The 81,121-nt window shown below is 42.0% G+C and carries 81 protein-coding genes, 1 pseudogene and 2 other annotated features; of the genes and pseudogenes, 69 read left to right on the top strand and 13 right to left on the bottom strand.

The features are described from left to right. Window positions 1-258 (bottom strand): annotated as a pseudogene (locus PVE40_RS02035) (IS30 family transposase); the annotation flags it as partial. Between the two features lie 248 nt (window positions 259-506). On the opposite strand from PVE40_RS02035, the gene PVE40_RS02030 reads away from it, so the two are divergent. Both PVE40_RS02030 and PVE40_RS02025 read left to right on the top strand, forming a co-directional pair. Next, window positions 507-1,247 (top strand): MBL fold metallo-hydrolase, encoded by a 741-nt coding sequence (locus PVE40_RS02030; RefSeq protein ID WP_274730199.1) that lies wholly within the window; start codon window positions 507-509, stop codon window positions 1,245-1,247. A 41-nt stretch (window positions 1,248-1,288) separates the two neighbouring features. Next, the gene (locus PVE40_RS02025; protein WP_274730198.1) at window positions 1,289-2,305 is read left to right on the top strand and encodes a lipoate--protein ligase; all 1,017 of its coding nucleotides are present in this window, start codon (window positions 1,289-1,291) and stop codon (window positions 2,303-2,305) included. Window positions 2,306-2,529: 224 nt separating this feature from the next. Here the strand turns inward: PVE40_RS02025 and trpS are convergent, their stop codons facing one another. After that, complete coding sequence (gene trpS / locus PVE40_RS02020) at window positions 2,530-3,522, bottom strand: tryptophan--tRNA ligase (protein ID WP_274730197.1); 993 nt, start codon at window positions 3,520-3,522, stop codon at window positions 2,530-2,532. Window positions 3,523-3,856: 334 nt separating this feature from the next. Here trpS and spxA point away from each other — a divergent pair, with 334 nt between their 5' ends. Then, on the top strand, window positions 3,857-4,258 hold the full coding sequence (spxA, locus tag PVE40_RS02015; protein WP_274730196.1) for a transcriptional regulator SpxA: 402 nt from the start codon (window positions 3,857-3,859) through the stop codon (window positions 4,256-4,258). A 63-nt stretch (window positions 4,259-4,321) separates the two neighbouring features. Here spxA and PVE40_RS02010 read toward each other — a convergent pair whose 3' ends face one another. Next, a complete protein-coding gene (locus PVE40_RS02010; protein ID WP_274730195.1) occupies window positions 4,322-5,209 on the bottom strand; it encodes a LysR family transcriptional regulator in 888 nt (295 codons plus the stop codon). 217 nt (window positions 5,210-5,426) lie between these two features. On the opposite strand from PVE40_RS02010, the gene PVE40_RS02005 reads away from it, so the two are divergent. From PVE40_RS02005 to pepF, 7 genes are all read left to right on the top strand, one after another. After that, complete coding sequence (locus PVE40_RS02005; protein ID WP_274730194.1) at window positions 5,427-5,825, top strand: CidA/LrgA family protein; 399 nt, start codon at window positions 5,427-5,429, stop codon at window positions 5,823-5,825. Then, window positions 5,818-6,525, top strand: coding sequence for an LrgB family protein (locus tag PVE40_RS02000; protein WP_274730193.1), 708 nt, complete (start codon window positions 5,818-5,820; stop codon window positions 6,523-6,525). Before PVE40_RS02005 ends, PVE40_RS02000 begins: the two co-directional genes overlap by 8 nt. Before the next feature lie 36 nt (window positions 6,526-6,561). Next, window positions 6,562-7,677 (top strand): lactate oxidase, encoded by a 1,116-nt coding sequence (locus PVE40_RS01995; RefSeq protein WP_274730192.1) that lies wholly within the window; start codon window positions 6,562-6,564, stop codon window positions 7,675-7,677. A gap of 253 nt (window positions 7,678-7,930) precedes the next feature. Further along, a complete protein-coding gene (locus PVE40_RS01990; RefSeq protein ID WP_274730191.1) occupies window positions 7,931-8,581 on the top strand; it encodes an adaptor protein MecA in 651 nt (216 codons plus the stop codon). Window positions 8,582-8,664: 83 nt separating this feature from the next. Continuing rightward, the gene (locus PVE40_RS01985) at window positions 8,665-9,087 is read left to right on the top strand and encodes an HIT family protein (protein WP_274730190.1); all 423 of its coding nucleotides are present in this window, start codon (window positions 8,665-8,667) and stop codon (window positions 9,085-9,087) included. Window positions 9,088-9,140: 53 nt separating this feature from the next. Next, a complete protein-coding gene (locus tag PVE40_RS01980; RefSeq protein WP_274730189.1) occupies window positions 9,141-10,184 on the top strand; it encodes a competence protein CoiA in 1,044 nt (347 codons plus the stop codon). 88 nt (window positions 10,185-10,272) lie between these two features. Next, window positions 10,273-12,090 carry an oligoendopeptidase F gene (gene pepF, locus PVE40_RS01975; protein ID WP_274730188.1) on the top strand — a complete coding sequence of 606 codons (1,818 nt, stop codon included), beginning with the start codon at window positions 10,273-10,275 and terminating at the stop codon, window positions 12,088-12,090. A 343-nt stretch (window positions 12,091-12,433) separates the two neighbouring features. Here the strand turns inward: pepF and PVE40_RS01970 are convergent, their stop codons facing one another. The 4 genes from PVE40_RS01970 to PVE40_RS01955 form a co-directional block, all read right to left on the bottom strand. Beyond that, entirely contained in the window at window positions 12,434-13,294 is an 861-nt protein-coding gene (locus PVE40_RS01970; RefSeq protein WP_274730201.1) for an IS3 family transposase, read from the bottom strand. After that, window positions 13,225-13,980, bottom strand: a complete 756-nt coding sequence (locus PVE40_RS01965; RefSeq protein WP_274730187.1) for a helix-turn-helix domain-containing protein — start codon at window positions 13,978-13,980, stop codon at window positions 13,225-13,227. The genes PVE40_RS01970 and PVE40_RS01965 overlap by 70 nt, the downstream gene beginning before the upstream one ends. Before the next feature lie 81 nt (window positions 13,981-14,061). Next, window positions 14,062-14,763, bottom strand: a complete 702-nt coding sequence (locus tag PVE40_RS01960) for a DsbA family protein (RefSeq protein WP_274730186.1) — start codon at window positions 14,761-14,763, stop codon at window positions 14,062-14,064. A gap of 243 nt (window positions 14,764-15,006) precedes the next feature. Next, window positions 15,007-15,588, bottom strand: a complete 582-nt coding sequence (locus tag PVE40_RS01955) for a CYTH domain-containing protein (protein WP_274730185.1) — start codon at window positions 15,586-15,588, stop codon at window positions 15,007-15,009. 165 nt (window positions 15,589-15,753) lie between these two features. On the opposite strand from PVE40_RS01955, the gene yjbM reads away from it, so the two are divergent. The 8 genes from yjbM (at window position 15,754) to PVE40_RS01915 (ending at window position 25,499) form a co-directional block, all read left to right on the top strand. After that, a complete protein-coding gene (gene yjbM, locus PVE40_RS01950) occupies window positions 15,754-16,395 on the top strand; it encodes a GTP diphosphokinase (RefSeq protein ID WP_274730184.1) in 642 nt (213 codons plus the stop codon). Window positions 16,396-16,405: 10 nt separating this feature from the next. Further along, window positions 16,406-17,254 carry an NAD kinase gene (locus tag PVE40_RS01945; protein ID WP_274730183.1) on the top strand — a complete coding sequence of 283 codons (849 nt, stop codon included), beginning with the start codon at window positions 16,406-16,408 and terminating at the stop codon, window positions 17,252-17,254. A gap of 3 nt (window positions 17,255-17,257) precedes the next feature. Then, on the top strand, window positions 17,258-18,220 hold the full coding sequence (locus PVE40_RS01940; RefSeq protein WP_274730182.1) for an NAD(P)-dependent oxidoreductase: 963 nt from the start codon (window positions 17,258-17,260) through the stop codon (window positions 18,218-18,220). A gap of 112 nt (window positions 18,221-18,332) precedes the next feature. Beyond that, window positions 18,333-19,241, top strand: coding sequence for an RluA family pseudouridine synthase (locus tag PVE40_RS01935; protein ID WP_274730181.1), 909 nt, complete (start codon window positions 18,333-18,335; stop codon window positions 19,239-19,241). A gap of 1 nt (window position 19,242) precedes the next feature. Then, entirely contained in the window at window positions 19,243-20,616 is a 1,374-nt protein-coding gene (gene mgtE, locus PVE40_RS01930) for a magnesium transporter (RefSeq protein WP_274730180.1), read from the top strand. 209 nt (window positions 20,617-20,825) lie between these two features. Then, a complete protein-coding gene (locus PVE40_RS01925) occupies window positions 20,826-22,211 on the top strand; it encodes an FAD-dependent oxidoreductase (protein ID WP_274730179.1) in 1,386 nt (461 codons plus the stop codon). 170 nt (window positions 22,212-22,381) lie between these two features. After that, window positions 22,382-23,782, top strand: coding sequence for a hemolysin family protein (locus tag PVE40_RS01920; protein ID WP_274730178.1), 1,401 nt, complete (start codon window positions 22,382-22,384; stop codon window positions 23,780-23,782). Window positions 23,783-23,921: 139 nt separating this feature from the next. After that, window positions 23,922-25,499 carry a peptide chain release factor 3 gene (locus tag PVE40_RS01915; protein WP_274730177.1) on the top strand — a complete coding sequence of 526 codons (1,578 nt, stop codon included), beginning with the start codon at window positions 23,922-23,924 and terminating at the stop codon, window positions 25,497-25,499. A gap of 194 nt (window positions 25,500-25,693) precedes the next feature. On the opposite strand, the gene PVE40_RS01910 is transcribed toward PVE40_RS01915, so the two are convergent. Next, window positions 25,694-25,981 (bottom strand): DUF1827 family protein, encoded by a 288-nt coding sequence (locus PVE40_RS01910; RefSeq protein WP_274730176.1) that lies wholly within the window; start codon window positions 25,979-25,981, stop codon window positions 25,694-25,696. Between the two features lie 149 nt (window positions 25,982-26,130). Next, window positions 26,131-28,341, bottom strand: coding sequence for an ATP-dependent Clp protease ATP-binding subunit (locus tag PVE40_RS01905; RefSeq protein ID WP_274730175.1), 2,211 nt, complete (start codon window positions 28,339-28,341; stop codon window positions 26,131-26,133). A 360-nt stretch (window positions 28,342-28,701) separates the two neighbouring features. Here PVE40_RS01905 and PVE40_RS01900 point away from each other — a divergent pair, with 360 nt between their 5' ends. The 36 genes from PVE40_RS01900 to cspD all read left to right on the top strand — a co-directional run bounded on the left by PVE40_RS01900 (window position 28,702) and on the right by cspD (window position 61,492). After that, window positions 28,702-28,968: a phosphocarrier protein HPr gene (locus PVE40_RS01900; protein ID WP_274730174.1), complete on the top strand. Its 267-nt coding sequence runs from the start codon at window positions 28,702-28,704 to the stop codon at window positions 28,966-28,968. Further along, entirely contained in the window at window positions 28,965-30,701 is a 1,737-nt protein-coding gene (ptsP, locus tag PVE40_RS01895) for a phosphoenolpyruvate--protein phosphotransferase (protein WP_274730173.1), read from the top strand. The genes PVE40_RS01900 and ptsP overlap by 4 nt, the downstream gene beginning before the upstream one ends. Window positions 30,702-30,885: 184 nt before the next feature. Beyond that, window positions 30,886-32,103 (top strand): glycosyltransferase family 4 protein, encoded by a 1,218-nt coding sequence (locus tag PVE40_RS01890; RefSeq protein WP_274730172.1) that lies wholly within the window; start codon window positions 30,886-30,888, stop codon window positions 32,101-32,103. 95 nt (window positions 32,104-32,198) lie between these two features. Further along, on the top strand, window positions 32,199-33,068 hold the full coding sequence (locus tag PVE40_RS01885; protein WP_274730171.1) for an NAD(P)-dependent oxidoreductase: 870 nt from the start codon (window positions 32,199-32,201) through the stop codon (window positions 33,066-33,068). Between the two features lie 108 nt (window positions 33,069-33,176). Beyond that, the gene (locus PVE40_RS01880; RefSeq protein WP_274730170.1) at window positions 33,177-33,407 is read left to right on the top strand and encodes a YkuJ family protein; all 231 of its coding nucleotides are present in this window, start codon (window positions 33,177-33,179) and stop codon (window positions 33,405-33,407) included. Between the two features lie 109 nt (window positions 33,408-33,516). Continuing rightward, window positions 33,517-34,752, top strand: coding sequence for a homoserine dehydrogenase (locus PVE40_RS01875; RefSeq protein ID WP_274730169.1), 1,236 nt, complete (start codon window positions 33,517-33,519; stop codon window positions 34,750-34,752). Window positions 34,753-34,764: 12 nt separating this feature from the next. Beyond that, window positions 34,765-35,631, top strand: coding sequence for a homoserine kinase (gene thrB / locus PVE40_RS01870; protein WP_274730168.1), 867 nt, complete (start codon window positions 34,765-34,767; stop codon window positions 35,629-35,631). A 107-nt stretch (window positions 35,632-35,738) separates the two neighbouring features. After that, window positions 35,739-36,266, top strand: coding sequence for a YqeG family HAD IIIA-type phosphatase (locus PVE40_RS01865; protein WP_274730167.1), 528 nt, complete (start codon window positions 35,739-35,741; stop codon window positions 36,264-36,266). Beyond that, the gene (gene yqeH, locus PVE40_RS01860; RefSeq protein ID WP_420828504.1) at window positions 36,259-37,392 is read left to right on the top strand and encodes a ribosome biogenesis GTPase YqeH; all 1,134 of its coding nucleotides are present in this window, start codon (window positions 36,259-36,261) and stop codon (window positions 37,390-37,392) included. Before PVE40_RS01865 ends, yqeH begins: the two co-directional genes overlap by 8 nt. Before the next feature lie 16 nt (window positions 37,393-37,408). Further along, on the top strand, window positions 37,409-37,720 hold the full coding sequence (gene yhbY, locus PVE40_RS01855) for a ribosome assembly RNA-binding protein YhbY (protein WP_274730166.1): 312 nt from the start codon (window positions 37,409-37,411) through the stop codon (window positions 37,718-37,720). Between the two features lie 26 nt (window positions 37,721-37,746). Further along, window positions 37,747-38,397, top strand: coding sequence for a nicotinate-nucleotide adenylyltransferase (locus PVE40_RS01850; RefSeq protein WP_274730165.1), 651 nt, complete (start codon window positions 37,747-37,749; stop codon window positions 38,395-38,397). Continuing rightward, entirely contained in the window at window positions 38,390-38,986 is a 597-nt protein-coding gene (yqeK, locus tag PVE40_RS01845; RefSeq protein WP_274730164.1) for a bis(5'-nucleosyl)-tetraphosphatase (symmetrical) YqeK, read from the top strand. Before PVE40_RS01850 ends, yqeK begins: the two co-directional genes overlap by 8 nt. A gap of 20 nt (window positions 38,987-39,006) precedes the next feature. Further along, window positions 39,007-39,366, top strand: a complete 360-nt coding sequence (gene rsfS, locus PVE40_RS01840; protein ID WP_274730163.1) for a ribosome silencing factor — start codon at window positions 39,007-39,009, stop codon at window positions 39,364-39,366. After that, entirely contained in the window at window positions 39,363-40,100 is a 738-nt protein-coding gene (locus PVE40_RS01835; RefSeq protein ID WP_274730162.1) for a class I SAM-dependent DNA methyltransferase, read from the top strand. Before rsfS ends, PVE40_RS01835 begins: the two co-directional genes overlap by 4 nt. A gap of 10 nt (window positions 40,101-40,110) precedes the next feature. Further along, on the top strand, window positions 40,111-41,274 hold the full coding sequence (locus tag PVE40_RS01830; RefSeq protein WP_274730161.1) for a nucleotidyltransferase: 1,164 nt from the start codon (window positions 40,111-40,113) through the stop codon (window positions 41,272-41,274). 96 nt (window positions 41,275-41,370) lie between these two features. Then, window positions 41,371-41,928 (top strand): YceD family protein, encoded by a 558-nt coding sequence (locus PVE40_RS01825; RefSeq protein ID WP_274730160.1) that lies wholly within the window; start codon window positions 41,371-41,373, stop codon window positions 41,926-41,928. A gap of 51 nt (window positions 41,929-41,979) precedes the next feature. Beyond that, window positions 41,980-42,159, top strand: a complete 180-nt coding sequence (gene rpmF, locus PVE40_RS01820) for a 50S ribosomal protein L32 (protein WP_274730159.1) — start codon at window positions 41,980-41,982, stop codon at window positions 42,157-42,159. Between the two features lie 180 nt (window positions 42,160-42,339). After that, window positions 42,340-42,717 carry a DUF3397 family protein gene (locus PVE40_RS01815; RefSeq protein WP_274730158.1) on the top strand — a complete coding sequence of 126 codons (378 nt, stop codon included), beginning with the start codon at window positions 42,340-42,342 and terminating at the stop codon, window positions 42,715-42,717. A gap of 9 nt (window positions 42,718-42,726) precedes the next feature. Further along, window positions 42,727-43,767 carry an LTA glycolipid anchor biosynthesis glycosyltransferase, IagA/BgsA family gene (locus PVE40_RS01810; protein ID WP_274730157.1) on the top strand — a complete coding sequence of 347 codons (1,041 nt, stop codon included), beginning with the start codon at window positions 42,727-42,729 and terminating at the stop codon, window positions 43,765-43,767. A gap of 142 nt (window positions 43,768-43,909) precedes the next feature. Next, a complete protein-coding gene (gene mraZ, locus PVE40_RS01805; RefSeq protein WP_274730156.1) occupies window positions 43,910-44,341 on the top strand; it encodes a division/cell wall cluster transcriptional repressor MraZ in 432 nt (143 codons plus the stop codon). An 8-nt stretch (window positions 44,342-44,349) separates the two neighbouring features. Then, window positions 44,350-45,300: a 16S rRNA (cytosine(1402)-N(4))-methyltransferase RsmH gene (gene rsmH / locus PVE40_RS01800; protein WP_274730155.1), complete on the top strand. Its 951-nt coding sequence runs from the start codon at window positions 44,350-44,352 to the stop codon at window positions 45,298-45,300. A 31-nt stretch (window positions 45,301-45,331) separates the two neighbouring features. Further along, window positions 45,332-45,718 carry a cell division protein FtsL gene (ftsL, locus tag PVE40_RS01795; RefSeq protein ID WP_274730154.1) on the top strand — a complete coding sequence of 129 codons (387 nt, stop codon included), beginning with the start codon at window positions 45,332-45,334 and terminating at the stop codon, window positions 45,716-45,718. Further along, window positions 45,715-47,859 (top strand): penicillin-binding protein, encoded by a 2,145-nt coding sequence (locus PVE40_RS01790; protein ID WP_274730153.1) that lies wholly within the window; start codon window positions 45,715-45,717, stop codon window positions 47,857-47,859. Before ftsL ends, PVE40_RS01790 begins: the two co-directional genes overlap by 4 nt. Before the next feature lie 53 nt (window positions 47,860-47,912). Then, complete coding sequence (mraY, locus tag PVE40_RS01785) at window positions 47,913-48,878, top strand: phospho-N-acetylmuramoyl-pentapeptide-transferase (protein WP_274730152.1); 966 nt, start codon at window positions 47,913-47,915, stop codon at window positions 48,876-48,878. 13 nt (window positions 48,879-48,891) lie between these two features. After that, window positions 48,892-50,268 (top strand): UDP-N-acetylmuramoyl-L-alanine--D-glutamate ligase, encoded by a 1,377-nt coding sequence (gene murD, locus PVE40_RS01780; RefSeq protein WP_274730151.1) that lies wholly within the window; start codon window positions 48,892-48,894, stop codon window positions 50,266-50,268. An 11-nt stretch (window positions 50,269-50,279) separates the two neighbouring features. Further along, window positions 50,280-51,377, top strand: coding sequence for an undecaprenyldiphospho-muramoylpentapeptide beta-N-acetylglucosaminyltransferase (gene murG / locus PVE40_RS01775; RefSeq protein ID WP_274730150.1), 1,098 nt, complete (start codon window positions 50,280-50,282; stop codon window positions 51,375-51,377). 31 nt (window positions 51,378-51,408) lie between these two features. Beyond that, window positions 51,409-52,248: a cell division protein FtsQ/DivIB gene (locus tag PVE40_RS01770; RefSeq protein WP_274730149.1), complete on the top strand. Its 840-nt coding sequence runs from the start codon at window positions 51,409-51,411 to the stop codon at window positions 52,246-52,248. A gap of 173 nt (window positions 52,249-52,421) precedes the next feature. Continuing rightward, the gene (gene ftsA / locus PVE40_RS01765; protein WP_274730148.1) at window positions 52,422-53,765 is read left to right on the top strand and encodes a cell division protein FtsA; all 1,344 of its coding nucleotides are present in this window, start codon (window positions 52,422-52,424) and stop codon (window positions 53,763-53,765) included. 30 nt (window positions 53,766-53,795) lie between these two features. After that, window positions 53,796-55,064, top strand: coding sequence for a cell division protein FtsZ (ftsZ, locus tag PVE40_RS01760; protein ID WP_274730147.1), 1,269 nt, complete (start codon window positions 53,796-53,798; stop codon window positions 55,062-55,064). Window positions 55,065-55,072: 8 nt separating this feature from the next. After that, window positions 55,073-55,741 (top strand): YggS family pyridoxal phosphate-dependent enzyme, encoded by a 669-nt coding sequence (locus PVE40_RS01755; RefSeq protein WP_420828505.1) that lies wholly within the window; start codon window positions 55,073-55,075, stop codon window positions 55,739-55,741. A 25-nt stretch (window positions 55,742-55,766) separates the two neighbouring features. Beyond that, window positions 55,767-56,201: a cell division protein SepF gene (locus PVE40_RS01750; protein ID WP_274730145.1), complete on the top strand. Its 435-nt coding sequence runs from the start codon at window positions 55,767-55,769 to the stop codon at window positions 56,199-56,201. 34 nt (window positions 56,202-56,235) lie between these two features. Beyond that, on the top strand, window positions 56,236-56,523 hold the full coding sequence (locus PVE40_RS01745; protein WP_274730144.1) for a YggT family protein: 288 nt from the start codon (window positions 56,236-56,238) through the stop codon (window positions 56,521-56,523). A 22-nt stretch (window positions 56,524-56,545) separates the two neighbouring features. Continuing rightward, complete coding sequence (locus tag PVE40_RS01740) at window positions 56,546-57,325, top strand: YlmH family RNA-binding protein (RefSeq protein WP_274730143.1); 780 nt, start codon at window positions 56,546-56,548, stop codon at window positions 57,323-57,325. 28 nt (window positions 57,326-57,353) lie between these two features. Beyond that, window positions 57,354-57,983, top strand: a complete 630-nt coding sequence (locus tag PVE40_RS01735) for a DivIVA domain-containing protein (protein ID WP_274730142.1) — start codon at window positions 57,354-57,356, stop codon at window positions 57,981-57,983. 22 nt (window positions 57,984-58,005) lie between these two features. Continuing rightward, window positions 58,006-58,226, top strand: a binding site (T-box leader). Between the two features lie 69 nt (window positions 58,227-58,295). Further along, complete coding sequence (gene ileS, locus PVE40_RS01730) at window positions 58,296-61,082, top strand: isoleucine--tRNA ligase (protein WP_274730141.1); 2,787 nt, start codon at window positions 58,296-58,298, stop codon at window positions 61,080-61,082. A 209-nt stretch (window positions 61,083-61,291) separates the two neighbouring features. Then, window positions 61,292-61,492 carry a cold-shock protein CspD gene (gene cspD / locus PVE40_RS01725; RefSeq protein ID WP_274730140.1) on the top strand — a complete coding sequence of 67 codons (201 nt, stop codon included), beginning with the start codon at window positions 61,292-61,294 and terminating at the stop codon, window positions 61,490-61,492. Between the two features lie 131 nt (window positions 61,493-61,623). Here the strand turns inward: cspD and PVE40_RS01720 are convergent, their stop codons facing one another. From PVE40_RS01720 to PVE40_RS01710, 3 genes are all read right to left on the bottom strand, one after another. Next, a complete protein-coding gene (locus tag PVE40_RS01720; protein WP_274730139.1) occupies window positions 61,624-61,878 on the bottom strand; it encodes a GlsB/YeaQ/YmgE family stress response membrane protein in 255 nt (84 codons plus the stop codon). A 195-nt stretch (window positions 61,879-62,073) separates the two neighbouring features. Beyond that, the gene (locus PVE40_RS01715; protein ID WP_274730138.1) at window positions 62,074-63,285 is read right to left on the bottom strand and encodes a toxic anion resistance protein; all 1,212 of its coding nucleotides are present in this window, start codon (window positions 63,283-63,285) and stop codon (window positions 62,074-62,076) included. 11 nt (window positions 63,286-63,296) lie between these two features. Beyond that, entirely contained in the window at window positions 63,297-64,025 is a 729-nt protein-coding gene (locus PVE40_RS01710) for a 5-bromo-4-chloroindolyl phosphate hydrolysis family protein (protein WP_274730137.1), read from the bottom strand. Window positions 64,026-64,172: 147 nt separating this feature from the next. On the opposite strand from PVE40_RS01710, the gene PVE40_RS01705 reads away from it, so the two are divergent. The 7 genes from PVE40_RS01705 (at window position 64,173) to PVE40_RS01675 (ending at window position 69,683) form a co-directional block, all read left to right on the top strand. After that, on the top strand, window positions 64,173-64,772 hold the full coding sequence (locus PVE40_RS01705) for an NUDIX domain-containing protein (RefSeq protein ID WP_274730136.1): 600 nt from the start codon (window positions 64,173-64,175) through the stop codon (window positions 64,770-64,772). A gap of 2 nt (window positions 64,773-64,774) precedes the next feature. Continuing rightward, window positions 64,775-64,969 carry a hypothetical protein gene (locus PVE40_RS01700; RefSeq protein ID WP_274730135.1) on the top strand — a complete coding sequence of 65 codons (195 nt, stop codon included), beginning with the start codon at window positions 64,775-64,777 and terminating at the stop codon, window positions 64,967-64,969. 22 nt (window positions 64,970-64,991) lie between these two features. Further along, window positions 64,992-65,681 (top strand): 5'-methylthioadenosine/adenosylhomocysteine nucleosidase, encoded by a 690-nt coding sequence (locus tag PVE40_RS01695; protein WP_274730134.1) that lies wholly within the window; start codon window positions 64,992-64,994, stop codon window positions 65,679-65,681. A gap of 395 nt (window positions 65,682-66,076) precedes the next feature. Beyond that, window positions 66,077-67,030, top strand: coding sequence for an ABC transporter permease (locus tag PVE40_RS01690; RefSeq protein WP_274730133.1), 954 nt, complete (start codon window positions 66,077-66,079; stop codon window positions 67,028-67,030). Next, window positions 67,023-67,976 (top strand): iron chelate uptake ABC transporter family permease subunit, encoded by a 954-nt coding sequence (locus tag PVE40_RS01685; RefSeq protein WP_274730132.1) that lies wholly within the window; start codon window positions 67,023-67,025, stop codon window positions 67,974-67,976. Before PVE40_RS01690 ends, PVE40_RS01685 begins: the two co-directional genes overlap by 8 nt. Continuing rightward, window positions 67,973-68,731, top strand: a complete 759-nt coding sequence (locus PVE40_RS01680; protein ID WP_274730131.1) for an iron ABC transporter ATP-binding protein — start codon at window positions 67,973-67,975, stop codon at window positions 68,729-68,731. Before PVE40_RS01685 ends, PVE40_RS01680 begins: the two co-directional genes overlap by 4 nt. 22 nt (window positions 68,732-68,753) lie before the next feature. After that, entirely contained in the window at window positions 68,754-69,683 is a 930-nt protein-coding gene (locus tag PVE40_RS01675) for a siderophore ABC transporter substrate-binding protein (RefSeq protein ID WP_274730130.1), read from the top strand. 123 nt (window positions 69,684-69,806) lie between these two features. On the opposite strand, the gene rpsD is transcribed toward PVE40_RS01675, so the two are convergent. Continuing rightward, entirely contained in the window at window positions 69,807-70,418 is a 612-nt protein-coding gene (gene rpsD / locus PVE40_RS01670; protein ID WP_274730129.1) for a 30S ribosomal protein S4, read from the bottom strand. Between the two features lie 375 nt (window positions 70,419-70,793). Here rpsD and PVE40_RS01665 point away from each other — a divergent pair, with 375 nt between their 5' ends. The 8 genes from PVE40_RS01665 (at window position 70,794) to PVE40_RS01630 (ending at window position 80,996) form a co-directional block, all read left to right on the top strand. Further along, the gene (locus PVE40_RS01665; RefSeq protein ID WP_274730128.1) at window positions 70,794-72,512 is read left to right on the top strand and encodes a septation ring formation regulator EzrA; all 1,719 of its coding nucleotides are present in this window, start codon (window positions 70,794-70,796) and stop codon (window positions 72,510-72,512) included. Between the two features lie 82 nt (window positions 72,513-72,594). Then, window positions 72,595-73,734, top strand: a complete 1,140-nt coding sequence (locus tag PVE40_RS01660; RefSeq protein ID WP_274730127.1) for a cysteine desulfurase family protein — start codon at window positions 72,595-72,597, stop codon at window positions 73,732-73,734. Between the two features lie 13 nt (window positions 73,735-73,747). Next, a complete protein-coding gene (thiI, locus tag PVE40_RS01655; protein ID WP_274730126.1) occupies window positions 73,748-74,962 on the top strand; it encodes a tRNA uracil 4-sulfurtransferase ThiI in 1,215 nt (404 codons plus the stop codon). A gap of 72 nt (window positions 74,963-75,034) precedes the next feature. Beyond that, window positions 75,035-75,526 carry a thiol peroxidase gene (tpx, locus tag PVE40_RS01650; RefSeq protein WP_274730125.1) on the top strand — a complete coding sequence of 164 codons (492 nt, stop codon included), beginning with the start codon at window positions 75,035-75,037 and terminating at the stop codon, window positions 75,524-75,526. A 41-nt stretch (window positions 75,527-75,567) separates the two neighbouring features. Beyond that, window positions 75,568-75,793 (top strand) — a binding site (T-box leader). An 80-nt stretch (window positions 75,794-75,873) separates the two neighbouring features. Then, entirely contained in the window at window positions 75,874-78,516 is a 2,643-nt protein-coding gene (locus tag PVE40_RS01645) for a valine--tRNA ligase (protein ID WP_274730124.1), read from the top strand. 67 nt (window positions 78,517-78,583) lie between these two features. Next, on the top strand, window positions 78,584-79,885 hold the full coding sequence (locus PVE40_RS01640) for a bifunctional folylpolyglutamate synthase/dihydrofolate synthase (protein WP_274730123.1): 1,302 nt from the start codon (window positions 78,584-78,586) through the stop codon (window positions 79,883-79,885). Window positions 79,886-79,952: 67 nt separating this feature from the next. Continuing rightward, on the top strand, window positions 79,953-80,639 hold the full coding sequence (gene radC / locus PVE40_RS01635; protein WP_274730122.1) for a RadC family protein: 687 nt from the start codon (window positions 79,953-79,955) through the stop codon (window positions 80,637-80,639). 156 nt (window positions 80,640-80,795) lie between these two features. Then, window positions 80,796-80,996, top strand: coding sequence for a cold-shock protein (locus PVE40_RS01630; protein ID WP_274730121.1), 201 nt, complete (start codon window positions 80,796-80,798; stop codon window positions 80,994-80,996). The last annotated feature ends 125 nt before the right edge of the window (window positions 80,997-81,121 follow it).

Raw genomic sequence — 81,121 nt, 5'->3', positions numbered from 1 at the left:
CTGTGCGACTTTTTCAGTGATGTAGACCTGTTGTTCCTCGGGCAGGACAACCTTGCGCCTTCCGCAACGCTGCTTGTTTTGCTTGTATTGTTGGTAATATTCCAAGGCCGTATGGCCTTCTTTCAAAAAGTTTATGACATTGTAGATCGTCATTCTGGAACGTTTTAACCGGCCGGATATTGTCGTAACTGCGATGTTTTGATGGTAATAAGCTTCTATCATCACCAGTTCATCCGTGTTAAGATGGGTGTAGGTCATTCGTGATCACTCCTATGTATTCTTTGGCGGAATTACATTTTGAGTGTACCACGAATGGCTTATTTATTTGTCTAGCTTAATTTTACAATCGACGTTTTTAAAGCAAAAGGTAGAAAGAATGATATACTAAAAAAGAATTGAACGAAGTCGTAACAGTTTTTGAAATCTGTATTACTTTTTCTTCTAAGTCCTCGCTTTCGGTAGCACATGGTATAATAAGCTAGAACCATGATAAAGGAGGTAAAGGAATGGAATTAACGATTTTAGGCTTTATGGGTGGTTATCCATCGAACGGGATTGGCACGACTTCTTACTTGTTGACAGCAGGAGATTTTCGTTTGCTAATTGATGTAGGGAGCCAAGCTGTCTTAACGCTAGAGAAGCACATGGATCCGTTAGATGTGGACGCTGTCATTTTGACGCATTATCATCCAGATCATATCGCTGATTTAGGCGTTTTGCAGCATGTTTTCTTGCTGAAGCAAAGAACAGATGGGAAAGAAAAGAGAATCTTGCCTATTTATGGTCATGCTGAGTCGTCCTTGCATCCGTTGCGCGATAACGAAGGGGCGAGTCAGGGAATCGATTATACGGGTGATCAACCGATTGAAATAGGACCGTTCCAAATTGATTTCTTAAAGACCATTCATCCTGTTCCATGCTACGCATTAGCGATTACCGAGAAGGAAACGAAAAAGAAGTTCGTCTTTACAGGAGATTCTGGGTATCTGGAGGACTTCATTTCCTTTACAAAAGACGCGGATCTATTCTTGGCAGATGCGAACTTATACTGCGGACAAGAAGGACACCATGCACATATGACTTCTCAAGAAGTAGGAGAAATCGCCGAAAAAGCACAAGTGAATGAGTTGATCCTGACCCATTTGCCACCGAACGGAGACTGGCAGAAGCTTCTTTTAGAAGCGAAGGCAGCTGCGCCAAATGTTCGAGTCGCTTTAGCAGAAAAAGACCAGATCATTCAAATCTAGTACGACCAACCATTACCGTATAGAAGGGAAGAACGTAAACGATGTATTTTGTTGATAATGAAAACCATTTTGATCCGAGTGTAAACATCGCTTTAGAAATCTTTTTGTTGAAAGAAAAAGTACTTGATGAACCGACTTTACTTTTCTACATTAATGAACCGTCTATTATTATTGGGGTAAATCAAAATACGATTGAAGAAATCAATCAAACGTACGTGGAAGAAAATAATATTCATGTGGTGCGGCGGATGTCCGGTGGCGGAGCCGTGTATCATGACCTTGGGAACTTTTCCTTCTGTTTCATCACGGAAGATGATGGCAACTCGTTCCGTGACTTTTCAAAATTTACAGAACCGGTTATTGAATTCCTGCACAAAATGGGCGTGAAAGATGCAGCGTTGAAAGGAAGAAATGACCTTACAATCGGTGAGAAGAAATTCTCCGGAAATGCAATGTATGCGACAAATGGACGTATGACTGCCCATGGAACAATTTTATTTGATTCAGATTTGCATGCTGTAACAGGTGCCTTGAAACCGCGTAAGGACAAGATTGAATCAAAAGGAATCAAGTCGATTCGCAGCCGCGTTACCAATATCAAACCGTTCCTCGACGAAAAATACCAAAACTTAACTACAGAAGAATTCCGTGATCTCATGCTGTTGCATATTTTTGATGTGGAAAAACGTGAAGACGTAAAAGAATATCACCTAACAGAAGAAGACTGGAAACGCGTCTATGAAATTCGTGATGAATATTTCGGAAATTGGGATTGGAATTATGGTCACTCACCAAAATTTGAAATTCAAATTCGCCGTCGTTATCCAATCGGTTCCATTGATTTCCATTTTAATATTGCTAGTGGGAAAATTGCCCAAGCGAAAATTTACGGTGACTTCTTCGGTCTTGGCGAAATTTCTGATGTAGAAGAAGCATTAGTAGGCACCAAGTATAACAAAGAAGAACTAACTGCTGCATTCGCTGAATTAGATTTGAAGAAATACTTTGGGAATGTTACAGCAGAAGAACTCGTTGAAGGAATCTTCCGCGAGGAATAAACCAAAAATGGTTCACGCCATCCGGCATAGGATGATGTGAACCATTTTTTATTTCATTGACTCAGTGCCCAATACATCCTGGGCTGCTACGAACGCTCCAGAGCCAATGAGGAGCAACGCGAACATTCCAATCTACTTTTCTTAACAGGTCCTAAACTCCACTTCACTATCGAAAAAGCCACCAATTTCTCAAAAGAGAAATGAGTGGCTTTTCCATACAATCTTTATCTACCTAAACCCATTGCTGCTTCCATTTTCGCTAATGTTTCATTTGCGATGACAGCTGCTCGTTTAGCACCATCTGTTAGTACTTCATCCAATTCATCCGATTCCAGTAGCTCGTAATAACGGTTTTGAATCGGTTCTAGCTCCGCAATGACTGCATCTGCTAGTTGTTCTTTGAAGGCTCCATAGCCGCTGTCTGCAAACTCGATTTCCAATTCTTTGATGGAACGACCGGTACATGCGGAGAAAATTGTTAACAAGTTTGAAATACCAGGTTTGTTTTCCTTGTCATATTCAATCTTGCCGCTGGAGTCCGTTTGGGCACTCTTAATTTTCTTACGAATAGCTGCAGGTGTATCCAACATGGAAATAAATCCTTTTTGGTTTGTGTCGGATTTACTCATCTTGCTAGTTGGGTCTTGCAGGCTCATAATGCGCGCGCCTTCTTTTGGAATATAAGGCTCCGGCATAACCAATAATGGTTTCTTTTTGGAATAACGGTTATTGAAGCGTTGAACAAAATCGCGTGTTAATTCCAGATGTTGTTTTTGGTCCTCCCCAACCGGAACAAGGGCACTATGGTAGAGAATAATATCTGCGACCATGAGAGGTGGGTACGTTAACAATCCAGCTGTCACGGCTTCTTGCTTCGCAGATTTATCTTTGTATTGGGTCATTCGCTCCAATTCACCGATGTAGGTGTTGCATTGAACGATCCAAGCCGCCTGAGCATGTGCCGGCACTTCAGATTGCACGAAAATAATTGATTTTTTTGGGTCGAGGCCACAGGCTAAGTACAAAGCAGCCAGTCCTCTTGTTCTTTCTTTTAATTCTTGGGGATCTTGGGGAACGGTGATTGCGTGCTGATTTACGATGCAGTAGGTGCATTCATATTCATCTTGCAAGGTTACGAAATTTTTCATCGCTCCGATATAATTTCCGATAGTAGGAATCCCGCTTGGTTGTACGCCAGAAAATACTTTCTTCTTCAATCCAAATCACTCTCCTATTTTTACTTTTCTATTATAGCGTATTTAGGCGGAATTAACACTGATTTTTGGGAGAGGGGGTGAAGAGAGGCAAAAAAGTTAGATTGTAATCATTATAAATTGAAAATAATAAAGGTATCTAAAAACATTATTAAATCAACATTTAGACCATTAAATGTGGCGAAATAACTTTTAATTATGAACGACTTTTGACAAAAAGTGTAATTTTTTTTTTGAATACGCTAGCAATTCTTTTAAACCTGGGTTATAATAAGTCTTGTAAAGCAAATTGGTTTTCATAATAGACGATTGCTTATAGGAAAGGGGAGATTCATCTATGGTAACTCTATACACTTCACCAAGTTGTACATCCTGTCGTAAAGCGCGAGCGTGGTTGGAAGAACATGATATTGCTTATACGGAGCGTAATATTTTTTCAGAACCTCTATCAGAAGTAGAGATCAAAGGGATCTTGAAAATGACAGAAGAAGGCACAGAAGAAATTATATCTACTCGTTCAAAAGCTTTTCAAGAAATGAATGTGGATCTCGACGATTTACCTTTGAATACATTATTCAAACTAATCCAAGATAACCCAGGCTTATTGCGCCGTCCAATCATTCTTGATGATAAACGATTACAAGTTGGATATAACGAAGATGAAATTCGTCGTTTCTTGCCAAGAGAAGTGCGCGCTATTGAATTGAGAAAAGCGCAAGAACTTGCGAACTTTTATTAAGAATACATACAAAATAAAAAAACATGTCCGATTTCCGGGCATGTTTTTTGCGTTCAAGAAGCTTTACAGGAAATCTTTGGTAATCACATCGATGATGGCATCGTGAAACTCCTGTTGGATATAATTGTTCTCTATTTCGGTGTTGATAATTAAGCTAACATAAAATTTTGGCGGCTTTTGAATGGGTACCCGGACTAAATCGGTACGTTCTCCAAGCAATATATCTGACATAAACGCCACCATTTGTGTGGATGCAGCAATGGATTGTACGGTCTTAATTTCCTTTGCATAAACAATATTCGGTTCTTTAATACCTAAGCTTTGTCCCCATTTTTCAAAAATACGTTGGTGGGTATAGCCTTCAGACAAGGAAATCAGTACTTCTTCCTGAATTTCCTTAGCAGTAACAAATTCCTTGCCGGCGAGAGGGTGGCTCTTTGAGACCCAGAGAGCAATTTCTTGTTCCAATAAGCGAATTTGTTTCATCTTATTATCCATAATATAAGGGGTATCGTGTCCAAGGATAGCAATCGGAACTTTTCCTTGCTGGACGAGTTTCAACATCACATCGGAACTTTCTTCTTCAATCAGCTTCAAGGACTTCGTAAAACGGTTCAGTTTGGGCAAAATCTTCGGTAAAAAGTAACCGCCAATCGTCGGCAAGAAACCGTAGTAGACATTTTCCTGCTGCAGGTCTTGGATTCGTTGTTGGGTCTGATCTAAAATTGTTAAAATTTCTTTCGAACTTTTATATAGCATCGATCCAGCAGGGGTGAGGCGCATTTTCTTCAGCGTCTTCCTTCGATCAAAGAGAGGCGTATCCAGTTCTGTTTCTAGCCGCTTAAGAGCCATTGAAATAGAAGGCTGAGAAACATAAAAGTGCTCAGCAGTCGCAGTAAAGTTTAAGCTCTCGGCTAAGTGAGTGAAGTAAGCCAAGTCCTGTAAGTTCAATGAGATTCTCCTCCTGATTGAAATGTGTCTGATATGTGAATAACTACACATAAGCGATATGTATAACAATGCGGCATTTCATAAATAATACTTATGATACCATAAAAAAGCGATATGAGACACAGGCAAGATTCTATGTTAGGATAGTGTTGTTGATAAATCGCTTTCAATCAGTGCATTCAATAAATGAAATTACTCTTTTAAGAGGAGGGTATCTGTGAGAATTATAAAACAATTATTTTGGATCTTCCTATTTGCCTTGTTAGGAGAAATCGTTTCAACAGCAATAGCTGAAATCGTAGCCATTCCAGGTAGTGTAATAGGGATGGTGCTTCTCTTCTTTGCTCTCCATTTCAAATGGATCAAGATGGAGCAAGTGGATGAGGTTGGAACATGGCTGACGGACAATATGGCAATCTTTTTTGTTCCAGCAGGAGTTGGCTTAATGACAAACTTTGATGTGTTAGGTCAAGTGTGGGTGCAATTACTGGTGATCATGTTGGTAACGACCACAATCATGATGGCATTTGTTGGAAAGCTCGTTCAATTCGTTAAACAACGTGCAGAACGAAAGAATGATGGTGCTGTTTCAGAAGGGATGGATACGCATGTTTGATACATTAATCGAAAGTCCATTCTTATGGATTGTCCTGACAGGTACTTTCTTTTTGGGAGCAGCGCAGTTACAGAAGAAGTGGGCGACCCCTCTATTTAACCCGTTATTATTTTCAATTGTCGGAATCATTGTATTATTGCTTCTGACGAACATTCCTTACGAAACGTATCAGTCTGGCGGACAACTCATCGGGATGTTCGTGACACCAGCAACAGTCGCGCTAGCGATTAAATTAGAGAAAAACTTTATCTACTTGAAGAAATATTACGGTGCCATTTTAACTGGAATTATTTCTGGGGTAGTCCTGCATACGGTAATGATTATTGGACTTGGCATTTTGTTCTCCTTTGATGAGCAAATGGCAGCCACCTTATTCCCTAAATCGATTACTACCGCAATTGCTGTCGGCGTTTCTGAATCCTTAGGCGGTATCGTATCACTTACGGTTGCCGTAGTGGTTTTCACCGGTATCATCGGTTCCGTAATTGCACCAACCTTGTTCCGTATCATGAAAATACATGATCCGGTTGCTCAAGGTGTTGCGCTTGGTTCAAGTGCCCATGCAATGGGAACAGCGAAAGCAATTGAACTAGGAGATGTACAAGGAGCAATGTCAGGTCTGTCGATTGTAGTGACCGGGATTGTTGTTGTTACTTTGGCTCCACTTGCAGAGCCACTGATTCATCTTATTTTTGGTTAATAATATAAAATCATAAAACATGCGGAGGTTATCAATATGACAATGGAACAAACAATTACTTATGATGCACCAACAGTGGTACAAGATATTGACGTGGTAAATACATATGAATTAGAGGACCGTGCGCGTGAAGTAATGCCAGCAGGCGGATTTGGTTACATTTCCGGTGGCTCAGGTGATGAATACACCTTGCGCCAAAATACAAAAGCTTGGAACCACAAAGGCATTTTGCCTCGTGTTCTAGCTGACGTGGAAAATCCAGATCTTTCTACTTCTATTTTAGGCCACGACATCAAAGTACCTTTCATCATGGCTCCTATTGCGGCACATGGTTTGGCACATGCAACAAAAGAAGCAGGAACAGCAAAAGGGGTTTCTGAATTCGGAACCATCATGTCAATCAGTGCTTATTCTGGAGCGAAGTTTGAAGAAATCGAAGAAGGACTAAACGGCAGCCCACGTTGGTTCCAAATTTACATGAGTAAAGATGACGACTTCAACCGAAACATTATCGATGAAGCAAAGGCAGACGGCGCAACAGCCATCATTTTAACAGCAGATGCAACGTTAAGCGGAAACCGCGAAACCGACATCCGCAATAAGTTCGTGTATCCATTCGGCATGCCGATTGTATCTCGTTACTTGACTGGTTCTGGTAAAAACATGTCCTTGAACAACATTTACGCACAATCGAAGCAAAAAATTAGTCCACGTGACGTGAAGTTCTTGAAAGACTACTCTGGACTACCTGTTTTTGTTAAAGGAATCCAATCACCAGAAGATGCTGTATTAGCAATCGGTGCTGGTGCTGACGGTGTGTGGGTTTCCAACCACGGTGGTCGTCAATTAGACGGAGCACCTGCATCGTTTGATATGTTAGAGAGCATCTCAAAAGCAGTAGCTGGCCGTGTGCCAATCGTATTTGACAGTGGTGTGCGCCGTGGAGAACATATCTTTAAGGCAATCGCTAGCGGTGCAGACATTATTGTAGTTGGTCGTCCGGTATTGTACGGTTTAGCATTAGGTGGCTGGAAGGGCGTGCGTTCTGTCTTGGAATACTTTGAGAATGACTTGAAGCGCGTTATGCAACTAGCTGGTACACAAACGATTGAAGACATTAAGAAAACAACATTGATTGATTTGAAAGATTAAGAAGAATCAATGAAATCAGAGAATTGATAGAGAAGGAGAAAGGGGAGAGAATGGTTCCCTTTCTCCTTCTTTTATCTGGATTGAATTTTATCGTCCATTCTAGTATAATAGTAAGACATGCGAAAGAAGAAAGAGGACTATTTTCTTCGTCGCTCGTTGTCGTCCACAGCCTGAGTTTTTTTACTTTTATATTTAGATCGCATCCGATACAATATAGATAGGGAGCAAGGAAAGAGAAAAGAGGTGTAGCATCATGGAAATGGAAAACATTAACGAAAACACAATTCGCGTCTTGATTGAAAATGCGGATCTAGAAGAACGTGGCATCACATTCTTGGATTTATTGGGCAATCAGAAGCAAATTGAAAGCTTTTTCTATAGTATTTTAGAGGAAGTAGACGTTGATAATCAGTTTCATGAATCAGATGCAATAACTTTCCAAGTACTACCCAATGGGAACGGCCTAGAATTGTTCATTAGTAAAGGGGACGATGATGTCTTCGATTCCTATGATTTAGATCTAAATCCTGCAGAGCACGTCATGGACTACATCAAAAGTCATATTGATGAGGCAGACGAACCTAAAGAGACTCGTCACTTCGACGAAGAATTAGGGATGTTGGAAGTGTTGATTCAATTCAAAGACTTCGAGGATTTTGTTGAAGCGGCTCACCGTTTTCACCTTGAGAGCGGCCTATCCACTCTTTATCACTATGAAGACCATTATTATTTATCGATTGTATTCTTTATCGATGATATGGTAGAAACCAACCTAGATACCGAAATAACCATTGCGCTAGAATTTGGTGAAGAATCTGATATTTCAACAGAAGTATTAGGTGAGTACGGAAAAATCATCATGACAGACGATGCGCTAGCAACAGCCAAACGCTATTTCAAATAAATTTCAAGAGACTTCTACTGGAAACGGTAGGAGTCTATTTTTTATGCTATCATACAGTATTCGAAGGAAAGAGAGTGGTCAAAATGAAGAATGAGAATTGTGCATACTTTGTAGAGGGAGACCTGCTTGCAGCGTTTGGGTATCCTGCTGCAGAACGAGCGTATAGCAAGGTTTACGTGTTCAAGGAACAGAGCCATCGTGGTCGTGTTATTGTAGCTTCCAAGCACCATGTAAGTGAACTGACCGAATTAACGGAAGAAGAGCGAAATGGGTTCTTCAGTGATATAGCGAAAGTAGCCAACGCCCAACATCAAGCTTTCCATCCTGATAAAGTAAACTACGGTGCATACGGCGATACAGGACATCACTTACATTTCCACCTGGTACCGAAGTATCAAGATGAATTTGAATGGAATGCACCTTTTGCGATGAATCCTGGTCAAACAACCTTGTCAGATGGTGAGTATGAGGAAATCGCTGCTGCTCTACGAAAATATTTAGCATAATTAAAACGGAAATCCCTTTTCCTTGCATATTTATATGTAGGAGGGGATTTTTTATGTTTTATGCAGAAACAAAAGAACGCCAGCGCATTAGTGCGGAGGAATGGGAAACAGGTCCTGTGCAGTGTCCTGGATGCAAGGAACCAGTGTTTTTGAAGAAAGGGGGAAGGAAGCTGGCTCACTTCTGTCATTATGCACATGCCGAATGCCATCAATTTTCAGAAGGAGAAACGCAGGCTCATTTGTTAGGGAAGCAACAATTATTCCAGTGGCTAGTCGACCAAGGAATAGAAGTAGAAATGGAAGCTTGGCTGCCGGAGCTGAAACAACGGCCCGACTTATTGGTAGGAGGGAATATTGCTCTTGAGTATCAATGCAGTCCCATTCAAACGGAACGATTGGTAGAGCGAACAAACGGGTATTTGAAGGCGGGGTATGAAGTGATTTGGTTGTGCGGAAAGGAGTATGAGCTGAAAGATACCTTAATGGAGAAGCAGAGTCGGTTCTTTCATTATGGCAAGGAGGCAGGATATGGGTTCCTGACCTTCGATAGTATGCGGGATGAGTTATGTTCTTATCAGCACATCCATTTTAATAGAAGAAACCGGTTAATCAGCCTCAAAAGTACCCGAAGGTTAAGTTCTCTTACTTTTGAGCAGATGAAAAATTCATATGAAGGACGAGGGCGTTATCCGGTCCCAACGCGAGCGTACGACTTCATGGCAATGAGTAAACGAATGACTCTTCTTCAACGGCGGGACGAGCGGCACCGGCTCTTCTTGGAAGAACTGTACCTCGCAAAGCAGCCTCTTCAAACTTTACCGGATTGGTTATTTACCGTTCCTACGAAGTCAATACCCGATGCCGGCCCGACTTATATTTGGAAGTATCATTTTTTGAGATGGTTGGAGGGAAGAGAAGGAGTGATAGAGGGAAAGGAAGTTGCCCAATATGCTGGATCAATGTTTTCTTCGCCCATGTTGTTTGTAGCGGAAGATGTGAAGTCTAAACCGCTCTTTGATTTCGTACAGGAATTGGAAAAAAGAGGGCGGTTGCAGCAAATCGCTCCCGAAGTATGGCAAGTACTAAAAATTTTCTAAACAATTGGTTCTCTTTTCTTCTAAAATGATGAGATTATGATAAGATATTCAATAGGTATTATTAAAATTGATTGAGGAGGCAACACGAATGGCCGAAGTAAAGCAATTACCGAAGCGTGACGAAGTTCCGGTTGAAATGACGTGGGATCTAAGCGTTATTTATACATCAGACGAAGCGTTTGAAACAGAATTAAAAGAAATCAGTGCCTTAGCTGAAGAAGTAAAAGGACTGCAAGGAACTCTAGGAACAAGCAGCGATGCCCTATTAAAGGGAATCGAAACCATTCTAGAAGTAAATCAAAAGGCAGAGCGCGCATACGTGTACTCTCATTTGAAAAATGACCAAGATACAGCAAATAGCACGTATCAGACTTTGCATGACAAAGCGATAGCGGTACTAACCCAGTTAGGGGAAGCAAGTTCTTGGTTTAACCCAGAAGTATTAGAAATGGAAGAAGAAACATTAGAAGCATACTTGAATGAAAACGAAGGGTTAGCTCCTTACCGTCACATGCTGGATGATTTGACTTCACAACGTGAGCACGTGTTAAGTGCACGAGAAGAAGAATTATTAGCCGGAGCGTCCGAAATTTTCTCTAGTGCGAGCCGTACCTTCTCCGTTTTAAATAACGCGGATATCGAGTTCCCAACTGTAAAAGACGAAGAGGGCAATGAAGTGAAGTTGTCTCATGGACTATTTGGGAAACTAATGGAAAGTACCAACCGCGAAGTACGCGAAGAAGCTTTCAAAACGTTATACAAAACATATGAAGGTTTGAAAAATACATTTGCGACTACCTTGGGAACGCACGTAAAGGCGCATAACTACCAAGCGAAAGTCCGGAATTTCCCTTCTGCACGTGCTGCTTCTCTGGCGAATAACCATATTCCAGAGAGCGTATACGATACGTTGCTAGATGTAGTGAACAAAAACTTGCCGCTCCTTCACCGCTATGTAGAGCTTCGCAAAAAGTTATTGAATGTGGATACCTTGCATATGTACGATATGTATACACCATTAACCGGGAAAGCTCCTATTGAATATACCATCGAAGAAGCAACAGCAGAAACACTAAAAGCTCTTCAACCATTAGGCGAAGAGTACCAAACAATTTTGAAAGAAGCATTTGAGAACCGCTGGGTGGATTGGCACGAGAATGAAGGCAAGAGAAGTGGTGCTTACTCATCAGGTGCTTATGACACAAACCCGTATATCTTGATGAACTGGCAAGATTCCTTGAATCATTTCTATACCTTGGTTCATGAATTAGGACACAGTGTCCACAGTTACTTTACCCGTAACAATCAACCGTATGCATACGGCGATTATTCTATTTTCTTGGCAGAAATTGCTTCTACTACGAACGAAAATATTTTAACGGACTACTTGTTGAAAACACAAACAGATCCAAACGTACGAATCTTCATCCTGAACCACTATTTAGATGGGTTCAAAGGAACCATTTTCCGTCAAACGCAGTTTGCTGAATTTGAACACTTCATTCACCAAAAAGCACAAGAAGGAATTCCGTTAACGCAAGAATTATTGACAGACTACTATGGCGACTTGAATGCGAAGTATTATGGACCGGCTGTAGAAAGAGATCCAGAAATTGCCTTAGAATGGACCAGAATTCCGCATTTCTACTACAACTACTACGTATATCAATACGCAACTGGTTTCTCTGCAGCAACAGCGTTAGCACAACGCATTTTAGATGGTGAAGAAAATGCTTTAGAAAAATATCTAACATACCTGAAATCAGGCAGCAGTGCTTATCCGATTGAAGTAATGAAAAAAGCCGGCGTAGATATGACAGAAGCTACCTACATTGAAGATGCGATGAAAGTTTTCGAAAGCCGTCTCGATGAATTAGAAAAATTGATTGAAGATAGCCAATCCTAAAGAAGAAAAGAAAGGCTAGCGATAAAAATGAACTGCCCCCTGTCAAGTAGACAGGTAAAAAAACAAAATAGTTTATGCCATGTATAACGTTTGTTGTGCATGGCATTTTTAATTGCCCCCGTATTGGGTGTTGGCGAAGGAAATGCCCTCCGGCCTGCGTGTTTGCTTGTGTATTGCCGTGGGACCGCCCGGAGCCAAGGTCTCCGGGCTTGCGAGCCTCATACGCCCCGTACGCGCTGAAGCGCCAACGGGGCGTATTTCGCATCGCATCCTTGACACGGCCACAAGCAACCACACCGGCCTGCGGGATTTCCTAAAATTATATCTACTAGCATCATATTTTTTAAGCTGGAATCCCCAAGCCCATCTTCAAGGTCACCCGTCGGGTGTTATAAAAAGCAATGTATTGTTTAATATCCTGCTCCAGTTCCTCAAAACTCTGATAGGTCTTGAGGCGGTACATCTCCTCTTTGATGATTCCCCAGAAGTTCTCCATCGGCCCGTTGTCGATGCATTTGCCCACTCGGGACATGCTCTGGATGAGGCGGTTTTCTGCCACGAATTTTTTGAAGCCATGCGAGGTATACTGGAACCCGCGGTCACTGTGCAGCAGCGTTTTGCTTGGGATAAGCTGGTCCTTGATTTGGCTGACGGTATCTCGGACCAAGGCGTTGTTGTTCGCCTTCGACAGTTGATAGGCCACAATTTTATTTTCCCCATAATCCAAAATCGCGCTGAGATAAGCTTTGGATTGCTGCCCGTACTTGAATTCCGTGACATCGGTCAACAGCACTGTCATCGGCTGGTAGGCCTTTCGGAATTCCCGGTTCAGGATGTTCTCTGCCACATGTGCTGGCTTGTGCAGTTTATAGGCATAGCGTTTCCGGCGGATAACGGCCTTCAAGCCCGCCAGTTTCATCAAGCGGTACACAAGCTTATGGTTCACTTTCGCGCCCAGGAAATGGTTGAGATAGATGGTGATGCGGCGGTAGCCGTAAATCCCCCTGTGCTCTTCATAGACCTGAAGAATCAGTCCCATCAGCTTACGCAGACGTTTTTCCGACGCGGTGGGTTTCCGGTTCAGCCACTTGTAGTAGCCGGAGCGGCCCACTTCTAAAGCAGCACAAAGGTGGCTTATTTTGAACCCTTTTTTTTCGAGCTTCTTGATTGTTTGGTACTCCGCTTCATACCGTGTTTGCGTAATATCAACTCTCTTTCCATTTCTTCTAACTTTTTTAGTGCAGCGTTCTCTGCTTCCAGGTACTGATTGCGCGCTTTCAAGGCCACATTTTCCGTCCGCAGCTTTTCTTCCGCGGTCTGGATCGCATTCGGCTTTCCCCGGCCCCGTCCGTCTGCCAGGCCCGCAGGACCGTGGTCCTTGTACTTCTGTACCCATGCATAGACATTGTTGTAGGACACACCGTGCTTTTCAGCGGTATCTTTATAGGATAGGCCGGTGACCAGATAGTCTTTGACGATTTCAATTCTTTCTTCTTGAGTTGTTTTTTTGCCTGTCATCGTATACACCTCGGGTTTGGGAATGTAGTTCCTGATTTCTTCCCCTCCAGTATACCTGATTACCCAACGCCTTACCGTAGAGACTTGGGGAATTTGATACTTGCGCGCCAGCTGACTGAGCGTCACTCCTTCTTGCAAGTGCTCCTGGACAACCGTTTCCTTGAAGGCTCGGCTGTAAGTATTATTTTTTGCCTGGCTCTGAATGCCGGACATGCCATGTTCCAGGTAGCGGAGGACGTTTTGACCGAAGGTCGTTTCGGCTAACAACAATCCATAATCCTTCTTTAATTCCCGATAACTTTTTCCTTCTTCCAGATAGAACTGGATATACCTTCCCAGTTCTTCGGTTGTATGTTTCCTATTTGAACGCAAAAAAACTCCCCCTTAAGTAGTTTTACTTTTTCAAGTGTCTACTTTAGGGGGGAGCATATCAAAAATCGCTAGCCTTTCTTTTTATTTAATAATACTTAAGTAGTCTTTGCCAATAATGCGAACGTTATCTTTCTTCAAAACCTGGGTGTCATGACTCGTGTTCAAGGTAGTAAGCGGCTGTCCAATTGCTTCTTCAATTAAATCATAGGTTATGTTATCTTCTAGCAAGACTCCAAAATGATTATTCAAACTATCGAAAATAACCAAAGAAGGAGTTTGAAGGATGTTCATTTCCTGTCCAATCTGTTGATCGGCTTCATAACTACTTTTCACAAAACCCGAGGCCTTGTCTTCAAAAAACATATCAACATCTAAGCGTGCACCTTCCGCTACCCTAGTCAACAATTCATCACTATACTCGATTGGGTGACTGGTTAATTCCTTTTGCAAGAGCAATAAGAATTTTCTTCCGCGTTTTTTCCCTTGCATCAAAGCTGCTTTGTAAGCAAGGCATGCGTCATATATGGTTTGATACATTTGATTACGTAGTTGCAAATTATTTGTTGGCAAGTTTAACCTTTTCATATATTGGGTTACGGTATTAAAGTTGTGGAAAGTAATGAATCGAAAATGAATCTTTACACCCTCAACATCCTCAATGAAACGTAGAACTTCTTGCTCACTGTTATAACATTTTAAGCCTATCGGATTCACAAATAAATATAACTCATAAATTTGTTGTGAAGAAGAGAGAGGACGCAGTGTGTTCTGTTGTCTATTCATATAATCCCTTCCTAGACGTCCTGTATTTTTCGCCACAAGTCCATTTTAATTGCACTGTGCCTAACATAAAATAACTCCTTGGTTATCCGAGAAGCTTTTTACTATGAACACATTATACATAGTAAAAGGAACAATTGTAAAACAAGATGCTTTCAATAACTTTCAATTTCTAACAAATGTTCACATTTCAGTCAAAAATAAACAAAAATTACATAAAATGTCGTCAAAAAGTTAAACCATTGTTTAGCTGTTCGGATAATTTAGGGCACGTTCAATTTTTTGTGCGGTATGTCTGTGATTAATTTGATGGCTTTCTAGGAATTGTTCAAATAGAAGAGCACCTGTTTCTAATTCCTCTGCTTCGAATTCTAGTTCGTAATCTTTTTGGTCTTGATAATAACTTTCATCTAAGAAAAAGACACCGCCTTCTACTGGAACTTCATAGCGAATCGTAGATAACTGACCAATTTGTTCCAGGTCAGCCACCTCAATTTCTGAATTACGCAGCAGAGCAGCTACATAACCATCTGTCTTCAGCTTCCCATTATCTGCTAATGTGGTTGCTTCTTCTAAGCTTAATTCATCGGTCGTTTCAAGTTTTTCATTTTTGCTGATTGGAGATTTTAAGGTTTGTTCCCCTTTGTCGTCATAGAGGCGGATCCGCAACCCCATATGGAGCGCACGCAACGCACCATCCTTTGAATCATAGTAAAAATTGGTTTGATGGAGTGGTTCGACTTCCAATAAGTTGAAGTCAACCAGTAATCGTTCAAACTCTTCTTTCGTTAATAAGTTTTTGAATTCCTTTTCTACTTGTTGGCTCATGCAATCGCATCCTTCCTTCATATAATGTATCATATCAGCTTTTGTCAAAATTCACCAAAAATATTGTTTCTGATTCAAAATAGTAGCAAGTAGGATGTTTCGATAACCTCCTTCTTTGTGCTAAAATAATGATGTACTGAAAATCATAAAGAACGGGTGTTGAGTATGGAAAATCAATTCGTTACCGATTGGCATGCTTTTTTAGCACCATATGAACAAGCGGTAGAAGAGTTAAAAGTAAAACTAAAAGGCATTAGACGAGAATACCGCGATAGTCATTCTCATGCCCCCATCGAATTTATTACGGGACGAGTAAAAACCAAAGAAAGTATTTTAGAAAAAGCGGAAATCCGTAACATCGCCCTAGACCGGCTAGAAGAAGACGTTCAAGATATTGCTGGTATCCGCATCATGTGCCAATTTGTAGAAGATATTTATGAAGTAGTAGAACTGCTGCGTGCGCGTAATGACTTCACGATTATTATTGAACGGGATTATATCACGCATAAAAAAGAGAGCGGCTATCGCTCGTACCATTTAGTGATTGAATACCCGGTCCAACGGGCAAGAGAAGAAAAAGTAATTCTTTGTGAGATCCAAATCCGGACCTTAGCAATGAATTTTTGGTCAACGATTGACCATACCCTCAATTATAAATATAGCGGTGAATATCCAGAAGAGTTGCACAACCGTTTGATTCGGGCAGCAGAAGCCGCGTTTCAATTGGATCAAGAGATGTCCGCAATTCGGGAAGAAATAAAAGAAGCGCAATTGTACTTTGCGGAAAAAAAGAAAAACACAAATTAGGAGTGCTCATATGAGGATTGCATTGGTCAATAACAACAGGCAGGAGTCCGTGAAGTTAGCCGAGCGGTTTTTAAGAAAAATCGCAGATAGCGACTTGGTACTGGATAATGAGCATCCAAACTTGATTGTAACGATTGGCGGTGACGGTACGTTACTTTCTGCCTTTCACAAGTACAGTCATCTGTTGGACCACGTTCGCTTCGTAGGAATCCATACCGGTCATTTAGGCTTCTATACAGACTGGCGTGATTATGAACTGGATGACTTGGTCGAGAGCTTGAAGCATGACAAAGGAGAAAGTGTTAGCTATCCTTTACTAGACTTAGAAGTGAAGTACCGAGACGAAGATGAGAGCATCAGCTACCGTGCTCTGAACGAAGCGGTTCTCAAAAAGGTAGACGGAACGATGGTCTGCGATATTTATGTGAAAGAGGAGCTGTTTGAAACATTCCGTGGTGATGGGATTTGTGTAGCCACGCCAACCGGTTCGACCGGTATCAGCAAATCGCTCGGAGGAGCGGTCATTCACCCCCGAACGGAAGCCATCCAATTGACGGAACTCGCTTCCGTTAACAACCGCGTTTATCGGACCTTAAGCTCGCCGATGGTGATTGCAAAAGACGAGTGGATTGTAGTGAAGCCGATCAACGAAAAAGGCCTGATTCTCTCGATTGATAACTTAACTTTTGCAGAACGAGAAGTAGAACAACTAACGTACCAAATTGCCAAGGAGCGAGTGCATTTTGCCCGCTACCGACACACACACTTTTGGAGCCGAGTAGAGAATTCTTTTATCGGTGTCTTAAACAAAGAAAATCAAATTGTAGATGAACGAGCACGTTGGGAGAGAGGGGAATAATCGATGACGAAACCAAAATTATTAACCAATCAAAATTGGAAAGAGCACCAATTCAAACAAATCGAAGCCTTGTTGCCAAATTATGAGGTTTACACCGATGCAGATCAAGCATCCAACTGGGAAGAAACCGAAGTGGTAATCCATTGGACCCCGAAAATGACCGAACTATTTGAAGCTGGGAAATTGCCTAACTTAAAATGGGTACAAGTCATCTCGGCCGGTGTAAATTCTGTTCCTTTAGAAGCGTTCGCCGAAAAGGGAATCCATTTGACGAATGCTTCCGGTATTCATCAATATACGATTAGCGAATTCGTAATTGGAGCATTGCTGTTTTATACACGCAGATTCCAAACCTTGCAAAGAAATCAGCAGAAGCAAGTATGGGATGAAAAAACACCTATTCAAGAGATTCAAGAACTCAGAGGCAAGACAATGATGATTTATGGGATTGGGAATATTGGGCGCAGAATCGCAACCATCGCCTCTGCGTTTGAGATGAAAACGATTGGCGTCAATCGCAGTGGAAGAGACGTTCCTGAGGTGGACCAAGTCGTTACCCAAGACCATGCAGATGATTTAATTGGAGAAGCAGATGTTATTGTAACGATTCTGCCGGGAACAGAAGAAACAGATTCTTACTTCGACCAAGAACGGATGCGGAGAATGAAAAAAGGCGTCCTGTTTGTTAATGTAGGACGCGGGAATTCCGTTGATAGCCGTGCATTAATTGAAGCGTTAGACGATGACACGATTGCTTATGCGGCCTTGGATGTATTCGAAAATGAACCGCTTGAAGCAGACAGTCCGCTTTGGCAACATGAGAAAGTTTTTATTTCCCCACATATATCAGGAACGTTGGAACATTTCCGAGATTCGTTGTTCCCGGTGGTAGAAGAAAATCTTCTCGCCTATGCTGAGAATGGAAAACCTTCTGAAAACGTGATAGACTACGATAAAAATTATTAATCATGAATAAGACCCGAATACTAGGACAAAATGATGCATAAAAGCATCATAAGAAGCCTCGCATATCGGGTTTGTGTTTTGGCAATAGGTATGATTTGAAGGAGTTTTTTGATTGATTTACGAATGGCAGTACGATGGGGAACAAGAAATTCTGTTGCGTACCTTTTTACGTAACCAAGGTTTTTCCAAACGATTATTAGCAGAAGTTAAGTTTCATGGAGGCCAAATGTGGCTCAACGGAGAAGAGCAGACCGTACGTGCTTGGGTCAAGAAGGGCGATTTTATTAAGGTACTGGTACCAGATGAAGGAGAGCACGAGACGACGGTACCTTCTGACGTGCCGATTACGATTCTCTATGAAGATGACCATTTCCTCATTGTGAACAAGCCGGCAGGAGTAGCGTCTATCCCGTCCAGGCAGCAGCCGAACTTATCCATGGCCAACCGTGTGAAAGGCTACTACCAGCGTCAAGGCTACAAAGATCAAGTAATCCATATTGTCACACGATTGGACCGAGACACGACCGGCAATATGTTGTTTGCCAAAAACGCGTACACTCATGCTTTGATGGATCAGCAATTACGAGCTAAAACCGTCGAGAAGATTTACTATGCCATTTTGGCAGAAACCAATGCCTTGCCGGAGACGCATGGATTGATTGATGCGCCGATTGGCAGAACGGATGACTCGATTATCAACCGTATGGTGCGAGAAGACGGCAAGCCTGCTTTAACCGAGTATTGGATTGAAGAGCAGTATCCGGAAGGGGATTTAATACGCTTGAAGTTGCATACAGGCCGAACCCATCAAATCCGCGTTCACTTAACTCACGCCGGATCGCCACTTTTAGGGGATGACTTATATGGCGGCAGACTGGATCCATTGATCGATCGACAGGCCTTACACTGTAAGGAGCTGTCCTTTTTACATCCATTTACGAAAGAAGTCCTGAAAATTGAGTCGGAGCTACCACCCGATTTTCAAGATTGGATTAGTGAGCAAAAGAAAGGGGGAAGATAAAATGTTGGACACACAATATGAATTCGAAATTGTGCGGGAAACGGAACGAATCGAACGCATTCTTCAAGAAGAGGATATGGCTCGTTTCCGAGAACATTTTCTTTCCTATCCGCTCTATGACCAAGCGCAGATTTACCGCAGCTTGAGTCCAGAAGCGCGACAAGTGATGTATCAATACCTTTCTCCAAAAGAAATGTCAGACATGTTTGAAATTTTGGAAGAAGATGTTGAATCCATCGAAGAATTTATTCTAGAAATGAACAAGCAGTATGCAGCAGACATGTTAGCGAGCATGTATACGGATAATGCGGTTGACATGCTGCAACAATTGGAACCAGAGAGCATTCCGCGTTATTTACGTCTCATGAATCCAGAGCAGGCTGCCAGCATTCGAGAAATCATTAATTATGAGGACGAGACTGCTGGAGCCATCATGACTACCGAGTTTATTGCGATTCGGGCGAATCAAACCGTACGATCCGCGATGGCATTGTTGAAGAGCAAGGCTCCAGAAGCAGAAACCATCTACTATATTTATGTAGTCGGGCTTCAAGGGGAATTGTTGGGGGTTGTGTCCTTACGTGACTTAATTGTTTCGCCGGAAAATCATATGATTTTCGATATTATGAATGACCGGATAGTCACAGTAAATGTGGACGAAGATCAAGAAGACGTTGCCAGAACGGCGCGGGATTACGACTTCCTTGCGCTGCCAGTTGTGGATGACCAAAATGTGTTGTTGGGAATCATCACCGTAGACGATATTTTAGACGTTATGCATGAAGAAGCAACAAGCGACTACTCCGGTTTGGCGGCGGTTGACGTTGAAGAATCAACCGTTAATCCGTTTCGATCAGCGGCCAAACGGCTTCCTTGGCTCATCACGCTGTTAATTCTTGGAATTGGAACGTCTACTTTAATCAGCAACTATGAAGGTTTGATTGCTGATGCTGCAATTCTGTCGGTTTTTGTTACCTTGATTACCGGAACAGCGGGTAATGCCGGCACGCAGTCCTTGGCGGTTGCAGTCCGTAAAATCGGCTCGCCTGACTCAGAGCAAAGAGGCTGGGGAGCGATGATTCTCCAAGAACTGTTAACGGGACTGATTTCTGGTGTGGTAACAGGAGCAACCATTACAGTGGTAGTGGGGATTTGGCAGAGCAATTGGATTTTGAGCAGCATCATTGGCTTCTCCATGTTAATGGCGATTACGGTAGCGAATTTAGCAGGTAGTTTGATTCCGATGCTAATGGATCGATTAGGATTTGACCCAGCAGTTGCGAGCGGTCCATTCATCTCGACGTTCAGTGATTTGACTAGTGTGCTGATTTATTTTAATATAGCTAAGAACTTTCTAGATGTAATAGTGAAGTAGAACGGGATGTCTCAATGTTCTGACAGTTTATAAATTTTTAAGACATTGAGGCATTTTAGTTGCTTTATTTTCTAGAAAGAGTATATTTAATTCGGCAGATATTTAAGCAGATGTTTGTGCAAAAATTAATATGTCCAAAGTTGCTGAGAAATTTAATGTAGGTAATTTTGTTAAAATAATAACAACGGTAAGGCAGGAGGATTTTAATAATGAAAATCGTAGTAGTAGGATGTACGCATGCAGGAACCTCTGCAGTGAAGACGATTTTATCAGAAAACCCAGGTGCGGAAGTTACAGTATACGAACGTAATGACAATGTTTCTTTCCTATCATGTGGGATTGCATTATATGTAGGAGGGGTTGTGAAAGATCCAGCAGGACTATTTTACTCCAACCCAGAAGAACTAAAATCATTTGGCGCAAATGTGCACATGGAACACAACGTAACGAACATTGATTTAGATGGCAAAAAACTAACCGTTGAAAACATGAAGTCTGGAGAAACTTTTGAAGATTCTTATGACAAATTAGTATTGACGACTGGTTCATGGCCAATTATTCCTCCAATCGAAGGAATTAACAGCAAAAACGTTGTTCTATGTAAAAACTACAACCAAGCGCAAGAAATTATTGCTCGTAAAACAGACAAGAAAAAAATTACAGTTGTCGGCGGTGGCTACATCGGAATCGAATTAGTAGAAGCTTTTGCTAATGACGATAAAGAAGTAACCTTGGTTGATGGATTAGACCGTATCTTGAACAAATACTTGGATCCAGAATTTACTGACGTATTGGAAGGCGAATTGAAAAACCAAGGCGTTAACATTCGTTTGAACGAAATGGTAAAAGGCTTTGTTGATAACGAAGCTGGAGACCGTACAACCGTTGTAACAAGCGGCGGTGAATATGAGTCTGAAATGGTTATCCTATGTGTAGGATTCCGTCCAAGCACAGAATTAGTAAAAGGCAAACTAGACATGATGCCAAATGGCGCATTGATTGTTGATGAATACATGCGCACAAGCAATCCTGATGTATTTGCTGCAGGAGACAGCTGTGCAGTTCACTACAATCCAAATGGTGGACAAGCATACATTCCATTAGCAACAAATGCAGTTCGTATGGGATTGTTGGTTGGTAAGAACATCTTTGAACCAAAAGTTAAATACCGTGGTACGCAATCTACATCTGGTTTGCACCTATTCGGTTACAACATCGGTTCAACAGGGGTAACGGATTCAAGTGCGGGTGCATTTGGCTTGGAAACTCGCTCTGTATTGTTCGAAGACTACTACCGTCCAGAATTCATGCCAACAAACGAAAAAATCTTGATGAAACTTGTATACGAAAAAGACACATTGCGTATCGTAGGTGGACAAGTAATGTCTAAGTATGACGTTACACAATCTGCTAATACACTTTCATTGGCAATTCAAGGTAAGATGACAATCGAGGACTTGGCATTGGTAGACTTCTTCTTCCAACCACACTTCGACCGTCCATGGAACTACTTGAACTTGCTTGCTCAAAAAGCAATGGAACAAGAGCACATGATTAGTAAAGTTGACGTAGAAAGCTTCCAAGACGCAAACTAATTTTTGAAAAGAGAGATCGGGAGACTGGGAGAAATCCCCGTCTCTTTTCTCTATTATTCGGTTAAATAGACCCTCTATTTGAAAAACACTTGTCTTTTTAGGCGGTACAAGCGATAATATTTTTAACAAAGCCTAAAAAAATGATGTAATAAAAAGGAGAACACAGATTTATGAACGCAGACCCCGATAGTCAGACGCTGATTTGGCAACTGTTATTGATAGTGGTTTTAACCATGTTGAATGCTTTTTTTGCTGCCTCAGAGATAGCTTTCGTGTCATTGAATAAAAACAAGGTCGCGAATCAAGCGATAAAAGGTAGCGTAAAAGCACGAAAAATATTAGCTTTATTGGACAACTCAGATGATTTCCTCGCAACGATTCAAGTAACCATTACCTTTGCTGGATTTCTTTCTAGTGCATCAGCAGCCAATACCTTTGCTAGCAAGTTGGAGCCTTTATTAAGTGAGATTCCAGGAGCGGAACAAGTTTCTATTTTAGTTGTGACGTTACTGTTGTCTTATGTATCATTAGTGTTTGGTGAATTATTCCCTAAACAAGTTGCCTTACAGCGCCCTGAACAAATCGCCTATGCTGGCGCAGGGTTCATTACCAACGTGCAAAAGGTTTTCAAACCATTTGTTCGTTTGCTTTCTTTCTCTACACGCATATTGGAAAAACTCACACCGATTAAATTCAGTGACGATCAAGACCGTTATAGTCGTGAAGAAGTACGAGAACTTCTGGAGCGCAGTTCTTTAGAAGGAACGATTGAGGCGACAGAGTTTCGCATGCTAAAAGGTGTCCTGGCAATGGATAACAAGATGGCGCGTGAGATTATGGTGCCCCGTACAGAAACATTCATGCTCGATATTCAAGACGATAGTTTAGAAAACATTCAAGCAGCCTTGAATTCTCCGTACACTCGAATTCCGGTTTATGATGATGACAAAGACGATGTCATCGGTGTCTTACATTTGAAGAACCTCCTAAAGGAATCTCGGAAGAAGCCAATTGACCAAATTGACTTACGAGAAACTCTAAACGAGCCTCTCTATGTGCCGGAGACGATTTTGACGGACGAGTTGATGGCGGTTCTAAAAAGAAGTCACAACCAGCTGGCCTTGCTACATGATGAGTATGGTGGGATGGTAGGAATTGTAACATTGGAAGATATTTTAGAAGAAATTGTTGGCGATATCGAAGATGAGTATGATGAATCGTATGTGTTAATCGAGAAGAAACGCGACAATTATTATGAAGTAGATGGCGGCACACCGCTGTACCGTTTCAATGACTTCTTTGGTACCAACTTTGAGTCTTCTCTAGTAGACACCATTGCTGGTTACTTGTTAACAGAGCTGGGTGATTTTCCAGAAGAAGATGAAGCGCAAGGAATCGAAGAAGAAGGAATGCGCATTTCCATTTTAGAAATCGAGAGCAATCGAATTGCAAAAGTAAGCGTAGAATACGTAAACGGACAACGAAAACCACAGCAAGAACGTTTGATTGTGGAAGAAATACCGAAACAAGTTCATAAAGACGAAATCAAAACTCCGATCCATCCTTCGTGATGATCGGAGTTTTTCTAGTCCGATACTTGTTCAGGAAGGGACTTTCCGCTATAATAACAAAGGCAACTTTAGCGAAATAGTTTTCATAAATGAAACGACATAATCACAAACAATTGAAAAGCAATAGAGAGGAATAGACATGAAAGAGACACTAGCAACGAAAGTAAGCAAACGTAAAACATTTGCCATCATCTCTCACCCGGATGCTGGGAAAACGACGATTACCGAACAGCTCTTGCTATTAGGCGGTGCGATTCGCCAAGCAGGAACGGTAAAAGGGAAAAAATCAGGAAAATTTGCAAAATCTGACTGGATGGAAATTGAAAAGCAACGGGGAATATCGGTAACGAGTTCCGTTATGCAAGTCGATTATGCTGGACACCAAATTAACATCGTAGATACACCAGGGCATGAGGATTTCTCTGAGGATACCTATCGGACGTTAATGGCGGTAGACAGTGCCGTCATGGTTATTGATAGCGCCAAAGGGATTGAGCCGCAAACCAAGAAACTATTTAAGGTATGTCGGATGAGAGGGATTCCTATTTTTACCTTCATCAACAAGATGGACCGGGACGGACAAGAGCCGATGGACTTGATTGCTGAATTGGAAGAAGTATTGGAAATCGATGCGTACCCAATGAACTGGCCAATGGGAATGGGTAAAACATTCCAAGGAATTTATGATATTTACAACAACCGAGTAGAATTGATGCACCCGGAACAAAATGGCGACAATGACTTCTTGCCGCTTAATGAAGAGGGAGAAATCGTTGGGGACTTCCCGATTACTACTTCCAGCATCTACACCCAAGCGATGGAAGATGTCCTGTTACTGAAAGAAGCAGGAAACCCATTCTCCGAAGAAGCGATTGCGGAAGGTGAATTAACGCCTGTATTCTTTGGCTCAGCGTTAACCGGCTTTGGTGTACATACCTTTTTGGATGCGTATGTTGACTTTGCTCCAAGCCCAGGTCCAAATAAAACAGAAGAGGGCGAAACGATTCTGCCTTCAAAAGAAGAGCTAACTGGATTTATTTTTAAAATTCAAGCAAACATGAATCCTGCTCACCGAGATCGGATTGCTTTCTTGCGCATCTGTTCAGGTGAATTCAAACCAGGCATGGATGTAACCATCAGCCGAACCAAGAAAAAGATGAAACTAGGTCATACTACGCAGTTCATGGCAGATTCTCGAGAATCTGTTGAATCCGCTGTGGCGGGTGATATTATTGGGCTGTATGATACTGGAAACTTGCAAATTGGCGATACGCTATTTGAAGGAAAAGATGCGGTGCAATTCGAAGCATTGCCGCAGTTTACGCCTGAATTATTCATGAAGGTAACTCCTAAAAACGTAATGAAACAAAAATCCTTTTACAAAGGTATCCAACAATTGGTGCAAGAAGGAGCGATTCAATTCTATAAAACCTACCACACCGAAGAATTCATCTTGGGTGCAGTGGGCCAATTGCAATTTGAAGTGTTCCAATATCGTCTGCTGAATGAATACAATTCAGAAGTAGAGATGACACCAATGGGAACGAAAATCGCCCGTTGGATTGAGCCAGATGACTTAAATCCAAACATGTCTTCCAGCCGGAATCTGCTCTGTAGAGACCGCTTCGACCAACCGGTATTCCTATTCGAAAACCAATTCGCTATGCGCTGGTTTGAGGATAAATATCCAGATGTGAAGTTGACTGCACTGCTATAATCAAAAGAGTAGGACAAAAGGCGTTGGGACCCGAAACTTCTAACGCATACTATATCTGTAAGCAGCTAAAGCTGCAACAATCATGACAAAGTGACGTCGGGTCTGCCTTTTGGAGCACGTTTAAGAGGCAGATATTCGTATACAAGAAAGAGGCTGAGACTTTTGTCTCAACCTCTTTTTCGTTTTAACCAAAACTAAATTGGCTGTTTTTTAATATACGACAACTCGACAAAGTTGTGTCCAGGCATCACTTCAACATCATCCATGGTTAATTCCATTAATTTATTGAGTACGAAAGTAATTTCATTTTGCTTTACGCGACGATTTCGATTCAACATGATGATGTCTTCGTGAGTCGGGGCAACAGTATAGATAACAGTTGTTTGTCCTAACGAAAATACTTTTACCATATAGGCATCTGTATTGGATAATTGCTCGCGGACAAGGTCTGAATGGCTGTTCGTTACATCGATCAATTTCATAATATGCCCCCTGACTTTGTTCACATTCTAAATTTATTATAAACCTTTTATGAGAATTAGCCAAGAAAAGAAGTTGGAAAAAAAGAATCAGTAAAAAACGTGCAAGTGAGGGTTTTTTTAGAGCCTCACTTGCACGCGCACAGATTTTATTAATTTTCTTGATCCAAAACGACGTCTTCCTGGTTGTGTTCTTTAATCACGATTTCGTTGTCTTCATCGGTATCGAAGGCAATTTCATTAACGTGTGGATTGTCCAAATAGAAGTCGGCAACGCGGTCTTCAATGTGCTCTTGAATGATGCGACGAAGAGGTCTTGCTCCCATTGCTGGATTGTAACCAACGTCGATCAATTTTTGTTTAGCCGAATCGCTGACGGTGATGCTGATTTCTTTTTTCTTCAGAACTTCATTCACATCATCCAACATCAAGGAAAGGATATTGGACAAGTTTTCTTTAGAAAGGGAATTGAATTCAACAATCGCGTCAAAACGGTTCAAGAATTCTGGTTTGAAGTAATCACTTAGCTTATCTAAGATAGACTTGGTTGTGCCAGAAAGGGCAGCGCCAAAACCAACGTTTGCTTCTTGCACGCCTGTACCTGCGTTACTGGTCATGATAATCAGTGTGTCCTTGAAGCTGATGACACGGCCTTGTGAATCGGTGAGACGTCCATCTTCCAGAATTTGCAAGAAGAGGTGCATCACGTCTGGATGAGCTTTTTCAACTTCATCCAGCAATACGATGCTATATGGGTTTCTTCTGACGCGCTCTGTTAATTGACCTGCTTCTTCGTACCCAACATAGCCTGGAGGGGAACCGATGAGTTTGGAAACGGAGTGTTTTTCCATATATTCACTCATGTCTAAGCGAATGATGGCATCTTCCGTGCCAAACATTTCAATTGCAAGCTGTTTCGCCAATTCCGTTTTCCCGACACCTGTTGGACCGATGAAGAGGAAGGAACCAATTGGACGGTTTTTCCGGCTAAAACCAACTCGGTTACGACGAATAGCTTTGGCAACTTTATCGACGGCCTCATCTTGACCAATCACATGTGCTTTTAGATCACTATCTAAGTTCCGCAGCTGTTCTTGTTCTTTTTCAACCAAATCACCGACCGGGATATTCGTTTTGATTTCAATAATTGTTTGAATATCTTGTTCGGTAACCATAATGTCTTGATCAGCTGCTTGTGGGTTGTTTTTTAAGTTTTCCAAATTCTTAATCTGATCGCGGTAATAAGCGGCTTTCTCGTAATCTTCTGCGTTCAAGGCAGCTTGTTTTTCTTGTTCAGCAGTAGCCAAACGGTCGTCGATTTCTTTTGGATCAATCATTTTTAATACTAAGTTTTTCTTCGAGCCTGACTCGTCCAATAAGTCAATCGCCTTGTCTGGCAAGAAACGATCCTGGATATAGCGGTGCGACAATTTCACGGCCGCTTCAAGCGCCTTGTCGGAATATTTCACTTTATGATAGTCTTCGTACTTCGGCCGCAGCCCTTGAAGGATGATCAATGTTTGTTCCGGCGTAGGTTCACTTACACGAACCGGTTGGAAACGACGTTCTAAGGCTGGATCTTTTTCAATCTTGCGGTACTCGTTCAAAGTAGTTGCACCGATTAATTGCAATTCTCCACGAGCAAGGGCAGGCTTCAGAATGTTTCCTGCATCCATGCTTCCTTCCGCGCTACCGGCGCCCACAATTTCATGAATCTCATCAATAAAGAGAATGATATTTTTGTCTGCACGAACTTCATTAATCAATTGTTGCATGCGTTCTTCAAATTGTCCGCGAATTCCGGTTCCTTGTACTAAAGAAACCACGTCCAAACGAATCACTTCTTTGTCCAAGAGTTTTTGTGGAACTTCTCCATCTACAATTTTCTGAGCCAAACCTTCTACGACTGCTGTTTTACCAACACCCGCTTCCCCAGTTAGAACAGGGTTGTTTTTCGTCCGGCGGTTTAGAATTTCAATTAAGCGGGTGATTTCGCTATCGCGTCCAATGACTGGGTCAACCGTACCTTGACGCGCAAGTTCCGTTAAATTAACACCATATTCACCTAGCAATCCATCTCTATTTCCGCCATTACCGGCAGCAGCTCGCTGAGGATTTTTATCGGGCATTTCTTGTCTTTGTTGTTGAGGGATTTGTCTGAAGAACTGTTCCAGATCACTAAAACCAAACGGATCAGTTCCGCCCGGCATTCCACCAAAAATTCCTCGATTGCGGGATTGTCCTTGGGATGCCTTCCATTGTTGGTAACAGTTTTGACAGAGATCAATTTTCTGCGTTTGACCATTCAAGCTGGCATACATATGAATGGACGCTTCATTTTTGCCACAGTTTATACATTTCATAAGTTGTCCATCCTTTCTTTTTTATCGTTGAGTACTGATTCAAAACAAAACAAAGCCATTCGTTTTTTGATGAATCCTGACTTTGTACTCCTATTATACATTGACCAATTTTGACTTTCAAGTAATTTGTTTGAACTTTTTTATTCCGATTTTGTTCTAGAAAAGAGTAACTTATTGATTCAGGTTGAAAAGAGTTGTTCTTATCAAGAAAAAATGGTAATCTTAGGATATGTAAGGGTTATATTTTTGTTGTTTTGCTATCTTTTTTTGCTTCGAATTACTATAATAGGTAATGGAGTAGAAATATTCTGAAGCAAACGAAAATAGTTGAATAAATTCATAATAAAGGGGACCGGCGTAATGGAGAAAAAAGATTTTCATATCATTGCTGAAACAGGTATTCACGCAAGACCTGCAACTTTGCTTGTTCAAACTGCAAGCAAATTCAATTCTGACATCAACCTCGAATACAAAGGGAAGTCTGTAAACTTGAAATCCATCATGGGTGTTATGTCACTTGGTGTTGGACAAGGCGCAGATGTTACCATCACAATTGATGGACCAGATGAACAAGAAGCGATGGAAGGCATCGTGGAGACTTTGAAAAAAGAAGGGTTAGCAGAATGACTAAAAACCGTTTAATGGGAATTGCTGCTAGCGATGGAATCGCGATTGGCAGAGCCTATCTATTAACGGAACCGGATTTAACCTTCGAAAAAAGAATAGTTGAAGATCCAGAGGGCGAGATTACTCGCTTTCTGGATTCTTTTGAGAAAGCCAAAAAAGAAGTGCAAGCAATCCGGGACCATGTTGCCAAGGCAGTTGGAGAAGAAGAAGCGCAAGTATTTGACGCACATGTCATGGTTCTTTCAGATCCCGAATTAATGAATAGCATTAAAGATAACATTCAGACAAATCGTGTGAATGCAGAACAAGCTGTACACGATGTAACGACGATGTTTATTCAAATGTTCGAAGCAATGGAAGACAATCCATACATGCAAGAACGTGCAGCAGATATCCGCGACGTTAGCGAACGTGTAATGAGCCACTTGTTGGGAGTAAAAATTCCAACTCCTTCTACGATTAAGGAAGAAGTGGTCATCGTAGCTCGTGACTTAACACCAAGTGATACCGCTCAATTGAATCGTCAGTATGTAAAAGGGTTCGTTACCGATATCGGTGGACGTACTTCCCACTCCGCGATTATGGCTCGTTCACTAGAAATTCCTGCAGTAGTAGGAACGCAAAGTGTAACGACTCAAGTTACGGATGGAGACATGGTCATCATTGATGGGTTAGATGGAAACATCATCATCAATCCTGACGGCGAAACATTGGCAAAATACCAAGAAAAAGCCACCGTTTATGAAGCACAAAAAACGGAATGGGCAAAACTTAAGAATGCCGCTACTGTAACAAAAGACGGAAAACACGTTGAATTAGGTGCCAACATTGGTACACCAAAAGATTTAACGGGTGTTCTGGCAAACGGAGCGGAAGCAATCGGTCTTTACCGTACGGAATTCCTATACATGGATTCGGACACGTTCCCAAGTGAAGAAGAACAATTCGAAGCTTATAAAACGGTCCTTCAAGAAATGGACGGAAAACCAGTTGTTGTTCGTACCATGGACATCGGCGGAGACAAAGAACTTCCTTACCTAGAATTGCCAGAAGAAATGAATCCGTTCTTAGGTTACCGGGCGATTCGTATTTGTTTGGCGGAACCTGAAATGTTCCGTACGCAATTACGGGCTCTATTGCGCGCTTCCGTTTACGGAACGTTGCGTATTATGTTCCCGATGATTGCTACGTTGAACGAATTCAGAGCAGCGAAGCAACTATTAGAAGAAGAAAAAGCGAAGTTGATTGAAGAAGGCGTTGAAGTTTCGAATGATATCCAAGTAGGAATCATGATTGAAATTCCAGCAGCAGCAGTCTTGGCTCACCAATTCGCTAAAGAAGTCGACTTCTTTAGTGTAGGTACGAACGACTTGATTCAATATACGATGGCTGCAGACCGGATGAGTCAACAAGTGTCTTACTTGTACCAACCATATAACCCATCCATTCTAACTCTACTGAAGCATGTTATTGATTCAGCACATGCACAAGGTAAATGGGTTGGTATGTGTGGCGAAATGGCTGGAGATCAAATGGCTGTTCCACTTCTATTAGGTTTAGGCCTAGATGAATTCTCCATGAGTGCTTCCAGCATTCTTCAAACCAGAAGCTTGCTTGCTAAGTTGGACACGAATGAAATGAAAGAATTAGCAGACAAAGCAATCAACGAATGTACGACGGTTGAAGAAGTAATGGAACTCGTTACCACATTCAAAGAAACTTTAGAAAATTAATTATTCAGGCGAAGCAGGAATTCATTCTTGCTTCGTCCTTTTTGATACAAATTTCCATCTCATTGCTATATAATTATGAAAACAACCTTTCAAATAGGACTAAAGCCTAATGACAAATGAAAATTTCTTAATTATACTAAAGTCAATAAATGAAGTTTAAAAGGATTGTAAGTGAGGTGAGACGATGAGAGTAGGAATGTTTACAGATTCATATTTCCCCCAAATCAGCGGGGTGGCAACTTCCATTAAAGTATTAAAAGAAGAACTAGAGGCTCAAGGACATGATGTAATCATCTTTACAACAACGGACCCAAATGCCAAAGAGGACGAAGAAAATGTAGTCCGCTTAAAAAGTATTCCATTCTTCTCTTTCAAAGATCGTAGAATTGCGATAAAAGGATTCGCCAATGCATTAAAAGAAGCCAAGAAATACCATGTCGATATTATCCATACCCACACAGAATTCAGTTTAGGCTTGACGGGAAGATTTATTGGCTACAAGCTTGATATTCCAACGATTCATACTTATCACACCATGTATGAAAAATACTTGCACTACATCGCAAAAGGAAGAGTGTTGCGACCACGTAACGTGGCTACTGTGTCACGAGTGTTTTGTAATCGGATGAGCGGGATTGTCGTTCCGAGCCAACTGATGAAAGAAATGTTGGCTTCTTATCAAGTCTATAAGGAGATTCGTGTGATTCCGACGGGTGTTCCTATTCCAGAACCAGTAGCAGGGATTCGGGAAAAGATTCGCTCCGAAATGGGACTGGACGATGAAGACCAGGTTCTTCTTTCTCTATCTCGCCTTGCTTTTGAGAAAAATTTACATAAGATTATCGAAGCTTTCCCAACCGTTTTAGCAAAGCATCCCCGAGCAAAATTAGTATTTGTAGGAGACGGACCAGCTCGTTCATTCTTAGAAGAAATGGTGGAAGACTTGAAGGTATCTCATGCAGTGTCCTTTGTTGGAGAGGTTGACCATCAAGAGGTTCATCATTACTACCAAATGGCAGATGTGTACGTCAATGCTTCAGAGAGCGAAACGCAAGGGCTAACGTATCTGGAAAGTGTGGCAAACGGCTGCCCCGTTGTAGCAAAACGCAATGATTATTTAGAAGAAATTATCAAAAACCCAATGCTTGGCTTGTTGTTCCAAGATGATGCATCCATGGGAGAAGCAATTGTTCATATGTTGGAGCACTTGAATGCTCCACCTCAAGAAAAATGGCTAGAAGAAAAAGAAACGTTGCTAAAGGAAATTTCCGCCAAACAATTCGGCCAAAAAATGATCCGCTATTATAAAAGTGTAATTGAAAACTACTATCTTGAAAACAAACAAGAGAATATTCGACCATTTCGAAGTGTTATCAAAATCAAAATGAAATCAAATCGTTAACTTCTAATAGGACAACCTTCCAGCAAGCAGTGGAACGTTTGTCCTATTTTTTTGCTGCATGTTATACTGAATTCGTAAAATGAGGAGGATGAAACATGACGAAAAAAATAGGATTTATCGGAACGGGTGTCATGGGTGCTTCCATGGTGCGCCATCTGTTGGCAGCTGAATATGAAGTCCACGTATATAATCGAACCAAAAGGAAAGCAGATGCGCTGCTAGAAGAAGGAGCCACGTGGCAATCCAGTCCCGCGCTAGTGACGAAAAACAGCGACGTAATCATTACCATTGTAGGTTATCCAGAAGATGTAGAGCAAATTTATCTAGGGGAAGAAGGAATTATTGCTTCAGCAAAATCTGGGGACGTAGTGATTGATATGACGACCAGCACCCCTAGTTTGGCTAAGGAAATTTATCATGCAGCCAAAGAAAAAGGTGTGGCGGCGCTCGATGCACCAGTTTCTGGTGGGGATAAAGGAGCGAAAGCCGGTACCTTGAGTACAATGGTAGGTGGAGATGAGGAGGCGTTCCAGAAGGTCTTGCCGATTTTCGAAACGCTCTCCAATAAAGTGCTCCTGCAAGGGCCAGCCGGAAGCGGTCAGCATACGAAGATGGCGAACCAAATCATGATTGCCGGAACGATGACCGGGATGACCGAATTGTTGGTGTATGCCAAAGAGGCTGGGCTGGACATGAACCGGGTCATTGATCAAGTAGGTTCTGGTGCTGCCGGAAACTGGTCGCTGTCGAATTATTCTCCTCGCATTCTGCAAGGCGATTTTTCGCCAGGTTTTTTCGTGAAGCATTTCGTGAAAGATTTGAAAATAGCCTTAGATGAAGCTGAAAAAATGGGGATCAACTTGCCTGGAACCCAGTTAGCGAAAGAGCTGTATGATAAGTTAATGGAAAAGAACGGCGAAAATGATGGGACACAAGCGCTTATTAAGCTGTGGTGGAATAAATAAACATCCCCCTCTGTTCGCGTATTATTTCAAAAAATATGAGGAAATGGATGCGATAGGGGAGAAATAATGCTAGAATAGATAAGAAGTCAGTCTGAAAGGGGAAAAATTATGAAACCTTCACAACTATCTGCCATTATTCGCCGACTCGAAGTGATGATGGAAGACAACGGAGAAATCGAAGTTCGCCGATTTGAAAAAGAAGGCGCTGAACGATGCGTTGTAAAATATAACCGCGAAACGGAAATGTTTGAATTAGAAGAGCACGCAACAACTCAAACCTACCAATTTGATGACCTTGATTTAGTGGCCATTGAAATTTTTGAATTACTACAAGACTAATAAATGTTGGAAGAGGCTGAAAAGTTCAGCCTCTTTTTTATATTCCCTATCGAAAAAGACCGCGTTCTTGAGTATACTGAATAGAAGTACAAGCAGGGAGGACGATACAGTGGAAATAAAAATCGGTTTATTAGGTTTCGGAACGGTAGGCGTTGGTGTATACGAGTTGCTGCAAAAGAATGCAGCCAAGATTACCCAGCTTAGCGGCACGACCATTACGGTTGAAAAAATTCTGGTTCATAATAAAGAGAAACACCAAGCAGCGATTGAATCAGGGTTGCCAATAACCGATCAGTTTGCTGACATCCTTCATGATGATTCGATTCAGCTTGTTGTTGAAGTGATGGGTAGTAAGGATGTCGCCAAAGACTACCTCACTCGCTCTTTAGAAGCTGGAAAAAATGTCATTACAGCCAATAAAGATGTGCTGGCTCTTCATTTAGAAGAGTTAACCAACCTAGCACGCAAGAAAAAACGGGACTTCCTTTTTGAAGCCAGTGTAGCAGGAGGAATCCCTGTTATACGAGCCCTGACAGACAGTTACGTCGGCGACCAGATTACAGAGGTCCTCGGCATTGTCAATGGAACGACAAATTTCATGTTAACGCGAATGGACGAAGAAAAAGAATCGTATGAAGACGCATTGTCTCTGGCGCAGGAGTTAGGTTACGCAGAGAGTGACCCAAGCGGGGACGTCGAAGGCTATGACGCAGCTCGGAAGATGGTCGTCTTAACCAAACTTGCCTTTGGACATACCGTTGACCTAGCTGATTTGGAAATAAGAGGAATCAGCATGCTCGACTCTCTAGACTTTAGCGTTGCAGCAGAACAAGGTTATACAATTAAGCTGGTTGGCCGGGCAAAGGTAAAAGGAGCAAACGTGGTAGTAGAAGTTGCACCGATGTTTGTGGCGTTGTCTCATCCGTTTACTACGGTCAAGAACGAGTTTAACGGTGTCTGCATCATTGGGGAAGCCGTTGGAGAGACGATGTTTTATGGCTCTGGAGCAGGCCGGATGACAACCGCTAATAGCGTTGTTTCTGATATTGTAACCATTGCAAAAAATATCCGTACCAATCATACGGGAAACCAGCAACTATATACGTCTCATTCTTACCAAACGGGGAACCCGCTTGAAGAGGAATGTGATGCGGTGATTCGTGTCCGTGGAACGAAAATGGAAATAGAAACGTTTGTTAATTCTCTAAGTAAAAAAGGGGAAGCAGCGATTGTCTGGACAGAAGAAACTGGCCTCTCTTACATCAAAGCGGTAGGTGTGAAGCCGAGTGATTTCAGCCTTCCGGGTTCTCTGGAAATAGAAGCTGTATTCAAAACCATTCAGTAAAGGAATGATTTCATGACTCTCATTAAAGTTCCCGCAACGTCTGCTAATCTAGGGCCTGGATTCGATTCGTTGGGGATTGCGATTTCCGTTTATTTGGAACTAGAAATCTTAGAACCTGCCGCACGGTGGTCAGTGGAGCATACGCTGGGATCAAGCATTCCAATGGATGAGAAGAATATGATCATCCAAACAGCTCTCTCTATCGCACCAGAATTGCAACCGCATCGCCTGAAAATGAAATCGGCGATTCCTCCTGCTCGAGGGTTAGGAAGCAGTTCAGCTGCGATTGTGGCAGGGATTGAGCTGGCGAACCAACTGGCTGACTTGCACTTGACAAATGATGATAAAATTCAAATTGGTTCGCGACTGGAGGGACACCCTGATAATATTATGCCGGCAGTGGTCGGTGGGTGTACGGTTGGGACCATGTTGGATCAACAGGTGTACTGGTCAAGCATACCATTCCCCCAAGTTTCACTTGTTGTGACCGTTCCGGATCGGGAGCTGTTGACCGCAGAGAGCCGTTCGGTCTTGCCAAGTGCGCTGTCCTTAGCAGAAGCAACAAAAGGCAGCAGTGTGGCAAATTTGCTCATTGCGGCACTTCATCAAGGAGACGTTTCATTAATGGGGGAAATGATGGAACAAGACGTCTTTCACGAACCGTATCGTTCTACATTGGTTCCAGAGCTAAAAGTAGTTCGTTCACTTGGCCGTGAACTCGGTGCATATGGCACGTATTTAAGTGGAGCTGGAAGCACCATTATGACGATTACTTCAGACGATGTGAAAGAGCAGTTGGTTACCCAACTATCTGAAAAAATCCCTACTGCTCAAGTATTTCTAGCAGTAATGGAAAGAGAAGGCGTTCGCGTGCTTTAGTAGCAGGATGATACGCTCTTTCCTTGGTATTTTATTGTTATTTCTCTATAATTGAGATACAATATGCTGTTCCTATTTACACGACTACTTAAGTACAAGGAGTATCTATGTTAGAAAAATTCAAACCCGTATGGATGGTAGAAAGTATTTACCAAATATCCGCTGAACAATTACGCAAACACAACATTCGTTCTGTATTTGCCGATCTTGATAACACATTAATCGCATGGAACAACCCCAATGGCACCAAAGAACTTTTGGCTTGGATTGAAGAAATGAAAGAAAATAACATTCCCGTTACCATTATTTCTAATAATAGTGGAGATCGTGTGGAGAAAGTAGCCGAAGTATTGAATTTGCATTATGTTCCTCGAGCACTCAAGCCTTCTCGTCGAGCTTTCAGGAAAGCAGCTGAACAGACGGGAATTCCATTGGAAGATAGCGTAATGGTTGGCGACCAATTGTTGACAGATGTGTTTGGTGCGAACCGAGCAGGTCTTCGCAGCATCTTGGTCATTCCCATTCTCAATTCCGATGCTTGGAACACAAAGTTGAACCGGTTCATCGAACGGTTTATCATGAAAAAGTTACTGAAAGATGATCCAAATATGAGATGGAGGAAACAACTTGGATAGGAAAGAAACAATAGAAACAGAAGAGCTCTATTGCATTGGCTGTGGAGCGAAGATTCAAACAGAAGAAAAAGGGATTAGAGGGTACACTCCAACAAGTGCCTTGGAAAAAGGTCTAGAAACAGGAGAATTGTACTGCCAACGCTGCTTCCGTTTGCGTCACTATAATCAATTGGAAAAAGTTTCTGCAACCGATGATGAGTTTTTGGCTATGCTAGACCGAATTGGCTCAGAAGATGCCTTGGTTGTTTATGTGGTTGATATTTTTGACGTCTACGGCAGCATGATTCCAGGACTTCACCGTTTTGTCGGCTCGAATCCAGTTTTGATGGTTGGAAATAAAGTGGATGTATTACCGAAGTCTACGAAGCATGCACGAGTGAAACACTGGTTGATGCAACAAGCTTATGCGGCAGGATTGCGTCCGGTTGATGCGATGCTTGTCAGCGGCAAGAAAGCTACCTATATCGATGACCTGTTGGCGTTGATTGAAGAGCACCGTGATGGCAAGGATGTGTATGTGGTTGGGGTGACGAACGTCGGAAAATCAACCATCATGAACCAAATTATTAAGGCAGCTACTGGCAACAAGGAAGATGTGATTACAACTTCTCGCTTCCCTGGAACAACGTTGGATCAGATCCGGATTCCGCTTGACGATGGCTCCTTCTTGATTGATACACCAGGAATTATCCACCATCATCAAATGGCACATGTGTTGTCTGCAAAAGACTTGAATCTTGTTTCTCCAGAAAAGGAAATCAAACCCGTGACCTATCAGCTGAACCCTGAACAAGTTCTCTTCATGGGGGCAGTTGCCCGTTTCGATTACCTGTCTGGCGAGCGTTCTTCTTTTACGTGCTACTTTGCCAATGAATTAAGCATTCACCGTACGAAGTTGGAAAAAGCGGATGAGTTTTATGCGAAGCACAGAGGTACCTTATTGCAACCGCCAAACGAAACCGATATTGAAAAATTCCCAATGTTAGTAAGAAAAGAATTCAACGTTAAAGAACCTTCTGACATTGTCTTTTCTGGACTTGGATGGGTTGCTGTCCATAGCCCTGGGAAAGTAGCAGCATGGGTGCCAGCTGGCGTTGACACCGTTATTCGACCAAAAATAATTTAAGAAAAAGAGGAATATCATGGAATTAAGAGGAAAACAAAAACAATTTTTGAAAAAGGAAGCTCATCATTTACAACCCATCTTTCAAATCGGAAAAGCCGGCTTGACAGACGAGATTGTCAAGCAAATTGATGAAGCGCTGGAAAAAAGAGAATTAATTAAAATTAACTTGCTACAAAACACGGATGAAGTAGCTGCTGATGTAGCAGAAGAAGTGGCAGAGCGCATTGATGCAGTTGTTGTACAACAAATCGGCAAAACAATCATTTTCTTCCGTGCTTCCACGAAAGAAAAATACCAAAAAATTTCTCAACAAGTGAAAAAAATCTAACTTTCAAGAAAGGTGGACGATTCTATATGATCAAACTATTTGATGTGGTGGAAAGGACAAATTTCTTTGTGATTGAAGAAGCTGCGCCGAAAGATGCAGCGCCGACAAGAAAACGCGTTGGAATTTTAGGCGGCACCTTCAATCCTCCCCATATTGGACATTTGATCATCGCCCAGCAAGCGGGCGTGCAGCTGGGCTTAGATAAAGTGTATTTCATGCCCGATGCTGAACCTCCTCATGTGGATGAAAAGTCTGCGATTGAAGGCGAACATCGACTCGAAATGGTGAAGCGTGCCATTGAAGGGAACGACTTGTTTGAAGTAGAAACAATAGAGTTGGAAAGAGGCGGCAAGAGTTATACGATCGACACGATGAAGGAACTGTGCGAGAAAAATCCTGACACAGATTACTACTTCATTATTGGTGGGGATATGGTAGACTACTTGCCGAAATGGGAACGGATTGATGAACTGGTGAAGTTGGTAGACTTCGTCGGCATCGCTCGTCCCGGCTATCCAAAAACAAGTTCATTTCCCATTATTTGGGTAGACTCTCCAGAAATTGCCATCAGTTCAACCGATGTGCGCAAAATGGTAAAAAACGGGCGCTCCTTGCGTTACCTGATGCCTGAAGGTGTGGCAGAGTATATTGAAAAGGAGGGGCTCTACCGTGACTAATATTGAACCTGTGGCTTATCCCAACCGTTACACCACATGGACTCGCTCTGATTTATTAGAAGAAGTGAGAACAAAGGTTAAAAAATCACGCTTCGAACATATTTTGCGTGTAGAAGAAGCGGCCTTGTTGCTGGCGAAGCAGTATGGAGCAGATCCAGAGGCGTGCAGCATTGCGGCCCTGCTTCATGACTACGCAAAAGATAGCAGCCGTTCGGAAATAGAAGGTTTGGTTTCAGATGGGCACATAGAAGCTGTCTTGCTGGATTACGGCAGTCAAATTTGGCATGGTCCAGTTGGAGCCTACTATGCTAAAGAAACATTCGGTGTCGAAGATCATGAAATCTTACAAGCCATTGATCAACATACCATTGGCGGAGAAGAAATGTCCCTGATTGGGAAAATATTATTTATTGCTGATTACACCGAATCGGGACGTGACTTTCCCGGGGTAGAAAAAGCTCGTGAATTAGCAAAGAAAGATTTAGATGAAGCCTGTATCTATAAAATAACCCAAACCCTTTTGCATTTAGTCCAAACAGGGAAGCGGATCTACCCGCATACCGTAACGGTCTATAACACATGGGTTTAACTTAAGGGAGGATAAATCGATTGAATAGTGAAGAAATTTTAGAAGTAGTGGTCCGAGCAGCGGACGACAAATTAGCGGATCAAATTATGGTAATGGATGTACGTGGCCTCACGTCTCTAGGTGATTATTTTGTAGTTATGAATGGGCGCAATGAACGTCAGATGCAAGCAATCGTAGACGGGATTGTAGAAGCCGTTCATAAAAATAAAATTGATATCAAGAACCAAGAAGGAAAAGATTCAGGAAAATGGACCTTGCTTGATTTAACAGATGTCATTGTGCATGTGTTCAGTTCGGAAGAGCGTTCGTACTACAACCTTGAAAAATTGTGGAGCGATGCGCCACTCGTTGATATTAGCGACATGGTAAGCGAACAATGAGTTACCAAATCTTTTCCCACTTTTACGATAAGGTAATGGATCAAACTACCTATCAAGATTGGCTTGCTTTCATTGAACGCTACCAGCCAACGAAGAAAGAAACGTTGTCCATTATGGAATTGGCATGCGGTACAGGCATCATTGCGGTAGAGCTGGCTAAGAAAGGCCATCAAGTTACCGGAGTTGACCTTTCGGATGATATGCTTGCTCTTGCTTATGAGCGGATGGTGGAAGAACGAGTTTCGCTGCAACTTGTAGAAGCAGATATGCGAGAATTAGAAGAATTAGGCAGCTTTGACTTGGTAACTTGTTTCTCTGATTCCTTGTGTTACTTACCAGAGGAAGAAGATTTGGCGTTGGTATTCAAGGGCGTTTATGATAACTTGGCAGTAGGCGGAACCTTTTTGTTTGATGTTCATTCCTTGTACCAAATGAACGAAGTCTTTCCTGGCTATCAATACATTTATCAAGACGAAGAGGATGCCTTCCTATGGGAAAGCTACGCGTTGGAAGTGGAGAATGCAGTGGAACACGTCCTGACCTTCTTCGTGCAAGAAGAAGATGGCCGGTTCCAGAGAATGCAGGAAATTCATGAAGAGCGCTCCTACCCATTAGAAACGTATCAAGCATTATTAAAGGCAGCTGGGTTCGCTCAGGTAGAAGTGAAAGCAGACTTTGGCCAGAATGAACTGGAAGCTACAACTACGCGCTGGTTTTTTGTTTGTCAGAAGTAGGAGGGAACGGATGAAAAGTTGTGGGATTATAGCGGAATACAATCCATTCCATAACGGTCATGCCTACCACCTGCAAGAAGCGAAGAAACGTACAGGCAGCGAGGTCATGGTTGTTTCGATGAGCGGAAATTTTACGCAACGCGGAGAGCCGGCGATTGCGGACAAATGGACGAGGGCTCAAATGGCCCTAGCCCATGGTGCTGACCTAGTTGTGGAGCAATCCGTTCTTGGTACGGTTCAGTCGACGGACTTATTCGCTCGAGCAGGCGTGCGCACCTTGCAGGCGTTAGGCTGCGACGCGCTTTCCTTTGGTGCAGAGAGTGGCAAGGATACCGATTTTATCCGGTACACGGACTTCATCCTCAAACATCAGGATGAAATAAACGAGCAGTTTCAAGCAATCCGAAATGACGGCCGAACCTACGCTGCCCAAATGCAACAGGTGGTGTCTAAACTCTTGCCTCACGAAGCGTTCGCAATGTCCATTTTTGAACCTAATAATCAGCTGGGGCTTGCCTACTTAAAGGAGAATGACCGCTATTCTCGTCCGATGGAGCCGATGGTGATTGAGCGCGTCGGAGCGAAGCATCATGATGATTTGAACGCGTCTAACACCTTTGCGAGTGGTACGGCCTTACGAACCTTAATTCAAGCTGGTAAGGCAGAAGAAGCCGCTCGCTGGATGCCAGAAGTGGAAGCAGGTGTGTCAGCTGTTTCATGGGAGAACTACTGGCCGCTCTTGCGGTACCGCGTGCTAGTGGAAGATGAGGCATCCCTTCGAACCATTTACCAAATGGAAGAGGGAATTGAATATCGGTTGAAAAAAATGGTTGTGGAAGCTGAATCCTTTCATCACTATCTCACATTAGTGAAAAACAAACGCTGGACGTGGGTCCGGCTGCAACGACTATGCGTAGCAATCCTTCTTTCGATAAAGAAAGAGGACGTCGAGACGTATTTTCAAAAGGAGCAGCCGATTCGAGTTCTCGGTTTCACTGAAAAGGGGCAACAATATTTAAGTCAGCGAAAAAAAATGGTACAATTAATTACCAACCTGAAAAAACAACATCATGAGCAGCTAGCCGTAGAAATAAAAGCAGATCAAGTATACCGGCTCGGAAATACAACAAATATTTCCGAACAAAATTATACGCGTTCACCAATACGGCAGTGACAAATGAAATTTTTACAGAGGTTGTAAAGGAAAATACATTGACAAACAATTTTTAGACTAGTATAATTCAATTTGTTATTTTATGGGGTGAAGGAAATGAAATGGACCTTAAAAAAAATCCAAGAACATCGTGGTGAACCGCTGTATTTTGACCAAACGGTAAACCGGGAATCATCATTGATGAAAAGGGATCGCGAAATCCTGGCAGTCTCTGATATTCACGCAGCTGGTTTTTTACTTTATGAGAACCATGCCGTACTTGCCAATTTCCAGATCGACTATACGATCACCCTACCTTCGTCTCGTTCTTTGACGCCGGTAGATGTACGAATCAGTGTGCCCATTAATGAAACCTACGTGGAAATGGAAATCGGATCAGCTCAAACTGATGACCTCTCTGAGGTAGTGATACCTATTGAAGACGGAGAAGTTGATTTAATTGAGGCGATTGAGGATACAATTTTACTGAATATTCCAAGTCAAATTTTGACAGAAGAGGAAATGAAATCAAATGAAATGCCAACTGGCAATGATTGGGTTCTAGTCTCGGAAGAAGAATATCAGCAAAAAAGAACGCAAGAAAAAGAAGGGAAAATCGACCCACGCTTAGCGAAGTTGAAAGCTCTTCTGGAAGACGAAGAAGACAAAGAATGATAGCTCGACTTGCTGCAACATGCAGCAACCATTATAGGGAGGTGTAAGGAGATGGCAGTACCTAAAAGAAGAACATCAACAGCACGCAAGGCTAAAAGACGTACTCATTACAAATTGGAAGTTCCAGGCTTAAACGCTTGTCCAAATTGTGGCGAACTGAAAAAGAGCCACCACGTGTGTGCATCTTGCGGTCACTATGACGGCAAAGAAGTAGTTTCAAAAGAAGCTTAATAAACCACTTAGACTGTGTTCTTGAAACACTTTTTGAATCAGGTTTACTGAAGATAGCAGAAGACAGAAACGAGGCGGGAATAGTCCCAGCCTCTTTTTTTGTTTTCGAAGCAAAGAAACAAGAAATTTTGTCACAAAGCCGTTACAATAAGGATAAAGTTTAGGAAAGGACGTGAGGGCATGGTGAGTTTCGATTTATTAGAACTCTTTTTATATATTTTTCCAATTTTAGAAATTATGTTCATTCAATTATTTTTCCGCCCTTATTTGCAGTACCGAAATAAATTCAAACTTTCTGTTACGGATGTCGTTTTGCCAATTCTATTAGTGGGAATTCATATTTTAAGTGTTCGTTTACTGACCTACAGCTTACTGCCACATTTTCTGTTTGCCAGCTTCATCATTGGTTTGCTCCTTACCATCGTGTTTGAGCATGGACAGAAGAGACGGCGGACAGGTATGGTCCTTTCGTTCTTTCTTAAATTTGTTTTTCTGCTTGGATTTATAGCGTACTATGGTTTGGCGATTGCTCGAATCGTCCAGTTTATGAGAGGATAGGGGGACGCCATGAAGGTTTTATTGTATTCAGAAGGAATGAAATGGATTCAAAAATCGGGGTTAGGCAGGGCCATCAAGCATCAACAACAAGCCTTGGAGCTGGCAAAAGTTCCTTTTACAACCAATGAAAAAGAGGACTTTGATCTGGTCCATATTAATACCTATTTCTTAAAATCCCGTATCTTCGTGAAGAAGTGGAAGAAAAAAGGGATTCCTGTTGTGTATCATGCTCATTCAACAGAAGAAGATTTCCGCAATTCTTTTTTGTTTTCTAATCAAGTAGCGCCTCTATTTCGCCGTTGGATTGTGCATTGTTACAACTTAGGCGATGTCATCATTACACCAACCTTTTATTCCAAGCAATTATTGGAGCAAGCAGGGGTAACCAAACCCATCTATCCGGTATCGAATGGAATTGACTTGCGCTATTACCAGAGCACGCCTGTTATGCGGGAAGAATTTCGGGAAACGTACCAGTATAAGAAAACGGATAAAGTGGTCATGGCGGTAGGACTTTATATCAAACGAAAAGGGATTTTGGATTTTGTTGAATTAGCCAAGCGCATGCCGGAAGTACACTTTATTTGGTTCGGTGCACTCAACCTAAAACAAGTTCCAAAAGAAATCCGGCAAGCCGTACGGACGGAATTACCTAATTTACGTTTCGCCGGCTATGTCTCACCAGCTGAACTACGAAAGGCCTATGCTGGTGCGGATCTGTTCTTCTTTCCAACGTATGAAGAAACGGAAGGGATCGTTCTGATGGAAGCGATGGCGATGGAACAAAATATTCTCGTGCGAGATATTCCAATTTATGCAGAATACGAACACAGCAAGGAATTGTATAAAGGAGCGAACCTGATTGATTTTGAAAAACAAATCAAAGGGATTTTGGATGGAACACTCCCTTCATTAAAACAAGCGGCACGAAAAAAAGTTTCGGAGCGAGATATACATAAAATAGGCGAGCAGCTAAAGGAAGTGTATCAAACAGCAATAAAATTGGGAACATCTCCCACCGCATCTAAAACACAAAAAGCAAATAAATAAACAGATGGAGTCTAGGATTGCTTGATGCAATTCTGGATTTTTTTGTTTTGTGCATTTTTTTACGAATTTATTCCAGAAATGGTGGTTGGAAGTGGGGGATTGTGGTAGACTAAATCCATGATGGAAAGTGGGGTGAATTCTCATGCTCATGGGCGAATACAAACACAATATGGATGCTAAAGGTCGGATTATTATGCCGGCGAAATTCCGTGAAGAACTAGGTGCGTCCTTTATTCTCACAAGAGGACTGGATGGCTGCCTGTTTGGTTACACAATGGGGCAATGGGAAATCATGCAAGAAAAGATGAAACAACTCCCCCTTTCCAAGAAAGAAGCACGTTCGTTCGTGCGGTTTTTCTATTCAGCTGCAATAGAGGCTGAAATCGATAAGCAGGGAAGAATCAATATCCCGAAGACATTACTGGACTACGCAAAAATTGAAAAAGAATGCCGAATCATCGGCGTAAGTGATCGCATTGAAATTTGGAGCAATGACCAATGGGAAGAGTTCGCAGAAGATGCGGCTGACTCCTTTGAAGACATTGCAGAAAATATGATTGATTTCGGATTGTAGGTGGAAGCATGACTGAGTTTGACCATTATAGCGTCCTTCTTGAAGAATCAATTGAAGGATTAGCCATTAAACCAGATGGCATTTATGTGGACTGTACCCTAGGTGGAGCAGGACATAGCCGTCGTATTTTAGAACAATTAAACGAAAACGGGCACTTATACGCATTCGACCAAGATCGAGTTGCGATTGAAAATGCCGAACGTGAATTAGCATCTTACCTAGAAAAGGGACAAGTAACCTTAATAAAAGCAAATTTTCGTTACATAAAAGAAGAATTAGCCCAACGCGGTGTAACAGCTGTAGATGGTATTTTGTATGACTTAGGCGTATCATCACCGCAATTGGATGAAGCAGAACGCGGCTTCAGCTACCGATACGATGCAACTCTCGATATGCGGATGGATCAAGATCAGGAATTAACGGCCTATACGATTGTAAATAAGTGGCCGTATGAAGCGCTCGTTAAAATTTTCTTCCGCTACGGCGAAGAGAAATTCTCGAAGCAAATCGCCCGTAAGATAGAGAAACTACGCGAACAAAAGCCAATTGAAACGACCGGCGAATTAGTAGAAATCATACGCGATACCATCCCAGCTCCTGCAAGGAGAAAAGGTGGGCATCCAGCCAAACGCATTTTCCAAGCGCTGCGGATTGCAGTGAATGATGAACTGACTGTTATTTCTGATTCCCTGGAAGATGCATTAGAATTATTGACCATCAAAGGCCGGATTAGTGTGATTACCTTCCAATCGTTGGAAGACCGGATTGTAAAGGTCATGTTTAAGGAAGCAAGTTCTAGAGAAGAAGTACCGCCGAACTTACCTGTCCTGCCGCAACAACTAGAAGCAGACTACCGTTTGGTTTCAAGAAAACCGGTGCTTCCTTCAGAAGAAGAATTAGCAACCAATAAACGATCCCAAAGTGCAAAATTACGTATTATTGAACGTGTGAAGAATTAACGAAGGATGAATGAGAGAGGAGTGTAAATGGGTGGCAACTCCAGAATATATCGAAAAAGTAACGAATCAAGCGATTCCTTATGAAAGTCCAAAACCGCTGCAATCGCCAAAGGCACCCCAACTACCGCAACCAAGTAAAAAGACAAAAATTTTAACAAGAAAAGAAATCATGATGGCGTCAGTGATTAGCGCTTTAGCATTCTTATTAATTTTTAGTAATCTCATTACGCAAGTCGTGCTTTCTAATCAAAATCGTGATCTGCAAGATTTACAAACGAGTAACGCGCAAGTAGCAGCTGACAACACGAACTTGGGTCAAGAAGTCCAAGAATTGTCTCGCTACAACCGCATCATGGAAATCGCTGAAGAATTAGGCTTGGAAATGGATGAAGCAAATGTAAGGAATGTTTCACGATGAAAGAACAGAATAATCCACACAAAAATCGGCGTAATATGACCCGTATCATGATATTGCTGACTGGTTTGATGTTTCTTGTGTTTGTCTTTCGTTTTTCATCCATCATGATTACCAAGAAGGTAAATGGCGAAAATCTAAGCGAGCATGTTGATAATTTATACACCAGAAGTAGTATCCTGCCAGCAAAGAGAGGAACCATCTATGATATAGGTGGGAATCCTATCGCTTTGGATGCTACTTCTTATTCATTGATTGGCGTCTTGACGGATAAGTGGAGTGAAGACAAAGAAACACCAGCACATATCGTTGATAAAGAAAAAACAGCAGAAGTACTGGCGAAGTACATTGACCTTTCTGAAAGTGAAATTTACAAAATACTTTCAAAAGACGGCGTGGATCAAGTTGAATTTGGTTCAGCAGGAATGAATTTACCGTATAGTACGAAGGTGAAGATTGAAGAAGCAGGCTTAACGGGAATCATTTTCCAAGAAACGCCAACGCGCCTCTATCCAAATGGGGTATTTGCCTCTCACTTAGTTGGATACGCAGCGATTGACAAGGAACTACCAGCATCTGAACAGACGCTGGAAGGCCTAATGGGAATCGAACAAGCCTACAACGACCTCTTGAAAGGCCAAGATGGAAAATTCATCGCCCAAAAAGATTCGCAAGGATACGTCATTCCCGGAACAGAGCGCGAATTGGAAAAACCAGTAGACGGCAAAGAACTGTACTTGACGCTCGATATGCGTCTGCAGTCTTATTTAGAAACACTGATGACTAAGGTATACGAAGAAGCAGCGCCTGAATCTATGGTAGCGATGTTGGTGAACCCTAAAACAGGATCCATTATGGCAGCAACCCAGCGCCCAACGTTCAATGCTACTACGCTAGAAGGCATTGATCAAAAGTGGCAGAACCTATTGATTGAGGAATCAATTGAACCAGGTTCAACCTTCAAGATTCTAACCATCGCAGCTGCAATTAATGAGGGGATATTCAGACCCTATGACACGTATCCCTCTGGCTCCATCGAAGTGGAGGGAGGTGTCATCCATGACTTTAACTTGGTTGGATGGGGCGAAATTTCTTATCTAGAAGGATTTGCCAGGTCTAGTAACGTCGTTGTTGTGAAGCTGATTGAAGAAATGGGCTTCGATGTCTGGGAAAGCTATATGAAAGCATTTGGCATCAGTCAGACAACGGATTCTGGTTTGCTGAATGAAGCAACCGGAAATTATAACTACGATTATCCATTAGAAATAGCCAATACTGCATTTGGACAAGGGGTTACGGTTACGCCGTTCCAACTGATCCAAGCCTTCACAGCTATTGCCAATGACGGTAAGATGATGAAGTTGCAGTACGTAGACAAAGTAGTTGATCCAGAAACAGAAGAAACGACCAAAATGAAACCTGAAGAAGTAGGTACGCCGATTACCAAGGAAACAGCGGCTCTTGTTTTGGAATACTTGACTCATGTCGTGTATGAAGAATACGGGACTGCCCAAGCTTATCAAATCGACAATACGAAAATTGGAGCGAAGACGGGTACGGCCGAACTTGTTAATCCAGAAACAGGCATGTACTACACAGGCTACAATGAGTATTTATACTCGGTCGTTGGTTTTGCTCCTGTTGAGGATCCACAATACATCCTGTACATTACGCTGAAGTTGCCGAAAAACAATGAGCAGAAGAACTTTGCTGATTACTTAAGTGACGTTTTCAAACCGATGATGACACGGGCGATTTCCTATGCCAGCCATGATGAGGAAGAAAAGGAAAACGTAGAAGTTTCGGTACCAAAAGTCACGAGTATGACGAAAGAGGAAGCCATTACCAGTTTGACTGAACAAGGCTTCACCTCTGTCAGTGTGATTGGTAGCGGAAGTCAAGTTGTGCAGCAATACCCATACGAAGGAACAAAAGCTTTAGTGAACCACAAAGTATTGCTCATGACTGAAGGCGCCATGACGATGCCGGACGTACGCGGCTGGTCAAAAGGCGATGTGTTGAAGATTGCGGAACTGACCGGTGCCCGCTTTGAGTTTGAAGGAGAAGGGTACGTTGTCCAGCAAGAATTGGCAGTCGGAGCTTTGATTGATACGCAACAAACAATAAAAATAATTTTAGAATAAAAATGAATGGCTATAATGGCTGAGGAAATTTTCATTTTTGAGGAGGAATTTGTATGCATTGGACTGAAATGCTGATGCCTTTTGTGTTCAGTTTCGGTTTGGCAATCAGCATCATGCCCATTTTCATTGGCTACTTGCGTATTCGGCAATTTGGCCAAACAACTCGAGAAGAAGGACCATTATGGCATGAAGTAAAAAGTGGTACACCAACAATGGGAGGAGTCGTCTTTATCTTGGCGGCTTCTCTAGTAGTGATTGGAACAGCAATTTGGAAAGACGTATTGAATGTGACGAGTTGGATGCTCGTCCTCGTGTTAATCTTTTTTGCACTTATCGGCTTTTGGGATGACTTCCTAAAAGTATTCAGAAAGCAAAATGAAGGACTTACTTCTAAGCAGAAATTTATTGCGCAATTAGTTGGTTCAGCTCTTTTCGTTGCTTTCTTTTATTGGAGCGGGTCAACCCCACTTCTTACCATTCCGTTCATCGGCGCTGTGGAAAATTGGTTTTTATTTGCCGTTTTTGCCATTCTCTGGATTACCGGTTTCTCCAATGCAGTCAATCTGACAGATGGACTGGACGGACTCGTAGCCGGAACAGCGAGCATTGCCTATGGAGCTTATGCCTACTTGGCTTATCGCCAAGACCAAATCGAAGTCCTCTTGTTTTGTTTAGCAATCATTGGTGGATTAGTTGGTTTCTTTTTCTTTAATAAGAAACCCGCAAAAATTTTCATGGGTGATGTCGGTTCGCTGGCATTGGGAGCTGGCTTAGCAGTCGTATCTTTGGCTTTGCAATTAGAGTGGAGCTTATTGATTATCGGACTGATTTTCGTAATTGAAACAGCCAGCGTTATTCTTCAAGTCGGCTCGTTTAAGCTGAGAGGAAAACGAATCTTCAAAATGAGCCCGATCCATCACCACTTCGAAATGAGTGGTTGGAGTGAGTGGCGTGTCGTCCTCACGTTCTGGTTCGTAGAACTCGTGGCAGCAATCATTGGCATAATGCTATTTGGATGATGGAGGAACAACGATGAAGCAAGAAACACGTTATCAAAATAAAAAAGTATTAGTAGTAGGTCTAGCTTTGAGCGGCTTCCATGCCGCTCGCTTGTTGGAGCAGCTAGGCGCATTTGTCACCGTCAATGACGCAAAAGAATTAGCCAATAACCCGGATGCACAGGATTTAATTGCATCCGGTATTCGTGTTATTGCAGGTCATCATCCAATTGAATTACTGGATGAATCTTTTGCATACGTGATTAAAAATCCAGGAATTCCTTATTCCAATCCCATGGTTCAACGGGCAATGGAATTAGAAATTCCCATCTATACAGAAGTGGAACTGGCGGCACAAATTATGGAAGCATCCTTAATTGGGGTCACAGGAACGAATGGAAAGACTACAACAACCACCATGATTCATGAATTATTAGCTGCAAATCGTACTCAAGGAATCGCCTATAAAGCAGGAAACATTGGAATCCCGGCATCGGTTATCGCCCAAGAGGCAACAGGAGAAGATGACGTGGTCATGGAGCTTTCAAGTTTCCAATTAATGGGAATTGAAACCATGCGTCCACATATTGCTGTGATCACGAATATTAGTGAAGCACATCTGGATTACCATGGAACAAGGGATGAGTATGTAGCAGCTAAATGGCGTTTGACAGAAAATCAAACCGCTGAGGATTATTTAATTGCGAACGCTGATCAACCGGAAATAGTAGAACGTGCACAGCAAACTGCGGCTACGTTCGTACCTTTTTCACGGACACAAGAACTACTGACCGGCGCATACGTAAAAGACGGAATGCTGTATTTCCGCGGGGAAGCAGTTATGTCTGTGGACGAGATTGGCGTTCCAGGCGCGCATAACGTTGAGAACGCACTTGCTGCCATTGCAGTAGCCAAACTAAAAGGTGTTTCAAACGAAACCATCCAACAAGTCCTCTCAACCTTCGGCGGCGTGAAACATCGCCTTCAGTATGTCCGAGAAGTGGAAGGGCGTAAATTTTATAATGACTCCAAATCAACGAATATTTTGGCTGCAAAAACAGCGCTTGCCAGCTTTCCTCATCAGCCAATCGTCCTGTTAGCAGGCGGCTTGGATCGGGGCAATGACTTTTTGCCGCTTGTGCCTTCTTTGACGAATGTAAAGGCCATGGTTGTCTTTGGAGAAACAAAGGTGAAGCTAAGTGAAGCGGCAGCCGAAGCAGGAATTCAAACAATCATCCAAACCGATAACGTAGTGACTGCTGTTGCAGAGAGCTACGCGGTAAGCGAACCAGGAGATGTAATCTTGTTGTCCCCCGCATGTGCGAGTTGGGATCAATATACAAATTTCGAAATTCGTGGAGATTACTATGTGGAAGCCGTTGAAGCCCTACAGCCAAGTGAAACGAAATAGGTGAATAATAAATGAAAATCTTACTATCAGGCGGCGGGACGGGTGGACACATCTATCCAGCCCTCGCCTTAGCGAAACGAATAGCTGAAATCGAACCGACTACTGAGTTTTTATACGTGGGCACGGAACGCGGGCTAGAGAGTACCATCGTGCCAAAAGCAAGCATTCCGTTTCGATCCGTGGAAATTCAAGGACTGCGCCGTTCATTGTCACTCGATAACTTGAAGACCGTTTACTTAATGATGACGAGCGTGGCAAAATCTAAAAAGATTATAAAAGAGTTTCAGCCGGACGTGGTGATTGGGACAGGTGGTTATGTATGTGCGCCTGTTTTGTATGCTGCTTCTCGGTTAGGAATACCTACCATCATTCATGAACAGAATTCTGTGGCGGGAGTAACAAATAAATTTCTAGCTCGTTTTGTGAGTAAAATCTGCTTGTGTTTCGAGGATGCACGTAATGATTTTGCTGCTTATGACGACAAAGTTATTTATACCGGAAATCCGAGAGCCCAAGAAGTTGCCCAAATAAAAGAGATGGCATCCTTAACCGAATATGGATTAAGAGAGGATTTGCCTACGGTACTCGTTTTTGGAGGCAGCCGTGGAGCAGAGAAAATCAACCAATCCATGGTAGATGCAGCTGCTCTTTTTGCTGAGAAAGACTACCAAGCGCTTCTCGTAACCGGAAGCCTGCACTATGACAAAGTGAGGAAGCAAATCGAGAGCCTCATGCCAAAAGCGGATCATGTAAAGGTGGTTCCGTATGTCGATCAAATGCCGGCTTTGTTTAAGGCAGTGGACGTAGTTGCTTGTCGTAGTGGTGCGACAACATTGACAGAGTTGACTGCACTCGGAATTCCAAGCATTTTGATTCCAAGTCCGTATGTGACGAATGACCATCAGTTGAAAAACGCAGAGAGCTTAGCGAACCATAACGCCGCTGTTATTATTCTAGAAAAAGAGCTGAGCGGAGAATCATTATTCCAACACATGGATGCATTGTTGTGTAATCAAGAAAAGCGTAACGTCATGGCTCAAAAAGCCAAAGAACTTGGTGTGCCGGACGCTTCCGATCGAATGTGGCGTGTCATTCAATCAGTCTTGTAAGAATGGAAGTAAAGAGTGGGGGTGAAGGAACATGTTGGAACGTTTTCGCCAAAAGATAAAGAGACCACGCCAGAAGAAATCGATGACAGAATTAGAAATCGCTCAAAGAGAATATGAATTACAAAAAGAGTTAGAGGAAAAAGGAGTGGAAACTAAAAAAGTCCCTTCTGCAAAAAAGAATAATTATCCCATCCTTTTAGCTTGTTTTACACTTGGAATTATCGGCACGGGTTATCTGATATCCCCATATGGCCGGATCAATGAAATTTTGATAGAAAGTGACTCTATGGTACCAGAACAAATTATTCTGGACGCAAGCTCCATCACCAATAAGCAAACGATGGTGGGGACATACTTGAATGAAGCTGAAATCGAGCAAAACATTCAATCACAGTTACCACAAATCAAGTCTGTTTCATTCCAGTGGCAAGGGGTCAATGATCTTATTCTGCAAGTGAAGAGTTATGAAACCATTGCTTATATGGAAGATGAGAACTCCTACCACAGCGTGATTGAAACAGGGGAAGTTTTAACGGAAGAACATCATGTTCCACTTGGAAACAAGCCTTTGCTTAAAAATTTCGAAGCAGGCCCCATCTTGGATCAATTCATTACTTCCTACAAAAAGATTGGTGAAGAGATTAAGAACAGCATTTCCGAAATCAGCTATACCGGTACCAAGAAAAATCCATACACCATTACTTTATTTATGAATGACGGCAATCAAGTCAAAGCTAATCTGCGAGATTTTGCGGATAAGATTACGTATTATCCAAGCATTCTTCCAGAATTAGCTGAACAAAAAGGGATTATTGATATGGAAGTGGGCGTCTATTTTACGCCATTTGAGGAGAAACCTACTCCTGAATAAAAAATAACTTGATTATTTGTGAAATTGCTTAAAAATGAATAATGGTTATGCTAAAATAGATAAGGTATAAACACTTTTATAAAAAAGAAATAAACCGAAAAAAAAGATGAACAGATTCACCATTTTTAGACTTTTAGGTAGAGACAAAAGAAAAACGGAGGTTTCAATAGAACATGAAAAATCAAGGTTTATTTGTTAGCCTAGATATTGGAACCACTTCAATAAAAGTAGTCGTAGCAGAATATATAAACAATCAGTTAAACATTATTGGAGTCGGTAATGAATTATCGAAAGGACTCAACCGAGGCGTAATTGTTGATATTGATGAAACAGTTGAATCGATTAAACGTGCGGTTGAACAGGCTGAAAAGAAAGCAAATATTTCAATCAGTGAAGTCATCGTTGGAATTCCGGGCAATCAAATCAGCATTGAACCTTGCCATGGGATGTACGGTGTAGAAAATGAAAACAAAGAAATCACCGACAAAGACGTCCAAAACGTCTTTCAGGCAGCAAGAGTTCGCTCTCTGCCACCAGAAAGAGAAATCATCTCCGTTATTCCCGAAGAGTTTATCGTGGATGGATTTGACGGCATTCGTGACCCTCGTGGTATGATCGGGGTACGATTGGAATTATATGCAAGTATGATTACCGGACCAAAAACCATCATACACAACATCAAACGTTGTGTGGAGCGTGCAGGACTGAGAATCCGTGATATGGTTGTTCAACCACTTGCCATCGCAAGCATTGCGATGAATAAAGGGGAACGCGATTTTGGTACCATCTTAATTGACTTGGGTGGCGGTCAAACGACTGCTTCTGTTTTACACGATGACCAATTGAAGTTTGTTTATGTTGATCCGGAAGGTGGCAGCTTGGTGACGAAAGATATTTCCGTCATCTTGAATACAACCATGGAGAATGCAGAACATACGAAACGCGAATTTGGGTATGCCATTCCAGAAGATACGTCCGATGATGAATTCTTCCCAGTCGCAGTAATCGGCAAAGAAGAGCCGGTGAAAGTGGACGAGAAGTACTTGTCGGAAATTATCGAAGCAAGACTGGTTCAGATTTTTGAGAATGTAAAGCAAGCGTTGGACCGTGTGGAAGCAAGAGAGTTACCAGGTGGAATCATTATAACTGGGGGCGGCTCAGCAATTCCGGGTGTGATTGAATTAGCGGAAGAAATTTTCGAAGTGAACGTCAAGCACTATATTCCAGAACAAATGGGAATGCGGAATCCAATCTTCGCAACAAGTCTAGGTTTGATTAAATATATCGGCGAACAAGATGACATTTATCAAGTGGCAAAAGATCGTTTGCCAAGTCAACCAAAAGCGCAGACACAAACCTATGTCCAAACTCAAAAAGTTGTTCCTTTACAACAAAAGCAAGAAAAAGCAGTAAAAACAGAAGTGCATGCACCTACGGATTACAGTGATGCAGAAGCACCGAAGAAAAATAGTTTCTTTGACCAAGCAAAACAATTTATCCAATCCATTTTTGAATAGTGAAGAAATAGAAAAGCAGGAGGAAATGTAATGGAACTTGAATTCGATTCAATCATGAGCGGCGGCGCTAAAATTAAAGTAATCGGTGTGGGTGGAGCAGGCGGAAACGCTGTGAACCGCATGATCGAAGAAGGCGTACAAGGTGTAGAATTTATTGTAGCAAATACAGATACCCAAGCGTTGAATGCTTCTGGTGCAGAAGCAAAAATTCAACTTGGACCAAAATCTACAAAAGGATTAGGAGCAGGCTCCATTCCTGATGTTGGTCGTAAAGCTGCAGAAGAAAGTGAACCACAAATTGCAGAAGCTTTATCTGGTGCCGACATGATTTTTGTTACGTGCGGAATGGGTGGCGGTACAGGTACCGGTGCAGCTCCAATCGTAGCAAAAATTGCTAAAGAACAAGGCGCATTGACGGTTGGTGTTGTAACACGTCCGTTCAGCTTTGAAGGACCAAAAAGAGGTCGTTATGCAGCAGAAGGAATTGCAGACCTAAAACAAAATGTTGATACCTTAATTATCATCTCTAACAACCGCCTACTAGAAATCGTAGACAAGAAAACTCCGATGATGGAAGCATTCCGTGAAGCAGATAACGTATTGCGTCAAGGTGTAGAAGGAATCTCCAACTTGATTACTTCTCCAGGATACGTAAACTTAGACTTCGCTGACGTAAATACAGTGATGAAAGACCAAGGTTCTGCTTTAATGGGAATCGGGGTAGCATCTGGTGAGAACCGTACAGCAGAAGCAACGAAGAAAGCTATTTCTTCTCCATTGCTTGAAGTATCGATTGATGGCGCAGAGCAAATCTTGTTGAACATCACAGGTGGATCTGACTTGACGTTGTTCGAAGCACAAGACGCAAGCGACATCGTATCACAAGCTTCTACATCTGAAGTAAACATTATCTTCGGTACTTCCATCAACGAAAACCTAGGAGACGAAGTAATCGTAACGGTTATCGCTACAGGGATTGACGTAGAGAAGAGAAAAGAAGAAAAAAAAGCAGTGAACCGTGGCGGTAGCCCATTCAGAGGTCGTAAAGATGCACCGCAAGGGCAACAACCACCAGCTGCTTCCTACCAAGCTCGTCCAGCTCAAGAAGAGCCAGAAGTAAAACAAGAAAAAGACTTATTTGGAGACTGGGATATTCGCCGCGAACCAAGTAATGTAAGAGAAACAACGAAACAACCGCAAAACGAAAACTATCCGCGTTATCAACAAGCGAATGATGAAGTAGATCAGGAAGATGATCAATTAGATACACCACCATTCTTCCGCAAAAGACGTAGATAAAGATGAGTATCATTTCGAAGAATTGCCAACAAATTGAAACCGTGATAGCAGAACAAGTGGAGGCAAGCGGGCGTTCACTTGAAGAGGTAACGTGTGTAGCAGTAACGAAGATGCGCTCTCTTGAAGAAGTGGCAGAACTGTATCAGCAAGGGTACCGCCACTTCGCAGAGAACCGTCCAGAAGGCTTGAAAGAAAAACAAGCAGCCTTTCCGCATTCTGATATTCACTGGCATTACATCGGCTCTCTGCAGACGCGCAAAGTAAAGCAAGTTATCAACGAGATTGCTTTCTTTCATGCGTTGGACCGGGAGTCCTTGGCAAAAGAAATCGAAAAAAGAGCAAATCATACCGTATCCTGCTTCGTACAGGTAAATGTCACAGGAGAGACCTCGAAACAAGGGGTTTCTCCTTGTGACTTAATGCCGTTTATTGAAAGCCTAGGCGCGTATTCGAAGATAAGCGTAGTCGGTTTAATGACAATGGCACCGATTGATGCGACAGAAGATGAATTACGGACTTGTTTTCAAACATTGAAGCAGCTGCAAACGAGCATAGCCAAACAACAATATCCACATGCACCGTGCTTGGAAACAAGTATGGGGATGAGTAATGATTATCCGATTGCGCTTCAAGAAGGGGCTACTTTTATACGGATTGGTTCTGCCTTTTTCGAATAATATACAGGTAAAGCGAGGGGAACGTGTGAGTATCAAAGATAGTGTTCGTAACTTTTTTGGACTGGATGAAGTACAACCAACTGACAGTGAATATTTAGAAGCGGATCCTGTGGTAGATAGGGAGCAAGTTCGGTCCGTGTCAAAAGCACAGACAAAGGTGATTCCGCTCAACCAACGGCATACCACACCCAAGACAAGCATTCATGTATTAGAGCCAAGAGTGTATCGTGAAGCAGAAAAAATCGCTGCGTACTTGTTGCAAAGCGAAGCAGTGTTAGTGAACTTTCGCAGAATGGAAGCTGATGAAGCGGCGAAAATTATCGATTTTCTCTCTGGAACCATTTATGCTATAAAAGGGGACTTGCAAAAGGTGGGCGACGATATCTTTTTATGCACACCGGCTGAAGTCACCATTTCTAATCTGCACACCTCTGAAAAAAGAGACGAGTATCTATATTAATTAGCATCCTGTTTGTTTTAGAAAGGAAAATAGAATGGTACAAATCCTTTTCTGGTTATTGCGAATTGTTCCCACCATCATCAACGCCTATTCCAGCTTGCTGGTAATCTATGCATTGATGACGTGGTTACCCAATGCAATGACTTCTCCACTCGGTCAGTTTATTGCCCGTTTGGTTGAACCCTACTTAAATGTATTCCGCCGTTTAATTCCATCGTTTGGAATGGTGAGCTTCAGTGTGTTGTTCGCCATCTTGTTCCTGCGATTGGTTGATTATGGTGCACAAGTCGTTTTAATATTTTTAATTCGTCTATTGGTTTAATGAATGGAAAGGAGATGAGTGAATGGAACAAGTTTATCAACACTTTCGTAAGGAAGAACAACCTTTTATCGACATGGTAGAATCTTGGGTGATACGTGTTCAAGAACAATACTCTCCTTATTTATCAGATTTTCTTGACCCGAGACAACAATATATTGTGGAAATGCTCGTTGGGAAAAAAGGCGAAGTACAAGTGGACTTCTTTGGCGGCTATGAAGCTGCAGAGCGGAAACGTGCTTTTCTTTATCCAGAGTATTTTCAGCCGAAGCAAGAAGATTATGAAATAAAGCTCTATGAAATACAATACCCAACGAAGTTTGCAGAACTATCCCATGGAAAGATTCTCGGTACCTTGATCGGTTCCGGAATGAAGCGGGAGATGTTCGGTGACATTATGACAAATGGGGAACAGTGGCAATTTTTTGTTGCTCATCATGTTCATAACTATATCGAATCACAACTTACCAAAATTGGAAAAGTGACGGTTCGGTTAGAAGAAAAGAGTTATACTGATTTAATTATGCCTACAGATGATTGGACCATCGAATCGGGAACTGTCAGTTCTTTGAGGGCGGACACCGTGATATCATCTGTCTATAATATATCTCGTCAGCGAGCGAAAGAATTAATCACGAGCGGCAAGGTAAAATTAAATTGGGCCCCTTTCGAAAGAGCAGATTTTGAACTTGGCCTGCTTGATATCCTCTCGATTCGAGGATATGGCCGAATCCAGCTCCGGGCGATTGAAGGGAAGTCGAAGAAAGACAAATGGCGGATTGAGTTTGGTGTTTTAAGAAAATAAAAATGTAAGTTGGAAGGAATGTGACGAAATGGCATTAACTCCCCTGGATATTCAACATAAGGAATTTGCAGTGCGAATGAAAGGCTATGACAAAGAGCAAGTAAATGATTTTCTAGATTTGTTGAAAAGAGATTTTGAACAATTAAATAGAGAACAGAAAGATCTGCAGAAACAGTTAGCTTTTGCAGAAGAAAAAATTGCCCATTTCCAAAACTTGCAAGATGCATTGAATAAATCCATCGTGGTAGCACAAGATGCAGCAGACCGTCTGCAAGCAAATGCTCGTAAAGAGGCAGAAATTATCTTGTTTGAAGCGGAAAAGAGTGCAGACAAGCTTTTACGAGAAGCAGCTGAAAAGGCAAACCGGATTAACCAAGAAACAGAAAACATCCGGAAAGAAAGTCGTAACTTCAGACAACGTTTGGAATTGATGGTTGAGTCTCAATTGAACTTGATTCACAACGATGAATGGAACCACTTGTTGAATGCTGCTCCGGAGAAAGAAATTCAGACTCCAACATTGGATGATGTGCTGATGAATCGTTCTCGCAAAGTGGAAGATTTACTTCCAAAAGAGGATCGGGACAAGAGTAACGTCGAAGGTAACAACAATGAAGAAAATGAAAATCAAATAGAAGCGGTTGATATTTCGCTTTAATTGAAGTAGAATCAAACATAACTTAGAATCAATGATTGGAACACCCTGCGATTATATACTAATAGCGAGTTGACGATTGGTGGAAGGTCAACAAGTCCCTATAATGAATGGATCATCCAGGAGAATCTTGCTGAAGGAAACGTAAGCAAGGTCGCTTGAACCGCGTTACAGGTTTCTAGAGGAAGCAATTTTATTTTTGATTGCTTTGAACTTGGGTGGTACCACGAAGACTTCGTCCCGAATACGGGAGGAGTCTTTTTTTTGTCCAACCGTTTAACTGAAAAATAAAATATTAATGGAGGAGAATCATTCATGAAAATGAAAGACACGTTACTTTTAGGGAAAACAGCTTTTCCCATGAAAGCAAATTTACCAGTTCGCGAACAAGAACGAGAAAAAGACTGGGAAGAAAAGCAGGTATATGAAAAAATACAAGAAAAAAATGCAGGAAAACCAACGTTTGTGCTGCATGATGGACCTCCTTACGCAAACGGTGCAGTCCACATGGGACATGCCCTGAATAAAGTCAGCAAGGACATCATCGTTCGTTCTAAATCAATGAGCGGGTTCCGTTCACCGTATGTCCCAGGCTGGGATACACATGGACTGCCTATTGAACAAGCTTTGACCAACACCGGTGTGAACCGCAAAGAAATGAGCTTAGCCGAGTTCCGTAAGATGTGTGAAGACTATGCATGGAAACAAATCGACAACCAACGTACCGTCTTCAAGCGTCTAGGAATTAACGGAGAGTGGAACAATCCTTACGTAACCTTGACACCAGATTACGAAGAAGCAGAAATCCGTGTGTTTGGTAAGATGGCTGAAAAAGGCTACATCTACAAGGGATTGAAACCAATTTATTGGTCTCCATCCAGTGAATCCTCATTGGCTGAAGCGGAAATTGAATATAAAGATGTGAAGTCACCATCCATCTACGTAGCATTTCCGGTTAAAGATGGTAAAGGAGTCGTTGACGCGGATGCATCTTTCGTTATTTGGACAACGACACCATGGACCTTGCCAGCTAACTTAGCAATCACTGTTCATCAAGACTTCAATTATGCTCTAGTAGAAGCAGACGGCAAGAAATTTGTTGTCGCAGCTGATTTATTAGAAACCGTTCAGCAAGCTATTGGTTGGGAATCAGTTACGGTACTACGCACATATAAAGGTGCTGATTTAGAGTACGTGACTGCACAACACCCATTCTATGACCGTGAATCCTTATTAATTCTAGGCGACCATGTAACGTTAGAAGCAGGTACCGGACTTGTTCATACAGCACCAGGACACGGGGACGATGACTATATCGTTGGGAGAAAATATGGCCTAGACGTATTGTCACCAGTCGATGACCGTGGTTGCTTTACAGAGGAAGCGCCAGGATTTGAAGGAGTTTTCTACGACAAGGCAAACAAATTAATTACTGAATTACTTGAAGAAAAGGGCGCATTACTGAAACTAGACTTCTTCGTCCATAGTTATCCGCATGACTGGCGTACGAAGAAACCTGTTATCTTCCGTGCAACTCCGCAATGGTTTGCTTCGATTGATCAATTCCGTCAAAATATTCTAGACGAGATTGATCAGGTAAATTGGCTTCACCCTTCCGGAAAAGTACGTTTGTATAACATGGTTCGTGACAGAGGCGATTGGGTTATTTCTCGTCAACGCGTGTGGGGTGTTCCATTGCCAATTTTCTACGCAGAAAATGGTGACCCGATTATTACGCCAGAAACAATCGATCATGTAGCAACCTTAATCGGCCAACATGGTTCCAATATTTGGTTTGAACGTGAAGCGAAAGATTTATTACCAGAAGGCTTTACTCATCCAGGCAGCCCGAATGGTGTATTCACGAAAGAAACAGATATTATGGACGTATGGTTCGATTCAGGGTCTTCCCATGAAGCCGTACTACGTCAACGTGACAATCTTGCTTTCCCAGCTGACATGTATTTGGAAGGTTCTGACCAATACCGTGGTTGGTTCAACTCCAGTTTAACAACCAGTGTAGCGATTAACGGCGTTGCTCCTTACAAGACGGTCCTTTCGCAAGGGTTTGTTTTAGACGGAGAAGGCCGTAAGATGAGTAAGTCACTCGGAAACACTGTTCTACCTGAGAAAGTAATCAAAAACATGGGTGCTGATATCATCCGCCTTTGGGTTTCCAGTGTGGACTATGAATCAGATGTAAGAATCAGTGATGACATCTTGAAACAAGTATCAGAAACCTACCGTAAGATTAGAAACACCATGCGTTTCTTGATTGGGAACACAGAAGACTTCAACCCAGCGACAAATCGCGTAGCAGCAGAAGATTTACGTTCTGTCGACAAGTACATGATGATTCGCTTGAATGAAGTGATTGATACATGTGTGAAAGCATACGAAGACTATCAATTCTCAACCATTTATCAAACCATCATGAACTTCTGTACGGTAGAGCTTTCTGCTTTCTACTTGAACTTCGCTAAAGACGTTGTTTATATTGAAAGTGAAAATGACCCAATCCGTCGTTCGATGCAAACGGTCTTCTACGATGCATTGGTGAGCTTGACTAAACTGTTAACGCCAATCATTCCGCATACAACAGAAGAAATCTGGGAATATGTGAAAGAAGAAGAAGAGTACGTACAGTTGACAGAATTGCCTGAAGCTGTATTCCCAAGCGACAAAGAGGAAGTACTCGCAAAATGGAATGCATTCTTAGATGTTCGTGACTACGTGTTGAAAGCACTAGAAGAAGCCCGTAACGAAAAAGTAATCGGAAAATCTTTTGAAGCACATCTTGATTTATTTGTATCCAAAGAAATCAAAGAATTATTTGAATCATTGGATGCTGACTTAGCTCAACTATTTATTGTTTCTCAATTAGAGATTCATGAAGAAGAGAGCGATTCTGCTGAAAAAGCAGGCATGCAATTCCCAGGAATCCGTATTGTTGTGGATCATGCACATGGAGAAACGTGTGAGAGATGTCGTGTGATTAAACCTGAAGTAGGTACAATCGTGGATGCTCCGACTCTATGTGAACGTTGTGCAACCATTGTACGCAATGAGTTTCCAGAAGCATTAGTAGGAAGCGAAGAATAAGGAAAAAGAGGAGACGAGATGACTCTCGCCTCCTCTTTTTATGTTTATGAACAGACTGTCACATAAAAACAAAGGAAATGAAAACGTTTGTATAAAAACTCTTGATTTTTATCGCAAACTTCATTATAATTTAGATAGTAATTTGAAAGTATAAATTTATAGTTTGTATGATTGGATTACCAGAATATAATTTGGAGGTACTGCAAAGTATGCAACAAGGTAACGTAAAATGGTTTAACAGTGAAAAAGGTTTTGGATTTATCGAAGTAGAAGGCGCAGATGACGTTTTCGTACACTTCTCAGCTATCCAAGGAGACGGCTTCAAAACATTAGAAGAAGGACAAGCAGTTGAATTCGACATCGTTGATGGAAACCGTGGACCTCAAGCAGCTAACGTTGTGAAACTATAATATCACTTTTCAACCAAAATTTAACAAGAGGTTGGGGCTTCGGTCCTAACCTCTTTTTTTGCGCAGTCAGTTTATTCAATAAAAAAAGCGACCGAGTATTAAATACTCAGTCGCTCATTTGTGTTATTTGCTTAACCACGTTTGCCCATATTGCGGAGCAGTAAGGATGCAATGAAGATTAACACCAGTGCTCCAACTAAAGCTGGAACGATGTAAAATCCACCAATGTTAGGGCCCCATTCTCCAAGTAAAGCTGTACCGATCCAAGATCCTAGGAAACCAGCAATAATATTACCAATAATACCTCCTGGTACATCTCTACCCATAATAGCTCCTGCGATGGCACCTAATACTCCACCAACAATCAATGTCCAAATTAATCCCATTTCTTTCTCCTCCTTTTAACTCTATATTGATTTATAATGAAGTCAATAATTCTTATTGACTATACCCATATTATAATCTATTAAGGCTGGTTATCAAAATGAAAAGCCTTAGTCAGTGGGCAAAAAAAGTAACAACGTTGTTTTAACAACAGAAAGAACACCGATGCAACGGCTTGTCGCATCGGTGTAAGTGGTTTATTGATTGAGATTGTTTTCTTCTTTTTGAAGAGCGAGAAGGTGGTCACGCAGCTCCAGTTCCATATTGGATAGCTCTCGTTCGGCTTCTCTTCGTTTGGAACGTCCTTCTTGTTGGATCTTCAATGTCTCTTGTAAAGTTTCTACTAAGTCTTGTTGGGTCTTCTCTAGTGTTTCCAAATCAATCACGCCTCGCTCATTTTCCTTCGCTGTTTCAATCGCGGAAATCTTCAGCATTTCGGAATTCTTCAACATCAAATCATTGGTTGTTTGCGAAACTTGACGTTGTGCGGTAACCGCATCTTTTTGGCGCAGCAATGTCATAGCAATGGCCACTTGGTTTTTCCATAATGGAATAGCCGTATGGATGGAAGCTTGGATTTTCTCTGCTAGTGCTTGGTTCGTATTTTGAATCAGGCGAATTTGTGGTGCTTGTTGGATGGTCATTTGACGTGCTAAGCGCAAGTCATGTGTCCGCTTTTCTAAACGATCCAGGAATTGGTTCAAGTCATTCACAATTTGAACATCCATCTGACTTCCAGATTGTTCTGCCTTTTCGATTGCTTCAGGGATGGTCTTGGTACGGAGGGTATCAGCTTTCACTTCACCTGCGGCAATATAAATATTCAAAGCATGGAAGTAGTCTTCATTTTTCTTATATAGTTGTTCCAGCATAATATTATCATTCAGGAGACCATTCTTTTCGCGGTCTAGTTTAACGGCAATTTTATCAATTTGCGCGCCGATTTGTTGATACTGGGCGGTCATTTCATAAACGCTTTGTTTGATGCGGCCGAACATCTTACGGAAGATGTTATTGTCTTCAGCACGTAAATCAGCTGGATTCGCTTCATTCAACTTAAACATCAATTCATTCAATACATCGCCAATTTCTCCCGTATCCTGGTTCTGCACATGGTCTAACATAGAGTGGGAGAAATCACCTAACTGCTTTTGTGCAGCAGCACCATACGTAATAATGGCTTGCATATTTTTCTCATCAATTTGTTCTGCTAAGGAATACGCTTGTTTCCGTCGATCTTCTGGTAATTTTTCAATTAGTCGATCGAGTTTAGGTTGATCGGCCAGCTCATTTGGGCTTTCTTTTGCTACAGTGGGGCTGGCACTTGGGTCAGCAAAGGGATTCGCTAATAATTCTTCTAGTTCTACGTTTACGTCTTTGACCGGTTCTTGTTCTTTCGATTGATCCAATGAAATCACTCCTATATTTCATTCTCTGAGGGTTCGAGGACGGTTTTATTTTCTCCATTATGGCTGTTAATGACATGGTTGGCAAGTTCAATCTCCACATCCATATTGTCTATATCATTCGCCATAAATGCAAGATAATCGTCTTTGATTAAAATACACATATCATCAATGGTTTCTGCACACTTATCGAGTGCTTGATACGTTTCTTTTGATTTCGCAACGTGCTGATCGATTTCTAAATACTGTTCGGTCAATTCTTTCAAGTTTGGCAGATGTGTATAGAGAAATTTGTTTACTTCATGCAAACGTTGTGGTTGTTCCACGATGTGGCGGAAGAAATCTTTTAAGATGGCAATGGTATTGTTACGCGTAATGATTGCCTTTAATTTATTCCGTTGTTTCGAATTGGCCTCTACTGCATAAATTTGTTCTCTTGCAGTATGCATGGTGGAGCGGAACAAATTCATTTCTTCTTTCGTCAATCCCATTTCACGGTAAAAGGCTTCTTTCTCCGGGCTAACGCGTGTCAAGTTGTTGGAACGTGGATCTTTTCGTTTCTTACCATTTGTTCTTCTCCTTTGATTTGTAGTGCGTGAGAATAAAAACGACCCAAGGATCAGTGTAAGAACCAATGAGCTGATTGCATCGAAATCAAAGATGAAGAAGAGCACAGCCAGACTGATTAAACAGGTTACATTTGAGAATGTAAAAATCGTTATCGCTTTGATTGTTTTTAGCATGGGTCTTCCTCCTTCAAAACTTTTTCTGTTATCATTATTTTATCATACAATACGCTTAAACACCTATCGGTCAAAAGGATGATTTTCCTTTGCCAAAAGACTGATTTTAGTCAGAGTCATTGTATTCTGGAAAAGAAATGAGGTATCATGGTAGAAACAAGCGCAGAACGAACGAGAAAAGGGGAGATGCGTGTAATGGAATTTGAAGAAAAAACCTTAACAACCGAAGTCATTTTTGATGGCGTATTGGTTCATTTAGAAAGAGAAGAAGTCGAGCTGCCAAATGGTAAAACAGCGATTCGGGAAATCATCCGTCATCCAGGTGCGGTAGCGATTATTCCGTTCACAAAAGATGGCGAAATGATTCTCGTACGCCAGTTTCGTAAACCATTGGACCGGACAATCGTTGAAATTCCGGCTGGGAAATTAGACGCCGAAGATGCGGACGGCCTAACAGCAGCGAAAAGAGAGCTAGAGGAAGAGACACACTATCAAGCGGAAAGTTGGGAAGAATTAGTCACTATGTACCCAACACCTGCTTATTTGGATGAAAAATTCACGATTTATGTAGCGGAAGGGTTAACAGAAGTAGCAGAACCGTTGGCAGGCGATGATGACGAATTTGTGGAAGTACTGACTTGTACATACGAGGAAGCCATGGCGTTGCAACAAAGCGGTGAAATTTGTGATGCAAAAACCTTGTACGCAATGTTATACTGGAAAAACCGTTTAGCGGAGAAGGAATAGATATGGATAACGAAAAAAAAGAACCACTGATTACACGAACAACGTACCAACAACAAAAGCAAGAAGCACAACCGAAGAAGTCCTCCCGCCTCAGTGAAAAAGAACGCGGAAGAAGATTGGACCTTTTTTATACGTGGGCCATTATCGGTGTCGCCGTTGCGATTGTGTTAGTATTTGTTTTAGCGTTTTTAATTTAGGGCAAAAGGGGTATAACGGAAGATGATTGGAATTATTGGAGCCATGGAGCAGGAAACAAGAAGCTTACTGGCAAATATGGAAGACGTAGTGCGCGAATCCGTACATCATTTAGAATACATTAGCGGAACCATTTCTGGGCAAAAAGTGGTGCTGACTCAATCTGGCATTGGAAAGGTCAATTCAGCCCTAGCGACTGCCTTCATGATTGACCGGTATCAACCCGAACTGGTTATTAATACAGGATCTGCTGGCGGATTGAAAGCTGGTCTCAAAATGGGCGACGTTTTAGTAGCTCATACCGTAGCCTATCATGACGTGGATGCAACAGCATTTGGCTACAAAAAAGGCCAAGTGCCGCAAATGCCTGCTGTTTATGAGAGTGAAGCATCAGCCGTAAAAGAAATTCAACAAGCGATTGAGGCAGTTGGTTTGACGCCACGAGAAGGCTTGATTGTATCGAGTGACTCGTTCATTGCCGATCCGGAAGCGGTCAAACAAATTATTGTTGACTTCCCAGAAGCAGGAGCTACCGAAATGGAAGGGGCATCCATTGCTCAAGCTTGTCACGTACTAGGTGTACCTTTTGTAGTTGTTCGGGCCATCTCTGATTCAGCAGACGAAGAAGCATCTATTTCTTTTGACGAATTCATTGAAGTTGCAGGAAAAAACTCAGCAGAAATGGTCATGGCATTTTTAGCAAATAAAAAATAGATTGATTAAAAGAAAGCTGGAGCATTTAGTCGCTCCAGCTTTTTTGTTGCGAAGAAATACAACGGAGTTCGGCGAAGTAGAAGCCTTTTTTGTTTCCCACTTAGTCGAACTAGGGTTAGTTCGGCAAAGTAGAGGTTCTTTTTATGTCCTACTTGTTCGAACTAGGTCAAGTTCGGCGAAGTGGAGTCTGTTTTTTTCCGCTACTTGACCGAACTAGAAAGAGCCCATCCCTACCTCACTTTCATAAAATGTTCACAAATTCGGCTTATTTTAGTTCATATAGCTGTAGATATTGATTGTAATCTTTCGGTGTATCGAGTAAAATAAACGCAAAGCTAATTGAGAATCATTCTCAATTATAATGATTCTAAGGTAGCGAGGGAAGGAGTGGGGGCTTGAGGAAAATCTTCGGCATCAGTTTGTGTGTGCTTGTGATATTTTTGTCATTACACATCGGATCCACTCCGCTTTCCTGGAAAAATATTTGGAGCGGGGAAGGGAACGATTTATTCATATTATGGTCGGCGCGAATTCCGCGGACGATTACGGTTCTTCTAGCAGGAGCTGGACTGTCTTTAGCTGGTTTAGTGATGCAGACGCTTACACAGAACCGCTTTGCAGCGCCGGATACAATCGGCACGGTAGAGTCAGCGAAGTTAGGAATGTTGGTTGCAATGATTGTACTTCCCAATTTAAGTGTCGTTGGTGAGATGATGTTTACGTTCTTGTTCGCTTCATTAGGTACCTTATTATTCTTGTTCGTCAGCAGCAAATTTCCGATGAAGAACCAGATGCTGATCCCTTTATTAGGGGTGATGTATGGCAATATTATTGGTGGATTCGGTAATTTTTTAGCATATCGCTATGATGTATTACAAAATATGTCGGCATGGTTGCAAGGAAACTTTTCGTTAGTGATTGAAGGACAGTACGAGTGGATCTATCTCACGTTCTTCTTAATCATCGGCCTTTATTTCTTTGCTGATTATTTAACCGTAGCACGTTTTGGGAAAGAGGCTGCTCAATCGTTAGGGCTGCCGTTTGAATGGGTGATGGCCATCGGAACGGTTCTTGTTTCGATCACGGTTTCCGTTATCTTAATTGTCGCTGGGAATCTCCCTTTTCTAGGGGTCATTATTCCCAACCTTATTGCGATGAGGTATGGTGATTATTTACGTTCCACCCATCAGAAAATTGCCTTCACTGGAGCGATGTTCCTGCTCGTCTGTGACCTCCTTAGTCGCACACTGATTCGTCCTTATGAAATTCCGGTCGAATTAATTTTAGGAATCGTTGCCGGAACGATTTTCTTGGTGATGTTGTTTAGGCGGGTGAAAGCTCATGAATAAGACAAAACGTCTGCTGGTTTCCCTTTTTCTGTTCAGCCTCCTGATTGCAGCATTTTTTATTGGCTGGGGGAGCGGTCTTTCCAACTTTTTTGTTTTTGGACTCCGTATCAAAAAAGTAATTATTTTTATTTTAGTTAGCTTGAGTAGCTCGTTTGCGACTGTGGCATTCCAAGCGGTTGTGAATAATCGATTTCTTACACCGAGCATCTTAGGGATTGAATCGTATTACCGCTTCTTGCAAACGCTCTTGATTTTTTTTGGTGGATCGCTTCTGACAGCAACTCTTTCACCCGCTTGGCAGTTTTTGTTGGTAACGGGACTCATGGTTGGAAGTTATCTTCTGTTCAGCCGTTTTTCTTGGCAGAATATCAGTTTTGATTTACATACCGTTCTCCTAATTGGATTGGTTATCAGCATGCTCTTCAATAGCGTTACAACCTTCTTCCAAGTATTAATGGATCCCAATGAATACGATCAATTACAAATGAGACTGTTTCCCACTTTTCAAAATGTATCAAATCAGGTTCTGTTGATTGCAATTATTTTGTCGGTACCGATTCTATGGTCATTGTGGCGGAAGACAAAAATAATTGAAGTCCTCGCAATGGGACCCGAGCAAGCGATCAATTTGGGCTTGGATACAAATAAAGAAGTGAAGAAAGTATTCTTGCAAGTGATTGTTTTGTCAGCTATTCCAGCTACTTTAGTTGGACCGATGATCTTTTTAGGATTTACCACTGCAAATGTAGCGTATTTGTTATTTCAAACGTATCGAATGAATCTTCTGTTCCTGTCGTCAAGCGTCATTGGTTTCTTAGCTTTGTTAATAGGGCAGTTTATCGTGGAGCATGTGTTCCATTTACAAACGAATACGAGTATCGTAATTGAATGGTTGGGCGGCATATTGTTTTTTGTCTTGTTATGGAGAGAAAGGAAAAAACTATGAAAGTTGCAAATGTAACAAAATCAGCTTCCAATACAGAAATTCTGAAAAATATATCATTTGGTTTGGAAAAAGGGAAAGTTACGGCGATTATCGGGCCGAATGGAGCGGGAAAGAGTACGCTGCTTTCTTTAATGAGCCGGTTGTTGCAGAAGGACAATGGCACGATTACTATCAAAGGAAAAGAAATCAATCGCTGGAAAACGAATGAGTTAGCCAAAGAACTTTCGATTTTGAAACAACAAAATACCTTTCAAGTAAAGATGACCGTTCGAGAACTTCTTTCTTTTGGCCGCTTCCCTTATTCAAAAGGGAGGCTCACTGAAGCGGACTACTTGATGATTGAAACCGTATTGGGATATTTGGACATGGTGCCTTATGGGGATCGCTACCTGGACACTCTTTCTGGTGGGCAACTTCAGCGGGCAGCGATTGGAATGATTTTAGTTCAAGATACCGAGTACATCTTGCTGGATGAACCACTGAATAACTTAGATTTGAAACAGAGCATCATTGCGATGCAGACCATTCGTAAGATGGCAGAGGAATTAGGGAAAACCGTTCTAATTGTCATCCATGATGTAAACTTTGCGGCGGCTTATGCAGATTCCATTATCGCCTTGAAAGATGGCGAAATTTGCCGTGCAGGTTCTGTGGACGAAGTGATTTGTACACAAGTATTAGAAGAAGTGTATGGAATTGAGATGGAAGTTCAAACGATAAGAGGGAAAAAATGTTGTTTGTATCACACAATTTGATGAATAGGGTAGGTATTTCATTATGAAAATGAAAAGAACCATTTTGTTATTATTTGCGTCCATTAGCTTAGCAGCTTGTGGGACAGCCGCTTCAAACACAACAGAACAAGAAACCGTTACGGTAACGGATGGAAGAGGCGACGTGGAATTGCCTTTTCAGCCTGAAAAAGTAGTAGTATTTGATAACGGTGCACTTGATACGCTCCGTGCATTGGAGGTAGAGGAAGCCATCATCGGTACGGTTACGCAGAATCCTCCTGCTTATTTAGCAGATTTCAGCAACCAATTCGAAAATGTTGGAACGCTAAAAGAGCCAAACTTAGAAACTTTGGCAGAATTAAAACCAGATTTGATTATCGTATCCAATCGAATGTCCGACTTTATCGAACAACTAGAAGAGATTGCACCTGTTTTATGGCTAACGACTTCTGTTGATGATTATTGGACTTCCGTGAGCGACAACATTCGCACGTTGGGAACCATTTTTGGTACGGAGGATGCAGCCGAAGAGCTAGTAGCAGAAACAGAAACACACATCGAAGAAATACAAACCGTCACAGAGAACTTGGATCAAAAAGCATTGGTCTTGCTGCTGAATGATGGTGCCATTTCTGCGTATAGTACAGGATCTCGTTTTGGTTATATTTTCGATACTTTTGGCTTCCAACCGGTAGACGAAGCAATTGAAAGTTCAACTCACGGACAAAGTATCGGCTATGAAGGAATTTTAGAAATTAATCCGGATATTATTTTCGTAGTGGACCGCTCGAAAGCAATTCAAGCAGAAGGCGTTGACCAGATGCCTTTGCTGGATAACGAATTTATTCAAAAAACAAATGCCTTCCAAAATGATCAAGTTATCTCCTTATCGCCAGACTTGTGGTATTTATCAGGTGGCGGGGTAGAGTCATTGAAACTGATGATGGATGAGATTAGCGCACCATTTGAATAGATCTATATAAAGAAGAGGTTGATGGCGCAAAAGTGCGCCCTAACCTCTTCTTTTTTATATAGGCACAAAAAAACACCGATATATCAAAGATATACCGGCGTCTATTAATCATTTGAAAGGTGATTAACCTAATTTGTTGTAGTATTCAACGATGAATGATTCGTCGATATCTGCACTCAATTCGTCACGAACTGGCAAGCGAGTTAGCGAACCTTCAAGTTTTTCTTCATCAAAAGTGATGTAGTCAGGACGTCCGAATAAAGATTCAGCAGCACTGCGAATAATCGCCATGTCTTTTGATTTTTCACGAACAGAGATTACTTGACCAACTTCAACTTCGTAAGAAGGGATGTCGATACGTTTACCATTTACCAACACGTGGCCATGGTTAACTAATTGACGAGCTTGACGACGAGTCGTAGCAAGACCTAGACGGAAAACAACGTTGTCTAAACGACGTTCTAGCAAGATCATGAAGTTCTCACCTTGTTTACCTTCTTTGATTTTACCAGCTTTTTTGAATAAAGAAGCAAATTGACGTTCGTTCAAACCGTACATATGACGTAGTTTTTGTTTTTCTTGTAATTGCAAACCGTATTCAGACATTTTACGACGGCTGTTAGGACCGTGTTGTCCTGGAGCATACGGACGGCGTTCTAGTTCTTTACCTGTACCAGACAAAGAAATTCCTAGACGACGAGATTTTTTCCAACTTGGACCAGTATAACGAGACATAATTTTATTCCTCCAATATGTTTTTTGGAGTAAAATAATTTGTTTGAAAACAAAACAATACGTGCAGTTTATCCTCCAATCTTCACCTTATGCAGCCGCAAGGGTACGCAATTGAACCTCTAAGAGGCGATAAACTGTTGACGTGGGTGCTTTGTTCTCGCTGCATTATTTTACACGTTGACTATCGTAACACATTATTGGTGCCTCTGCAAGAAAATAATAGGGAAATGAAAAAGCAAGATAAGGAAAATCTTTCTTAAATTAACAAAAGGCTTACTTTTTTTATGATTTCTTCTATGATATACTGTTTGAAGATGTTATGGCCAACCTATTAAGACTAGTTTGGCGACAGTTGAGTAGATGGAGGATTTCTAAATGGACTTACTTTATTGGTTGGCAGCCATATTTGTCATTGTACTGATTGGTTACGGGGTTGTTTTTTACTTGAACCGTAAACAAGCAAACCGAATCAAAGAGATTGATCAAAGAAAAGAAAAAATGATGGCTATTCCAGTAGCTGACAATCTTTATACATTAAAAAATCTAAATTTAACTGGACAAACGAAACGAACGTACGAAAATTGGCAAGCGACTTGGCAAACCATCACTCGCTTCCAATATCCAGAGATTGAGGCTGCATTAGTGAGTGCAGAACAACATATTCAACGCATGAACTTTATTAAGGCCAGACAAGCTGTGGAAAACGCAGATAAGCTGATTGATGAAACAGAAGTTAGTGTCGAAAAAGTAAACCTGGCATTGGAAAAGTTGCTGGAAAGCGCGCAAGAAAATCGACAACATCTAGAACAAAGTCAAGAACGCTACAACAAGATTCGCAAGCAGTTGCTGGCGCACAGCTTCACGTTTGGACCAGCAGTTGAAACGTTAGAGAAAAACTTGAACTACATGGAACTTGATTTTACGAAGTTTAACTCGTTAACGAACGAAGGCGACCATATGGAAGCGAAGGAAGTTCTGGAACGCATCAATCAAGACCTCGATGTAATGGAGAGCGTAGTTGAGCAAATTCCAGAATTGAACCGCAAAATTAAAGAAGAGTACGAAGAGCAGATTGTAGATTTACAAAATGGCTACCAACGTCTTTTGGATGAGCACTATGTGTTCGACAAGGCGAATATTCCTGAAATGATTCAAGAAATAAGAGATATTCTAAAAGATGCAAAAGATTCTATCGGCTTAGCAGATGTAAATGAAGCGAAGAAGAAAATGGATAAGGCAGAGCATAGAATTGATGAAGCGTACTCGGTAATGGAGAATGAAATGGAAGCGAAAGATTTCATCGACCGTCACCAAGCAAATATCTCCCGCCGAATGGATCAAGTGATGCAGAGCAATCGCTATGTTTTATTGGAAATCGATCGTGTTTCTCAAAACTTCTTCTTGAATCATAATGAGTTGACTCGCGCGCAAGATTTCGAAGAGCAGCTTTTGAAAGAAAATGAAGCATTGCGATACCATGAAAAAATGTTGGCAGAACATCAAATTTCTTATTCTGAAACGAAGGCGTACTATGAGAAAATCAATCAACGCTTGAGCGAAATGGATAAAGAGCAATCAGAATTAGTAGCAAACTTAAGCAACTTGCGTAACCGGGAAAAAGAAGCAAAAGATGCAGTCGATCTTTTTGAAATGGATATGCGCAACATGAAGCGTACACTTGAGAAACAACATCTACCTGGTTTACCGAAAGTATACTTAGACTTATTCTTTGCCGTATCGGACCGCATTGAAGAGATTGCGGCGAAGCTGAACCGCGTGAAAATTGATATTGAAGAAATCGAGAAATTAGTTGCGATGTGTGAAGAAGATATTCAACAATTGGAAAAGAATACCGAACGAATCCTTGACCATGCGAACTTGACTGAATACTTCATTCAATATGCAAACCGATATCGACATGAAAACCAAGAAGTAGAGCATGCAATCGGAGAGACGCTATATTTATTCCAAGAAGAGTATAACTTCGAAAAAGCGATGCAAACCATGCAAGCAACTCTGGATAAGGTTTCTCCAGGAGCAGCAAAACGAGTGGAGAGCAACTACTTCGATGACAAGAAACGTGGCACGTTTTAAGAGATTGATAATGTGAGCAGGGCTGAGACGTAGCAATTATGTCTCAGCTTTGTCTTTGCTGAAAAACAGAAAGAGTGAAAAAATGATTTATTTTGATAACAGTGCAACAACGAAAATGTACCCAGAAGCGCTAGACACCTTCATGAAGGTAAACCAATCTATTTTCGGTAATCCTTCCAGTCTGAATAAGCTCGGTACGGTAGCGAACGATTTGCTCCAGCAATCAAGGAAACAAGTTGCTCAGTTATTACAGGTTCTACCTGATGAGATTTTCTTTACTAGTGGCGGAACCGAGGGCGATAATTGGGTTATTAAAGGGACCGCGATGGAAAAGAAAGCTTACGGAAAGCACATCATCACTTCTAGCGTCGAGCATCCAGCAGTATCTCGTTCGATGCAGCAGCTAGAACGGCTTGGTTTTGAAGTCACGTACTTGCCTGTCAATGCAAGAGGAGTAGTATCTCCAGCGGACGTGAAAGAGACGTTGCGCGAAGATACGATCCTTGTATCCTTAATGGCAGTGAATAATGAAGTAGGTGCCATCCAGCCCATTCAAGCAGTAGGCGATTTATTGGCAGAGTATCCAACGATTCATTATCATGTGGACGCCGTTCAGGCCGTTCTGGAATTCGTACCGATGGTGATTCACCCTCGTATCGATTTCTTGGTACTCTCTGCGCATAAATTTCACGGACCAAAAGGGGTAGGCATTCTGTACCATAAAAAAGGAAGACGAATGGAACCTCTATTTACCGGCGGGGGACAAGAATCTGGTTACCGCAGCTCCACAGAAAATGTTGCAGGGATTGCAGCAACTGCAAAGGCACTCCGTATGACTCTAGAAAATTACTCCGAAAAGAGAGCCCACACTTTACAACTTCGCGATGAAGCAGCCCGATTTTTACAAAGTTTTGACCACGTACGTCTCTTTAGTGTGCCAGAAGGTGCTGCGCATATTCTTTGTTTCGCATTAAAAGATATTCGTGGAGAAGTGATGGTCCATGCGCTAGAAGAGCAGGGGATTCTTATTTCAACGACCAGTGCGTGTTCCAGTAAAAAGGGAGATGTACCGGCTACCTTGCAATCGATGAACGTTCCTGCTGAGTGGTCTAGATGTGCCGTTCGCTTAAGTTTCGCCCCTGACAACACATTCGAAGAGTTGGAGACATTCAAGCAAGTCTTTACTCAACTACAGGAAAAATTCCAAAGGATTCAAAAATAGAGAGGAAACAAGCATGGAAACAAGAATACAAATCCGCTTTGGAGAGCTATCAACCAAAGGGAAAAATAAGAAAAGATTCGTTCAAAAACTCGCACAAAACATTCGTATGGCAACAAAAGAATACCCACAGATTAAAATTAAACCTGATTATGATTTTATCTTCCTCGATCTCAATGGCGCAGATGAGGCCGTTATTACGGAACGCTTGAAGAGCGTCTTCGGCATTCAAAGTTTCTCACCGGTATATGTTTTGCCTCGTGACTTTGAGACAGCCCGTACCTTCATCGTTGATATGGTGCAGAAGATGGAAACAGCTGGCAAGACCTTTAAGATTGCGACTCGCCGCTCGGACCATTCGTACCAATACGATACGAATTGGCTGAATGCGGAGTTTGGTGCAGCCGTTTTGCAAAATGTGCCAGATATCACCGTAGATGTGAAAAAGCCGGACATAACGGTTCGGGTAGATGTTAAACAAGAACATTTCCTTATCAGTACAAAGAAATACGATGGCGCTGGCGGCTTGCCAGTTGGTTCAAGTGGCAAGGGGATGTTGATGCTCTCAGGCGGAATTGATTCCCCTGTAGCGGGTTACTTTGCCATGAAACGCGGCGTAGAAGTGGAAGCAGTGCATTTCCACAGCCCACCGTATACAAGTCCGCAAGCTCTTCAAAAAGCCCAGAACTTAGCTTGGAAACTAACAAAGTTTGGCGGAAGTATCCAGTTCATCGAAGTACCGTTTACAGAAATCCAAGAAGAAATTAAAGCCAAAGTCCCAGAAGGATACTTGATGACCGTGACCCGTCGCATGATGCTCCGCTTGACTGATCAAATTCGCGAAAAGCGAAAAGGGATGGCCATTTTCAATGGAGAGAGCTTAGGGCAAGTGGCTTCTCAGACAATGGACAGCATGCAAGCCATCAACGATGTAACGACTACACCTATCATTCGTCCCGTTGCTACGATGGATAAGCTGGAAATTATTGAGATTGCCCAGAAGATTGACACATTTGACTTATCCATCCAACCATTTGAGGATTGCTGTACGATTTTTGCTCCAGCCGCTCCGAAAACAAAACCGAAATTGGATAAGGCTAGAAGATACGAATCCATGTTAGATGTGGAAGGGTTGATTGAACGTGCCATGGAAGGGCTCGTTATTACTCAAATTACACAAGAAGCTTCTAGTGAAAAGGAAAAAGAAGCAACTTTTGCTGATTTGCTATAATCAGAGGGTTATGTCTTACAATTTTCCTTCTTGTTGGTATAATAAAGGCAATGAGATGGAGGAGGTAGAACAATGGAAGTAACATTTAAAGGTGAACCAATGAAAATAGAAGGAATCCAGCCGACAATCGGCGAGCCAATTCCTGCATTTTCCTTAAAAGATACAGCAGGTAATGTGATCAGCAGGGAAAGCTTAAAAGGGAACGTTGCGATTATCAGTGTATTTCCTGATATCAATACGAGTGTTTGTGACAAACAAACACGTAACTTTAACGAAGCAGCTTCAGACATTGAAGGCATTCAATTAGTTTCTGTTTCAAAAAATTCACAAGATGAATTGAAAGAATGGTGTGCTGCTAAAGGATTAGAAGTAGTTATGCTCCCGGATAATGAGGGAACTTTTGGGGAAGCGTTTGGTTTGAATTTACCAAAAATCAATAAACTAGCGCGCAGTGTGTTTGTTGTCACTCAAGAAGGTTTGTTGGCTTACAAGGAGATTGTTCCAGAAGTAGCGGAAGAACCAAACTACGAAGCAGCAGTAGAAGCAGCAAAAGATTTGCTATAAGATATTGAGATTTCTTTTCAGTGGTGATACACTGTTTAGGACAAAATGCGTTCGGACTAGGAAGAGTATGTTGCTTGGCGTTACCAAGAGAGAAAAGCAGTGGTGAGAGCTTTTTTAACGCGAGCAAGAGAAGGTAGCCTAGAAGCAAGCAGAGTGAAGGCCTCGTGCTACGTAGTTCTGCTCGGAGATATCTCCGTTATCAAAAAGAGAGATGGGGCACGTTTGCCTCATAAGCTTAGGTGGTACCGCGATTAAATCGTCCTGCATATAGATGCAGGGCGATTTTTTTTGAAACCAAAAGAAAACGAGCAAAACTTGTTCGTTTCCGATCAGAAAGGAAGAGAAACATGACAGAATTAGAAATGTCAACGAAGTATCAACCACAAGAAGTAGAAAAAGGAAAGTATAAAAAATGGGTGGAAGAAAAACGGTTCCGTCCAAACGGAAATCCTGATGCAAAACCATATTCCATCGTAATCCCCCCTCCTAACGTAACCGGCCGCTTGCACTTAGGCCATGCTTGGGATGTTACCTTGCAGGATCTGTTGATTCGAATGAAACGCATGCAAGGCTATGATACCTTGTGGTTACCAGGAATGGACCACGCGGGAATTGCAACACAAGCAAAAGTGGAAGCAAAGTTAGCGGAAGAAGGAGTTTCCCGTCACGACTTGGGACGCGAAGCATTTGTTGATAAAGTTTGGGAATGGAAAGAAGACTACGCAAGTGTCATCCGCGACCAATGGGAAAAAATGGGGATTTCCGTAGACTATGACCGCGAACGCTTTACCTTAGATGAAGGTTTATCGGATGCCGTCCGCAAAGTATTCGTTACCCTTTATGAAAAAGGCCTTATTTACCGTGGAGCTTACTTAATTAACTGGGATCCAAAAGCGCAAACGGCTTTATCAGATATTGAAGTAATCCATAAAGATGTAAAAGGTGCCTTCTACCACTTCCGTTATCCGTTGGCAGATGGCTCTGGATATGTGGAATTAGCTACGACCCGTCCGGAAACGATGCTCGGTGATACAGCAGTTGCTGTTCATCCAGAAGATGAACGATATGCGCATCTAATCGGTAAAACAATTATGCTGCCACTAATGAACCGTGAGATTCCAATCGTAGCAGATGATTATGTGGACAAAGAGTTTGGGACAGGTGTTGTTAAAATTACCCCAGCTCATGATCCGAACGACTTTGAAGTAGGCTTGCGCCATCACTTGCCACAAATCAACGTGATGAATAATGATGCAACCATGAACCAAGAAGCAGGAAAATATGAAGGCATGGACCGCTTTGAAGCAAGAAAAGCGGTTGTGAAAGATATGGAAGCAGCAGGCTTGTTGGTGAAAGTCGAAGAAATGGTGCACAGTGTTGGTCACTCCGAACGTACAGACGTTGTGGTAGAGCCGCTTATCTCCACGCAATGGTTCGTTAAAATGGCCCCGCTTGCTGAGAAGGCAATTGAGAACCAACAAACAGAAGATAAAGTAAGCTTCTTCCCAGACCGCTTTGAAAATACGTTTATTCGCTGGATGGACAACATTCATGACTGGGTTATTTCCCGTCAATTGTGGTGGGGTCATCAAATCCCAGCTTGGTATCACAAAGAAACAGGCGAAATGTATGTCGGTATGGAAGCACCAGCAGATATCGAAAACTGGGAACAAGATCCAGATGTTTTAGATACTTGGTTCAGTTCCGCTTTATGGCCGTTTTCTACAATGGGCTGGCCGAATGAAGAGGCAGAAGACTTCAAACGCTACTTCCCGACCAGTACGTTGGTAACGGGATATGACATCATTTCATTCTGGGTAAGCCGCATGATTTTCCAATCATTGGAGTTTACCGAACAACGTCCGTTTGAGAATGTATTGATTCATGGATTGATTCGTGACGAGCAAGGACGCAAGATGAGTAAATCATTGGGGAACGGAATCGATCCAATGGATGTCATCGAGCAATACGGTGCTGATGCATTGCGTTGGTTCTTGGCAAACGGTTCTTCCCCAGGCCAAGATGTTCGTTTCAGCTATGAGAAAATGGATGCTGCTTGGAACTTCATTAATAAGATCTGGAATGCAAGCCGTTATGTATTGATGAACCTAGATGGCTTGACCTATGAAGAAATCAACATGGATGGTGAGAAGACAGTAGCAGATGAATGGATTCTTTCCAGTCTCAACCGTACCACCAAAAAAGTTACTGAATTGTTCGAAAAATTCGAGTTTGGTGAAGCAGGTAGATTACTGTATCACTTCATTTGGGATGAATATTGTGACTGGTACATTGAGATGACAAAAGAAGTGCTTCAAGGAGAAAATGAAGCAGCGAAACAAACAACGCGCAGTATTCTGGCACACGTTTTGGATCACATTCTTCGCTTGTTGCATCCAATCATGCCGTTTGTAACCGAAGAAATTTGGCAAAATGTACCGCATGAAGGCGATTCTCTTGTAGTCGCAGCGTACCCAGTTGCCGAAGAAAGCTTGATTAACGAGCATGCAGAAAATGCAATGAACAAATTGATTGGTTTGATTCGTGGTGTGCGGAATATTCGTAACGAAATGAACACGCCTCTTTCGAAAAAAGTGTCGATGCAAATCAATGCAGTGGATGAAGAGACAGAGAAAATCTTCCTTGCTAATGAAGCGTACATCGTTCGTTTCTGTAATCCAGAGGAATTGACGATTGGTCAAAACTTGTCCGCAGAGGGCGAGATGGTGACAGCAGTTATTTCTGGTGGTGAAGTGCGTATGCCACTTGCTGGCCTGATTAAGTTGGAGGACGAAATTATTCGTTTAGAAGGCGAAGCAGCGAAGCTACAAAAAGAAGTAGACCGTGTCGTGAAAAAATTAGGCAATGAAAGTTTCGTTAAGAAGGCTCCTGAAGCAGTAGTAGCAGGAGAGCAAGCGAAAGAACGAGACTACCGGGAGAAATTAGCCCTTGTTGAAGCGCGAATTGCTTCCTTGAAGGAACAACAATAGAATCAATGGAAAGAAATATAGAAGAGGCTGGGAGTAATATCCCAGCTTCTTTATTGAAGGTGAGAATATGTTTACTACTTATGAAGAAGCATTAGCATGGATTCATACAAGAAGAGGCATGGGACCGAAGCCGGGAATTAAACGGATGGAATGGATGATGGAGAAGTTGCATCACCCAGAGCGTTCATTTCCCTCTATTCATATCGCCGGTACAAACGGAAAGGGATCAACCGTAGCGTACCTAACGAGCTTATTTTTAGCTTCTGGACATACCGTTGGGAGTTTTACTTCCCCTCATATTATGAAGTTCAATGAGCGCATCAGCCTAAATGGATTGCCGATGGATGACGAAGACGTTGTATGGCTAGCAAATGAAATTCAGCCGCTGTATGAAGAAATTTCTCAAACTCCATTGGGCGGTCTAACCGAATTTGAAGTCATTACTTCCATGATGTTTCTTTATTTTTCTAAAAAGCAGCCGGATGTCGTTTTAATCGAAGTAGGGCTGGGTGGTCTATTTGACAGTACCAACGTCGTCTTGCCTGAACTGTGCGTGATTACAACCATCGGGCTGGATCACTTGCAAATTTTAGGCAATACGATCAGTGAGATTGCCTTTCAAAAAGCAGGGATTATGAAACCAAAAGTGCCGGTTGTTATTGGGAAAATAGAAGGAGAAGCGAAAGCTGTTCTTGAACAAGTAGCACAAGAGAAGAGCGCTCCACTCTCTGCTTATGGCAGGGATTTCCATTCTGTCCATCATCCGACTGCTACCAACTTGAACGAGCGGTTTGATTACCGAACGGAGGAGGCTTACTATGCTGAACTAGAAATCCGTTTGATGGGAGCCCATCAAGTGGAGAACGCAGCAACGGCTCTTCATGCATACCGCTGTTACTGCAAGCAACGCAACCTTTCCTATACAGCAGAAATGATTCATGCTGGATTGAAGGCAGCCTTTTGGCCAGTTCGTATGGAAGTCATGGCGCGTCGACCGTATGTTATTTTAGACGGAGCCCATAATGAACCTGCGATGCAAGTATTGGTGAAGACATTGGAGGACAACTTCAAGGGAAAACGAATAAAGGTCCTCTATGCAGCGCTCACGACGAAGGAATTATCAGAAATCGGTCTTTGGCTGCAAAAAATACCAAATGCAGACATTCATCTGACCACTTTTGATTTCCCCAAAGCTGCCAGCTTAGCAGACCTAAAAGAGCGGATGCAGCTGCGAGAAGCTTCCTATCATGAAGATTGGCAAACAGCTTTTACTGACTTACTTGCAACAGCTGATTCGGACGATGTTATTTTAGTGACCGGTTCGTTGTACTTCTTGTCGGAAATGCGTCATTTTATTCTAGAAAATTAATTTATAAAAAAAGGAAATGGGCTTCTTTTGCGTAATCTATCTACAGTGAAAGAAAAGGAGAGAAGATATGCAAGAGACAAGCCTGGTTAGAGAAGTGCCCAAAGCATCAAGACCGAGAGAGCGACTGGATCATTATGGAGAGAAGGCGTTGGCTACTCATGAGTTATTGGCCATCCTGTTACGAACGGGTCCAAAAGACAGTAACGTGATACAGCTCGCTTTGCGGGTGATGAATCATTTTGGTGACTTACATGCCCTAAAAATGGCGACTATTGAAGAATTAATGGAAATCAATGGAATCGGCAGAACGAAGGCAATTGAAATAAAAGCCTGTATCGAATTAGGTGACCGCTTCAGCCAGACGACCCAGTTGAAGAGTGGAACGATTACTTCTACGCAGATGGCAGGAGCTCTGCTGAAGCAAGAAATGCGTGAGTTGCAACAGGAACATGTGGTGGCACTGTATTTGAATACGAAGAATGAAATCATTAAGAAGAAGACCATCTTCGTTGGCAGCTTGAATAGCAGTGTCGCACATCCTAGAGAAATTTTCCGAGAAGCAGTGCGCTACGCAGCAGCTCGGATTATTCTCGCTCATAATCACCCGTCCGGAAATCCGGAACCCTCAGAAGCAGATTTGGTTTTTACCAGAAGAATGGTAGAGTGTGGGGAAATGATGGGGATTGATTTGTTGGATCATTTTATTATTGGAGACCCAACATATGTCAGCTTAAAAGAATATGGCGTTATTTAAAAATAAATTAATCAAAACACTTGCAATATTCCTCTATCCGGGCTATACTATGTCTATGTTGTTTGTAAGGTAAAGAAAGTAATGTCATGAACATTCCGTTCGTACCATTTGCAATAACAAATTAAATTGTGCAAGATGCACGAGGAGGAATTTTTCATGGAAAATGGAACAGTAAAATGGTTTAACGCAGAAAAAGGATTTGGATTTATCGAACGCGACGGTGGAGATGACGTATTCGTACATTTCTCAGCTATCAACACTGATGGATTCAAAACTCTAGAAGAAGGTCAAGCAGTATCTTTCGACATCGTTGATGGAAACCGTGGACCACAAGCTTCTAACGTAGAAAAAATCTAATTCTAACTAAAATAGATATTCAAAGACCAGGAGAAATCCTGGTCTTTTTTTGTTGTGCGCCCAGCATGGGCGATAACTTGGTGGTGAAAGTCCACTACAGGCTTGGCAGTAGGAACTGTTAGCTG

It is taken from the genome of Jeotgalibaca caeni (genome assembly GCF_028863945.1).
Taxonomy (GTDB): domain Bacteria; phylum Bacillota; class Bacilli; order Lactobacillales; family Aerococcaceae; genus Jeotgalibaca; species Jeotgalibaca caeni.
Note: the sequence above shows the minus strand (reverse complement) of the source record. Positions and strands in the feature narration are given on the sequence as shown.

Bases quoted from the DNA above. Each gene is read 5' to 3' on its own strand.
- yhbY (WP_274730166.1), top strand. From the start codon at position 37,409: ATGGAATTAAGAGGAAAACAAAAACAATTTTTGAAAAAGGAAGCTCAT.
- PVE40_RS01680 (WP_274730131.1), top strand. From the start codon at position 67,973: ATGAAAGTTGCAAATGTAACAAAATCAGCTTCCAATACAGAAATTCTG.
- PVE40_RS01770 (WP_274730149.1), top strand. From the start codon at position 51,409: ATGTTGGAACGTTTTCGCCAAAAGATAAAGAGACCACGCCAGAAGAAA.
- PVE40_RS02000 (WP_274730193.1), top strand. From the start codon at position 5,818: ATGTTTGATACATTAATCGAAAGTCCATTCTTATGGATTGTCCTGACA.
- PVE40_RS01640 (WP_274730123.1), top strand. From the start codon at position 78,584: ATGTTTACTACTTATGAAGAAGCATTAGCATGGATTCATACAAGAAGA.
- PVE40_RS01825 (WP_274730160.1), top strand. From the start codon at position 41,371: ATGAAATGGACCTTAAAAAAAATCCAAGAACATCGTGGTGAACCGCTG.
- mraY (WP_274730152.1), top strand. From the start codon at position 47,913: ATGCATTGGACTGAAATGCTGATGCCTTTTGTGTTCAGTTTCGGTTTG.
- ftsA (WP_274730148.1), top strand. From the start codon at position 52,422: ATGAAAAATCAAGGTTTATTTGTTAGCCTAGATATTGGAACCACTTCA.
- PVE40_RS01645 (WP_274730124.1), top strand. From the start codon at position 75,874: ATGACAGAATTAGAAATGTCAACGAAGTATCAACCACAAGAAGTAGAA.
- PVE40_RS01915 (WP_274730177.1), top strand. From the start codon at position 23,922: ATGAAAGAGACACTAGCAACGAAAGTAAGCAAACGTAAAACATTTGCC.
- PVE40_RS01675 (WP_274730130.1), top strand. From the start codon at position 68,754: ATGAAAATGAAAAGAACCATTTTGTTATTATTTGCGTCCATTAGCTTA.
- PVE40_RS01850 (WP_274730165.1), top strand. From the start codon at position 37,747: ATGATCAAACTATTTGATGTGGTGGAAAGGACAAATTTCTTTGTGATT.
- PVE40_RS01705 (WP_274730136.1), top strand. From the start codon at position 64,173: ATGGTAGAAACAAGCGCAGAACGAACGAGAAAAGGGGAGATGCGTGTA.
- PVE40_RS01900 (WP_274730174.1), top strand. From the start codon at position 28,702: ATGGAGAAAAAAGATTTTCATATCATTGCTGAAACAGGTATTCACGCA.
- PVE40_RS01810 (WP_274730157.1), top strand. From the start codon at position 42,727: ATGAAGGTTTTATTGTATTCAGAAGGAATGAAATGGATTCAAAAATCG.
- PVE40_RS01985 (WP_274730190.1), top strand. From the start codon at position 8,665: ATGAAGAATGAGAATTGTGCATACTTTGTAGAGGGAGACCTGCTTGCA.
- PVE40_RS01940 (WP_274730182.1), top strand. From the start codon at position 17,258: ATGACGAAACCAAAATTATTAACCAATCAAAATTGGAAAGAGCACCAA.
- ftsZ (WP_274730147.1), top strand. From the start codon at position 53,796: ATGGAACTTGAATTCGATTCAATCATGAGCGGCGGCGCTAAAATTAAA.
- thrB (WP_274730168.1), top strand. From the start codon at position 34,765: ATGACTCTCATTAAAGTTCCCGCAACGTCTGCTAATCTAGGGCCTGGA.
- PVE40_RS01700 (WP_274730135.1), top strand. From the start codon at position 64,775: ATGGATAACGAAAAAAAAGAACCACTGATTACACGAACAACGTACCAA.
- PVE40_RS01790 (WP_274730153.1), top strand. From the start codon at position 45,715: ATGAAAGAACAGAATAATCCACACAAAAATCGGCGTAATATGACCCGT.
- PVE40_RS01920 (WP_274730178.1), top strand. From the start codon at position 22,382: ATGAACGCAGACCCCGATAGTCAGACGCTGATTTGGCAACTGTTATTG.
- PVE40_RS01880 (WP_274730170.1), top strand. From the start codon at position 33,177: ATGAAACCTTCACAACTATCTGCCATTATTCGCCGACTCGAAGTGATG.
- pepF (WP_274730188.1), top strand. From the start codon at position 10,273: ATGGCCGAAGTAAAGCAATTACCGAAGCGTGACGAAGTTCCGGTTGAA.
- PVE40_RS01990 (WP_274730191.1), top strand. From the start codon at position 7,931: ATGGAAATGGAAAACATTAACGAAAACACAATTCGCGTCTTGATTGAA.
- PVE40_RS01885 (WP_274730171.1), top strand. From the start codon at position 32,199: ATGACGAAAAAAATAGGATTTATCGGAACGGGTGTCATGGGTGCTTCC.
- PVE40_RS01980 (WP_274730189.1), top strand. From the start codon at position 9,141: ATGTTTTATGCAGAAACAAAAGAACGCCAGCGCATTAGTGCGGAGGAA.
- PVE40_RS01720 (WP_274730139.1), bottom strand. From the start codon at position 61,878: ATGGGATTAATTTGGACATTGATTGTTGGTGGAGTATTAGGTGCCATC.
- PVE40_RS02030 (WP_274730199.1), top strand. From the start codon at position 507: ATGGAATTAACGATTTTAGGCTTTATGGGTGGTTATCCATCGAACGGG.
- rsmH (WP_274730155.1), top strand. From the start codon at position 44,350: ATGACTGAGTTTGACCATTATAGCGTCCTTCTTGAAGAATCAATTGAA.
- PVE40_RS01925 (WP_274730179.1), top strand. From the start codon at position 20,826: ATGAAAATCGTAGTAGTAGGATGTACGCATGCAGGAACCTCTGCAGTG.
- mgtE (WP_274730180.1), top strand. From the start codon at position 19,243: ATGTTGGACACACAATATGAATTCGAAATTGTGCGGGAAACGGAACGA.
- PVE40_RS01630 (WP_274730121.1), top strand. From the start codon at position 80,796: ATGGAAAATGGAACAGTAAAATGGTTTAACGCAGAAAAAGGATTTGGA.
- mraZ (WP_274730156.1), top strand. From the start codon at position 43,910: ATGCTCATGGGCGAATACAAACACAATATGGATGCTAAAGGTCGGATT.
- murG (WP_274730150.1), top strand. From the start codon at position 50,280: ATGAAAATCTTACTATCAGGCGGCGGGACGGGTGGACACATCTATCCA.
- PVE40_RS01745 (WP_274730144.1), top strand. From the start codon at position 56,236: ATGGTACAAATCCTTTTCTGGTTATTGCGAATTGTTCCCACCATCATC.
- rpmF (WP_274730159.1), top strand. From the start codon at position 41,980: ATGGCAGTACCTAAAAGAAGAACATCAACAGCACGCAAGGCTAAAAGA.
- cspD (WP_274730140.1), top strand. From the start codon at position 61,292: ATGCAACAAGGTAACGTAAAATGGTTTAACAGTGAAAAAGGTTTTGGA.
- PVE40_RS01815 (WP_274730158.1), top strand. From the start codon at position 42,340: ATGGTGAGTTTCGATTTATTAGAACTCTTTTTATATATTTTTCCAATT.
- PVE40_RS01835 (WP_274730162.1), top strand. From the start codon at position 39,363: ATGAGTTACCAAATCTTTTCCCACTTTTACGATAAGGTAATGGATCAA.
- PVE40_RS02025 (WP_274730198.1), top strand. From the start codon at position 1,289: ATGTATTTTGTTGATAATGAAAACCATTTTGATCCGAGTGTAAACATC.
- spxA (WP_274730196.1), top strand. From the start codon at position 3,857: ATGGTAACTCTATACACTTCACCAAGTTGTACATCCTGTCGTAAAGCG.
- rpsD (WP_274730129.1), bottom strand. From the start codon at position 70,418: ATGTCTCGTTATACTGGTCCAAGTTGGAAAAAATCTCGTCGTCTAGGA.
- PVE40_RS01695 (WP_274730134.1), top strand. From the start codon at position 64,992: ATGATTGGAATTATTGGAGCCATGGAGCAGGAAACAAGAAGCTTACTG.
- murD (WP_274730151.1), top strand. From the start codon at position 48,892: ATGAAGCAAGAAACACGTTATCAAAATAAAAAAGTATTAGTAGTAGGT.
- tpx (WP_274730125.1), top strand. From the start codon at position 75,035: ATGGAAGTAACATTTAAAGGTGAACCAATGAAAATAGAAGGAATCCAG.
- thiI (WP_274730126.1), top strand. From the start codon at position 73,748: ATGGAAACAAGAATACAAATCCGCTTTGGAGAGCTATCAACCAAAGGG.
- PVE40_RS01735 (WP_274730142.1), top strand. From the start codon at position 57,354: ATGGCATTAACTCCCCTGGATATTCAACATAAGGAATTTGCAGTGCGA.
- ileS (WP_274730141.1), top strand. From the start codon at position 58,296: ATGAAAATGAAAGACACGTTACTTTTAGGGAAAACAGCTTTTCCCATG.
- PVE40_RS01660 (WP_274730127.1), top strand. From the start codon at position 72,595: ATGATTTATTTTGATAACAGTGCAACAACGAAAATGTACCCAGAAGCG.
- PVE40_RS01910 (WP_274730176.1), bottom strand. From the start codon at position 25,981: ATGAAATTGATCGATGTAACGAACAGCCATTCAGACCTTGTCCGCGAG.
- PVE40_RS01865 (WP_274730167.1), top strand. From the start codon at position 35,739: ATGTTAGAAAAATTCAAACCCGTATGGATGGTAGAAAGTATTTACCAA.
- PVE40_RS01945 (WP_274730183.1), top strand. From the start codon at position 16,406: ATGAGGATTGCATTGGTCAATAACAACAGGCAGGAGTCCGTGAAGTTA.
- radC (WP_274730122.1), top strand. From the start codon at position 79,953: ATGCAAGAGACAAGCCTGGTTAGAGAAGTGCCCAAAGCATCAAGACCG.
- yjbM (WP_274730184.1), top strand. From the start codon at position 15,754: ATGGAAAATCAATTCGTTACCGATTGGCATGCTTTTTTAGCACCATAT.
- PVE40_RS01890 (WP_274730172.1), top strand. From the start codon at position 30,886: ATGAGAGTAGGAATGTTTACAGATTCATATTTCCCCCAAATCAGCGGG.
- PVE40_RS01685 (WP_274730132.1), top strand. From the start codon at position 67,023: ATGAATAAGACAAAACGTCTGCTGGTTTCCCTTTTTCTGTTCAGCCTC.
- PVE40_RS01955 (WP_274730185.1), bottom strand. From the start codon at position 15,588: ATGAGCCAACAAGTAGAAAAGGAATTCAAAAACTTATTAACGAAAGAA.
- PVE40_RS01830 (WP_274730161.1), top strand. From the start codon at position 40,111: ATGAAAAGTTGTGGGATTATAGCGGAATACAATCCATTCCATAACGGT.
- PVE40_RS01960 (WP_274730186.1), bottom strand. From the start codon at position 14,763: ATGAATAGACAACAGAACACACTGCGTCCTCTCTCTTCTTCACAACAA.
- PVE40_RS01710 (WP_274730137.1), bottom strand. From the start codon at position 64,025: ATGCTAAAAACAATCAAAGCGATAACGATTTTTACATTCTCAAATGTA.
- PVE40_RS01905 (WP_274730175.1), bottom strand. From the start codon at position 28,341: ATGAAATGTATAAACTGTGGCAAAAATGAAGCGTCCATTCATATGTAT.
- ptsP (WP_274730173.1), top strand. From the start codon at position 28,965: ATGACTAAAAACCGTTTAATGGGAATTGCTGCTAGCGATGGAATCGCG.
- PVE40_RS01665 (WP_274730128.1), top strand. From the start codon at position 70,794: ATGGACTTACTTTATTGGTTGGCAGCCATATTTGTCATTGTACTGATT.
- PVE40_RS01995 (WP_274730192.1), top strand. From the start codon at position 6,562: ATGACAATGGAACAAACAATTACTTATGATGCACCAACAGTGGTACAA.
- PVE40_RS01740 (WP_274730143.1), top strand. From the start codon at position 56,546: ATGGAACAAGTTTATCAACACTTTCGTAAGGAAGAACAACCTTTTATC.